The sequence below is a fragment of the Thioclava sp. JM3 genome, assembly GCF_002213185.1.
GTDB classification, from domain to species: Bacteria; Pseudomonadota; Alphaproteobacteria; order Rhodobacterales; family Rhodobacteraceae; genus Thioclava; species Thioclava nitratireducens.
The window spans coordinates 110,031-220,673 of record NZ_NBOB01000003.1; the positions used below are offsets into that span (position 1 = coordinate 110,031).

The window sequence follows — 110,643 nt, forward strand, 5'->3', positions numbered from 1 at the left end:
GGGTCTGCGGTTCCGACGCGTTACGGCCCCGGGATCAGCACGATCTTCCCGGCGTGTCGCTTTTGCTGAAACACCTTCTGCGCCTCGGCGATCTGATCGAGCGGGTAGGTGGCCGCCAGCAAGGGGCGGATTTCGGCCTCCTCGACATAGGAGATCAGGTTGCCGAAGACGGGTTCGTCCCATGCGGTACAGCCGATCAGGGTGATGTCCTTGAGATACATGTCGCGCATGTCCAGCTCCACGATTGGTCCCGCAATCGCGCCGGAGGAGGCATAGCGGCCGCCGCGCCGGAGCAGTTTCAGCATCGTCCCGAAACCCGGCCCGGCGACGTTGTCGATCACGACATCCACGCTGTTCTCGCCGATTGCCGCTACGGGATCGTCTTCGCGACAGAGCACCTGATCCGCGCCGATCTCCAGCACCATCTCGCGCTTGGCGGCGCTGGTGACAGCGATCACCTCCGCGCCGCGCCGTTTGAGAAGCTGGATGAGCGCCGAGCCAACGCCGCCCGAGGCACCGGGCACCAGCACGCGCTCGCCCGCGGTGACGCCTGCGCGGTGGATCATGTTCTCGGCGGTGCCATATGCGCAGGGCAGGGTGGCGAGTTCGGCGTCGCTCCAGTCGCTGTCGATGGCGAAGACCTCGCCTGCGGGCACTTTGACGTATTGCGCGAAGGCCCCGTCGAAATTGGAGCCGAGCCAGACGGTGTCCATCGAGGAGAAACCGTTTTGGCGCATGCAGGACCGCACCAGTACGCGAGTGCCGATCAGGGCTTCATCGCCACCCTCTCCCACCGCGATGACCCGCCCACAGCAATCGGTGCCTTGGATGAGCGGGAAGGGCGTGGCCCCGCTCCAGCCGCCATCGGCATGCTCGGCGTCCTCGCGCGACTCCTGCGTGCCGGATTTGACCTCAGAAGAATACCAGCCCAGTCGGGTGTTGATGTCGGTGTTGTTGATGCCCGCCGCCAGCACCTGCAGCAGCACCTCGCCGGACCCCGGCTCCGGCATCGCAACCTCGCGGTATTCGAGCCGCTCGTAGCCACCCGTGCCGGTCGTGACCACGGCCATCATCGTGTTCTTCGGGATGTCGCTCATGCTGCTTTCCTCTCGAAAACGATCCGTCTGTGAAATGAGTTAGGGCGCGGTCGGGATAAACCGAGCCGCGCCCTTTGTTCGTTCGACCTTAGGCGTGCCGCCTCAGCGCGCCACGCAATCCGCGAAGTAATGCGTCTTGCCGTCCTCGCCGGTCTCCGTCACGAGGCCGTGGATGTCGGTCTCGAAGCCAGGGCATTCATGCGCGAATTCACGATTGAAGCGCAGGTATTCGACGATCTTCGAATTGAAGACCTCGCCCGGGATCAGCAGCGGGATGCCCGGCGGGTAGGGGGTCACGAGGCTCGTCGTGATCCGGCCTTCCAACTCGTCGATCGAGACACGTTCGGTCCTGCGCCGCGCGATATGCGAGAAGGCCTCCGACGGCGTCATCTCGGGGTGATGATCGGTCAGGTAGATCTCGGTCGAGAGCCGCGCGACATCGTATTTCGCGTAAAGCGAATGGACGTGCTGGCTGAGATCTTTCAGCCCCATGCGCTCGTAGCGCGGGAATTTCGCGGAAAACTCCGGCATCACGCGCCACAGCGGCTGGTTCTTGTCGTAATCGTCCTTGAACTGCTGCAGCGCCGCCAGGAGCGTGTTCCAGCGGCCCTTGGTGATGCCGATCGTGAACAGGATGAAGAAGCTGTAAAGCCCGGTCTTCTCGACCACGACGCCATGCTCGGCGAGGTATTTCGACACGATCGAGGCCGGGATGCCGCTGTCGTCGAAATGCCCTTCGATGTCGAGGCCGGGGGTGATGATCGTGGCCTTGATCGGGTCGAGCATGTTGAAGCCCGGCGCCATGTCGCCAAAGCCGTGCCAGCTATCCGACCCGGTAGTCTCGACGCCCTCGGCATCGGTCTTCTTGAGAACCCAGTCGCGGGTCTCGGCCATCCCGTCGCCATCCGCGCGGAAATCGGTCGGGCCCCATACCTGAAACCACCAGTCCTCGGGGCCGTATTCCTCTTCGACCTTCACCATGGCGCGGCGGAAATCGAGCGCTTCGACGATGCTTTCCTCCACCAGCGCGGTGCCGCCCGGAGGCTCCATCATCGCCGCCGCCACGTCGCAGCTTGCGATGATCGAATATTGCGGGCTGGTCGAGGTGTGCATCAGGTAGCTCTCGTTGAAGAGATGCCGGTCGAGTTTTTCCTCCTGACTGTCCTGCACCAGCACGTGGCTCGCCTGGGAAATCCCGGCGAGCAGTTTGTGCACCGATTGCGTCGCATAGGTGATCGACTTGGCCGTGCGCTCACGCTTGCGGCCCATCGCGTGATACTGGCCGTAGAACGGGTGGAAGGCGGCATGGGGGATCCACGCCTCGTCGAAATGCAGGTTGTCGACCCAGCCGTCGAGGAGCCCCTTGATCACCTCGGTGTTGTAAAGCACGCCGTCATAGGTCGACTGCGTCAGGGTCATGATCCGCGGCTGCACAGCGTCGATGTCGTAATCGGCCAGAAGCGGGTTCGCGCGCATCTTCGCCTTGATCGCCTCGGGCTCGAATTCCGAGCGCTGGATCGGGCCGATGATGCCCCAGTGGTTCCGCGTGGGTTTCAGGAAGACCGGGATCGCGCCGGTCATGATGATCGCATGCAGGATCGACTTATGACAGTTGCGGTCGACCACGACCACGTCGCCCGGGGCCACCGTGTGGTGCCAGACCATCTTGTTCGAGGTCGAGGTGCCGTTGGTCACAAAGAAGCAGTGATCGGAGTTGAAGATCCGCGCGGCGTTGCGCTCGGACGCGCCGATCGCGCCGTTATGGTCCAGCAGCTGGCCCAGCTCCTCTACGGCGTTGCAGACATCGGCGCGCAGCATGTTCTCACCGTAGAATTGGTGATACATCTGCCCGATGGGCGATTTCAGGAAGGCCACGCCCCCCGAGTGCCCCGGGCAGTGCCACGAGTAGGAGCCGTCCTCGGCATAGTCGAGAAGCTGCTTGAAGAAAGGCGGCTGGATGCTTTCGAGATAGCTTTTCGCCTCACGGATGATGTGTTTGGCCACGAAATCCGGCGTGTCCTCGAACATGTGGATGAAGCCGTGCAGTTCGCGCAGGATGTCGTTGGGCAGATGGCGCGAGGTCTTCGTCTCGCCATGCAGGAAGATCGGCACATCGGCGTTTTTCCAACGCACTTCCTCGATGAAGGCGCGCAGCTTCTCGACCGCCGGGTCGAGTTCGGGACCGGCGGAGAATTCCTCGTCGTCGATCGCCAGCACGAAGGCCGAGGCGCGGCTCTGCTGTTGGGCGAATTGCGACAGGTCGCCATAGCTGGTGACGCCCAGCACTTCGAAACCTTCGGCCTCGATGGCCTGTGCGAGTGCCCGGATGCCAAGGCCGGAGGTGTTTTCGGAGCGAAAATCCTCGTCGATGATGACAATCGGGAAGCGGAATTTCATCAGGTGGGTCCTCTCTCGGGCCAAGCTGGGGCAGGCGAATGGGCGGCATGCGCCGCGCCCCGTTCATTTCAGTCGAATATAGGCAAGGTCAAGCCCGCGCGGGAGACCCTCCCGCCGAGTCAGGGGCAGATCAGCTTTGGACGGGCGCGGAGGCTTTGACCGGAACTGATCGGGGGTGCGCTCCGGCCTTTCGACGTTGGGTCAACCGAGGATCTCGGTCAGAGCGTACGTCTTTACACGAAAACTTCGTCCACTTCCGGTTGACGGCAGGATTTAGCCGAGTAGAGAGGCCATCGCGATTTTGTGCTGGCATTTGCAGTGCGCGATCCGACACAACAAAGAAAAACAAGGCGGGTGCACCCTGCATCCCCACACCTGAGCAGAAGCGAGTTACCCTCGTGTCCGATTCCCTATCTCAGACCGGGCAGAAGCCTGCGCCGGTCTCGGTTCAGCCTTTTCAGTTCCGCGGTCTTTTCCTGACCGCTATCGCGCTTCGGCTCGAGACCGACGCGCCCGATGGTGCGTTCTATGCCGCGCTCGACGCACAGCTTGCGAAAACGCCGCATCTGTTGGCCGGTGCGCCGATGGTGCTCGATTTCGCGCAGGTGCCTGAGTTTTCGAAACCGGCCGACGTGCGCGACATGATCGACAACCTCTTCGCGCGCGATCTGCAGATTTTCGGGGCGCAGAACGCCACCGACGCGCAGCTAAGCGCCGTGAAAGGTTACGGAATTATCCCGATCAAAGTGGGCCGCGAGACCGCGATGCCCGAGCCGAAGCCGCAAAAGCCGCAGCCCGCGGCGAAGCGGACGGCGCCGCCGGTCGCGCGTAACAAGATCGTGCGCTCGCCGGTGCGGTCGGGCCAGATGATCGTGGCCGAACATGGCGATCTGACGGTGGTCGGCTCTGTCGCCTCGGGCGCGGAACTGGTGGCTGCGGGCAATATCCACGTCTACGGCGCGCTGCGGGGACGGGCGATGGCAGGCGCACATGGCGACGAGAGCGCGCGCATCTTCTGCCGCCAGCTCGACGCCGAACTGCTCGCGATCGCGGGCCTTTACAAAACGAGCGAAACCATTCCCGCGGAGCTTCGTCACAAGTCCGTGCAGGTTTACCTCGACGATGACAAACTTTGTGTGGAGGCGTTCGAATGACGCAACTCAAGGATGATAAGCCGCTCGGCAAGGTGATCGTGATCACCTCGGGCAAGGGGGGCGTGGGCAAGACTACCTCGGCCGCCGCAATCTCTGCCGGTCTCGCCAAGCGCGGCCACAAGACCGTCGTGATCGATTTCGACGTGGGCCTGCGCAACCTCGACATGATCATGGGCTGCGAGCGCCGTGTCGTGTTCGACTTCATCAACGTCATTCAGGGCGATGCCCGTCTGAAGCAGGCGCTGATCAAGGACAAGCGGGTCGAGACGCTCTCGATCCTGCCGACCTCGCAGACCCGCGACAAGGACGCGCTGACGCAAGAGGGTGTCGAGAAGGTGCTCGACGAGCTTCGTCAGGAATTCGACTACATCATCTGCGACAGCCCCGCCGGGATCGAGCGCGGTGCGCAGCTGGCGATGTTCTTCGCCGATGAGGCGGTCGTCGTGACCAACCCCGAAGTCTCCTCGGTGCGCGACAGTGACCGGGTGCTTGGCCTTCTGTCGTCGAAGACCCGTCGCGCCGAAACCGACGGCGAGCCGGTCAAGGCGCAGGTGCTGCTGACCCGTCACGATCAGTCGCGCATTGACAAGGGCGAGATGATGACGGTCGAAGACGTGCTGGAGCTTCTGGCAGTCCCGCTGCTGGGCATCGTGCCCGAAAGCACCGCCGTCCTGCGCGCGTCGAACACCGGCATGCCGGTCGTGCTCGACGAGCCGTCGAGCGCCTCTGCCGCCTATGACGACGCTGTCGGCCGGCTTCTTGGCGAGGATATTCCGATGCGCATTCCGGGCGAGAAGCGTCCGGGCTTCATCGGACGGCTCTTCGGGCGGTCCGCATGAGCCTGTTCGGTTTCTCGCTCAAACCCCGCCGCGCGAAATCGGCGCAGACGGCCAAGGACCGTTTGCAGATCCTTCTCGCGCATGAACGCGGCAGCGGGTCGGCGCAGGCCGACTATCTGCCCGATCTGCAACGCGACATCCTCGCCGTGATCCGCAAGTACATGGAGATCGAGGAGGACGGCGTCGATATCCGGATGGAGCGCAACGACGATATCTCGAGCCTCGAGATCAATATCGAGATGCCGTCGGATGCGGAAAAAGCCGCCAAATCCGCGAAGCCCGCGAAACCGGCTGCCAAGCCGGCAGCCCGGAAGTAAGCGGTTCAGAGATGCTCCGGCGCGGCTGACTGGCTGCGCCGGAGGACGCTTTGTCGACGATGGCCTGCGTGCCAGAGATAGAGCGCAAGGCTCCCGATCACGATCGCCCCGCCGATCAGCATCGCGCGGCTCGGGGCCTCGCCAGTGCCCCACCAGACCCAGATCGGTCCGAGGATCGTCTCGAGAAGCATCAGCAGGCTCACATTCGAGGCCGAGGTGTAGCGCGAGGCGAACGAGAGCGACATGAAGGAGACCGGCAGCACGACGCCGCCTGCCAGCGCGATCGCCCAGACCTGACCGCCGGTCACGGCAGAGCCCCCCGTCCAGATCAGCGCCGCGAGCCCTGCCAGCCCGGCCCCGGAGCCCACGGCGAGCAGGATCGGCAGATGCGGATTGCGCCGGATAGTGACGAAGGTCGTCGACAGGCTCAACGCCACGCCGAGACCGGCAAGCGCGCCCAGGATCGGATTGCCGCCAACGCTCGGCGGGGCGGGGCCGAAGACCGCAAGCCCGATCCCGCTGAGCACGGCCGCGATGGCGAGCCATGTCGACCAATGCGTCGTCTCGCGCAGGATCAGCCGCGACAGCAGCGCCGCGAATACCGGCACCGTCGAGACGCTGAACAGCACGATAGACACAGGCGCGGCGGCGATCCCCACCGCGAACAGCGTCATGTTCGAGAAATGGCATGCGACCAGCGCCAGCCCTGCGCCGCTGGCAAGCGCCTTCAGGTCGTGTTTCAGGTGACGCCTGCGCACGACGATGGAGATTAGCCACATTGCGCCGCCCATCAGCAGGCCGCGCCACATCACCATCTGCGCGCCGCTCATCTCCGACCAGCGCATCAGCAGCGTGTCGGGCGAAATCGCCAGTGCGCCGAACAGCGCGAGCAAGATGCCGAACATCGGATGTCTGGTCATGATGGGCTCCCTTCGCGCGGATGGCGCGTCAGGTGATCTCTAGCTGGCCGCGCACGGGGTTCCAAGGTCGGGCAGGAAAACACCGGCCCGAGGGAAGCGGGCCGGTGTTCCAGATCGCAAGGATTTGGGAGATCAGTTCGGCAGCGCTCCGCAGAACCCGCCGCTTGCGACCTGACCGGATCCGAAGGCGAAGGCCGGAGGGGCTTGGTAGGGATTGAGCGGTGCGCCCAATAGATCCGCGCAGATCAGTAGGAGCAGTGCCGCCATCGCGGTGAAGGCTGTCGCTTTCCGGGTCATGCGCGCGCCTCCAGTCCAAGGCGAGGCCGCAGCCAGATGCCGAGATAGGCGCCCGCGAAGGCGGCCGCGAACCAGACCCAGCCGTGCAGGCTGCCTGTCGAGATGCCCGAGAAGAAGGCGCCGACGTTGCACCCGAAGGCCAGACGCGAGGAATAGCCAAGCAGGAAACCCGCCACGATGGTCGCGACCCAGGCGCGCGCCGGATAGCTCGGCAGTTTCTGCGACAAGCCGCCCTGACGCCATGCCGCCACACCGAATGCGCCGGCGATCAGGCCGATATCGGTGAGCGAGGTGTAATCCGTCAGCAGGCTCTCATTCACGCGGGTGATCGAGCCGGGGGCTGCATAGAAGGCCGATTGCGTCAGATCGAAGCCCATCCCGTTCACGCCTTTCGCGACCCAGAGACCCAGCCCGTAGACGACGCCCCAAGGCTGCCCGGCCACCAGCAGGTTCGCGATGGCGAGCGCTGCGAGGACGAGCGCTGCGATGACATAGCGCCGCGGCAGGCTCCGCGAGCCGCGCTTGCCGAGGAAGAAGACCGTGGCGGCCACCAGAGCCAGCAGGATCAGCGTCACCGCGAGCCCGCTCGTGCCGCGCAGGGTCAGGATCGGCAGCGCTCCGAGATTGGTCCACCAGATCAGGCCGTAAGCGCCGAAGAAGCTGCCGACCGCGAAGAACGGGAGCGCGAGCAGCCCGATCGGGTTGCCAGAGCCCGCATTGACCAACGTGCCCGAGCCGCAACCCATCACAACCTGCATCGCCGCGCCGAAGACGAAGGCGCCGCCGACCATCGCGAAGCCGATCGGGGCCTGCGCGCCGGTCAGCTCGCCCGGATGGCTGGTGATCGCGGGGATCGCGACGATGGAGACGAGACCGATCGCCAGAAGCTGCGCGAGGATGCCCGCCGGTTCGCGGCGCACGATCATCGCCCGCCAAGGGCCCGCGAAGCCGAAGCGCAGCCCCTCCAGCGCGATGCCGAAGCCGAGGCCGATCGCCAGCATGAAGCCGTAGCGCGCGCCGCCGAACAGCGCGAGCGCGCCGATGGCCACGAGAGCGGCGAGGATCAAAGCACTGCGCCGGGCGATCCCGCCCGACGCTGCCTGTTTCTCAAGAATGGCCGTGGACACTCTTAGCCTCCGGTGAGTTGGTTCAGCAGGTTCTGCAACAGGCCGGGCGTGTTCGCCATCTTACCGTCGGTCTGGGAATATTCCACCATCGAACCGGGATAGAGCTTGACGTTGTCGATGCCCGCCAGCTCGGACATGGCGAACCAGTCGGTCGCCGCCCAGTGCCCGGTATTGCAGAAGGACACGACCTCTTCGCCGTCCTTGATGCCCAGTTTCTCCTTCAGTGCGGCCGCATCGGCTTTCGCGTCGATCACCGTCGCGCCGGAGCGGAAGAACTTGGTATAGGGCAGGTTTTCGGCGCCGGGCAGGGTGCCGGGACGCGCGGCGGCGGAGTGCGCTTTCTTGCCTTCGAAGAAGGCCGGCGGGCGCGCATCGACGAGCACCGCCTTGCCCTTGCCATTGACGACATCGCTCACGGCCGGGGTTTCCGCCGTCCAGCGGTCATTCCACGTCAGATCGAGATCGGTCGGCATCAGGTTCTCGGTAACATCCGACATCGGCAGCCCGGCATTGGCCCAGGCGGTCGTGCCGCCATTCAGGATCGACAGCTCGGTGAAGCCGGTGCTCTTCAGCGTCCAGTAGACGCGCGCGGCGGCGCCGAAATCGGTGTCCGTGTCGCCCTGTGCGATAATCACGATCGGACGGTCGGGCTCGAGGCCGATCTGCTCGAAGGACGCCTGCAGCTTCGCGATCGGCGGCACCTGGCCGGGGTTGTTGTCCGGGCCACGGAAGAGCGAATAGGGCGCATAGACGGCGCCGTCGATATGGCCTTTCTCATAGCTGCCGGTGCGGATGTCGAGCAGCACCGGATCGAGCGTGTCGATCTCGGCGTTCAGCTCGCTCGGGGTGACGAGCGGGCCGAGATCGCTGGCCATCGCGGCGCTGGCGGCGAACAGGGCAGCGCCGGTGGCGACGGCTGCGGAAATTCGTGCGAGACGGGTCATGGGTAACCTCGCTGGTTAGGGATTTTGTCCCAAATTGTTCAGGATTTTTGTGATGGCAAGCTTTGGCGGTTCGCTGGTTCTATTGCGCGTGGGGACAATGTTCCAAATACGTGATCGTTCGTGAGATATGCGTCCCTTTCCTCGTGGCGGGGTGGACGCGCGGTCCATCGCGACGCTGAACCGCGCGACCGCGTTTTTATTCGCAGCGGAACGCCCTTCGGCCTCGATATCGGGGTTTCGGCGGCGTGACAGCTCTGTGCTGCGAGAATCGTCTGCCCCGGCTCGGGTTGGCAGTCCCCACCCGATACCGTTAAGGATTGGGCAAGATGCGCGTCTGGGGAGGATCAACGTGAGCAAGCTTTTCGTCGGTGTCGATGTTGGAACCGGTTCGGCGCGCGCCGGGATTTTCGACCCGGAGGGCACGCTTCTCGGTGTCGGCAAACATCCGTTGGAGATGTGGCAGGACGATCATGGCCATGTCGAACAATCGAGCGCCCAGATCTGGCAGGCGGTCTGCGATGCCGTGACGGGAGCCCTCGCCGCGTCCGGGGCGGACCCGCGCGATGTCGCGGGGATCGGATTCGACGCGACCTGTTCGCTCGCCGTGATCGGCCCGGAGGGCGGGTTGCCCGTGGGCGATCCTGATGCGCCCGAGCGCGATGTCATCGTCTGGATGGATCACCGAGCCCGCGATCAGGCGGTGCGGATCAATGCGGGCGACCACGCGGTGCTGCGCTATGTGGGCGGCCGCATTTCGCCGGAGATGCAGACGCCGAAGCTGATGTGGCTGCGCGAGGAGCGCCCCGAGATCTATGCGCAGGCGCTTCATTTCTTCGATCTCGCGGATTTCCTGACCTGGAAGGCGAGCGGCGCGCTGGAGCGCTCCGCCTGCACGGTCACCTGCAAATGGACTTATCTGGCCCATGAGAGCCGCTGGGACCCGGAGTATTTCCATGCGATCGGCCTTGGCGATCTGGCCGAGGGCGGCTTCGAACGGATCGGCGCGCGGATTGTCGACCCGGGCACGCCGCTTGGGGCGGGGCTGACCGAGGAAGCCGCCGCGCAGATGGGCCTGACGCCCGGAACGCCGGTCGCCGCCGGGCTGATCGACGCCCATGCCGGTGGGATTGGCACAGTCGCGGCGCAGGGCGGGTCGGGCGATCCGGCGCAATGTCTGGGCTATGTGTTCGGCACGTCCTCCTGCACCATGACCTCGACGCGCGAGCCTGCCTTCGTGCCCGGCGTCTGGGGGCCGTATTTCTCGGCAATGATCCCGGGGATGTGGCTCAATGAGGGCGGCCAATCCGGCGCGGGCGCTGCGATTGCGCAACTGGTGCAACTGCATCCGGCCGCCCAGGAGGCACGAGACCGGGCGCAGGCCGCGGGCAAATCCGTGCCCGAATTCCTCGCTGATCTCGCGCTCGAGAAGGTGGGTTCACCCTCGGAGGTTACGACGCTTGCCGAGGCGCTGCATGTGGTGCCGGAATTCCTTGGCAACCGTGCGCCCTTCGCCGATCCGGACGCACGGGCGGTGATCGTGGGGCAGGGGATGGAGACCGGGCTGGACTCGCTCGTGGCGCTCTATGTGGCGGGGGTCTGCGGGCTGGCCTATGGCCTGCGCCAGATCATCGAGGTGCAGGCCGAACACGGCGCGCCGATCTCGGAGATTTCGATCTCGGGCGGCGCGGGTGCGCATCCCGTCACCCGTCAGATCATCGCCGATGCGACGGGGCGCGATGTCGTGGTCACGCGCTGCGAAGAACCGGTGCTGCTGGGCGCCGCGATGCTTGGCGCGGTCGCGGCGAACGGGTTCGATGACCTGCAAGCCGCGATGGGGGAGATGTCGCAGGTTGCGCCCCGGTTCGTGCCCGCAGGCGGTGTGATAGAACGTCTGCACGCGGCGCGGTTCGACGCCTTCCTGACGCTGCAATCAACCGCCCGATCGGTGCGCGAGAGCATGGCCAATGCGGTCGGGTGACGCGACTGGCTGACGAGGCGTGACGCAGCGGCGCAGCGCGGTCTGGAACGCAGGTCTTGCTTTCGTGGGGCCGGATACGGACACTCTGCAGATTATGGAACGCGTTTCGAAATCCTGATCTTGAAAGCCAAATCGTGACCAGACCCAGCCGCCAGCAAGAGCGGATCGACCAGATAACCGCCTTGCTAGATGTCTCGCCCGCCCTGCGTTTGCGGGATTTGTCCGAGCAGATGGGCGTGACAGAGATGACGCTGCGACGCGACGCGGCCCAGCCCGAGGCGGGGTTTGCCTGCCGGGGTGGCTATATCGTCACCACCCGCACGACCGAGCATTACGACTTCGACGCGCAGATGAACCGCGCCATCGACGCCAAGCGCGCGGCGGCGGGCCATGCGCTCGACCTGGTGCCCGAAGGCGCGGTCGTGTTCCTCGATACCGGCACCACGTTGCCCCATCTCGCGCGGCTCCTGGCGCAAGGCAAAGCGCGGCGAATCATCACCCATTGTCTGACCACCGCGGAGATCCTTCAGGGGCGCAGCAGCGTCCCGGTCGAGTTTCTCGGCGGGGAGATCAAGTCGAGCACACGCTCCTGTCATGCCGGAAATCCGCAGAAGAGATTGGCGCCACTCGGAATCGACGTGGCGTTCCTCTCGGCTGGTGGCGTCGGTTCTGACGGCGCGCTCAGCTGTTCGCACGAGTACGAAGTCCCGTTGAAACGCGCGGCGATCGAGGCTTCGAAACAGTGTTTTGTGGTGGTGGACGCCAGCAAGATCGGCCAGCGCAAGCCGGTCGTTTTTGCGACGCTCGACGAGATTTCGGGCGTTGTGACCGAGGCCGGGCTTCTCGCCAGGATGAGCTTCACGTTGTAGTTGACACTCGCTGCGTCGCGCGAGAAGGTCCGAGTTATGTTGCGATCGTAACATTATCGGGCGGAGCCGCGAGAATTTTCGAACTGACGGAGAAAGAGAATGCCTGAGAAGATTGCCGTCGTCGGCTCGAACATGATGGATCTGGTGACCTATATCGACCGGATGCCGGGTCGCGGCGAAACCTTGGAGGCCCCCGATTTCGTGATGGGCTTCGGGGGCAAGGGCGCGAACCAGGCGGTGGCCGCCGCGCGGCTGGGCTCGGAGGTGGCGATGGTCACTTGCGTTGGCGATGACGGCTTCGGCCCGCAGGTCCGTGCCAATTTGGAAGCGAACGGGATCGACACGACCCATGTGCGGACGGTGGAAGGGGCAGCCTCGGGAGTGGCGCCGATCTTCGTCGAGCGCGATGGCGAGAACGCGATCCTCATCGTGAAAGGTGCCAACGCGGCGCTCGCCCCGGCTGATGTCGATGCGGCATCCGAGACGCTGCGCGCCGCCTCCGCGATCCTGATGCAGCTCGAGGTCGATCTGGAGACCGTCTATCACACCGTGGCCTTCGGGGCGCGCGAAGGCGTGACGACGATCCTCAATCCGGCGCCCGCGCATCCCGACCTGGATATCGAGCGGCTCGACGGGCTCGACTGGTTCTGTCCGAACGAGAGCGAGCTGGCAATGCTCTCGGGGCTGCCGACAGGCACCGAGGATGAAGTGATCGCCGCCGCGCGCAGCCTGATCGAGCGCGGCATCCACAACGTCGTCGTGACGCTCGGCGGTCGCGGTGCGCGTCGGATCACGGCGGACACCGTCGAAGAGATCGCGCCCGTCTCCGTGACCCCCGTGGACACGACCGGCGCGGGCGACGCCTTCATCGGCAGTTTCGCGCATTTCCTCGGACAAGGGACGGAGCCCACCGCGGCGCTGACCCGGGCCGCGCGATATGCAGCCCTCTCGATCACCCGTCGCGGTACGCAAACCAGCTACGCGACGCCCGCCGAATTCGACGACTTTCTTTCCGAGCATGGGCTCGGCTGAAGTATGCTGATCTTGTCCCGATCGCGCGCCCCGGAGATGTCCCCGGACGTGATGGCGAGGCTGTGACGAGTCCCGATTTAGGAGACACGCAATGAAGACCGAAATGAAAACCGAGACGCAGGCGGAAGGGGCTTTGGTGCCCACCGCCAACGCGGCGGGGGAGCATGTGCGCAACCCCGGCATGGCGCTCGATGTGGGGATGTTCGAGGGGCACCGGGTGAACCGCGCCGCCGCCGAACGCCGCTGTGCGACGCTCACTGCCCGGCGCAGCGTGAAGAAGGCGCATCAGGCGGCATGGCTGGTCAACGCGGTGCGTTGCATCGACCTGACGACGCTTGCGGGCGACGATACCGAAGGCCGGGTGAAGCGGCTCTGTGCGAAGGCGCGCAAGCCCTTGGCCTCGCATATCGAAGCGGGCCTCGGACTCAGCCCGGGCGAGCTGACCGTCGGTGCGGTCTGCGTCTACCCGACGATGGTGCCGCATGCCGTCAAGGCACTGGAGGGCACGGGGATTCCCGTGGCCTCGGTCGCGACGGGCTTCCCGACGGGTCTGATGCCGCTGCATCTGCGGCTCGAGGAAATCCGCTGGGCGGTGGCGCAGGGCGCGGCCGAGATTGACATCGTGATCAACCGCGAACTGGCGCTGACCCGGAACTGGCAGGGCCTGCATGACGAGATTGCGGCGATGCGCGAGGCCTGCGGTGACGCCCATATGAAGGCGATCCTGGCCACCGGCGAGCTGGAGACGCTCAACAACGTCTATTCCGCCTCGATGGTGGCGATGCAGGCGGGCGCCGATTTCATCAAGACCTCCACCGGCAAGGAAAGCGTCAACGCGACGCTGCCTGTCAGCCTGACCATGCTGCGTGCGCTACGCGATTACGGGATGGCGACCGGCCACCGCATCGGCTTCAAACCCGCAGGCGGGATGAAGCAGGCGAAAGAGGCGCTGGCCTGGCAGATCCTGATGAAAGAAGAGCTGGGCCGCGACTGGCTCAACCCCGACCTGTTCCGCTTCGGCGCAAGCTCGATGCTGGGTGATATCGAGCGCCAGCTGGAGCACTACGTCACTGGCCGTTACGCCGATAGCAGCCGTCACGCGCTGGCCTGAGGAGAGACAAAAATGAGCATTCAGAGCATCCTCGAAACCATGGAGTACGGCGTGGCCCCCGAAGACGACAGCCAGGCGCGCAAGTGGCTCGCCAAGCATGAGGGCGGCTTCGGCCATTTCATCGACGGCGCGATGACCAAGCCGGGCGATCTGTTCGAAGTCCGTGATCCGGCAAGCGACACGGTGCTGGCGCGCGTCACCCAAGGTTCGGCGTCGGACGTGGATGCCGCCGTCTCAGCCGCGCACAGGGCGCAAAGCGGTTGGGCGAAGCTGTCGGGCCATCAGCGCGCGAAGCACCTCTACGCGCTCGCCCGTCACATCCAGCAGCATTCGCGCCTGCTCGCCGTGCTCGAGACACTCGACAGCGGCAAGCCGATCCGCGAGAGCCGCGACATCGACATCCCGCTGGTCGCGCGCCATTTCTATCACCATGCGGGCTGGGCGGAGATCCTCGAGGACGAGCTGCCGGGCCATACGGCGCAGGGCGTCTGCGGCCAGATCATCCCGTGGAACTTCCCGCTTCTGATGCTGGCGTGGAAGGTCGCACCGGCACTGGCGGCTGGCAATACGGTCGTGCTGAAGCCCGCCGAATACACGCCGCTCACCGCGCTGGCCTTCGCCGAGATCGCGCAGGAATGCGGCATCCCGAAGGGGGTGATCAACATCGTCACCGGCGACGGCGAAACTGGGGCTGCGATCGTCGGCCATGAGGGCATCGACAAGCTGGCCTTCACCGGCTCGACCGATGTGGGCCGCATCCTGCGCGAGCGCACGGCTGGTTCGGGCAAGGCGCTGACGCTGGAGCTGGGCGGCAAATCCCCTTTCATCGTCTTCGAAGATGCCGATCTGGACGCCGCCGTCGAGGGCGTGGTGGATGCGATCTGGTTCAACCAGGGTCAGGTCTGCTGCGCTGGCTCGCGCATCCTCGTGGCCGAGGCGGTGGCCGAACGGTTCGAGACGCTGCTGCGCGCCCGGATGAAGACGCTGCGCACCGGCGATCCGATGGACAAGAGCACCGATATCGGCGCGATCGTGCATCCCTCGCAGCTCGCGCGTATCCGCGATCTGGTCGAGAAGGGCGCAAGCGAGGGGGCGACGCTGACCCAAGGCTCTGCCCCGCAGGGCTGCTACTTCCCGCCGACGCTGGTGACCGATGTCGAACCCGCGAGCGTTCTCGCCACCGAAGAAATCTTCGGCCCCGTGGTCACGCTCACCACCTTCCGCACGCCGTCTGAAGCGGTGGTGCTGGCCAACAACACGCGCTACGGGCTGGCGGCCAGTATCTGGTCGGAGAATGTGAACCTGTGCCTCGACATCGCGGGGCAGGTGAAGGCCGGGATCGTCTGGATCAACTCGACCAACATTTTCGACGCAGGCGCGGGCTTCGGCGGCTATCGCGAGAGCGGCTTCGGTCGCGAGGGCGGGCGCGAAGGCATGCGTGCCTATCTGCGCAATCCGGCAGCAGCTACCGGCAAGGGAAAGGGCACGACGCCCGCCGAGCTGGAGACCGGCCCCGCCGACACGATCAAGGGTGGCGAGATCGACCGCACCGCGAAGCTCTATGTCGGCGGCAAGCAGGCGCGGCCCGATAGCGGCTACAGCTATCAGGTGAAGGGTGGCAAGGCGGTCGTGGGGCTCGCAGGGCTCGGCAACCGCAAGGACATCCGCAACGCGGTCGAGGCGGCGCATAAGGCGAAGGGCTGGGGCAAGGCCACGGGCCATAACCGGGCGCAGGTGCTCTATTACATCGGCGAGAACCTCTCGGCGCGCGGCGCGGAATTCGCCGCCCGTCTGGAAAGCTTCGGCGCCTCGCGCAAAGCCGCCGAGGCCGAGGTCGAGACGGCGGTGGGACGTTGCTTCTGGTATGCCGCCCAAGCCGACAAGTTCGACGGCGCGGTGCACGCGACGAAGTCCGAATTCGTGACCCTCGCGATGAATGAGCCGATCGGGGTGATGGGACTTGTGGCCCCGACCGCGCAGCCGCTTCTGGGGGCGATCTCACTGGTGCTGCCTGCGATCGCGATGGGCAACCGGGTCGTGCTGGTCCCGAGCCAGACACACCCGCTGGCCGCGACCGACCTCTATCAGGTGCTCGACACCTCCGACGTGCCGGACGGCGTGGTCAACATCGTCACCGGCCCGCGCGACGAGCTGGCGAAGACGCTGGCGGCGCATGATGGCGTCGATGCGATGTGGTATTTCGGCAATGCCGAGGGCTGCCGGATGGTCGAGGCGCAAAGCGCCGGGAACCTCAAACAGACCTGGGTCGAAGCCGACGACGCACGCGACTGGGGAGCCCGTGCGGGGCAGGGGCGTCTGTTCCTCGACCGCGCGACGCAGGTGAAGAACATCTGGGTGCCCTACGGCGCGTGAGGCTTCAGGCCCCTGACAGGGAAACGAGAAAGCGGCCCCGAAACGGGCCGCTTTTTTTTGATGAGGGATCGGCGCGCGCAGAGCCGCGCTGTGCCATGAATGGAAACACACGCGACCAAGCGGCGCGCGTGGTGAAATCGCTCTGAAATCGGGGGAGTAGTGGCAGTCCGTAGGGGAATCGAACCCCTCTTTCCAGGTTGAAAACCTGGCGTCCTAACCGATAGACGAACGGACCACTCTGAACCTTCCGGGCATACCTGCCTAAGGTGGAGCGGTGTTTAGGCCAGAGAACCGTGACTCGCAAGAGGGTATTTGCGGATTTTTGGAAAGTTTTTGTCCCTCCGTTACGGCAGCCTCGAAGCCTTGGAATTACAGCCCTTTTCTGTGTGCAATCGTGGGGCGTCGCTTACGCTTCGGACGCGTCCTCGAGCCGCAGCTGCACCTTGTTGCGCCCGCCCCATGTGTTGATCTCCAACCGTCCGGCGAGGTGGAAACGCTTCGCGCCCGGCTGGCTCAGCGCGGGGCCGAGCGGGCAGTCGAACGCGCCGAAGCAGACTGTCTCGATCCGCGCGCCCATACCGTCGCCGAACATGAAGCGCAGATGGCTCTCGCCGATCCGGCGCGCGCCCACGACTTCCATATCCGCAAAGGCGAAACGCGGGGCAGGAGCGCCTTGGCCGAAGGGGCCGGCGCGGTCGAGGTCTTCAATCAGTTGCGCGGTCGCCGCGCCCGGCATCAGCATCCCGTCGAGACGCAGGTCGCGCGGGCCGATCTCTCCCGCACCCTGTTTGGCCAGAAGCTCCGACAGGCGCGCCATCGCAGGCTCCAGCTTGTTTTCCTCCACCGTGAGGCCCGCCGCCATCTTGTGCCCGCCGCCTTTCAGCAGCAGTCCCTCGGCGGCGACGCGCTGGATCGCGGCCCCGATATCGACGCCGGCGACGGAGCGGGCCGAGCCTTTGCCGATCCCGTTCTCCACCCCGATCACGACCGAGGGGCGGTTCGTCGCCTCTTTCAGCCGCGCGGCCACGATGCCGACGACGCCCGGGTGCCAGCCAGCGCCCGCCGCCCAGACCAGCGGCGCGTTTAGCCCGCGTTCCTCGGCCTGCGTCAGTGCCGCCTCCCGCACGGCGTTCTCGACCTCTCGGCGCTCGGTGTTGAGCTGATCGAGCCGTTCCGCGATGGATTGCGCCTCGTGCGGGTCGGTTGTCGACAGCAGACGCGCGCCCAGATCGGCCGCGCCGATCCGCCCGCCTGCATTGATCCTCGGTCCCAGCACGAAGCCCAAGTGATAGGCGGCGGGCGCACGGTCGAGCCGCGCCACGTCCGACAGCGCCACGAGGCCGGGCCGCTCGCGCCGCGCCATGATCTTGAGCCCCTGCCGCACCAGCGCCCGGTTGCAGCCCGTCAGCGGCGCGACATCGGCCACCGTCGCAAGTGCCACCAGATCGAGAAGCGTCATCAAGGGCGGGCCCTGCACACCTTCGTCGCGCAGCTGCCGGTTCGCCTCCACCAACATCAGGAAGACGACTGAAGCCGCGCAGAGATGACCCAGCTCGCCGGTCTCGTCCTGCCGGTTCGGGTTCACCACGGCCAGCGCGGGGGGCAGGGTCTCGCCGCCAAGGTGGTGATCGAGGATGACGACATCGGCGGGCTTCGCTGCGGCCACGGGCTCGTGGCTCAGCGTGCCGCAATCGACGCAAACGATCAGCGGGTGCTCGGCCCCGAGGCTTTCCATCGCGGGCACGTTCGGCCCGTAGCCCTCGTCGATCCGGTCGGGAATGTAGAGCGTCGCCTCGCGCCCCATCGCGCGCAGCCAGTTGATCAGCAGCGCCGCCGAGGCGCCGCCATCGACGTCGTAATCCGCGAAAACGGCGATCTTCTCACCCGACTTCACCGCTTTCAGGAACCGCGCCGCCGCCTGCTCCATGTCGCGCAAGGATCGGGGGTCGGGGAGAAGTTCGCGGATCGTGGGTTCGAGGAAGCCCTCGCTCTCCTCCGGCGTCACACCGCGCGCGACGAGGATGCGGGCGAGGGGCAGGGGCAAGCGCGTCTGCTGCGCCATCGCCTCGGCCAGCCGGTCGGCCTCGGGTGTGGGGCCGATCCAGCGGCGGCCTGTTAGGGATTGCTCGACGGAAAGGAAACTGCTCATGGCGTCGGGTTTAGCCAAATCATGCGGAGGCTGCCAGAGGCGAGCGCGCCGCGCCTAGTCGGGGATGTTCTCCAGCAGCGCCTGGCGCGAGTCCGAGGCGAATTCACGCCGCCAGAGCATCGCCGTGGTGAACAGCGTCGCCGCAATGAGCGCATAGGGCCCGAGCAGCCATGCCAGCGTCGCCAGCGCGAAATAGACGGAACGCAGCCCGCGATTGAAGCTCTTCGCGGCGTTGATGTTCACCTGCGCCGCCTGTTCGGCGCGAGGATAGGCCAGCGGGTCCTCGGGCTCGTTGGGCACCGCCGCCATTGCGATCGCGGCATAGGAAAACAGCCGATGCGACCAGACGAATTTCAGAAACGCATTCGCGCCGAACAGAACGGCCGTCAGGATGCGCGCCTCCCACAGCAGGTCCGGGCCGCGCGCGATGTCGAAATCATCGGCGAGATTCGTCAGCGGCTGCGGGTTCGCGATCAGCGCCAGCCCGGCGCCGATGGCGATCAGCGAAGAAGAGGCGAAGAAGGTCGTCGATTGCCGCAGCCCGTCCACCATGGCCGAATCGAAGATCCGCGGCTGGCGCGTCACCAGCTGGCGCATCCATTCGCGACGGTAATTTTCCATCAGCTTGCCCATCGAAGGGCGGGTGGTGCTCGGATGTTCGGTCGTCCAGCCGATCACGAGCCAGCAGGTGACGAGAAGCGCAAGCGCCGCGAGATCGAGAGGCCCGAGCGGGCCGATATGAAACATCGTCGTCATATCGACAGTTAGCGCGATGCGGCTTCCCTTGTCACCGGGGCTTATTGGTTATATTTTCTGACCAACCGGGAGGAGTTTGCCATGGAAATGCCCAAGCCGAAGGAGGATCTGCTGGCGCGCAAGCCGCAGATCATCGCCCGCTTGCGCGAGGTTCTGCCCGCGGATGCGGTGATCGACGACCCCAGCGAGACGCGCGCCTATGAATGCGATGCGCTTTCGGCCTATCGCTGCCAGCCGCTGGGCGTGGTGCTGCCGCGCTCGACGGCGGAGGTCGCGGCGGCGCTGAAGGCCTGTCACGAACTGGGCGTGCCGGTGGTGCCGCGCGGCGCGGGCACCTCGCTTGCGGGCGGGTCAATGCCGCAGGCGGATTCGGTGGTGCTGGGGCTCGCGCGGATGAATGCCGTTCTGGAGACCGATTACACCAACCGCTTCATCCGGGTCGAGGCGGGACGGACGAACCTTTCGGTGACCGGGGCGGTGGAAAGCGATGGCTGGTTCTACGCGCCCGATCCGTCCTCGCAGCTCGCCTGCGCGATCTCGGGCAATATCGCGATGAATTCCGGCGGCGCGCATTGCCTGAAATACGGGGTGACGACGAATAACCTCCTCGGTGTGACGCTGGTCACGATGGAAGGCGAGGTGGTCGAGATCGGCGGACCGTATCTGGATGCGGGCGGGCTCGATCTGCTGGGGCTGATCTGCGGCTCGGAGGGGCAATTGGGCGTCGTGACCGAAGCCACGCTTAAGATCCTGCCGAAACCCGAAGGCGCACGCCCCGTGCTGATCGGATTCAACTCGAACGAGGTCGCGGGCGCCTGCGTCGCCGATATCATCAAGGCGGGCATCCTGCCCGTCGCGATCGAGTTCATGGACCGCCCCTGCATCCGCGCGACAGAGGCCTTCTGCCATGCGGGCTATCCCGATTGCGAGGCGCTGCTGATCGTCGAATGCGAGGGCTCGGAAGCCGAGATCGACGAGCAGATCGGCATGATCCGCCAGATCGCGACCCGTCACGAGCCGGTCGAGTTCCGCGAGGCGCAATCGGCCGACGAGGCCGCGCGGATCTGGCTGGGCCGGAAGTCGGCCTTCGGCGCGATGGGGCAGATTAACGATTACATGTGCCTCGACGGGACGATCCCGGTCTCGGAACTGCCCTTCGTGCTGCGCCGGATCGGCGAGTTGTCGAAGGATTTCGGGCTCGACGTCGCAAACGTCTTCCACGCGGGCGACGGCAACATGCACCCGCTGATCCTGTATAACGCCAACGAGCCGGGCCAGCAGGAGCAATGCGAAAAGCTGGGCGCGGAGATCCTGAAGCTCTGCGTCGAGGCGGGCGGCTGCCTGACCGGCGAGCATGGCGTGGGCATCGAGAAGCGCGACCTGATGGATGTGCAGTTCGAACCCGCCGACTTGGAAGCGCAGATGCGGGTGAAGGACGTGTTCGACCCGAAATGGCTTTTGAACCCGGCGAAGGTGTTCCCGCTCGGCGCGAGCGCGAGTCGCCGTGCGAGCTGAAAAGGGAGAGGGGCGCTGCCCCGCTCGCTGACGCGAGCCCCCGGGATATTTTTGCCAAGAGGAAGGCAGATTTCATGAGAGTTGAAAGCGAGGCGCAGCTGGCCGAGGCCATCCGGGATGCGGGTGGCGCGCTGGCGGTGCGTGGAGGCGGCACGCGGCCGGTTGGACGTTGTCTGGGCGAGCCGCTGGAAGTCGGGATTTCGGGCATCACGCTCTATGAGCCGGGCGCGCTGACGCTGGTCGTCGGCGCCGGAACGCCCCTCGCCGAGGTGGAGGCCGCGATTGCCGCCGAGGGTCAACGTCTGCCCTTCGAACCAGCGAATTGGGGCCCGGTCCTGGGCGTGCGCGGTCAGAGCACCGTAGGCGGTGTCGTGGCGGCGAACGTCTCGGGGCCGCGCCGGGTGCAGGCCGGGGCCTGTCGCGACAGTCTGATCGGCACGCGTTTCGTCGACGGGCGCGGGCGGATCGTGAAAAACGGTGGCCGGGTGATGAAGAACGTCACCGGCTACGATCTGGTGAAGCTGATGGCGGGAAGCTGGGGCACGCTCGGCGTGATGAGCGAGGTGGCTTTCAAGCTGCTGCCCGCCGCGCCGTCTCAGGCGACGGTGGTGATCGACCTTCCGGCAGGGGCCGCGCAAGTTGCGCTGGCGGCGGCGCTTGGTTCGCCCTTCGACGTGTCCGGTGCGGGCTGGTTGCCCGGCACCGGCGCGGTGGTCCGGGTCGAAGGCCTCGCCGAATCCGTCGCCTACCGGGCGGAACAGTTGCGCAGACTGATGGAGCCGTTCGGCCCGGTTCGGGTCGAGGAAGAGGGCTCGGCCGCGATCTGGCAGAGCCTGCGCGATCTGGAGCCGTTTATCGGCAAGGACGGCGATCTGTGGCGGCTCTCGGTGAAGCCTTCGGAGGCGTCTGACATCGTGGCAAGGCTCGGCGGCGAGGTGCTGCTCGACTGGGGCGGCGGGCTGATCTGGGCGCTTCTGCCGGAAGGCAGCGATGGCCGTGCGCTGGCCTCGCCCTATACCGGCCATGCGACCTGCATGCGCGGCGTGGCGGGCGTGACCTTCGAGCCCGAACCCGCGCCGATCGCCACGCTCACGACCGCGTTGCGGGCGCAATTCGACCCCAAAGGTATTCTGAACCCCGGAAGGATGGGCTGATGCAGACGAATTTTTCGCCCGAACAGCTGAAAGATCCCGGCGTCGCGCGCTCCAACGAGATCCTGCGCGCCTGCGTCCATTGCGGGTTCTGCACTGCGACCTGCCCCTCCTATCAGGTGCTGGGCGACGAGTTGGACAGTCCGCGCGGGCGCATCTACCTGATCAAGGACATGCTGGAGAATGACCGGCCCGCGGATGAGAAGACGGTCAAGCATCTCGATCGTTGCCTGAGCTGCCTGGCCTGCATGACGACTTGCCCCTCGGGCGTGCATTACATGCATCTGATCGACCATGCGCGCGCCCATGTAGAGAAGACCTACAAGCGCCCGATGATGGACCGGCTGCTGCGCTGGACGCTGGCGAAGATCGTGCCCTATCCGGGCCGCTTCCGTCTTGCGATGGGCGGCGCGAAGTTGGCGAAGCCCTTCGCGGGGCTGCTGCCCGACAAGCGCCTGCGCGCGATGGTGGGCATGGCGCCGAAAACCATCCCGCCGGTCAGCCGCAACGATGACGCTCAGGTTTTCGCGCCTATGGGCGAGAAGAAATACCGCGTGGCGCTGCAGATCGGCTGCGCGCAGCGGGCGCTCAACACCGATATCAACGATGCGACGATCCGGCTGCTGCGGCGGTTGGGCTGTGAGGTGGTGATACCGAAGAACCTTGGCTGCTGTGGGGCGCTGTCGCATCACATGGGCCGCGAGAAAGAGAGCCATGCGCAGGCCGCGCACAATATCCGTGCCTATCTGAGCGAGGGCGATCTGGATGCGGTGATCATCAATACGTCGGGCTGCGGCACTACGGTGAAGGATTACGGGCATATCTTCCGCAACGATCCGATCGCCGAGGATGCGGCGAAGGTGGCTGGGCTCGCCTGCGACATCTCGGAATTCCTCGTGAAGATCGGTCTCCCCGAGGGCAAGGGCGGGATGCGAGTCGCCTATCACGCGGCCTGTTCGCTCCAGCACGGTCAGCAGATCAAATCCGCGCCGAAGGATCTTCTGAAACGCGCCGGCTTCGAGGTGGTCGAGCCTGCCGATAGCCATCTGTGCTGCGGCTCGGCGGGCACCTACAACCTGCTGCAGCCGGAGATTTCCGACGAGCTTAAGAAGCGCAAGGTGGCGACGCTCGAGGCGAAGCAGCCGGAGGTGATCGCGGCGGGCAATATCGGTTGCATGGTGCAGATCGGCGGCGGCACGGAGGTGCCCGTTGTCCACACTGTCGAACTTTTGGATTGGGCCACGGGCGGGCCGAAGCCACCCGCGCTTGCGCAAGCGTGATCCGCGCCACAATCTGGCCGCATCGGGGCGCTAAGCAGGACGAAACGCCCCGCAATCTTCGGAGCCCCGATGCGCCTTCTTGCTCTCGCTCTTGCCTGTCTGACCGCCGTTCCTGTGCTTGCGCGGGCCGAGACGATCACCCATGCGACGCCCTTGCGCGCGCTGGAAACCGGCGACGATACGCGCGGCTGGCAGGCGGTCGGGCGGCTCGATCTGGGTCATGGCAGCTTTTGCACCGGCACGCTGATCGCGCCTGATCTGGTGCTGACGGCGGGGCATTGCCTCTATGACAAGCGCAGCGGTGCGCTGATAGACGCGCGGGAGATCGAGTTCCTCGCGGGTTGGCGCAACGGCCGCGCCGAAGCCTATCGCAAGGTGTCGCGCGCGGTGCTGCATCCCTCCTATCACTACGGCGGGCCGGTCGGCGTGAAGCGTTCGGAATTCGATCTGGCGCTGATCAAGCTCGCCCAGCCGATCCGCCTGCCACAGCTTCAGCCCTTCGAAGTGTCGCGCAGCGCGCCTTATCGTGGCGAGGAAGTCGGCGTGCTCTCCTATGCGCAGGGCCGCTCGGAGGCACCGTCGCTGCAACGAAACTGCTCGGTGCTGGAGCGCGCAGGCGCGACGGTCGTGATGAGTTGCTCGGCCGATTTCGGGGCCTCGGGCTCGCCGGTCTTCAGCTTCGCCAACGGCCGCCCCGAGATCGTCTCGGTGGTCTCAGCCAAGGCCGAGATGGGCACGCGCCCGGTCTCGATCGGGGCGCTGGCCATTGGGGTCGCCGATCTGCGGCAGGCCATCGAGAGCCGCGACAACGTCGCCACTACCCGCGAAATTCGCGCGGGCGGGGCCAAGTTCATCAAGGCGAACTGAGCGCGATGGGCGTGAAGCGGGTCATCTTCGGCGTGATCGCTCTGGCACTTCTTGGCGGCATGGGCGAGGCGCAGGAGGCGCGCAACTCCGCGCTCGACCGCCTGTCGCAACGCGCGGATCTCTTCGGCTGGGAGGCGGTGGGCAAGGTCACCATCGGGGCCGAGGGCTATTGCACCGGCGTGCTGATCGCACCCGATCTGGTGCTGACCGCTGGCCATTGCATCTTCGACCGACGCGCGCAGGGGCCGCGCGATCCCGCGACGCTGGGTTTTGCAGCCGCGCAAACCGACGGGGCGGAGGTGGCCGCGCGCCCGGTCGTCGCGATGGTCGCCGATCCGGACTATAACCCGTTCGTGCCGCTCTCGATCGACACCGTGCGCCACGACGTCGCGCTTTTACAGCTCTCCGCGCCGATCCCGACGTCGATCGCCGCGCCTTTTCGCGTCGGCGACGTGCCCGCCGCAGGGGCGGAAGTGTCGGTGGTATCTTATGCGCAGGGCCGGGCCGATGCGCTGTCGTGGCAAAAGGCCTGCCGCGTGTTCGGGCGGGCGAAGGGGCTGATCGGCTTCGATTGCGATGTCGATCACGGCTCCTCGGGTGCGCCGGTTTTCGACCGCTCGGGGCTTGCTGCTGGCGGGCGGGCGCAGATCGTGTCGCTGGTTTCCTCGGGCTCGCGCAGGAATGGCGTCTCGCGCGCCTATGGGATGGAATTGCCCGCGATCGTCGCGCAGTTGAAATCCGCGCTGCGCAGCGGGCGCGGCGTGATCCGCGCCGCCTCCCCCAGCGTCTCCGCCGCGCCGCAGATCCGTCGCACGGAGCCCGGGCAGGGCCAGCCGCGTATACTGTCAGGCGGGGGCACAACCGGCGCGAAATTCCTGCGTCCCTAAGGGCTTGGCCCGAAGCGGCGCCCCTCTTGAAACGTCGCGAGAGATTTCCCAAATTTATGAGTGCCGGAATGCCTGATGAGGGTTCTGGCGCCTAACTGCCCGGCCCCGCAAGGGGCGGGTTTCATAACCATCGCTCAAGAGAGGATGATGATATGCGAAGCTTTGATCTTTCGCCCCTTTACCGCGCCACCGTGGGCTTCGACCGCGTGGCTGATCTGATGGACCGTGCGCTGACCAGCGATCTCGCGCAGCCGACCTATCCGCCCTACAATATCGAGAAGACCGACGAGAATGCCTATCGCATCTCGATCGCCGTCGCGGGCTTCGGTTCGGATGAGCTGAGTGTCGAACTCAGAGAGGGCGCGCTGATCGTGACCGGTCGCAAGGCCGAGGACGATTCCGGTCGCACCTATCTGCATCGTGGCATCGCGACCCGTGCCTTCGAGCGCCGCTTCGCGCTGGCCGATCATGTCAAGGTCACCGGAGCCACCCATGAGGATGGGATGCTCCACCTCGATCTCGTCCGTGAAGTGCCCGAGGCGCTGAAACCGCGGCGGATCGAGATTGCGGGCCCGACCAAGTCCGAGGCCAAGCAGGTCGAGACGGTCGACGCCTGAGGCATCTGCCATCGTTGAAAAATGACGGGCGCGGGGGGAGACTCCCGCGCTTTTTGCTGTCCGGGATCGTCAGGGTGGAGTGAGGTCCTCGCCACCGCGCCTGAACACCATCACATGGTCGCCGCTGCCGGTGAAAGTAACGGTCGAACCATCAACCTGCGCCTGCTTCATGTCGAAGAACAGCTGCGCGAGGCCCGCATCGGCCTTGAACTCCGGCGTCTCCTGCTCGCAGGCGAACGTGGGCGAGGCCGAGGTCGGTCGGATGCCCAATGCGGGGTAGGGGGCGAACATCACCCCGGTCACGCAAAGGCAATGCCCGCAGACGGCGAAGCGCGAATTCTCCCCGATATAAAAGCGGATCGCGCGGGTGGGTGCCTTGCCGTCCACCGTCGCGAGGTCATAGGCGCGCCGGGTCTCCACCTTGGCGGCAAGCGTCTGGGCGTCCGAGACACCGCCCGGCATACAGGCCGCGAGCGCGGCTGCGAGACCAAGGGCGGTAACGCGCGCGGCGGTCTTCGTCGAAAAATCGCTCATGGTTCTGGTCCGTGACTGGGCCGTTTCCGGCAGCTCTCAGCAGGATGCGCGGACTGAGGACCCATCCACATTGATCCGGCGCAAGGCCCGCCGCGGCCTCAATCAGCGACCATTGCGCCGATCAGCGCGATCTCCTCGGCGCCAGCGTCGCGGGCTTTCTGTTCCAACCGGCGGTAGGCTGCGAGGACCGCTTCGCCCTCGGGGGTGAGCGAGGCGCCACCACCCTTCGCGCCGCCGCGCGAGCGATCGACCAACGGTTCCTTGAATCCGGCGTTCATCTCTTCGACGAGCGACCAAGCGCGTTTGTAGCTCATCTTCATCGCGCGGCCCGCCGCCGAGATCGAGCCGTGTTCGGCGATCTCTTCGAGCAGCCGGACCTTGCCGGGGCCCAGCATCGCCTTGTCGAAATAGAGGCGCATCATCAGGCGGGTCAGTTCCATTCTGGCATCTCTCGGGCTCGTCACGTCGTGCGGCGTTTATCCTGAGCCTGTGCCCGGGCCAAGACAAGGGGGCGGAGGCGCGAATGCACAGGGGTATGTGCTCTTGCCATTGCCCGCGCCTTGGGCGAGCGTGCGCGCGAAGGAGCCCCCGCATGTATATCTCGATCGCCTCGCTTGTGGGCGCCTATCTTCTGAGCCAGTTCTACCGCACCTGCTTGGCCGTTCTGACGCCCGTTCTGGGCAAGGAGATCGGCGTGACGCCGGGCGATCTCGCCGTGTCGCTGGGGCTTTGGTACGGGGCGTTTGCGCTGATCCAGATCCCGATCGGCGAGGCGCTGGACCGGATCGGGCCGCGCCGCACCGTGGGCGTGCTGATGGCGCTTGGCGGGGGTGGGGGCGCCGCCGTCTTCGCTATGGCGCAGGGGCCGATGGGCATTCACATCGCGATGATCCTGATCGGGGCGGGCTGTGCGCCTGTGCTGGTGGGCAGCTATTTCATCTTCGCACGCAGTTTCAAGCCGGCGCTGTTCGGCACGCTCGCGGCCTCGATGATCGGGGCGGGGAGCCTTGGCAATCTCGCGGGCGCGGCCCCGCTGGCGGCCTCCATCGAGGCCTTCGGCTGGCGTCCGACGCTTTGGGCGCTCTCGGCGCTGACGCTGCTGGTGGCGGCGCTGATCCTGTGGCTCGCGCGCGATCCCGAGCGGGTGGAGCAGCCCGCAGGCCGCCGAGGCACCGCGCTCGACGTGCTGCGTCTGCCGGGCTTCTGGGTGCTGCTGCCGCTGACGGTCGCGAATTACACCGCCGCTGCCGGGATTCGTGGCGTCTGGGCGGGCTCCTATCTGGCTGATGTCTTCGGAGCGGATGCGAATCTGATCGGCCGGGTGACGCTGGTGATGGGCCTCGCGATGATCGCGGGCAATTTCGCCTACGGGCCGGCGGACAAGATTTTCGGCAGCCACAAGCGCGTCGCGCTTTACGGTAATGCGGTGCTGGCCGTGGCCTTGGCGATGCTCTTCGTGTTGCCGGGACAGTCGCTGTGGCTGGCGACGGTTCTACTGGCCGCGATCGGCTTCTTCGGCGCGTCCTTCCCGGTGATCATGGCGCATGGCCGCACCTTCTATCCGCCGCATCTGACGGGGCGGGGGGTGACGCTGCACAACATGTTCTCGATCATGGGCGTGGCTGGGATGCAATTCGCCTCGCGGCCCGTTTTCGATGCGGTATCGGTGGGGCACACGCCCGCCGTGGCCTATGGGCTGCTGTTCGCGTTCTTCCTTGCACCGCTGGTGATCGGGCTGGCGTTCTACGTTTTCGCCCGCGACAGCGGCGATGGCTTGAGCTAAACCCGTCGCATGACCCGGCTCGGATTTCTGATCAGTCGAACGTTGCGGCGCGAGGCCTCGCTTGCCGCGCTCTCCGTCTCGCAAAAGGCGTTGCTGGACGACCTTGCCGGCAAAACCGTCGCGCTCGTCGGCAATGCCCGCGCGCTGGCCGAGGGACAGGCGGGGGCGGAGATCGACGCGCATGACGTGGTGATCCGGATCAACCGCGCCCCGATGCCGTCGGCGCAGAGCCACGGCAAGCGCACCGACTGGCTGGCGCTCGCGACCTCGCTGCCCGAAGCCGAGCGCGCCCGCATCGCGCCGTCACGCATCCTTTGGATGAGCCACAAGCGCAAGCGGCTGGACTGGAAAACGGCGACCGGCCCCGGTTTCTACCTGCATCCGCTCAACGATTACGAGGGGCTGAAAGCCAAGCTTGGCGCGCAGCCCACGACCGGAGCGATGCTGATCGACATGCTCGCGCGCTCTGATCTGGCGCGGCTCGATCTATACGGGTTCGATTTCTTCGCCTCGCTATCTCTGTCGGGGCGGCGCTCGGCCGACAAGGTGCCCCATGATTTCGTCGCGGAAGCGGAGATGGTCGGCGGGCTTCTTGCCTCCGATCCGCGCATCATTCGGAACGGACTGCGCGTCGAGCCCCTTTCATTTCCTGACGTAAAGCGGTAGTAAGCCGCGTTCTATTGGAGCAAGGAGGTCCTCATGGGCTATAAAGTCGTCGTTGCGGGCGCCACGGGGAACGTGGGCCGCGAAATGCTGAACATCCTGGCCGAGCGTCAGTTCCCGGTCGATGAACTGGTGCCGCTCGCGTCGCGCCGGAGCCTCGGCACAGAGGTCAGCTTTGGCGATCAGACCCTGAAGACCAAAGACATCGAAGGGTTCGACTTCACGGGTTATGACATCGCGCTCTTCGCGATCGGCTCGGACGCCACGAAGAAATACGCGCCGATCGCCGCCAAGCAGGGCTGTATCGTGATCGATAACTCGTCGCTCTACCGCTACGACCCGGACGTGCCGCTGGTCGTGCCGGAGGTGAACCCGGAAGCCGTGGACGGTTACGCGAAGAAGAACATCATCGCGAACCCGAACTGTTCGACCGCGCAGATGGTCGTGGCGCTCAAGCCGCTGCATGACCGCGCCAAGATCAAGCGCGTCGTGGTCTCGACCTACCAGTCGGTGTCGGGCTCGGGCAAAGAGGCGATCGACGAGCTTTGGGACCAGACCAAAGGCATGTATGTGCCGGGTCAGGAAGTGGAGCCGAAGGTCTACCCCAAGCAGATCGCGTTCAACGTGATCCCGCATATCGACGTGTTCCTCGATGACGGGTCCACCAAGGAAGAGTGGAAGATGGTCGCCGAGACGAAGAAGATCGTCGATCCTGCGATCAAGCTGACCGCGACCTGCGTGCGCGTGCCGGTCTTCGTGGGCCACTCGGAGGCGATCAACATCGAGTTCGAAGAGTTCCTCGACGAGGACGAAGCGCGTGACATCCTGCGTGAGGCGCCCGGCATCATGGTCGTCGACAAGCGCGAAGATGGCGGCTACATCACCCCCGTCGAATGCGTCGGCGATTTCGCCACCTTCATCTCGCGCATCCGTCAGGACTCGACCATCGAGAACGGCCTGAACATCTGGTGCGTGTCGGACAACCTGCGCAAGGGCGCGGCCCTGAACGCGGTGCAGATCGCCGAGACGCTGGGCAAGCGCGTGCTCAAGAAGGGCTGAGCGTTCGGCCTTATTTGAATTGGGAAACGCCCGGTCGGAAGATCGGGCGTTTTTCGTTTGGGGCAAAGCGATGAGGGACGCGCCCGAGCCTCGGGCGGGCGCTTTGCTCCGTCTGTGGCTGGGCGCTTTATCTCGCAAGCCCGAATGTCGCTTGTGCCCGCGAGGCCATCGCCAATGCGCCCTCCCGGGGGGAGGGTCGGGCACGGCCCGGGTTGGTCGCCCCGCGCCAGGAAGATCTACCGCACGACCCGCTTAACCCCGAGATACGGCCCTTCGCCCGCTGCCGCGATACGTGCCTTGGCGGCCTCGATGCTCTCACAGGCCACGCTCATCGTTTTGCCGTTGGCATGGATCATCGTCTCGCCATCGCAGGCGAGCGCGACATGGCCTTTCCAGAACAGCAGGTCACCACGTCGCAGGGGCGCACCTTCGGGCACGGTCTCGCCCATCTCCGCCCATTGAAGATCGCTGTCGCCCGGCACGGATTGCCCGCACAGCGCGAAGCCGATCTGCACCAGACCCGAGCAGTCGATCCCCGCGCGGCTGTTGCCGCCCCAGAGATAGGGCGTGCCCAGCAGTCGCTCGGCCACCGCGAGGGGATCGTCCCCGGGCCGATCGAGCGCGCGCAGATGCTGCCGCGGAACGAAGCCCTCGGCGGTCACCGCGAACATGCCGGTTTCCCCCGTCACCGCCAGCCGCGCGCCCATCGAGAGCTGCATCACTTCGCCGCGCTTGATCGCCGCCTCGCGATAGACATGCGTGGCGGGCGCGGTGACGACATGCGTGGCGGGCTCGGGCGTGGCGAAGGCGTCAGCGGCAATCCAACCGCAATAGCCGTCCCATGCCGCCTGCACGAAGGCGAAGCCGTCGCGCTGATCGATCACCGTCACCTCGGCTCCGAAAAGAAGCTGTCGGTCGCGCAGGCTGCCGGGCTCGGGGCAGAGATCGGTCACGGGTACGATGATCCGCGCGGGCATCCCGTGGGTGAAACCCTCGGCCTCGACCTGTCCTCGCAGCGCCTCCAGCGCGAAAGCACCCGAAAAGGGCAGGCGGCGACGGTCGGTCATTTCAGCAACTCGGGCAGAGCCGCGAAGATCGCCCGCGCGCCTTGACCGACGCCGCCTTTCGGCCGGGCGGGGGCGGCGGCGGGCTGCCAGCCGTAGATGTCGAAATGGGCGAAGCGCTTGGTCTCGGTCACGAAGCGGCGCAAGAAGAGTGCCGCGGTGATAGAGCCCGCCATGCCGCCCGAGGGCGCGTTATCCAGATCGGCTATGCCGGGTTCGATCTTCGCCTCGTAGGGCGCCCAGAACGGCATCCGCCAGAGCGGATCGGCCACCGCCCCCGAGGCCTTCGCCAAAGCCTGCGCGACGCCCTCGTCATCGGTGTAGAACGGGTGAATGTCCGGCCCAAGTGCGACCCGCGCAGCCCCCGTCAACGTTGCCATGCAGACCATCAGGTCAGGTGGGGTTTCATCGGCATAGGCCAGCGCATCGGCCAGCACCAGCCGTCCCTCGGCATCGGTATTGTTGATCTCGACGGTCAGCCCCTTGCGGCTGGTCAGGATGTCGCCGGGGCGGAAACTGTCGCCGCCGACCGAGTTCTCGACCGCCGGGACCAGCACCCGCAGGCGCATCTTCGCGCCGGTCGCCATGATCATATGCGCGAGCCCCATTACGGTGGCCGAGCCGCCCATATCCTTCTTCATAAGCCCCATCGAGGCGCCGGGCTTCAGGTTCAGCCCCCCGGTGTCGAAACAGACGCCTTTGCCGACCAGCGTCAACGCCGGCCCTTCGCTGCCCCAACTCAACTCGATCAGCCGCGGCGTGCGCGGCGAGGCGCGGCCGACGGCGTGGATCATAGGGAAGTTCTGCGTCAGAAGGTCGTCGCCCTTCACGACCTTGACCTCAGCGCCGTGGCGGTCGGCCAGCAGGCGCGCCGCGCCCTCCAGTTCCTCCGGTCCCATGTCGGAGGCGGGGGTGTTGATCAGGTCACGAGTAAAAGCCTCGCCCTCGGCGACGGCCTCGATCTGCGCAGCATCCATCCCGTCCGGGCAAACCAGCCGCGCTTTCGGCGCTGCGGCTTCGGCGTAGCGGTCGAACCGATAACCTGCGAGCAGCCAGCCGAGCGCCGTCTCTGCCTTCAAAGATTCCGGCAAATCGCCCTCGATCCGCCACGCGCCTTCGGGAAGGGTCGACGCCGCGCGCGCCAGCGAGAACCGCTCTCTTGCCCGTGCCGCCGCGGTCCCGAGGCCCAGCAGCGCCGCCTCCGCGCCGTCCGCCCCCGGCAGAAGTGCGACCTGGCCCGCCTTCGCCTTGAACCCCGTTGCCTCGACGAAGGCGCGCTGCGCGGGCGGCAGATCGGCCAGGGCCTGCTCCATATCCTCGGGCGCGACGGCGATCAGTGCGCGGGCAGGCGCGTCGGCTTCGGCGAAGCGCATTGCCGGGCGCGGGGCGAGAAAGGAAAAATCTGCGGGTGCGTCTGCGCTCATGGGGGCGGCTCCTTGGCTCTGGTGGTTTCTTCGCCCCAGAGCCTAGCGCCGCGGCGCCTGCCCGCAAGGCCCGATTGCGCGCACTTCAGGAGGACAGGCCGCCGATGTCCCAGACCTCGGTAAGAGATCGTTCCGCGATCCGGCCCAGCCGCGCCATTACCGCCGCCTGCGCCACCGCATCGCCGGTCGCGATACACTCGGACAGGTCGCGGGCGGTGCGCACCATCGACACCAGACCCACATGTTCCGAGAGGTCGATCACCTTGACGATTGCGCACCGCATCTTGGCGCGTTGGCGCGATTTCGCGGCTTCTTCCAAGGCGGCGAGTTGCACGGCGAGATCCTCGACCGTGGCGCAGATGACCCGCTCCGCATCGACCTGTCCCAGCTCCACGTAGAGCACCGATAGCCGCGTCGTATCCAGCGACATCCGTTCCTTGCAACGCAAACGAGACACCTGTGTCACCACGACACTCCCCTTTGATTTCGCCATCACCCGGGCGGCAATATGGCCGACAGGTCTCAAGATTTCATTGAGCGACGCGGAGAAACCTCTCGTAACCCGGCCTGCATCGCGGTATTTGACGCTGCGATAAGACGCGAGACACCAGACCCAAAAACACCGGGGGACCGATGAGAGAGCATGTGAAGCCGCTGCCGAGCTACCTTGTGAACCGTTATCAGGGATGGCACGCGACTGCGTATGACGAGAACCGCGCCTGGTATCGCCGTCTCGCCTCCGAAGGGCAGCGTCCGCGCTCGATGATCATCGCCTGCTGCGACAGTCGCGTGCATGTCACCTCGATGTTCGGTGCCGATCAGGGTGAGTTCTTCATCCACCGCAATATCGCGAACCTCGTGCCGGAATTCACGCCCGATGGCGATCACCATGGCACGTCGGCGGCGGTCGAATATGCCGTGACCAGCCTGAAGGTCGCGCATCTGATCGTGTTGGGCCACAGCAATTGCGGCGGCATCGCGGGCTGCCACGCGATGTGTTCGGGGCATGCGCCGGAACTGGAGGAGAAAAGCTCTTTCGTCGGCACCTGGCTGAACCTTCTGCGTCCCGGCTACGAGCGCGTCACCGACCTGCCCGAGGATCAGCAGGTGCTGGCGCTCGAGCGTGAGGCCGTGAAAGTCAGCCTCGAGAACCTGATGACTTTCCCCTTCGTGCGCGAGGCGCTCGACGCCGATCGGATGACGCTGCACGGGCTGCGCCACGACATCGGCGAGGGTACGCTCGAGCAATACGTCTCCGGCTCGGATCGGTTCGAGAGGCTCTGAGGCTCTGCAAATTCGTTGACCCCCTTCGCGAGGTCGATTGCTCCGCCTTGGGGAAAACCAATTGGCATTCACGGGCTGTTAAGCTTGATGCGCGAGGCTGCGGGTACCCCGCCCACGCCAACGAGCTTTGACCCGACATGTCACCTGCATCCCGACCGCATTGCCAGCATCGTCTCGTCTCCCTGCGGCTGCCGCTCGATATGATCGATCGCATTGCGGCGGAGGCGCGCGCGTTCGGCCTGCCTCCGGCAGAGCTGATCCGGCGCGTCCTGCAGGAGGGGCTGGCGGAGGAGCCAACCTCCGCCCTCCACACCACGAAAGAGCCGCTGCCGGAAATGGCGGCGGTGCAAGCGGCGCTGGATCAGGCGCGCGATTGGTTCGATCTGCAACATCGGCTGCGGGATGCGGGCTTCGTGCTGCGGCTTGCGGGCGGGGGCGCGCTGGCTCTGCATGCCTGGCCGACGAACCGCTTCCTGTTGCTGCTCGACGAGATCGGGCCGAGCATGACGGAGTTGGTGCTGCGCTTCGCCGCGCCGTTTCCGGGGGATGATGGCGGGCGCACCAAGATCGTCGGCGCGAGGTCTGGGCAGGGCGCGGCGGAAACGGTGACGGCACAGGCCGCCGCCGCCGAGTATGCCGCGGCGCAGGCGGCGGGGGCGCAAGCCGTGCCGGAGGAGAAGGCGGCCAAGGCGACCGAAAAGACCGGCGGTGCAGAGACACAGCCCCCCGAGGCGGCGAAGGCCGAACCGCCCGCGCGCGGGTTCCTGCGCCTGTCGCCAGCGTTGCTCGCGAAACTGCGGGCTGCGGCGAACCCGCGAAACGCAGCCTGATCGCGCGCGGAGGCCTTTGCGTTACGCTGACCTAGCGCAGCACCTTGTCGGTGGGCCAACTCAGCGTGGTCTCGGTGCGGATCGTCTTGGTCTCGTCCGCGCCCAGATCGAAGCGCCATGCGAGCACGCCGCGGCGATGGTCGTAATCGGTCTCGCTCGCGGGCGGGGTCGCCTTGGTGGTGATTTTCAGGTCTTCCTGTTCGGAATAGGGTACCCGGTCGATCACCCGCATCGGCCAGCCTTTGTCCGTCAGGTTCTTCACCTCGATCTCGACGACTTCGCGGCGCTCGTTCGACTTGGAAATGAAGCCGCTATCGCCCTCCATCGTGTCGGGCATGCGGCGGTCCACGCGAATGCCCTCGATCGGCCCGAAGCCCAGCGTCAGGTCATCCCCTGCCGCCACCATCGGCAGATGCGACTGGCCGACCAGCGCGCCATCGGCATAGAGGTTCGCGGGGCCGGGCAACAGGATCTCGCCGGTCTCGTTCTTGCCCTCGGCCACGCGATAGGCCTGCGGATCGGTCAGCGGGGCGGCTTCGGCGAAGACCTCCATCGGGAGGGTCTTGGAATCGAGGCTCAGGCGGAGATCGTCGACCCCGTCGCGCAGATCGACCGCGCTCGGGTAATGGTAGGTCACCGTTTCGCCCTGCATCTGAAGATCGGCGCGGTCGCTGATCGCTGCTTCCGCCATCGGCGCGGCGGCGCCATCCGATGCCGCGAGGGAGCGCTTCATCGGCACCGGTGCGGGCGGCGCATCCGGGTCGCCGATGTGCGCGAGGCGCGGATAGACTTCGCCCGGCTCTGCGCGCCCACCGGGGCGAGCGGTCGAGAGCGTCAGGTCGACGTTACGCCAGTCCTCGCCGGTGGCCTGATGGACCGAGACGAAGCGCTCCATATCCACCGCGCCCTTGTCGCGGTCCAGCCGCAGATCATAGGAGGGCTGCCACCCGGCATTGTTAACGTAAGAGGTGATCGTCAGCGTGCCCGAGCCCTGCACCTTCGCGCTGAGCATCTCTCGATCTTTCGCCGGGTTCAGCAGCGCATCGAGCGCCGCTCGCGCCTGCTTCACCGCCTCTTTCGCGGGGTCGAGCGCGGCTTCCGCGCGGCGCGCTTCCGCTTCGGCGGCGATTGCGCGTTCGGTGGCCGAGAGAATCTGATCCTCCACCATCTGCGCCAGCGCGCGCAGCTGTTCGGGCGCGGTGACCTGCGAGTCGGTGTTCTTGAGATATGTGATCTGGTCGCGCGCGGCCTGCGCCTTGGCGCGGATCACGGCCACCGCGTCTTCCTTTTCCGCAAGGGCTTCCTTTGCAGAGGCCAGCCGGTCACGCGCAGCCTTCACCGCCGCGCTTTCGGTTCCGCTGGTCGCCGGCGCGCGCCCTGAGATCAGGCTCACCGCGCCGATCTGCACACCGTCACCCGACACCCGCAGCGTCGAGATGTCGGTGCCTTCGGGAAACCCCGGAACCAGCAGGTCATGGCTGCCCTCGGGCGCCTTCACCTCCACCTGCCGCACCACCTGCGCGCCCTGCGGAAAGAGCGTCACGGCCGTGATCTTGCCCGGCGCCTCGATCGTGTCGGCCAAGGCGGGCAGGGCGGTCGCGGCCATAAGGGCCGCCGTCAGGGTAATGCGCATCGGTTCCTCCCAAATCCGTTCCGGATCGAGCCTGCGTCGCCCCGCGCGCAGTTGCAAGCCATTGAAATCCGGCGCGGGTCGTCACTGGCGGGAACTCGCCAGAGCGTCCGGGCGCGGATCAGGGGCGCGGTGCCTACTTGCCCTTGCGTCCGAAGCCCCGCGCGCTTAGGTTGCGCCCTACCTCGGGGTGCCAGCGCAAGGCTGGCTGAGATGCGATCCGCGCGAACCCGTTGAACCTGAACCGGTTAAGACCGGCGGAGGGAAGGTAGCCGGATAGTCCGGCCCCACTCCGCCCGGCAAGCCCAAGGAGTGAGGCATGAAAACCCACCTGATGCTTGCGGGAGCCCTGAGCCTGATCGCCACGATGGCGGCGGCCGAGGACAAGCCCGTGCTCACCGTCTATGCGCCTGATTATTTCACGAGCGAATGGGGCCCCGGCCCCGCGATCGAGAAGGGGTTCGAGGCGACCTGCGATTGCGATCTGAAATTCGTGGCGGGCGACGTGCTGCCGCGCATCCTGCTCGAAGGTGACAAGACCTCCGCCGATGTCGCGATCGGTCTGAACACCGACGTGACCGCGAAGGCGCGCGCCAGCGGCCTGTTCGCCCCGCATAACGAAGACACCTCCGACCTGACCATGCCGGTCAAGTGGAACGATCCGATCTTCCTGCCTTTCGACTGGTCTGAACTGGCCTTCGTCTATGACAAGACCAAGCTGAAGAACCCGCCCACGAGCTTCCAGAATCTGCTGGATGCGCCCGACGACGCCTACAAGATCGTCATCGAGGATCCGCGCAGTTCGGTCGCGGGTCTGTCGTTGTTGCTCTGGGTGAAGGACATCTATGGCGACAAGGCCGAAGAGGCGTGGACGAAAATCGCGCCCAAGGTGCTGACCGTGACGCCGGGCTGGTCGGAGGCCTACGGCATGTTCACCGATGGCGAGGCGGATATGGTACTGAGCTATGTCACCTCGCCCGCCTATCACATCATGGCCGAGGACGACGACTCCAAGGCCGCCGCGATCTTCCCCGAGGGGCATTACTTCACCCCCGAACTGGTCGCGCAGCTCAAGACCTCGAAACATCCCGAGCTGGCGCAGAAATTCATGGATTACGTGCTCAGCCCCGATTTCCAAGGCATGATCGCGACGGCGAACTGGTCCTTCCCGGCGAAACTGCCCCACGATCAGCTGCCGGAAGTGTTCCAGAAACTCCCGATGCCCGACAAGACGCTCTATCTGGGTGAGACCGAGGCCGAGAAACTGCGCGGTCCGGCGCTGGAAGAATGGCAACGCGCCTTCTCCAGATAAGAGGCACGCCCATCTGGGCGGTGCTGGCGGGTGCGGCTTTGGCCGCGCTTGTCCTTGGCACTTTGGCGGCAGTGGCGCTCCGGGCAGGCGGGCTGACCGGCTTGCGCGAAACCGATCTCGCCGCGATCCGCTTCACGCTCTGGCAGGCGGCGGCCTCGGCGCTGATCTCCTGCGCGCTGGCGGTGCCGGTCGCCCGTGCGCTGCATCGCCGCCGCTTCGCCGGGCGCGGACTGCTGATTTCGCTCCTGGGGGCTCCCTTCATCCTGCCGGTGATCGTCGCGGTCTTCGGGCTGATCGCGGTCTTCGGGCGGCGCGGGCTGGTCAATGCGGCCCTCGCCCCGCTCGGCATCGATCCGATTTCGATCTACGGCGCGCAGGGCGTCATCGTGGCCCATGTTTTCTTCAACCTGCCGCTTGCGACCCGGATGATCCTGCACGGCTGGGAGGCGATCCCGGCCGAGCGGTTTCGCCTTGCCGCGACCCTCGGCTTCGGCCCTGCGGAGGTCACGCGTCACCTCGAACGTCCGATGCTGCGCAGCGTGCTGCCCGGAGCGTTCCTTGCGATCTTCCTCGTCTGCCTGACGTCCTTCGCGGTGGCCCTGACCCTTGGCGGCGGGCCGCGCGCGACCACGGTGGAGCTGGCGATCTATCAGGCCTTCCGCTTCGATTTCGACATGGGCCGCGCGGCGAGCCTTGCGCTGGTGCAGGTCGCGATCTCGGTCGCGGCGCTGCTGATCGCGGCGCGCGCCACCCTGCCGTCGAGTTTCGGCGCGGGGCATGACCGCCGCGCCGCGCCGATCCCGCAGCTGTCCGGCGGGATAGGGCGTGCGCTCTTCGACGCGCTCGCGATCGGGCTCGCAAGCGCCTTCCTGCTGCTTCCCATCGGCACCGTTTTCGCCCGGGGCATCCCGGCGGTGGCCAACCTGCCCGAGATGGTCTGGCCCGCGACGCTGACCTCTTTGGTGATCGCGCTGCTCTCCACGGTTGTGACGCTCGCCATCGCCCTGCCGCTCGCACTGGTGGCGACCCGGCAGCGCTGGGCGGAGATCGCGGCGATGCTGCCGATGACAGCGTCGAGCCTCGTGATGGGCACCGGCGCCTTCCTGATCGCGCGGCCCTTCGTGAACCCGACGAGCCTCGCGCTGCCAATGGTGCTGCTGACCAACGCCGCGCTATCGGTGCCTTTTGCTACCCGCATCCTGATGCCCGAGATCCGCACGCTGCAGGCCGATTACGACCGGCTCGCCGCCTCGCTCGGGCTGCGCGGCATTGCCCGGCTTCGTCTGCTGACGGTTCCGCGCCTTGCCCGGCCGCTGGGGTTCTCGGCGGGGCTGGCCGCGGCCTTCTCGATGGGCGATCTGGGCGTCATCACGCTGTTCTCGGATGGCCAGACCCGCACCCTTCCGCTGGCGCTTTTCCAGCTCATGGGCTCTTATCGCTTGGATCAGGCGGCGGGCGCTGCGAGCCTGCTGCTGATCCTCACTTTCGCGCTCTTCTGGGCGCTCGACCGCGCGGGGCATTATGCTGACCCTCGATAAGCTTCTGATCGAACAGGGCGATTTCCGCCTCGAAGCCGATTTCACGATCCCGGCCGGCGCGCGGGTCGCGCTGATTGGCCCCTCGGGGGCGGGCAAGTCGACGCTGCTCTCGGTACTTGCGGGGTTTCTTGGGCCGACCCGGGGGCGGGTGCTCTGGTGCGGCGAGGACATCACCGCGGCGCCCCCCGGCGAGCGTCCGCTCTCGATCCTGTTTCAGGATCAGAACCTCTTCCCGCATCTGCGGCTGGAGACCAACCTCGCGCTTGGCTTGAACCCGAAAGGCAAGATCGACGCCACCGATCGCGCCCGGATCGAGACGGCGCTGGCGCGTGTGGGCCTTGAGGGGATGGAGAGGCGCAAACCCGGCGCACTGTCGGGCGGGCAGCAAAGCCGCGCAGGCCTGGCGCGGACGTTGCTCCGCGGTCGCCCGATCCTGCTGCTGGATGAGCCCTTCGCAGCCCTTGGTCCGGCGCTGAAATCCGAGATGCTGGCTCTGGTGGCCGAGATCGCCCGCGAACAGGGCACGACGGTCCTGATGGTCAGCCACGATCCCGAGGATGCGCGTGCGCTCTGCCCGCAGACGGTTCTGGTGGCCGAGGGCCGCGCCCATGCGCCGCAAGCGACCGGGCCGCTTCTCGACGATCCGCCGCCCGCGCTACGGGACTATCTAGGAGAGTAGGGGCTCTGCCCCTCTTCGCTGGCGCGAATTCACCCGGGGATATTTGAACAAGCCCGAAACGGTCTGCGCTTCGGGCTTGCTGGAAATATCCCGGGGGGCCGGGGGCAGCGCCCCCCCGGCCTTGGGGTCAGTAGATCACGACCGAGCGGATCGACTCGCCCGCATGCATCAGATCGAAGGCCTTGTTGATGTCTTCGAGCGGCATAGTGTGGGTGATCATCGAGTCGATCTCGATCTTGTCGTTCATGTACCATTCGACGAATTTCGGCACATCGGTGCGGCCCTTGGCGCCGCCGAAAGCGGTGCCTTTCCATGTCCGGCCCGTGACGAGCTGGAACGGGCGGGTGGAGATTTCCGCGCCCGCGGGTGCGACGCCGATGATGACCGAGACGCCCCAGCCGCGATGCGAGCACTCGAGCGCGTCGCGCATGACGTTCACGTTGCCGGTTGCGTCGAAGGAGTAATCCACGCCGCCGATCTGGTCGCGCTCGGTCTTGGTCAGGTTGATGATTTCCTGCGTGACCGAGTGGTCGAGCTTCGAGGGATTCACGAAATGGGTCATGCCGAACTTGCGCGCCATTTCCTCTTTCGCGTCGTTCAGATCGACGCCGATGATCATATCGGCACCCGCCATGCGCAGACCTTGGATCACGTTCAGACCGATCCCGCCGAGGCCGAAGACGGCAGCGGTCGAGCCGATCTCGACGCCTGCAGTGTTGATTACCGCGCCGATGCCGGTGGTGACGCCGCAGCCGATATAGCAAATCTTGTCGAACGGCGCGTCGTCACGGACCTTGGCGAGCGCGATCTCGGGCATCACGGTGTGGTTCGCGAAGGTCGAGCAGCCCATGTAGTGATAGATCGGCGTGCCATCGAGCATCTTGAAGCGCGTCGTGCCGTCCGGCATCAGGCCCTGACCTTGCGTGTTGCGGATCGCGGTGCAGAGGTTCGTCTTGCCCGACAGGCAGGACGGGCATTCGCGACATTCCGGCGTGTAGAGCGGGATCACGTGGTCGCCCGGCTTCAGCGTGGTGACACCTTCGCCGACTTCGAGCACGACGCCCGCACCCTCATGGCCGAGGATGGTCGGGAAGATGCCTTCGGGATCGGCGCCAGAGCGGGTGAATTCGTCCGTGTGGCAGATACCGGTTGCCTTGATTTCGACGAGCACTTCGCCCGCTTTCGGGCCGTCCAGTTCCACTTCCATGATTTCGAGCGGTTTTCCCGCTTCGAGCGCGACTGCGGCACGGGTTCTCATAAGCGCATACTCCTTGTATAAATTCGGAGAGAGCCTGCGTTATCGGCGCGGCCAATGCAATGAAGGGTGCGACATGTTGAAACGATTTTTCGTCATGGGGTCGATGCTGGCGCTTGCGGCCTGCGACCCCGCCGGTCCGATGAGCGAGACACCCACCGATGGGGCATACCCCGCGCCCCAGCCCTATGCGCCCGCGCCCTATGTCACCCCCCCGGTGAGCGTCACGAAGGGCGGTTTGCAGGAGCGTGAGCCCGACACTTGCGGGGCGGTGAAATATACCTCGGTTCTGGGTCAGCCGGCGGCGCAGATCCGGACGCTCGGGATTACCAAACCCTATCGCATCGTCGAATGGCGCGGCGTCGAGGATCAAGTCTACAACCCGCAGCGCGTCGTGTTTCGTCTCGACTCGCGCGGGAACGTCTACAACATCGATTGCGGGTGAGCCTGATGGAGCGCGGCAGGGCGCGGATCGGGCTCATTGTCACGTTAGGGGTCGCAGCGTTCGGGTTGGCGGCCTGCCAACCCCGCGTTTCGCCGCCTCGGTCGGGCCCGCCCGGCGCGGGAACCTGTCCGCCGCCCGGGCTCGCGGCGCTCCAAGGGCGGCCTGAAACCGTGCTGGCGGCGCTCGATCTCGCGCGGCCGCATCGCATCATTCATCCGGGCGACGCGGTGACGATGGATTACGCCCCCGGCCGGGTGAATTTCGAGATCGACGAGAACGGCACGATCGACGCGGTGCGCTGCTACTAGGCAGGGGGGCGCTGATGCTCTGCACATGAAAGAGCCCCGTGTCTGACCAGGACGCGGGGCTTTTTCTGCAGGAGGGAAAAGCGCCCGACGATACGTACTGGGTGGGGGCTGTTAACCGCACCGTCGGGCTTTAGCGTTTTCCGCTGACTACAGGATGTCGATGAAACCCGGCAGGAAGGCGCAGGAAATCAGGCTTTTTCTAGGTCATAATCCGGCGCGGCGAAGGCGCGTTCAACCTTAGCGCGGGTGGGCTTGATTTGCGCCGCGCGCGATGTACCCTTTGTAAATGACGGTTCAAACGCCTTCCCCCTATCCGAACCCTTCCGGCGCACCGGAGCAGATCGCTTTCGACCGCTCCGAGCTTGGCGTGATCCTGTCACTTTACGGGCGCGCCGTCGCGGCCGGGGAGTGGCGCGATTACGGGATGAGCTTCTTGCGCGATGTCGCGGTTTTCTCGATCTTTCGCCGCGCCGCCGAAGTGCCGATCTACCGGATCGAGAAGCGGCCCGCGCTGCGTGCGAAACAGGGGCAATATGCGGTGATCGGTCAGCAGGGGCAGGTGCTGCGGCGCGGCCATGATCTGCGCCAGGTGCTGCGCGTGCTCGAGCGCAAGCTGATCCGCGCGGTGGAGTAGGGGCGCTACGCGCTTTGAGAGAGTGTCGCCCCGCTGCCATGCACGTTGCCTCGCAGCCCCCGACTTGCTAAGCCAGCGCCGAAGGAAACCTGCGAGGCGCGCGTCCCATGTCGTTCAACACTTTCGGTCATCAGTTCCGCGTCACCACCTGGGGCGAAAGCCACGGGCCTGCGCTTGGCGCGACGGTGGATGGCTGCCCGCCCGGCATCGAGATCGACGAGGCGTTCATCCAGCAATTCCTCGACCGTCGCCGTCCGGGCCAGTCGAAGGAGACGACCCAGCGCAAGGAGCCTGACGCGGTGCGTATCCTCTCGGGCGTGTTCGAGGGCAAGACGACCGGCACGACGATCCAGCTGATGATCGAGAATACCGATCAGCGCTCGAAGGATTATGGCGAGATCGCGCGGCAGTTCCGCCCCGGCCATGCCGATATCACCTATCACCAGAAATACGGTATCCGCGACTATCGCGGCGGCGGGCGCTCGAGCGCGCGCGAGACGGCGGCGCGGGTGGCGGCTGGCGGTGTGGCGCAGGCCGCGCTTCGCCAGTTGGTCCCCGATCTGCAGATCTACGGCTACATGGTGCAGATGGGCGCGAAACATCTCGATCGCGCGAAGTTCGACCGCAACGCGATCCTGCAGAACCCGTTCTTCCTGCCCGACGCCGAAGCAGTGGATGAATGGGCCGATTACCTCGCGGCGATCCGCAAGGGCCAGAATTCGGTGGGCGCTGCGATCGAGGTGGTGGCCGAGGGCTGCCCGGCGGGGCTGGGCGCGCCGATCTACGCCAAGATGGATACCGAGCTGGCCGCCGCGATGATGTCGATCAACGCGGTCAAGGGCGTCGAGATCGGCGAGGGCATGGCCGCGGCGGCGCTGACCGGCGTGGAGAATGCCGACGAGATGGTAATGGGCGCCGATGGTGTCGAATATCTTTCGAATCGCGCGGGCGGTATCTTGGGCGGGATCACCACCGGCCAGCCGATCACGGTGCGCTTCGCGATCAAGCCGACCTCGTCGATCCTGACGCCGCGTCGCTCGGTCAATGTCGCGGGCGAAGAGGTGGAGGTGATCACCAAGGGCCGCCACGATCCCTGCGTCGGCATCCGCGCGGTACCGGTGGCCGAGGCGATGATGGCTTGCGTGATCCTTGACCAGTTCCTGATGGACCGGGCGCAGACCGGCGGTATTCGCGGCACGATCGGCTGAGGGGCGCCGCCCCCGTCGATGGAAGGCGAGATGACCGAGAAAAGAGGGGCTCTGCCCCCGCTCCTGCGGAGCCCCCCGGGATATTTGGTGCCAAGCCGAAACAGGGCGGGAGCTTTAGCGGATTGCCGCGCGCGTGCCGCCATGACGTGACGTTGTGCGACCTTGCGGGATATAAACCGCGCGGTTTATTCTGCGGACCCCGGGGGTCGTTTCCCGGAACCGGAGGACAGATGTCGCAGGCAGATCAGATCAATCGCGGACGCAAATTCGACCAGGTGCTCGAAGGCGCGCGCACGATCTTTCTGCGCGACGGGTTCGATGGGGCCTCGGTCGACGATATCGCCAAGGAAGCGGGCGTGTCGAAAGCCACGCTCTACAGCTATTTCCCCGACAAACGGCTGATGTTCGTCGAAGTCGTGCGCTCGCAACTGAAAGAGCAGACGGACAGCGCCGTCGCCACGATCGATTTCGGCGCAGCCCCCGAAGTGGTGCTTTCGCTTGCCGCGTCGCAGATCGTCGAGTCGATGAGCTGCAAGATGAACGAAGGGCTCTACCGGCTCTGCGTTTCCGAATCCGAGCGGTTCCCCGAGCTTGGCCGCGCCTTTTACGCGGCGGGGCCGGCGCTGGTGCACGAATTGCTGATGGATTACCTGCGCTGCGCGGTGGAGCGGGGCGAGCTGGTGATCGACGATATCGACCTCGCCGCTTATCTGTTCATCGAGCTGTGCAAGTCGGAACTGCATCCGAAGCTGCTGTTCGGGATTTGCGACAGCTTCAGCCGTGAAGAGAAAGAGCGCGTGATCCGCGGCGCGGTCGCGATGTTCCTTGCGCGCTACGGCGTCCCCACCTGAGCGCGGACCGATCTGGCCCGATCAGGCCAGATCGCGCACCATCCACTGATTGCCTTCGCCGCGCTGCAGCTGGAAACGGCCCGTCTTGATCAGCAGGTCGGAAAGTTTCGCGCTGCCATAGGTGCGGGTGTCGAAATCCGGGTTTGCCTGCGTGATGAACTGACCGAGCTGGCCCAGCGAATACCATTCCTCTTCCAGACCGATCGCCTTCATCGCGTTGACGATGATCGGGATCGCGGCCTTCGGCTCCTGCTTGCCACTCGAGGATTTCGGGGCGGCGGCGCTGGTCTTGTCCGAGGCGGGCTTGGTCGCGGTCTCCGCGGTGCTCTCGCCATTGCCGAGGTTCTCGACATAGATGAAGCGTTTACAGGCCTTGCGGAAGGCTTCGGGGGTCTTCTGCTCGCCGATGCCGTAGACATCGAGCCCCTGTTCGCGGATGCGAGCGGCGAGGCGGGTGAAGTCGCTGTCCGAGGAGACCAGCACGAAACCATCGAACAGGTCGGAATGCAGGAAATCCATCGCTGCGATGACGAGGCCGATATCGGAGGCGTTCTTCCCCTTGGTATTGGCAAATTGCTGATCCGCGACGAGGCCGAGTTCGGCGACGCGCTTGGCCCAGCCCGCGAGGCGCTGCGCCGACCAGTCGCCGTAGATCCGGCGCACCGAGGCTTCGCCGAGCGAGGCGATCTCTTCGAAGATCGCTTCGGCATATCCGGCGGGCACGTTATCGGCGTCGATCAGCACGCACAGACGCGGGGCGCGGGAGGCGGGGCTGATATGCGGCAGGTCGGAAATGTCGGGCATTGTTACTCCTCGTGTCCCCTTCCAGATAGCCCGCTTGCCCCCGACATCCAAGAGCGCAACCACATTGCGCGGCGTCAGCGGCAGGCGCGGTTCAGCGCCCCTCCGGACCGTAATACTGCCGTTCGACCTTGGCGACGCGCAGCGCGTAGTGGAGATACCAGCGATCCTTGCCGAGGCGTTGGGCGAGCTGGTGCTTCGCCACCGCCTTCCACGCAATCAGAGCGGTCTCGTCGGCCCAGTAGCTGACGGTGAGGCCGAAGCCTGTCCTGTCGCGTGCGCTCTCCACCCCGAGATAGCCGGGCTGCTGGGCGGCAAGTGCGGCCATCTCCGCGGCCATCGCGCCATATCCGTCGTCGGGTGCACCGCGGAGAGAGGCGAAGATCACCGCGTAATAGGGCGGGTCGGGCAGCGGCGCAAAGCCTGGCGGCGGGATAGACATCGGGCGGCTCCGGGAAATGGAAAACGCCCCCTCGCGGGCGAGGGGGCGTTCATCAGTCTAGCAGGTCGGACCCAGGCTTACAGATCGAACTGCTTACCCTTGTGGGGCGCCCAGAGCTTCTTGTTGGTCAGGTAAAGCAGCGTGCTCAGCACGATCAGCATCATCACCGCCACGAAGCCCCAGCGCTTGCGCGATTCCAGCTTCGGTTCGGCCGTCCACATCAGGAATGCGGAGACGTCCCGGGCCATCTGGTCGACGGTTGCGGGCGTGCCGTCCTCATACTCGATGAGGTCTTCCGAGAGCGGAGGGGGCATCGCGATCCAGCCACCCGGGAAGGCGTGGTTCTCGTAGAAGATCGAGCCCGCTTCTTCCTTTTCCTCGCCGGTGAAGCCGGTGAGCACCGCGTGGATGTATTCGGGGCCACCGATGCCGCGGAAGAACTGGTTGATGCCGAGGCCGTAGGGGCCGTGGAAGCCCGCGCGCGCTTTCGCCATCAGCGACAGGTCCGGACCCATGCCCATGCCGGAGATGAACGGGAAGTGGTCCGTCTCCTTGCCGGGGCGCTCTTCGCCGGTTTCCTTGTCCATCACGGTGAACTCGGCCGCGTAGGCACGCACCCAAGCCGGGTCCATCATCGGGCCGCCCTGATCCGCCAGCGTGCGGAACGCGACGTAGCGCAGCCCGTGGCAGGCCGAGCAGACCTCCCGGTAGACCTGGAAGCCGCGACGCAGCTGCTGCTGGTCGAAGGTCCCGAAGGGGCCCTCGAAGGAGAAGCTGATATCCTCGATATGGCCGCCTTCGGCCGCCACCGCCGGGTTGACCAGGGTGCTCGCCCCGATCACCAGCGCCGAGAGGGCAGAGATCAGAAGATGTTTCATTTTGTGTCCCTCTTCCTTACTCATTCAGCCGGTTTGATATTGTAGTGGTGGTTGAAGTCTTCCTCGATCGTCGCCGGCATCGCTTGCGGCTTCTCGATCAGGCCCAAGAGCGGCAGGATCACGAGGAAATAGACGAACCAGTAGGTCGCGCCGATCAGCGAGATGTAGGGATAAATCCCGTCGGTCGGCATCGCGCCCACCCACATCAGCACCATGAAGTCGATCGCCAGAAGCCAGAACCACCATTTGAACATCGGGCGGTACGAGCCCGAACGCACCTTCGAGGTGTCGAGCCACGGGGCCAGCGCCATCACGAGGATCGCGCCGAACATCGCGAGCACGCCGAAGAACTTGGCGTCGACGATACCGAAGGTGATCCAGTTGACGAACATCACGGCCCAGACGTCCGAGGTGAAGGCGCGCAGGATCGCGTAGAACGGCAGGAAGTACCATTCGGGCACGATGTGTGCGGGCGTCGCCAGCGGGTTCGCCTCGATGTAGTTGTCGGGGTGGCCGAGGTAGTTCGGCATGAAGCCCACGACAGCCGAGAAGACCAGCAGGATCACGGCGAGCGCGAACAGGTCCTTGATCACGAAATAGGGCCAGAAGGGCAGGGTGTCCTTCTCCGCTTCCGCTTTCGAGCCGGTGCGGACCGGAACGCCCGTCGGGTTGTTGTTGCCCGTGGTGTGGAAGGCCCAGATATGCACGATCACCAGGGCTGCGATCACGAAGGGCAGCAGGTAGTGCAGCGAGAAGAAGCGATTCAGCGTCGCGTTGTCCACCGCCGGGCCGCCGAGCAGCCAGGCCTGGATCGACTCGCCGATGCCCGGGATCGCGCCGAACAGGCCGGTGATCACCGTCGCGCCCCAGAAGGACATCTGGCCCCAGGGCAGAACGTAACCCATGAACGCCGTGCCCATCATGCACAGATAGATGATCATGCCGATGATCCAGGTGATCTCGCGGGGCGCCTTGTAGGAGCCGTAATAAAGGCCGCGGAAAATGTGGATATAGACGGCGAGGAAGAACAGCGAGGCGCCGTTCGCGTGGATGTAGCGCAGCATGTAGCCGCCATTCACGTCGCGCATGATGTGCTCGACCGAGGCGAAGGCCAGGTCGACATGCGGGGTGTAATGCATCACCAGAACGATGCCGGTGACGATCTGCAGCACGAGGCAGAACGCCAGCACGATGCCCCAGATCCACCACCAGTTCAGGTTCTTGGGGGTGGGGATCATGATCGTGTCGTAGATCAGCCCGATGATGGGAAGACGCTTGTGCGTCCACTTTTCGAAGCCCGTCTTGGGCTCGTAATGGTCGTGGGGAATGCCCGACATCTAACTGCCTCCTCAGCCCAGTTTGATCGTGGTGTCATCGGTGAACTGGGCCACCGGGATGTTCAGGTTGCGCGGGGCAGGACCTTTGCGGATCCGGCCGGCGGAGTCGTAATGCGACCCGTGGCAGGGGCAGAACCAGCCGTGGTAATCGCCCGACTCGTTGCCGATCGGCACGCAGCCCAGGTGGGTGCACACGCCGATCATCACCAGCCATTCGCCTGCCTCGTCGAGGGTGCGGTTCTGGTCGGTCGCCTCGGCGCCCGGCTTGTTCGCGTTCTCGGCCGAGGTGTCGACCAGTTCGGACAGCGGAACCTCGCGGGCGTATTGAATTTCTTCTTCGGTGCGGCGGCGGATGAAGACCGGCTTGCCGCGCCATTTCACCGTGAGCTGCGTGCCGAGCTCGACGCCGGAAACGTCGACGAAGATCGACGAGAGCGCCTTGACGTCGGCCGATGCATTCATCTGGTTCACCAGCGGCCAGACGGCCGCGCCGGTCACCACCGCGCCGGTGCCGGCGGTGGCGTAGTAGAGGAAATCCCTCCGGGTGCCTGCGTTATTATCTGCGTGGGACACGTTGTCTCTCCTTCCCGGGCCCGCGAGGGGGCCGATAGTGACGTGCCGGGGCACGTCGCGCGGTGCCGCCAAACATGGCCGCTCTCATACCAATCACGAATTTGTCAGTCCAGAACACAATCAACTGAATTTGTGCTGAGGGGCAGTTAAATGTCGCTCTTGCAACAGATCACCCCGGGTCAATGGCCGTGCGTGCCGGGGAAGGGGGCGCCCGGCAAGTTCAATGCACAAATGCCGCTCCCGATTGAGGAAAAGCGATTCGTGGCGTTTTGAACATGGAAAAGTTTCACATGCTTTAGCGTGAACTGACCAGAACCGCCGCCTGCCATGCCACTGCGAGGCGCAATCAAGATGTAGTGTCCGCCTCCGCTCAGTCGGGCGCGAGCATGTAGCCCAGACCGCGCACCGTCTGCAGGTAGCGGGGTTCGCGCGGGTCGCGCTCTATCTTGCGGCGCAGGCGTGTGATCTGCACGTCGACCGCCCGGTCGCCGCCGCCTTCTTCGCCATTCCCCCGCTCGCGGCCCAGTTCCTCGATCAATTCCGTGCGGCTGACCACGTCGCCCGCATGAGTCGCGAAGATGCGCATCAACTGCACCTCTGTCGCGGTCAGCTTCACCGGCGTGTCGCCATCCCACAGCTCGCCCCGGTCCTGATCGTATTTCAGCGGCCCCAGCGAGAGGTATTTCGGGCCGCTCTCGGTTTCCTGCGGAACCCGGCGCAGGATCGCGTTGATCCGCAGCAGCAGTTCCTTCGGCTCGAACGGCTTTGCGAGATAGTCGTCGGCGCCGGCTTCGAGCCCCTCGATCCGCTCGCGCGTCTCGCCCCGTGCGGTCAGCAGCAGGATCGGCGTGCTTACCGATCTGCCGCGCAGGTCACGGGTCAGGCTGAGCCCGTCTTCGCCCGGCATCATCACATCCATCACGATCAGATTGAACTCCAGCCCCGCCAGCAACGAGCGCGCATGGCCCGCGTCGCGCGCCGCAGTGACGAGAAAGCCGTGTCGCTGCAAAAAGCTTTTCAGCAGCGTCCGGATGCGTTCGTCATCGTCGACGATAAGCAGATGAGGTTCGGCCGAGTAGGGCATCAGTCGTCTTTCATCATTTGATAGAGCTTGTGCAGATCGGGGCCCATCATCGCCTCGAGCACCTGCCGGAAACCCGCCACCGCCTGCGGCCCCGCCGCGCGATAGGCAGAGCGCATTCGCCCCCGCTGCGCCTCGGACAGTGCGCGTTCCAGCGTCTCGCCCTCGGCCGTCAGATGCAATCGCCGCTCGCGCTTGTCGCGGGTACCGACGCGGCTTTCCACCAGCCCGTCCTCGATCAGCGTGCGCAGCACCCGGTTGAGTGATTGCTTGGTTACGCCCAGAACTGCGAGCAGCGTCGTCACCGTCAGCCCCGGCTGGCGGTTGATGAAATGCAGCGCGCGGTGATGCGCGCGTCCGTAGCCGTATTCTTCGAGCAGTCGGTCAGGGTCGGCGGTAAAGGCGCGATAGGCGAAGAACATCGCTTCGATGCCCTTGCGCAATTGCTCGTCCGTCAGGAAAAGAAGTGTCTCGCCCCCGGGGCTGCCGCTATCTGCCATATCGTCCCTCTCTTTTGCGTGACTTTATGTCAGCCTTGTTGACTTTCCAAGACTCAACTGTTACCGCAAAGCAGTTTTCGCGCAAGAAAATGTCCACTTCGGACGTAGATTGCGCAATAATCGTAAATTGGCGTGGCTGCAAGGAGAGTAAGATGTCGGGCTCGTATGAGGATCGTGACGGCAAGATCTGGATGGATGGACAGCTTGTGGATTGGCGCGACGCCAATGTCCACATCCTGACCCACGCGCTGCATTACGCGTCCTCCGTCTTTGAAGGCGAACGTTGCTACAACGGCAAGATTTTCAAAGGCGAAGAGCATTCCGCCCGCCTGCGGAAGTCGGCGCAGCTGCTCGATATGGAAATCCCCTATTCGGTCGAAGAGATCGAGAAGGCGAAATACGACATGCTGAAGGCCAATGGCTGGACCGACGCCTATGTGCGCGCGGTCGCATGGCGTGGCGCGGGCGAGGATATGGGCGTCTCGGCGCGCAAGAACCCCGTGCGTCTGGCGATCGCCGGCTGGGAATGGGGCAACTATTACGGGGACGCGAAGATGAAGGGCGCCAAGCTCGACATCGCGAAATGGCGTCGCCCCGACCCGCGCACGATCCCGGCCGAGGCCAAGGCGGCCGGTCTCTACATGATCTGCACCATGTCGAAGCACGCCGCCGAAGATCGCGGCTTCTCGGATGCGCTGTTCATGGATTGGCGTGGCTACGTCGCCGAGGCGACCGGCGCGAACATCTTCTTCGTGAAGGACGGCGAGGTGCACACGCCCAAGGCTGACGTCTTCCTCAACGGGATCACGCGGCGTACGGTGATCGGGCTGCTGGAAGAGAAGGGTATCAAGGTGCACGAGCGCCTGATCGAGCCGACTGAACTGGCCGAGTTCGAGCAGTGCTGGCTCACCGGAACCGCCGCCGAGGTGACCCCGGTCAGCCAGATCCGCGAGTTCAACTTCGAGGTCGGCGCGCTGACCCGCGACATCGCAGAAACCTACGAAAAGCTCGTGCGCACCTGATCCACGTAACGCTTTGAGAAAACAGAAGGGCGTGCTTGACGGCACGCCCTTTCGCGTTTTCGATGCTCTCGAGCGCTGACAGGACGGTCAGGTGACTTCGTTCCGTTCGATGCGCAGGAACTGTTTCATGCGCGCGCCGTTATCCGGCCGCCCACGCTTGCTGAGCTCCTTGATTGCCGGGTGGATACCTTCGCGCCGCTGCAGTTCGAGAAACCGCTTCACGCGCGGCCCTTCGGCCTTGAGTTCGGCGCGGTCGATGATGTGACGGGACATGTCTTCCTCCTCTCGTCATCGCCTCTGATCCTTTAAGTATAACACGGTTCGACCGAGTCGTGTTTCAATGACAGGAGATTTTTTGTCGCGGGCGGATCGGCGCTCAGCCCTGCGGCGTCGCGGCCTTGCGCGCGCGCTTGCGCTCCAGCCCAAGCCAGTGCTCGCGCAGAATGATCGCGATGCCAGCGACGATGATCAGCGCAGCCCCCGCCAAGGTGGCATGGCTCGGCACTTCCGAGAAGACCGTATAGCCGATCACCAGCGCCAGCAGCATCGAGGCATAATCGAAAGGTGCCACCAGCGAGGCATCGGCGAAGCGATAGGCCGAGGTCAGCATGATCTGCCCGGTGCCGCCGATCAGCCCCGCGAGGATCAGGAGTGTCGCTTCCCACGCTGTCGGCATCACCCAGCCGAAGGGCAGCGAGGCCAGTGAGAGCACCGAGGCGGTGCAGGAGAACCAGAACACGATCGCGGAGGTGCGCTCGGAGCCGACCATGCGGCGGATCTGGATCTGCGCCAGCGCCGCGCATGTGGCCCCCGCAAGCGCCAGCCCCGCGCCAAGCGCCTCCGCCCCGCCTTCGGGTCCGCTGCCGCCCAGCCGGGGCCACAGCACGATCAGAACACCTACCATCCCCAGCCCGACCGCCGAGAAGCGGAAGATCCGCACCGTCTCGCCCAGCAAGAGCGCCGCGAAGACGACCGTCAGCAGTGGTGCCGCATAGCCCAGCGCGGTCGCCTCGGGCAGCGGCAGGAAGGCCAGCGCGGCGAAGCTCAGCGCCATCGCGGTGGTTCCCACGACGCCGCGCATGACGTGGTTGATCGGTTTCTCCACCCGCAATCCGCCCTGCAACTCACCGCGCCACAGCAGCCAGAGCAGGATCGGCACAATGCCGAAGAAGGAGCGGAAGAACACTGCCTCGCCTGGTGGCACCCGGTCGGAGACCGATTTGATCAGTGCCTGCATGATGACGAAACCCGTAACCGTGCCGAGCTTCAGCGCGATTCCAAGGAGCGGGCGAGGGGTCTGGGTGGTGACGGGCATCATGACCGCGATGAGATAGGCCGCGACGGGATCGGGGCAATCGGTTTCGTCATGAGACGCGCTCGAGCCGATCAAGAGCCCATCGCGCGGCCTCGGCCACCACCGGATCGGGATCGCTCAGGTGCGGGCGCGCGGCCTCGGCCAGCGCCGGATCGCCGGAATTTCCGATCGCGTAAAGCACGTTGCGCAGGAAACGGTCGCGCCCGATCCGCTTGATCGGCGAGCCCGAGAACCGCGCCCGGAACCCGGCATCGTCGAGTGCGGCCAGTTCTGCCAGGGGCGGCGCGCCGACGCCGCCGTGATAGCGCGCCTCCCGCGCCTCTGCGGCGAACTTGTTCCATGGGCAGACGGCCAGACAATCGTCGCAGCCATAGATGCGATTGCCCATCTTGGCGCGCAGCTCTTCGTCGATCGGGCCCTTATGCTCGATCGTCAGATAGGAGATGCAGCGCCGTGCGTCGAGCTGGTAGGGCGCGGGAAAAGCCTCGGTCGGGCAGATGTCGAGACAGGCCGTGCAGGACCCGCAATGGCTGATCTCCGGCACGTCGGGCGGCAGCTCCACCGTGGTGAAGATCGCGCCGAGGAAGAACCAGCTGCCCAGATCGCGCGCGAGAAGATTGGTGTGCTTGCCCTGCCAGCCGAGACCCGACGCCTCGCCCAAGGGCTTTTCCATCACCGGGGCGGTGTCGACGAAGACCTTGATCTCCGCGCCCTCTGGTGCCTGATCGAGCAACCAGCGCCCGACGCGCTTGAGCCTCTTCTTCACCAGATCATGGTAATCCTTGCCCTGCGCATAGGCAGAGATCACCCCGCGATCGCGCGCCTCCAGCAGGTCCAGCGGGTCGTAATCGGGCGTGTAGGTCTCGGCCAGCATCACGACCGAGCGTGCCTCGGACCACAGCGCCGCCGGATCGCCGCGCCAGCCCATCCGCTCTTCCATCCAGCCCATCTGGCCATGCCTGCCCGCACCCACAAAGGCGGCGAGCCGCTCGGCCGCCTGCGGGATCGCGTCCGGCGTGGTGATGCGCGCCTTCGAGAAACCCTCGGCAAGGGCCGTCTCGATCAACCGCGCTTTCAACTCCGCATTCATGGCTTCGCCTTGGTGCAAATATCCCGGGGGGGGCGCGCCGCAGGCCGGCGGGGGCAGAGCCCCCTCGGCGCGCGCGAAGCCCTCAGAAATCCAACTCAGCATATTGCGGAGCGGGCGGCATGCCGGGCAGCTGATCGGCGAGAAGCGAGCGGAAGGCCGGGCGCGACTTGATCTTCGCATACCAGTCCTTCACGGCCTCTTGTCGGTTCCAGTCCACGTCGGAGATATAATCGAGGCAGCTCAGATGCGCGGCCGCAGAGAAATCCGCAAGCGTCATCACGTCGCCAGCAAGCCAGCGCCGCTGCTCCAGCAGCCAGCCCATGTAATCGAGGTGATACTTGATCGCGGACAGGCCCGCCTTGACCGTCTTGCTATCCGGATATCCTTCCTTGCGGACCTTCTTCCAGACCCGCTCGCCCATGATCCGCTGCGTGACTTCGGTGTTGAACTTGTCGTCGAACCACGAGCACAGGCGGCGCACCTCGTAGCGTGCGGCGGGATCGCGCGGCATCAGTGGCGCGTCAGCATGCGTCTCGTCGATATATTCGCAGATCGCCTGACTCTCGGCCATCATCATGCCGTCCATCTTCAGCACCGGCACCTTGCCCGCCGGGTTGCGACGGAGGAAATCGGCCTGCTGCTCCCAGTATCGTTCCTCGACCAGTTCCACCTCCAGCTTCTTCTCGGCGAGCGTGAGGCGGACCTTGCGGCAGAACGGGGAGAGGGCGACATGGTAGAGGCGGATCATCGGGGCGACGCTCGCAATTCTCGTTGGGGATTTGGGGGAAGTGATAACGGCGGGCGCGGGCGGGTTCAATGGCGACGAGCCCGCCGATGGGCGCTCCCTTGCCGGGAGGGCGCGCGGGCCGCATGGGGCGGATGCCTCCGGCGGGGATATTTTTCCCAAGCCGAAAGGAGCGCTCAGCGCCGGGATATCGGTTTGGACTTCGGTTTCGGGGCGGGTAGGGAGGCCGTCAGAAACTTTTACGCGCGCGCAGCGCCGCCTGGATCGTGCCGTCGTCGAGATAGTCCAGCTCGCCCCCGATCGGCACGCCCTGGGCGAGGCTGGTCACTGCGATGCCGCGCCCTTCGAGCGCCTCGGCGATGTAATGGGCGGTCGTCTGACCCTCGACGGTGGCGTTGAGGGCGAGGATCACCTCGGTGATGCCTTCCTCCGTGGCGCGTTCGAGCAGGTCGGGGATGCGAAGGTCTTCCGGGCCGATCGCATCGAGCGCGGAGAGCGTGCCGCCAAGGACGTGATAGCGGCCCTTGAAGGCGTGGCCGCGCTCCATCGCCCAGAGATCGGCCACATCCTCGATCACGCAGATCTCGCCGGTGGCGCGTTTCGGGTCTTCGCAGATGTCGCAGATCGGCGCGGTGGAGATATTGCCGCAGCGCTGGCATTCGCGCGCGCTGCGGGCGACCCCGGCCATCGCCTCGGCCAAGGGGCCCATCAGCTGCGCGCGTTTCGAGATCAGATGCAGCACCGCACGCCGGGCGGAGCGGGGGCCAAGCCCCGGCAGCCGCGCCATAAGGGCGATCAGCGCCTCTATATCGTCGCGCGCGCCGCTCATAGGATCAGACCGGCAGGTCCATGTTCTCGGGCAGGCCCAATTCGCGCAGAAGGCGTTTCTGCTCTTCCTGCTCGCGGAACTTTGCCTTTTCCTGCGTGTCCTTGATCGCAGCGAGGATCAGGTCTTCGACGACTTCCTTCTCGGACGCCTGCAGGATCGAGGGATCGATGGAGAGCCCGGTCAATTCGCCCTTCGCGGTGGCGCGGGCCTGTACGAGACCGGCCCCGGCCTCGCCGGTGACGACGATGGATTTGAGCTCTTCCTGGAGCTGACCCATCTTCTCCTGCATTTCCTTGGCGGCCTTCATCATCTTGGCCATGTCGCCCATGGCGCCCAATCCCTTGAACATCGCTTTCTCCGTCACGTTTGGCTTGAGTGAGAGATACGCATCGCTGCGCGGAGGAACAAGGGACAAGCTGGGAAAACGGCGCGGCAGGGACGGCGCGTGCGATCGCGCGGGACCGCCCCCGGCGCGGCTCAGCCTTCCTCGAAGGGATCCCATTCGTCTTCGACCTCGGCCAGGGCCTCGGCCTCGATCGCGGTGGTGTCTTCCTCGGGCAGGATTTCGATCTTCGCGCCGGGGAAGCGGGCGAATATCTCTGCGACCAGCGGGTTCTTCATCGCCTCGGCCTCGGCCTTCGCGAGCTCTTCCGCCTTCACCTCGGCTATGGTCGGCGCGCCGCCTTCGGAGACGACCGAGACGCCCCAGCGCGCGCCGGTCCAGCCCTGCAGCCTTGCCGAAAGCGTCGCGGCGAGGTCGCGCGAGGCCTGTGGGGTCGGTTCGAACTCGATCCGGCCGGGGCGGTAATTCACGAGGCGCAGGTTGCTCTCGACCTCCAGCAGCAGGGTCATGTCGCGCATCCGGGCGATCAGGTCGACCACGTCGTCGAAACTGGCGAAACGGGCAAGCGCGTCGGCCATCGGATCGTGCTGTTGGGCAGGGGCGGTGGCGGCAACAGCGCCGCCACCGGCACGCCGGGCGCGCAGCGTCGCGCCATGCACCGGCCCGGTCGAAGGCGCGGGGCCCCGGCCTGCCGCTTGGGTCTGGGTGTTGCCCTGCTGGATCTTCTTGATCAGCGTTTCCGGGTCGGGCAGGTCAGCCACATGGGTCATGCGGATCACGGCCATTTCGGTCGCCATCATCGCATTGGGCGCGCCTGCGACTTCTTCGAGCGCCTTGAGCAGCATCTGCCAGAGCCGCGACAGCACACGCATCGGAAGCGCGGCCGCCATCTCCTGACCGCGATTGCGTTCCTCGGGCGGAACGGTCGGGTCTTCGGCGGCTTCGGGCGTGACCTTGATGACGGAGACCCAATGGGTGATCTCGGCCAGATCGCGCATGATCGCCATCGGATCGGCGCCGTCGGCATATTGCGCGGCAAGCTCGGTCAGCGCCTCGGCGGCCTGACCGTGCAGGATCATGTCGAAGAGATCGAGGACGCGGGCACGGTCGGCCAGACCCAGCATCGCGCGGACCTGTTCCGCCGTGGTCTCGCCTGCGCCATGCGCGATCGCCTGATCGAGCAGCGAGGTCGCATCCCGCGCGGAGCCTTCGGCGGCGCGGGTGATCAGCGCGAGCGCGTCATCGGCGATCTCGGCACCTTCCGCATCGGCGATCCGGCGCAGCAGCGCGATCATCTCCTCGGGCTCGATCCGGCGCAGGTCGAAGCGCTGGCAGCGCGAGAGCACGGTGACGGGCACCTTGCGGATCTCGGTGGTGGCAAAGATGAACTTCACATGGGCGGGCGGTTCCTCGAGCGTCTTCAGGAGCGCGTTGAACGCGCTCGTCGACAGCATGTGAACCTCATCGATGATATAGACTTTGTAGCGCGCCGAGGCCGCCCGGTAATGCACGCTCTCGATGATCTCGCGGATGTCGCCCACACCGGTGCGCGAGGCGGCGTCCATCTCCATCACGTCGACATGGCGGCCCTCCATGATCGCGCGGCAATGTTCGCACACGCCGCAGGGATCGGTCGTGGGGGTGCCGTTGCCGTCGGGGCCGATGCAGTTCAGCCCTTTGGCGATGATCCGCGCCGTGGTGGTTTTCCCGGTGCCGCGAATCCCGGTCATGATGAAGGCCTGCGCGATCCGGTCGGCCGCGAAGGCGTTCTTGAGCGTGCGCACCATCGGTGCCTGTCCGATCAGATCGGCAAAGGTCTCGGGGCGGTACTTGCGGGCGAGAACCTGATATTGGGTGTCGGTCATCGAAGCTCCGGTATCATAAGCAGCCGCCAGACTAGGCGCCCCGGGCGTCGACGTCCACCCGGCTCATTCCCACTCCATCTGGCTGAATACCGCCTGCGCGTTGCGTGTGGCGAGCGTGTCGAAGTCCGCGAGATATTCGAATTGCGACTGGTCCACGTCGACCGAGCCGATGATGTCGCCGCCGTCATCGATATAATCGGCCATCCGGCTGCGCAGATTGGTCAGGTAATCATAGGTGTCGCGAGTCGCCGTCGCGAGATCGGTGGCGGGGCCGTGGCCGGGAACGACATTGGTGGGCTCATAGGCGGCCATCGCCTCGAAGGCTTCGACCCAGCCTTTCGAGGACGACATGTCGAGCACGCCGAGGATGCGGCCCACGAAGACGATATCGCCGGTGAACATCACTTTTTCCGCAGGCAGCCAGACGAAGCTGTCGCCAGGAGTGTGGGCCGGGCCGGGATGGGTGATCTCGATCTCGCGCCCGCCGAGGGTGAGCGTGTAGCGTTCGTCGAAGGTGGTGTCCGCGTAGACCGGCTCCGTGCCCGCGAGCGCGTCCTTGCCGACCAGCGCGTCGAGCATCGTCAGTTCCAGCGAGGCGCGGGCCTTCTGGTCGACGAGCGCATCCGCCGAGGTGATGATCTCGGCGCCATGCTCTTTCCAGTAGCCATTGCCGAGCCAGCGGTGATCCTGCCCACCGGTGTCGATCACATATTTCACCGGCTGATCGGTCAGCGTGCCGATCACCTCGTCGAGCGCCGCCGCCCCCTTGTAGGTGCCGCCCGCATCCACCAGCACCGCGCCCTCATCCGTGACGATCAGCCCGAAGGTCGCGTTATTGCCGAGGTTCTCGGCATCACGCTGCCCGAAGGGGCCCTCGATCGCATAGGTGTCCGGTGCGACTTCGACGGCGGTAAGCGTCCCTGCAAAGAGCGGCACAGGCAGAATGGCCAGAGCGGCCAGAGCAAAACGAAACATGGTGAAACCTCCCCTTTGACGGGAAGCTTAACGCGGCGACATCAGCCCACAATCGGGCATGGTGACGCGCCGACAAGTTTGGTGCGTTTCGTGGAGGAGGAGGGGGGTGAGAGGCTGGACAGCGACCCAAGCGGGGCTCGTTGCGGCTGCTTCCTTCCGGACCTGACCGGGTTGGCGAGGCGCTCGCCCGCGCCAACCTCTCGAGGGGCGATATAGGAAACCCGGATCAGATTCGCAAGCGTTGTGCGGCAAGACTTCGCGGGGAGAAGGGGGCGCTGCCCCCTCGACGCGTCCGCGCCTCACCCCCGGGATATTTCGGCCAAGCCAAAAACGGGAGGGGGACGTGCGGCTCCGGCCTATTCGGGCTGGAAGCCGTGGATCAACTGGCGCAGGCCGATCAACCCGCCGATCACGATGGAGGCCAGCGTGACGGGCGCGGAGAAGGCGAGCACGGCCATCGCGCTTACCCCCTGGCCGATGGAGCATCCGACGGCGATCGTGCCGCCGATGCCCATCAGGGCGGCGCCGCTGACCTGACGGCCCAGTTCGCGCGGATCTTCGCAGGCTTCCCATTTGAAGAGGCCGCGAATGGCCGAGCCGAGGAAGGCCCCGCCGAGAACGCCCGCGACGAGCCCGACGGAGAAGGTGAGCCCTCCCGCGGTGGAGGTCATGAAATACAGGATCGTGCGCCCAAGCGGGGCGGTGAAGGAGGGGGCCTCGACGCCGGTCGCGCCCATGCTCTCTCTGAAGAGGTAGGAGGTGCCGACGAAGCACCAGACCACGGCAAGGCCCGCAGCCACGCCCCAGGCGAGCCTGCGTTTGTCTGCGCGCAGCGGCTGATAGCTCAGCGCCCATGCGAGGAAGCCTGCGGCGACTGGCAGGGCGAAGGTCAGCGGCGGCAGCCCGGTCCGCGCCGAGAGCCAATGCGCGATGCCTTGAGGGGAGGTGGCGGCCTGCTGGTCGAAGATCAGCAGGCGCAGATGCGCGAGGGGGCCGGACAGCGTCACGAAGGCGAAAATCCCCATCACGACGACGATCACCATCGCGCGCAGGTCGCCGCCGCCGAAACGCACCAGCGCCCCGAAGCCGCAATTTCCGGCGAGCGCCATGCCGTAGCCGAAGACCAGCCCGCCCACGATCGAGGCCAAGGGCGACCACTTGATCGTTTGATAGAAGCTGTGGGTGATGTCGGCATAACCCAGAGCCTCGGCTAGGAAGGCGCCGGAGATCGCGACACCCAGCACCACGCCCCAGAGGCGCAGACGCCTCTGGTCATCGCCATAGGCGGCGCTTTCCAGTGCGCCGAGGGTGCAGAAATCGCCCAGGCGCGCGGCGAGGCCGAGAATCACACCGCCGAGCGCCCCGACCAGGGCCGCCATGGCGCCCATCGGAATCTGTTCCATTGCCCTTCTCCCCCCGGATCACTCAGCGTCCGGTCTCATGGCTCACCGAGTTCCGTCGGTGGCGCAGAACATATCGTAAATCGTTTCGACAAGGCGGCGCGCGCGCGGGTCCGAGAGCGTGTAGTAGATCGCCTTGCCTTCGCGGCGCGCGCTGACGAGCCCCTCGAGACGCAGCCGCGCCAATTGCTGGCTGACCGCGGCCTGGCGCGATTCCAGCAGGTTTTCCAGCTCGGTCACCGATTTCTCGCCCGAACTGAGATGGCACAGGATCATGAGCCGTCCCTCATGGGCGAGCGCCTTCATGAGGTTGGAGGCGTCTTGTGCGCGATCGAGTAGCTCTTCTGCATCCATGCGGGCACATCTCGACTCGGCCGTGGCAGAGGCAAGCTTTTCGGCATGACCGTCAGGCACCAGATGCCGCACCGCATCGTCCTTCCTTGGAGCCGCGCGCAGCGCGACCGTATTAATCGAATGTTTCAGGCTTTAGCATGACGATTCGCCGGAACAAAGCCCGAGAGAACAAAAACCCGCACGGGGCGGGCCAAAAGCACGCACATCAAACCTCAGTTTGAGGGGGGCTGATAGTCCGCGCCATTCTTTTTCAGGGCCTGATCCAGCAGCCCCCAGAAGAAGTCCTCGCTCGCATAGCCTTCGATGCGGGCGACTTCGACCCCGTCCTGCAGCAGGATGAAGGTCGGTGTGAAGAGCGGTTTGCCCCCGGTGATCGTGATGTCGTCAGGGAAGGGCTTGTGCAGATCGACCCGCTGCAGGGGCGCGGTCTTGCCCTCGGGGGTCTTGGGGTAGATCGGCGCGAGGTCGTTGTTCCACATGCGGCAATAGACGCAGCCGACCTGCTCGACCATCAGGAGGCGAAACTCGCTCTCGGCCTTGGCTTCTTCGGTCGCGGAGCCGACATCGGTCGTCGTCTCGGCGGATTGCGACGTGGCGTCGGCCCCCGCGGCGTCGGCCCATGAGGCGTGGCCCGTCGCGCTCAGCGAAATCGCCAGCGCCGCGGCCATGGAAATCGTATGCCAAACAATGCGGAACATTGACGGACCCCTTTTTACATATAAAGATCGTAATGTGTTTGACGGGCCCCTTCAAGGACGGTTGGGAGACCGAGGCTATATAGGCTAGGGCGCGTCACGAGGGAGGAAACAGTGCCGATCGATATTACCTATGGCGGGGCGTTTTTTGCCGGCCTGCTGTCTTTTCTGACGCCGTGCATCTTGCCGATGGTGCCGTTCTACCTGTCCTACATGGCCGGGCTGTCGATGTCGGAGCTGCGCGGTGACGGCAAGATCGCCCCCGGTGCGCAGGCGCGGATGGTCGCCTCTTCGGTCGCTTTCGCGTTGGGCGTGACCACGATCTTCGTGCTGATGGGGATGGGAGCCACTGCGCTCGGGGCCGCGTTCCGCGAATGGATGGGACCGCTGAGCTGGGTGGCAGCCGCGATCCTTCTCGTCTTCGGTCTGCATTTCCTCGGCGTGATCCGGATCCCATTCCTCTATCGCGAGGCGCGAATGGAGGCGAAAACCGATCCCACGACCTTCCTTGGCGCCTATGTGATGGGGCTCGCCTTCGGCTTCGGCTGGACGCCCTGCGTGGGCCCGGCGCTCGCCGCCATCCTTATGGTGGCGTCGGGCATGGGAGAGATCTCCAAGGGCGGGCTGCTGCTTTTTGCCTACGGGATCGGAATGACTTTGCCCTTCATCATAGCGGCCTTCTTCACGCGGCCTTTCCTCGCCCTGATGGCAAAGCACCGCGCCAAGCTCGGCTATGTCGAGAAGGCGATGGGGGTTATGCTGATCCTGTTCGCGGTTCTCATCGTGACCGGGGGGCTGCGCTACATTGGTGAGTTTCTGATCGACGTCATGCCGAGCGGGAGTCTTGGCTGAGGATCTGTTTCAAGGGAGGACGATCATGCGTCATTTTCTGACTGCCGCTTTCACCGCGGCGATGCTGGCCCTGCCGGGTCACGCCGCCGAGATGGGCGATGACGGGCTGCACAAGGAGCCGTGGTTCCACGACACGTTCAAGGACATGTCGGACGATCTCGCGACGGCCAATGACGAGGGCAAGCGCTTCATGGTCATCTGGGAGCAGCGCGGCTGCATCTACTGCAAGAAGATGCATGAGGAGGTCTTCTCCGATCCCGAAATCGCGCAATACATCACCGACAACTACTATGTCGTGCAGATGAACCTGTTCGGCGATGTCGAAGTGACCGATTTCGACGGCGAGGCTCTGCCCGAAAAAGAGATGGCGATGAAATGGGGCGTGATGTTCACGCCGACCATGATGTTCTTCCCCGAAGAGGCCTCCGATCAGCCCGCCAACAAGCAGGCCGTTGCACAGATGCCGGGCGCTTTCGGCAAGGGTACGACGATGGCCTTGCTCGAGTGGGTAAAGACTCACGGCTACGAGAGTGGCGTGAATTTTCAGAAGTACGTTGCCGACAAAGTTATGGCGAAGTGATCGCGAGTTTCGCGAATCTAACAGAGTCGTGATCTCGTGCTCGCGGGCGCAGCATTCGTGCTGCGCCCGCGAATGTTTCTGATTTCGCTTAAGAAATCTTGGGTATGCTGCGGTATGCGCCGATATGTTCCGGAGAACATATTGGAAAATATGCGGATTTTTGAATTTATCCATTGCGCCGCTGTGACGCGCTCGCTTAAAAGTGAGTCAGGGAGAGAATTTGGGAGGACTTCTATGAAACGCCACGTTGCGTGGGCCGCAATGGCCGCCACCTTCGCAGCCAGCGCCGCGATCGCAGAAACCGCGCCGATGGATGTCAAATTCACCGATGTGGGCGCGGTGACCGAGTCGCTGACCGGTCAGCCGGGCGATCCCGCAAAGGGCGCAGAAGTCGCGGCGACCAAGTCGCTGGGCAACTGCGTGGCCTGCCATAAGGTCTCGGCGCTCGACGCGTCGTTCCAAGGTAATGTCGGCCCGGAGCTGAACGGCGCGGGCGACCGTTGGGACGAGTCGCAGCTGCGCGGCATCGTCGTCGACGCCAAGCACACCTTCGAAGGCACGGTAATGCCGGCGATGTACAAAACCGGTCCCTTCATTCGCCCCGGCGACGGGTACACCGGCAAGGCTGCGCCTGCCGATCTGCCGCCGATCTTGAATGCACAACAGGTTGAGGATGTGGTCGCTTTCTTGATGACCCTCAAGGACGAGTGACCCTCTGAACGACAAACCCGAGAGGAGAAGATACAACATGACCATGACCAGACGTGACGCGCTGGCGCTGGCGATGGGCGGCGTTGCCGCTTCCATGCTGCCGCTGCCCGCGCTGGCCGATGCCGGTGCTGACGCCATCGCCAAGTTCACCGGCGGCGCAGATGCCGCAATGGGTGACGGCGTCACCCTGACCGCGCCGGAAATCGCCGAGAACGGGAATACCGTTCCGATCTCCGTCGATGCGCCCGGCGCAACCGAGATCGCGGTCTTCGCGCCCGGCAACCCGACGCCCGACGTCGTGACCTTCAAGTTCGGTCCGCTGGCCGGCTCGCAGATGGCCTCGACCCGGATTCGCCTCTCGAAGACCCAGGACGTCATCGCTGTCGCCAAGATGGCCGACGGCAGCTACGTCCAGGCGAAATCGACCGTGAAGGTCACCATCGGCGGCTGCGGCGGCTAATTTTTTCGGTATCTGAGGAGACAAGACCATGAAAGGCGTGAGACCCCGCGTAAAAGTGCCGAAAAAAGCTTCGGCCGGTGACACGATCACCATCAAGACCCTGATCTCGCACCCGATGGAATCGGGTCAGCGCAAGGACAAGGACGGCAACGTCATCCCGCGCGAGATCATCAATCGCTTCACCTGCGACTTCAACGGCGAGAACGTCATCGACGTCACCCTCGAGCCGGCGATCTCGACGAATCCCTACATCGAATTCGAGGCGAAAGTCCCGGAATCGGGTGAGTTCAAGTTCACCTGGTACGATGATGACGGTTCGACCTACGAAGACAGCCAGAAGATCGAAGTGAGCTGATCGGCCGAACGGCCAGCGGCGCGTGAGGGAGCGCGCCGCCTCACCAAGAACAGAGAACCGCGCCTGTTTGGGGAGATCGATGGGCGCGGGGCACACCCAGGGAGGACACAGAATATGACGTTGCGCACCAGCCGCACCATCCTTGCCGCCACTGCAGCCTTCGCGCTCAGCACCGCGGCGCTGCACGCCGAAATGGCGGATGACGAGCTCGTCATCAACGGCGACACCCCGATCACGGTGAAGGCGCCCGCCGCCGATCACCTCAAAGGGCATCTCGACGAGGTCTATTCCGGCTGGCTCTTCCGCACGGACGAGACCCGCGCGATGGAACAGGACGACTTCGACAACCCGATCATGATCTTTGCCGAGCAGGGCCAGGAAACCTGGTCGACCGCCGACGGCTCCGAGGGCAAATCCTGCGCGGATTGCCACGGCGACATCAGCGAAGGCATGAAGGGCGTGCGCGCCTCGATGCCTAAGGTGAACGAAGCCGGCAAGCTGTGGTCGGTCGAGGATTACATCAACGATTGCCGCACCAACCGCATGGGCGCCGAAGCCTGGGGTTGGGACAGCGCTCCGATGCACAACATGACCACCGCGATCGCGGTCGAGTCGCGTGGCATGCCGGTCGCGGTCAAGATCGACGGCGAGGCCAAGCCTTTCTGGGAGAAGGGCAAGGAGATGTACTACACCCGCTATGGCCAGCTCGAGCTGTCCTGCGCGTCGTGCCACGAAGAGAACTACGGCAACTACATCCGCGCTGACCATCTTAGCCAAGGCCAGATCCAGGGCTTCCCGACCTACCGTCTGAAGAACGCGGGCGTCGTGTCGATCCACAACCGCTTCAAGGGCTGCATCCGCGACACGCGCGCGGAAACCTACAGCCCCGGTTCGGACGAGTTCCGCAATCTCGAACTCTACGTCGCTTCGCGCGGCCTGGGTCTCGACATCGAGGGTGGCGGCGTCCGTCCCTGACCTGTGAATTGATGCGCGGGGCAGGGCCTCCCTGTCCCGCGCGTTTCGTTTCAACATATTCAAAATTTCATATCTGTCTGAATTCGTTTGTCTATTTACCCGAATGAAACGACCGCCGGGCGCACTGGCCCGGTGAGAAGAAGGAGACACATCGCATGATATCCCGGCGGGAATTTCTTCAGGCGAGCTTGGCCGCCTCGACCATCCTCGGTGCTTCGGGCCTGTCGCGCTGGTCGCGCGCCATGGCGCAGCAGTCGATTACCCAAGACCAGCTCCTGCAGTTCGAGCCGCTGGGCAATGTCACGCTGATCCACATCACCGACATCCACGCGCAAGCGATGCCGATCTATTTCCGCGAGCCGGAAATCAACCTCGGCGTGGGCGAGGCGAAGGGACGTCCGCCGCATGTGACCGGCGCGGATTTCCTCAAGATGTTCAACATCGAGCCGAACACGCCCGATGCCTACGCGCTGACCTACGAGAACTTCACCGATCTCGCCAAGAGCTACGGCAAGATGGGTGGCATGGACCGTGTGGCGACCGTCGTGAAGGCGATCAAGGCCGAACGCCCCGACGCGCTGATCCTCGATGGCGGCGACACCTGGCACGGTTCGATGGTCGCGCTGAAGACCAAGGGCCAGAACATGGTCGACATCATGAACAAGCTCGGCGTCGAAGCGATGACCTCGCACTGGGAATGGACCTATGGCCAGGACCGGGTGAACGAGATCGTCGACGGCCTTCCCTTCCCCTTCCTCGGTGCGAATATCTTCGACGCCGAATGGGACGAGCCCGCCTACGAGCCCTACAAGATCTTCGAGCGCAACGGCACGCAGATCGCGGTCATCGGTCAGGCCTTCCCCTACATGCCGATCGCGAACCCCGGCTGGATGTTCCCCGACTACTCCTTCGGCATCCGCGAAGAGCGTATGCAGGCGATGGTCGACGAGGTTCGTGCGAAGGGCGTCGATCTGGTCGTCTGCCTGTCGCATAACGGCTTCGACGTGGACCACAAGATGGCGAGCCGCGTGAAGGGCATCGACGTGATCCTCACCGGTCACACCCATGACGCCGTTCCGGAGCCGATCCTCGTAGGCGAGACGATCCTGATCGCCTCGGGCTCGAACGGCAAATTCGTCTCCCGCGTCGATCTCGACGTGCGCGACGGCAAGATGATGGGCTTCCGCCACAAGCTGATCCCGATCTTCTCCGACGTGATCGAGCCCGACAAGGAGATGACCGACGTCATCATGGGCCATCGCGAGCCCTACAAGGCCGAACTCGAGGAAGTCGTGGGCGAGACCAACTCGCTGCTCTATCGCCGCGGCAACTTCAACGGCACCTGGGACGACCTGATCTGCGAGGCGATGCTCGAAGAGCGTGACGCCGAGATCGCCATGAGCCCGGGCGTGCGCTGGGGGCCGTCGCTGATCCCCGGGCAGAAAATCACCATGGAAGACGTGCTCAACGCCACTTCGATGACCTATGGCGAGAACTATCGCTCCGAAATGTCGGGCGAGATGATCAAGACCATCCTCGAGGACGTGGCCGACAACATCTTCAACTCCGACCCCTACTACCAGCAGGGCGGGGACATGGTTCGAGTGGGTGGCATGGGCTACCACATCGACGTTTCGAAGCCGATCGGCGAGCGGATTTCCAACATGACGCTGCTGAAGGACGGCTCCGATATCGACCCGGCACGCAACTATGTCGTGACGGGCTGGGCCTCGGTCAACGAAGGTACCGAAGGGCCGCAGATCTGGGACGTGATCGCCGATCACCTGCGCAAGATCAAAACCGTTGACTTGAAACCGAATGACTCGGTGGTCGTGACCGGCATCTGAGCCGGTCCCGCCCGTCGATGATTACGCCCCGCAGGGGTTAGAGACTGGAGGAAAACACATGGACGACAAGGAACGCCAGGGCAACCCGGCCACCAATGCCGCCCTCAGCCGCCGCGGATTCCTCCGCGCAGGGGCTGCGGTCGGTGCGATGGCCGCAGGGGCTGGTGCCGCGCGCGCAGAACAGCAACCCGATCCGTTGATCACCGAAGTTCAGCCTTGGGCTTCGGGCTGGGGCGACGGCGTCGATGCCACCCCCTACGGCCTGCCGATCGAATTCGAAGATGACGTCATCCGCCGCAATGTCGGCTGGCTGACCGCGGACGTGATCTCGTCGATCAACTTTACGCCGATCCACGCCCTCGACGGCACGATCACCCCCACCGGCTGCGCCTTCGAGCGTCACCATTCGGGCGCGATCGAGCTGAAGAAGGAAGACTACCGCCTGATGATCAACGGCCTCGTCGACAAGCCGCTGGTCTTCACCTACGAGGATCTTGAGCGTTTCCCGCGTGTGAACCGCACCTACTTCCTCGAATGCGCCGCGAACTCGGGCATGGAATGGGCCGGTGCGCAGCTCAACGGCGCGCAGTTCACCCAGGGCATGATCCACAACATGCAATATTCGGGCATCCCGCTGCGGACGCTGCTCGAAGAAGCGGGGATCACCAATCTCGGCGACCAGATCAAGGACAAGTGGGTCTATGCCGAAGGCGCCGACGCGTCCTCGAACGGCCGCTCGATCCCGCTGGAGAAAGCGCTCGACGACTGTCTCGTAGCCATCAAGGCCAATGGCGAAGCGCTGCGCAAGGAGCACGGTTATCCGGTGCGCCTCGTGGTTCCGGGTTTCGAAGGCAACATGTGGGTGAAGTGGCTGCGTCGTCTCGAAGTCACCGACGAGGCCGTGCAGTCGCGCGAAGAAACCTCGAAATACACCGACACGCTCGCCGACGGCACGTCGCGCAAGTGGACCTGGGTCATGGACGCCAAATCGGTCGTCACCTCGCCCAGCCCGCAGATGCCGATCAAGCACGGCAAGGGTCCGCTGGTCATCACCGGCATGGCCTGGTCGGGTCGCGGTCACATCACCAAGGTCGACGTTTCGCTCGACGGCGGCGCGAACTGGCAAGAGGCCCGTCTGGCCGAGCCGGGCGCCGACAAGGCGGTCTCGCGCTTCTATCTCGAGATCGACTGGGACGGTTCGGAAATGCTCCTGCAGTCCCGCGCTACCGATTCCACCGGCTACGTTCAGCCGACCAAGGACGCGCTGCGCGCGATCCGCGGGGAGAATTCGGTCTATCACAACAACGGTATCCAGACCTGGTGGGTCAAGGAAAACGGGGAGTCCGAGAATGTCGAAGTGTCGTCGTAATCTGCTGCTGGCCACGCTTCTGGCCGCTCCGCTCGTCGCGACGCCCGCCCTGGCCGAGAAATTCGGTCTGGGACGCGAAGCGCTGCCCGAGGAAATCAACGCCTGGACCGTCGAGGTCTTCCCCGATGGCAAGAACCTTCCCGAAGGCTCGGGTTCGGTCGCCGACGGTGAAAAGATCTTCGCCGACAACTGCGCGGTCTGCCATGGCGACTTCGCCGAGGGCGTCGACAACTGGCCGAAACTGGCCGGGGGCGAAGGGACGCTGGCCAACAAGGATCCGGTGAAAACCGTCGGTTCCTACTGGCCCTACCTGTCCACCGTCTGGGACTATGCGCACCGCTCGATGCCGTTCGGCAACGCGCAGACGCTGACCGTCGACGAGACCTATGCCATCGTCGCCTACATTCTCTACTCGAACTACCTCGTGGAAGACGATTTCGTCCTCACGAAGGATAACTTCCTCGACGTGGAGATGCCGAACGCGGACGGGTTCATCGTGGATAACCGCGACGAGGTCGAAGTGCCGAAGTTTTCGGAAGCCGCTTGCATGAGCGACTGTAAGACCGACGTGCACATCACCAAGAAAGCCACCGTGCTCGACGTGACGCCCAACCAGGGCGGCGGCGAAGATACGGCGGCTGCGGACGATAGCGCTCCGGCCGACGTCGTCGTCGCAGGCGACGCTACCCAGAGCGACGCGGCCGAGGCGATGGCGCAGGACGCTCCGGCGGCGGCGCAGGTGGAGAAAACCACCTCCGAGCCGAAGGAGACGCTCTCTGCCGATCCGGCGCTGGTCGAGGCTGGCGAGAAGGTCTTCAAGAAGTGCAAGGCCTGCCACCAAGTCGGCGAAGATGCGAAGAACCGCGTCGGCCCGGTGCTCAACAACCTGATCGGCCGTCAGGCCGGGACGGCTGATGGGTTCAAATACTCGAGCGCGATGAAGCAGCACGGTGAAGACGGTCTGATCTGGACCGAACAGACGGTCGAGGAATATCTCGCCGACCCGAAGGGCTACATTCCGAAGAACCGGATGTCCTTCGCCGGCCTGAAGGACCCCGAAGACGTCAAGGCGGTGCTCGCCTATATCGAAAGCCAAGGTGGCTAAGACCCTCCCCGGGCGGGGGCCTCGGCTCCCGCTCACTTAAACCGACAGGGCCCTTCCGCCTGATCGTGTTTCGACGCCCGCGCTCCCCGCGGGCGTCTTTTCGTTTCTGCGCCACCGCGAGGACTGCCTTCGCCTGGCGCACTTGCACCCCGGCGCCCCCCGGGCATAGTTGGGCAAAAGCGAAGGGAGAGGGCATGGATCTGGATGCACGCGCACGCGAGCTGTTCGATATCGGAGTGAAGGCGGCCGATCCGGCGGGGGGTGTGTCCCGCGCGATGGGCTGGGCGATGGACAACCCGCCGGGGCCGGGCGGGCGCTGGCAGGTGGTCGCGCTCGGCAAGGCGGCGCTGGCGATGAGTGCTGCGGCGCTGGAGGCTTTGCCCGAAGATGCGCAAGCGCTCGTCGTGACCAATCCCGAGAATGCCGAAGCGGCCGCGCCTCGTGCGGGTGTCACGCTGATCGCGGGCGATCACCCTGTGCCGGGGGAGGGCAGTGAACGGGCAGGGCGCGCGATCCTGGAGTGCCTGCAAGCCTGTGGCCCGGAGGATCGCGTTCTTGCGCTGATTTCCGGTGGCGGCTCCGCGCTCGCGGTCGCACCCGCAGAGGGGCTGAGCCTGTCGGACAAAGCCGAGGTCAGCCGACTTCTCCTCGGTTGCGGGGCCGATATCACGCAGATGAACCTGATCCGCCAGCAGCTGTCCCAGCTCAAGGGCGGCGGCTGGCTGTTGGCCTGCGCGGCCCCCGTGACGGGGCTGATCCTTTCAGATGTGCCGGGCGATGATCTGCGCGTCATCGCCTCGGGGCCCACTGTCGAGCCGATCGGCACGCGGGCCGAGGCAGCGCAGCTGTGCCGTGATCTCGGGATCTGGGACGCTTTGCCCGCGCCTGTGCGGGCGCATCTGGAAGCCTCCGGCGCGGAGCCAGCTCTGCCTGCGGCGCGCAACCGTCTGATCGGGGCGAACGGGCTGTCGGTCGCGGCGATGGTGTCGGCCGGAGCCGAGGCCGCGCCCTTCGCGCTTGACGGGGACGTGGCCGATCTCGCGCCGCAGATCGTGGCCCTTCTGCGCGATATGCCCTCAGGGGCGCTCGTCATGGGGGGCGAGACCACCGTGACGATCAAGGGCGACGGGCTGGGCGGTCGCAATCAGGAACTGGCGCTGCGGGTGGCTTGTGCGGCGGAGGCGGCGGGTCTCGAGGGTGATTGGCGCTTCCTGTCGGGCGGTACCGATGGCCGCGATGGGCCGACGGATGCGGCGGGCGGTCTGGTGGGGCCGGGGACCTGCGCGGCGGCGCGGGCGGCTGGCGTCGATTGCGATGCGGCGCTTGCCCGCAATGACAGCTATCACGTCCTGCAGGCGGCGGATGCGCTGCTGATGACGGGGGCGACCGGCACGAATGTGGCCGATCTCGCGGTTCTGGTGAAAGGCTAGCTTAGCCGCGCTCTGCTTCGGCAGAGCGCATCATCGGGCGCAGACGGAGATAGGCTTCGCGGATGACGGCGACGGTGATGATCGCAAGCGCGAGGGTGTCGAAGGCAACCATGGGCGTTTTCCTCGTAACGAAGCCTGGAGGGCCGAGCCTGAACGGCGGCCACCTTGGGACCCTCGACAAAGATTGAGGCGCAAAAAAGGCACGATCACGGCGATTGAGGGCCGGGTCCGCTTAGCGTTCGAGGATCAGCGTGCCCCGCGCGAATTCCACTTTCGCGAAGCGGGTGAGGTAGGTCATCCCCAGCAGTGACGTGTCCATCGATCCGCGATTGACCACGGCGCGCAGGTTGCTGTCGTGGATCGGGCCCAAATCGAAGCGCTCCAGCCGCACCGGCGCAGTCGCGACGATGCCGTTGGCTGTGCGCGCCTGCCCGATATAGGCGAGATCGGCGGTCTTGATGCCCGCGCGTTCGGCGGCGCGCTGGGTCAGGACGATCTGGCTCGCGCCGGTATCGACGACGAAGCGGATCGGCGTGCCGTTGACCTCGGCGGTGAGGTAGTAATGCCCGTCGGGCGCTTGCGGCACTTCGATCCGCCCATCACGCATCACGGCCTGATCGGGGATCGAGACCTGTCGCTGGATGTCGGTCCAAAGCCCCACGGCGGCGAGCGTGCCCAGAAAGATCAGCCCCCAGATCGCGGCCTGTTGCAGCGTGCGCCCCGGACGGCGACGGATTTCCAGCAGGAAATACCCGCCCACGGCGACGAGCAGGAGGCCCAGATAGACGAGCCGTCCCCAATTCTCGCTGATGATCGTCTCGACCATGATCCTCGTTACCCCTACCAACCTAATTCAGATAGGATCGCTTGCGCGGCTTTCCCAGAGGGCGGATTGCCTCAGCTTACCGGGCCCCCGCCCATCAGCCCCGCGCCATGCAGCCCGTCGAGGATGAACTGGATCGCCAGCGCCGCCAACAGCATCCCCAGAAGCCGGGTGACGACCATCGTGCCGGTGCGCCCTAGCGCGCGCTCGATCGGCGTGGCGAGCAGGAACATCACGAAGACGCAGCAAAGCACCAGCAGCATCATCGCGATGATGACCACGACATGCAGCCAGTCGCCGCCCTCGCGGCCGGCCAGCAGGATCATCGTCGCCATCGCGCCGGGCCCGGCGAGAAGGGGCGTCGCCAGAGGGAATACGGAAGGGTCTGTTTCGGGGTCGGCCTCGTGCTCCTCGCCCTGCGCCTCGCGGCGTTTGGTGCGGCGTTCGAACAGCATGTCGAGCGCGGTGAGGAACAGCAGCACCCCGCCCGCGATGCGGAATGCGGGCATGGAGATGCCGATCCCGGCGAGAATCTTGTCACCGAAAATGCCGAACAAGGTCAGCAGCACGGCGGCTATGATGAGGGCGCGCAGGGCGATGCGCAGTCGCGCGCGATGGCTTTCACCCAAGGTCAGTGCGATGAAGACCGGGGCCAGCCCGATCGGATCGATGATGACGAAAAGTGTCACGAAAGCAGTGATGTATTCGGCACCGATCACGCAGGGGCATCCCTTCCAAGTTTCGCAGTCGAGCCTAGCCTCATCCCCGATCGCCCGCCAGACCTTCCCCGGCGTCTTCGGCAGATGGCTCGGGGGGCGCGGAAGGCAGGGCGGCGCGGATCTTAGCGGCCAGGCTCGCGGCGCCTCCGGCAAGGCGCGGATCCTCCATCGCCTCGGCGAGATCGAGCAGATGATCGAGCGCGGCCAACTCCTCGCGGGTCAGCACGAGAGGCGGCAAGCCAACCGCCCGGCGCAGGATATAACCGACGCCGCGTTCGCCCTCGACCGGCACGCCATAGGCCGAGATTTCCGCCATGTCGCGCCAGATCGTGCGGACCGAGACTCCCAGCCGCTCAGCCAGATCGCTGGCACGGTGCATCTTGCCGTCGCGCAGGATGGCGATGATCTGTTGCAGCCGCTCGTCGCGGGTCATCGGTCTCTCCCGTCAGGTCAAGCTAAGGGTAGCGCGGGGCGGGGCAACTGACAATGAACTGTCAGTAATCTGCGCCTCACAGCGCCGTTTGGGCGGAATCGGTCTAGGATTGAGGCCCGCATGATCCTAAAACTCGGGACCGACATAAGGCGCGGGCGGCGGGCCCGTGACCAGAGGAGAGACAACAATGCTCAACAATATCGGCCTTCCCGGTCTGCTTCTGATCGCCGTCGTGGTTCTGGTTCTTTTCGGCCGCGGCAAGATTTCCTCGCTCATGGGTGAAGTCGGCAAAGGCATCACCGCCTTCAAGAAAGGCGTGAGCGACGGCACGAAGGAAATCGAAGACGGCTCCGTCGACGAGGCACGCGACGTGACCCCGGCTGACGAAGTTCAGAAAGAAAAAGACAAGGCCTGAGCCTGATCGCTTTTAGGGGTTGCGGGCTGATGCCCGTTTGCCTTTGCGTCCTCATTTGGCCGGAGGCCTGAGCACTCATGTTAGACATCGGTTGGAGCGAGCTTCTGCTGATCGGCGTCGTGGCGCTGATCGTCGTGGGGCCGAAGGATCTGCCCAAGATGTTCCACCAGCTTGGCCGCATCACCGCGAAGGCCAAGTCGATGGCGCGCGAATTCTCGCGGGCGATGGAAGATGCGGCGAAGGATACCGGGCTCGACGAGGCCGCAGGCTCCGTGCGCGACCTGAAATCGCTGGCCTCGAAGAAGTCGCTCGGGCTCGACGCGCTGGAAAAGGCGACCGACGCTTTCGAGAAATGGGAGCCGGGCCGGTCCGAGCGGACCTCGCTCAAGCCAGATCCCGAGGCGGAGCCGCCCAAGCCAGAGGCTGCCCAACCCGAGGCGACCGCAGCCGAGACGGCCAAACCCGAGACTTCCAAGACGGCAAGCAAGCCGGCGGCCAAGCCCGCTGCGAAGAAAGCCGCGTCGAAGACCGCAGCCAAGACTGGCGCGAAGACGGGCAGTTCGACCGCAGCGAAATCCAGCGCCAAGCCGGCGACCAAGTCGAGCAGTAAACCTGCCGCGAAAACCGGTGCCAAACCGGCGGCCAAGAAGACGGCGGCGAAGAAACCCGCCGCGAAGAAGGGTGACGCATGAGCGACCATGACGAAATCGAGGACAGCGCCGCCCCGCTGATCGAACACCTCGCGGAACTGCGCACGCGCATCCTCTATTCGCTGGGGGCCTTCATCGCGGCGATGGTGGTCTGCTACACGGTCTGGAACCCGATCTTCAACTTCCTGACCCGGCCGGTCTGCTCGGCGCTTGAATCGCGCGGCGAGCAATGCGGCCTCTATCTGATCAAGCTGCAGGAAGGCTTCTTCGTCGCGATCAATATTTCCTTCCTCGGCGGTTTCGCCCTGGCATTCCCGATCATCGCCTACCAGATGTGGCGTTTCGTGGCGCCGGGCCTTTACCGCAACGAGAAGAACGCGTTCCTGCCGTTCCTGATCGCCTCGCCGGTGATGTTCTTTCTTGGCGCGGCGTTCGCTTATTACATCATCCTGCCGCTGGCCTTTAACTTCTTCCTCGGCTTCCAGCAGGGCGAGATCGGCGCGACGTCCGGCGCGAACGAGATGGCCGCCATCGGCTTCCAGGGCTCGGTGCAGGAATATCTCAACCTGACGATCAAGTTCGTCATGGCCTTCGGGATCTGCTTCCAGCTGCCCGTCCTGCTGTCGCTGATGGGCAAGGCGGGTCTGGTCTCCTCGCAAGGCCTCGCGAATATGCGCAAATACGCCGTGGTCGCGATCCTTGTCGTGGCCGCGATCGCGACGCCTCCGGACGTGATTTCCCAGGTCATCCTGTTCTCGGTGGTCTACGGTCTCTACGAGATATCCATCCAACTCGTGAAGCGGATCGAGAAGACCCGTGAAGCTCGAATGCGCGCCGAAGGCACCTGGATCGATCCCGACGAATGGGATGAAGACGAAGACGACGAGGATACCAAGGGATGAATGACGCGACGCTGACCCGGATCGCCACGGCACTGGAGCGGCTCTCGCCCGCGCCACAGCCCGCGCCGGATTTCGCCTCGGCCAGCGCCTTCATCTGGCACACCGCGCCGGATCGGCTGGAGCCCGTGCCTCAGGTGAACCGCGTCGACCTGAGCCTGCTGCACGGCATCGACCGCTCGCGCGATACGCTGCTGGCCAACACGCTGCAGTTTGCGCGCGGTGCGGCGGCGAATAATGCGCTTCTCTGGGGCGCGCGCGGGATGGGGAAATCCTCGCTCGTGAAGGCGGCCCATGCGGCGGCAGTGGCCGAGGGGCTGCCGCTCAAACTGGTGGAGCTTGCGCGCGAGGATCTGCCGTCCGTCGGGCGTCTGCTCGCGCATCTGCGCGACGCGCCGGAGATGCGCTTCATCCTGTTCTGCGACGACCTGTCGTTTAGTCATGACGACCAGCATTACAAATCGCTCAAGGCGGTGCTGGATGGCGGGATCGAGGGGCGGCCCGCGAACGTGATCCTCTATGCCACGTCGAACCGGCGTCACCTGATGCCGCGCGACATGATCGAGAACGAGCGTTCGACTGCGATCAGCCCCTCCGAAGCGGTGGAGGAGAAAGTCTCGCTGTCCGATCGGTTCGGGCTGTGGCTGGGCTTCCATCCCTGCAGCCAAGACGAGTATCTCACGATGATCCGCGGCTATTGCGACAGCTATGGCGTAGAGATCTCCGACGAGGAGTTGCGCGCCGAAGCCATCGAATGGCAGGCCACGCGCGGGGCGCGTTCGGGCCGCGTGGCATGGCAGTATTTCACTGATCTGGCCGGACGGCGCGGGATCGCGCTGTAAGCGCGTCTCTCCGCATCGTCCAAGGCGCGGGTAGGGGGCTTACACCCCCAGCCGATCGCGCAGAGCATACCACCACGACCCCGCGACGGAGTAGGGCACGCGGAAAGTGCGCCCGCCGGGAAACGGAATCCACGGCAGTTTCGCGAACGTATCGAACCGGGTCAGGTCGCCGTTGATCGCCTCCGACAGGATGCGCCCGAAAGTATGCGACCCGGTCACGCCGTGGCCGGAATAGCCATGCGCGAAATAGGTGTTCTGCCCGATCCGGCCCATCTGCGGCACGCGGCTGAACGAGAGCGCGAAATTGCCCGACCACGCGTAGTCGATCTTGGTGTCTTTGAGCTGCGGGAAGACTTTCTCGAGGTTCTTCCAGAGCTTCGCCTTGATGTCTTTCGGGTCTGCCCCGCCATAGACCGTGCCGCCGCCAAACAGCAGGCGGTTGTCGGCGGACATGCGGTAATAGTCGAGGATGTAGCGAACGTCCTCGATGCAGACATCTGACGGCATCAATTCGCGTGCCTTGGCCTCGCCCAGCGGCTCGGTCGCCATCACCTGCGTCGAGACGGGCATCACACGGCGCTCCAGCGTGGGCACGACATGGCCGAGATAGGCGTTGCCGCACAGAACCAGCGTCTTCGCGGTGATCTGCCCCTTCGCGGTCCTGATCACCGGGCGCGTGGCTTCGGTGTCGACGAAATTGACGGGGGACATCTCGTAGATCGTGCCGCCCAGTTTCTCGACCGCCGCCGCCTCGCCAAGCGCGAGGTTCAGCGGATGCAGATGGCCGCCCTTGTGGTCGATCATGCCGCCCGCATAGAGGTCGGAAGCCGCGTGCTCGCGCATCTGCTCGCGGCTCAGCATCTCCTGGCTTTCGATGCCGTAGCTGCGCCAGAGTTTCCAGCGCGCTTCCAGCTCCTGCATATGCTTGCCGGTGAGCCCCGCGAAGACGTTGCCGGGCTTCAGGTCGCATTGGATGTCGTAGGTCGCGACGCGCTCGCGGATGATGTCGCCGCCTTCCATCACCAGACCGGCGACGAAATTCGCGGTGTCCTGTCCGTAGCGGCTCTCGATCACGTCGAGGCTCGCGTTCAGCCCGTTGACGACCTGACCGCCATTGCGGCCCGAAGCGCCCCAGCCGATGCGTGCGCCTTCCACGACGGTGACGCTATAGCCCTTTTCGGCCAGATGCAGCGCGGTCGAGAGGCCCGAAAAGCCCGCGCCCACGACGCAGATATCGGCCTCCACCGCGCCTTCCAGTTCCGGACGGAGCGGGGCCGGGTTGGCCGAAGCCGCGTAGTAGCTGTCGGTGTGTCTGCCGTCGCCCGCATAGGGGTGGGTCTTGTCGGTCATGTCGCGCTCTCGTCTGAAAGGGGCGTTTCGCTTTCGGTGCCACGCGCGCGCGTCAAGCGCAAGCGGGCTCAGCCCGCCCGCGTCAGCATCCCGAACAAATCGCGCGGATCGTCGGGGTCTGCCATAAGATCGAGCATCTGCGCATAATCGCCACCCTTCACGCGGTCATGGATGTAGCGCAGCGCGCTGAAATCCTCGATCGCGAAGCCCACGCTATCGAACAGCGTGATCTGTTTCGCGTCGCGGCGGCCCTCGGCCTCACCGCGCATGACCTTCCACAACTCGGTCACCGGGTGATCCTCGTCGAGCGCCTGAATCTCGCCCTCGATGCGGGTCTGCGGCGGGTATTCGACAAAGATCTCCGAGCGGGTGAGGATGTCGCGATGCAGTTCGGTCTTGCCGGGGCAGTCGCCGCCGATTGCGTTGATGTGGATGCCCGAGCCGACCATATTGTCGGTCAAGATCGTCGCATATTGCTTGTCGGCGGTGCAGGTGGTGATGACCTGCGCACCTTCGACCGCTTCCTCGCCGGAGCGGCATTTGGTGACGTTGAACCCCTGCGCGATCAGGTTCTTCGCGGCTTTCTCGGTCGCGCTCGGGTCGATGTCGTAAAGCCGCAATGTGTCGATGCCGCAGATCGCGCGGAAGGCCAGCGCCTGAAACTCGCATTGCGCGCCATTGCCGATCATGCCCATCACCGTCGCGCCTTTCGGGGCGAGGTATTTGCCCACCAGCGCCGAGGTGGCGGCGGTGCGCAGTGCGGTCAGTATCGTCATCTCGGTCATCAGAAGCGGATAGCCCGTCGCGACCGAGGACAGCACACCGAACGCCGTCACGGTCTGGTGCCCGGTGCGGCCGTTCTTGGGGTGCCCGTTGACGTATTTGAAACCGTAATTTTCGCTATCCGCGGTCGGCATCAACTCGATCACGCCCTCCGCAGAATGGCTCGCGACGCGCGGCGTCTTGTCGAAATCCGGCCAGCGGCGGAAATCCTCTTCGATATAGGCGGCGAGGTCGCGCATCACCTGTTCGGGGCCGATCTCGTTCACCAGCTTCATCATGTTGGCGACGGAAACGAAGGGCACGAAGGCCAGTTCGGAGGGGGCGAGCGGGGACTTGTCCATCAAAAACTCCGTGTCATGCGGTCAAGAACGCGGCGGCCGAAGAGGCTGGCCGCGAGGTCGCACAGCAGTTTCGCCGTGCGGCCGCGTTCGTCGAGGAAGGGGTTAAGCTCGACAATGTCGAGTGAAGTGACGAGGTCGCTGTCGCCGACCTCTTCCATGATCAGATGCGCCTCGCGGAACGTGGCGCCGCCCGGCACGGTCGTGCCCACGGCGGGCGCGATCCCGGGGTCCAGGAAATCGACGTCGAAGCTGACATGCAGAAGGCCGTTGGCTTCGCGCACACGGTCAAGGAAGGCGCGCAGCGGAGCCAGCACGCCGGTCTCGTCGATGGCGCGCATGTCATGGACTTCCAAGCCGATCTGCTTGATGCGCTCGCGCTCTGCCGGATCGACAGAGCGGATGCCCATCATGCAGAAGTTCTTGGGATCGATGCTGGCTTCCAGCGGCGGGAAGGCCTCGAAATCCGGCTGTCCCGTGACGTAGGCCACGGGCGTGCCATGCAGGTTGCCGCTGGTCGTGGTTTCCAGCGTGTGCAGGTCCGGGTGGGCGTCGAGCCACAGAACGAAAAGCGGGCGATCCTGGGTTTTCGCATGACGCGCCAGCCCGCTCAGCGTGCCGGCAGCCAGCGCGTGGTCGCCACCGATGAAGATCGGGCGGTCGTGCTTCTGGGCGGCGTCGAAGGCTGCGTCCGACAGCGCCTCGATCCAGGCGCGGGTCTCGGCCAGATCGTGGATCGCGGGGTTCTTGTGCGGCACCGGGTCTTGCGCCGGGATCGACAGGTCGCCCAGATCGTTCACCTCCCAGCCCAGCTCGGTCAGGATATCGCCCAGACCCGCGATGCGCAGGCTGGCCGGTCCCATGATGCAGCCGGGTTGCGAAGCGCCAGTTTGAATAGGCGCGCCCAGAATCGATACTGTGCGTGTCATCGTGATCTCCCTTGTTGGACTCAGTCTGACGAAATGGCGCAGAGGTTTCGCTTGTCAATTTGCGCAAATCGGAACTAAATTCGATCAGTTTGGCTAATTGATTGATCAAAACGGAGGGGCGATGCAGCTCGACGATACGGACCGCGCGATCCTGACCGCATTGCGGGCGGACGCGCGGCTCTCGGTGACTGATCTTGCGCTGCAGGTGGGGGTGTCGCGCACCACAGCACGCGCCCGGCTGGAGGCGCTGGTGGCGTCGGGGCAGATCCGGCGCTTTACCATCGAGACCGAGACCGATGTCGAGGGGCAGGTGCGTGCGATCACGCTGGTCGAGTTACAGGGCAAGATGTCGCGCGCTGTGATCCGGGCGCTGCACCGGATCCCGGAGGTCACGACGGTTTTCGCGACCAATGGAAACTGGGATCTGGTGGCGGAAATCCGGGCCGAGACTCTGGGCGAGTTCGACCGGGCCTTGCGCGATATTCGGGAAATTCCGGGGGTGCTCAACAGCGAGAGCTGTCTGCTGCTCGCGCCTGTTGCGGGCTAGGCGGGCAGGGGCGCGGGCAGACCGGAATATCTCCGGCCCGCCGCGCAAGATCAGTTGAGGTACGGCATCGGATCGACGGAATCGATCCCCTTGCGGACCTCGAAATGCAGATAGCCCTGATCGCCGGACGCGACCTTCGCGATGGTCTGGCCGCGCTTGACGCTCGCGCCTTTCTTCACCGTGATGCCGGTCACGTTGTAATAGACCGTCACCAGATTGTCGGGATGCTTGATCGCGAGGAAGGCGACATCGTCGGTGTCCTGGCTGATCAGCAGCACGGTGCCGCTCTCGGCGGCTTTCACCGCAGTTCCGGCCGACGCGGAGATATCGACACCGTCGTTCTTGCCCTTCTTGTAGGGGCGGATGATCGAGCCGGGAACCGGCATCATCATCTTCGACGTGTCCGACGCCTTGGTGCGATCGGTGCTCATGTCCGGGGTCTGGGTCTTGACCGGCTCGGAGGCTTTCGGCGGCGTCTTGTCGGGCAGGGGCTCTGCGGCGGAGGGCGGTACCGGGGTCGGCGAGCCGGTGCCGGGCGCCGTCGTAGCCGTAGCGGTCTCGACCTTCGGAGGTTGGCGGCCGGAGGCGACCGGGATGATCAGCATCTGACCTTCACGCACGCGCAGATCGTTGGGTAGCCCGTTCCATTCGGCCAGTGCCTTCACCGGCACCGAATAGTAGCGCGCGATGGAGTAGGCGGTCTCGCCACGCGCGACCTTGTGGCGGATCGGCTCGGGGCTGGTTGTGGAGACCGGGGCCGAAGCCGGGGTCGCCTTCGCGGGCTGGTTCGCCTGCGCCTTGTCGATCGCGTTCGACGCGAGCGAGGTGATGTCGATCGTCTCTGAGGTCAGTGCACTGGAATTGCCCGGCGCCGCGGTGCCGCCTGTCGTCGCGACCTTGTTGGGCAGGGCCAGCACTTCGCCCGCGTTCAGCACCGCGTCGGGCGCGACCGCGTTGTAGCGGGCCAGCGCGCCGGGATCGGTGCCGATGCGTTGTGCGACGGAGTTGACCGTATCGCCGCGGCGCGCCACGACGACCTGATAATTCGGGTAGGTGATGATGCCCTGCGCATTCGGGCGCGGGCGATCCTGTACGGCCTGCCGGGCAGCCGCGCTCGTGTCGAGCCCGCCATTGCCGTAGCCGCGCATGTCCAGATCGAACCCGTTCGGGTTACAGGCGGCCAGCGCCGTCAGCGCGACTCCACCTGCCAGGATCAGCCGCAGCCGGGAATTCTTCGTTGCCATCCGCTCGTCCTCACTGTCTCTCAGACCTCTACGGGGTCCGTTCTTGCCTGCCACTCAGTCGTTTGCCACGCCCTCTACAAGGGGGACGAAGCGCACCGGACGCAATTCTTCGTAATCGAAGCCCGTCTCGAGCCGGCGCACCCGGATCAGGCTTTGCACCGTGTCCGACTGGCCCACGGGCAGAACCATGATACCCCCGATCTTCAGCTGGGCCAAGAGCGGCCCGGGAGGGTCTTCCGCGGCGGCAGTCACGATGATTCGATCAAAGGGCGCCTGATCGGGCAGCCCATGCGAGCCGTCGCCGGAAATCGCAACGATATTGGTGAGCCGCAGCGCCGTGAAGACGCCCTCGGCCTCGCGCACGAGGCGCTTGTGGCGATCCACCGTGTAGACCCGTCGGGCGAGCTGACTCAGGATGGCTGCCTGATAGCCCGATCCGGTGCCGATCTCGAGCACGGTATCGCGCGAGCCGACATCCGCGGCCTGGGTCATCAGCCCCACGATCGAAGGTTGCGAGATGGTCTGTCCGCAGGCGATCGGCAGGGGCATGTCCTCATAGGCACGATCGGCGAAGATACCGCGCACAAACTGGCCGCGGTCGATCCCCTCCATCGCGTGCAGCGTGCGCGCGTCGGTCACGCCCTTGGAGCGCAGTGCGAAGAGGAACCGCATCTTGCGCTCGGCCAGATCCTCTTCCGCATCCTCGCTCATCCCAGACGGGCCTCCAGATCGGCGATCACGTCATGCGCCGTCAGATCGGCGCGCATCGGCGTGACCGAGATATAGCCGTCGAGGTTGACGGCGGCATCGGTGCCCGGCTGCGTCGGCGTATGCTGCGGGCCACCCTTGATCCACAGGAATCGCCGCCCCGAGGGCGCGTGGTGCGCCTCGGTCGAGAAGAAGCAATCCTTGCGGAAGCCTTGGGCGGCGACCTTGTGGCCCTTGACGTCGGCTGCCAGCACCGGCGGGAAATTGACATTGTAGAACACCCGGTAATCGCCATCGTCCCAGATGCCCTGATCGAGGAGCTTGCGCACGAGCCCCGCGCCATGCACCCGCGCCGCCTCGAACATGTCGGGGGCATTGAAGACCTCGGGGCCGATGAATTGAGACAGGGCAATCGCGGGCACCCCTTGCAGCGCCGCCTCCATCGCGCCGCCCAACGTGCCGGAATAGAGCGCGTTGTCGGCGGAGTTGTTGCCCCGGTTCACGCCCGAGAGCACCAGATCGGGCCGCTGCCCTTCCAGCACGTCGTAAAGCCCGGCCATCACGCAGTCGGCGGGGCTGCCTTCGGCTGCGAAACGGCGCTCTGCCAGCTTCGAGATCATCATCGGCCGGGTGTAGGAGATGCAATGGCCCACGCCCGATTGCTCGAAGGCGGGCGCGACCGTCCAGACCTCTCCATCGGGACCTGCGAGTTCTTCGGCGATCTCGAGAAGAACGGCCAGACCCGGCGCGTCGATGCCGTCGTCATTGGTGATGAGAATACGCATGTTGCCCCCAGTTCCCCGTCGCGTCACCCGATGCTTACCTTGCAGTGGATGAAGGGTAAAGCGGGGGCAGGCAACAGCCTGGATGTGTCGCCAAAGCGCCGCAGGCCAAGCGGTCCGCGGCGTTTGGCCGGGGCGTCAGAGCGTGTCGAGGATACGCCGTGCTTCGGCATGGCGATCGGCGAGAGCGTCGCGATCCTCGCCGGGGAAGAACCGCCCGCGCAAGGCGGTCGCCATCGGCGCAGGCTCGGCGATGACCACGCGCGGCCCGATCTTGACGGTCTCCGCCTGCCACGAGCGCAGCATCGCCATCTGTGCCGCTTTCGTCGCCCCGTAGATGCCGAAGAATTTCTGGCCCGCACGCGGATCGTCGAAGGCCAGCGCGGTGCCTTGGCGGGCGAGCAGCAGCGGCTCGATCAGCCCGATCAGCTGCGCGGTCGCGGTCACGTTCACCTTGACCGAATTGGCCAGTTCCTTGGCGTCGATATGCCCCGTCGGCGAGAGCGGCGCGGCATGGATCGCGGTATGCACCCAGAGATCGAGCCCGCCCCAGCGCGCGCCGATCGACTGTGCGAGATGCGCCATCTGATCGGGGTCGGTCACGTCCAGCGGGCCGAGCGAAGCGGTCCCGCCCTTCGCCTGAATCCGGTCGTCGAGTTCTTCCAGCGCGCCGGTGGTCCGCGCGACGGCCATGATATGCCAGCCGTCTTCGGCCAAGGCCTCTGCAATCGCCCCGCCGAGGCCACGCGAAGCGCCGGTGACTAGCGCCAGTTTCTTGCCCTGCGAAGGGTCTTGGGTCTGATCCGTGCTCATGGCGCGTTTCTTGCCACCACGCCCGCCTTCGCGCAAGCGTCAGATGCACGATCCGCGCCTCTCCCGATGATTTGCGAATTTGCGCGCGGGCGAGTCGGCCCGCTTAGCAATGCTGCGCAATGGCGGTTGCGCCACTCGCCGTCGCGGGTAGCTGGTCGGCGCCGCGCAGACGCGGCGGAACCCTGCCTCGAAATCGAAGCGCTGCCCCCGGCTGGGAATGGCGTTACGCTTTGCCCTGAAGCCGAGCGAGAGCGGCTTCGCACATGCCCTCGCTCAGCCATTGGCACTCGGCGCAGATCGTCTGGTGGACATCGGCGGGCAGGGCGGCCATCCGCTCCAGCGCCTCGCCCCAGCTGAGCACATCGCCCGGCGCAATTCCCAATGCCTTCGCATGGGCTGCATCCAGCCGGTCGATCTTCGCCTGCCCGGTGCAACCGGACCCGCGCCGCGACGGGCAGGGACCGCAGATGTCATCGGCCGCGCCCACCACTTCGATCTCCACCGCCGCCCCTTCCGCACGCCGCAGTCGCCCCTCGACGATATCGGTCATGTTCGCAGTGAAGGCATCCGAATATCCCTTCCCCATGAACCCGAGCGAGCAGAGAAAATGATGCGGGCGGTATGTCAGACGGTCAGCTATGTCTTCGCTCTTTCGTGATTATCCCGGGGGGAGGCCGGCGCAGCCAAGCGGGGCGCCGTCCCCTGTCACCGGGGTAGCAGAATGGAAAACGGGCCGGAAGGTTTCCCCTCCGGCCCGCAATGATCTGGTCTATGCTCAGCGCTTCTCGAGATCGACGTAATCGCGGTAGGTCGCGCCGGTATAGAGCTGACGCGGGCGACCGATCTTGCCGGTCGGATCCTCGATCATCTCTTTCCACTGCGAGATCCAGCCGACGGTGCGCGACAGCGCGAAGATCGGGGTGAACATCGAGGTCGGGAAGCCCATCGCCTCGAGGATGATGCCCGAGTAGAAGTCGACGTTCGGATAGAGCTTCTTGGAGACGAAATATTCGTCCTCCAGAGCGATCTTCTCCAGTTCCTTGGCGACCTGAAGCGTCTCGTTGTCGTGGATGCCGAGCAGGTCGAGCACCTCGTCCGCCGATTCCTTCATGACCTTCGCACGCGGGTCGAAGTTCTTGTAGACGCGGTGACCGAAGCCCATCAGGCGGAAGGGATCGTCCTTGTCCTTGGCGCGCTTGATGTATTCCGGGATCTGGTCGACGGTGCCGATTTCGCGCAGCATCTCGAGGCAGGCTTGGTTGGCGCCGCCGTGGGCGGGGCCCCAGAGGCAGGCGATGCCGGCCGCGATACAGGCGAACGGGTTCGCGCCCGAGGAGCCCGCCAGACGCACGGTCGAGGTCGAGGCGTTCTGCTCGTGATCGGCATGGAGCGTGAAAATCCGGTCCATTGCACGGGCCAGCGCAGGCTCGATCTTGTAGTCTTCGGCCGGGACCGAGAAGCACATGTGCAGGAAGTTCTCGGCGTAGCTCAGCTCGTTCTTCGGATAGACGAAGGGCTGACCGATCGAATACTTGTAGGCCATCGCGGCGATCGTCGGCAGTTTCGCGATCAGGCGGATCGAGGCGACTTCGCGTTGCCACGGGTCCGAGATGTCGAGGCTGTCGTGATAGAAGGCAGACAGCGCGCCCACGACGCCGACCATGGTCGCCATCGGGTGGCTGTCACGGCGGAAGCCCTGGAAGAACTGCTTCATCTGCTCGTGGATCATCGTGTGACGCGTCACGCGGAACTCGAAATCTTCCATCTGCGCCTTGGTCGGCAGTTCCCCGTAGAGCAGCAGGTAGCACACTTCGAGGTAATGCGACTTCGACGCGAGTTGGTCGATCGGATAGCCACGATACAGCAGCTCACCCTTGGCACCGTCGATGAAGGTGATCTTGGATTCGCAGGCTGCGGTCGAGGTGAAGCCCGGATCGTAGGTGAAGACGTCGGCTTGGCCATAGAGCTTGCGGATATCGAGCACGTCGGGACCAGCCGAGGGCGAGAGCACGGGAAGCTCATAGGTTTGTCCGTCAAGCGAGAGCGTGGCGGTCTTCGAGTTGTCTGCCATGTAAATTCCCTTTCATCCTCCGGCTGGGCCGCGCCGGTCTATCGCGTCCGGACAGTCGTCCGGAGAGGGCGGCCAGGCCTCAGGCCGCCTGATCGTCGAGTCGAGCCAGAGTCTCCTCCCGGCCCAAAACGAGCATCATATCGAATACGCTGGGGGTTGCCGCACGTCCCGCCAAGGCCGCCCGCATCGGAGCTGCGACCTTCCCAAGGCCAAGCCCATGCGCTTCGGCAACCTGTCCGACAGCGGCTTCCAGGTCTTCCCGCGACCAATTAGCGCGTTGCAGCGCAAAGGTCAATTCACTCAGTATACCACGGGATACATCATCCAGTGCCTTGGCCGCTTTCTCTTCGATCTCGATCGGGCGCTGCGTCAGAGAGAAGTGTGCCTTTTCAATTAGTTGCGGCAGAAGTTTCGCTGATCCCTTTACCACGGGAAGCGTGCGCATAAGCGCAGATTTCTGTGCGTCATCCAGCGACGGTTTTTCTGCAGCTGCGAGATAACCTTCGATTTCGCGCAGCAATTCGGCCTCGTCGGTGACCGCGATATGCTGGCCGCAGATATTCTCGAGCTTCTTGAAATCGAGCCGCGCCGGCGCCTTGTTGATGCCGGTGATGTCGAACCATTCCTTCGCCTGTTCGTCGGTGAAGAATTCGTCGTCGCCATGGCTCCAGCCGAGCCGCGCGAGGTAGTTGCGCATGCCCGTCGCCGGGTAGCCCATCGCCTGATACTGCTCGAGGCCCACCGCGCCGTGGCGCTTCGACAGCTTCTTGCCGTCGGGACCGTGAATCAGCGGGATATGCGCAAAGGTCGGCACGTCCCAATCCATCGCGCGATAGACCAGCATCTGCCGCGCGGCATTGACGAGATGGTCGTCCCCGCGGATCACATGGGTCACGCCCATATCATGGTCATCGACGACAACGGCCAGCATGTAGGTCGGTGTGCCATCCGAACGTAAACAAATCATGTCATCGAGCTGATCGTTGCGGATCGTCACTTCGCCCTGCACCGCGTCCTGGATCACGGTCGTGCCCTCGCGCGGGGCTTTCAGCCGGATCACGTAGGGCGCGTCCGGATGGGTCGCGGGATCGGCGTCGCGCCACGGCGAGGGGAACATCTGGCCCTTGTTCGCCGGGTCCTCGCGGAAGGCCGCGATCTCTTCCTGCGTGGAGAAACATTTGTAGGCGTGGCCTTTCTCCAGCATCTTATGGGCGACCTCGGCGTGGCGGGCCGCGCCCGCGGCTTGGCTCACCACCTCGCCGTCATAGTCGAGCCCCAGCCATTCGAGCCCCTGCAGGATCGCTGCCGTCGCCTCCGGGGTCGAGCGTTCACGGTCGGTATCCTCGATACGCAGCAGGAATTTACCGCCGCGCCCGCGTGCATAGAGCCAGTTGAACAGCGCCGTGCGCGCACCGCCGATATGCAGATAGCCGGTGGGCGAGGGGGCGAAACGGGTGACAATCTGGTCGGACATGTCGGAGCCTTTCTTCGCGGGCTCTCACCGGCCCGCCTTTACCTTTCGGAAACCATCAAGCGCATAGGCTTTCTCGGCTCGATGCATAAGCAGGGACGGGGCCGAGGACAAGCATGGCGATCAATGCGGAACCGGGCGACTGGGCGCTGCCGGAGGGCGCAAAGGGCGCGGGCCGCAGCTCTCGTCTGATCGCGGCGCTTTTCGCTGGTCTCTCCGATCCGCTTGGTGCCTTGGTGCGGGCGCGGGCGCAGCTTTTCCTGTGGATGCCGGTGGCGCTCGGGGGCGGGGTCGGTGCGTATTTCACGCTCAAGGTGGAGCCGGGCTGGCTTATCTACCTGACCGCGCTCGCGATCTGCGCGATCTCTCTGACGCTTTGGCTGCGTGGCGCGGTATGGTTTCGGCTGCCGGCGGCACTCATTGCCCTCGCGGCTCTGGGCCTGTTGCTGGCGGGGCTACGCGCCCATCTCGTCGCAGCGCCGGTGCTGCAATACCGCTATTACGGCCCCGTCGCCGGGCGGATCGTGAAGATTGACCGCGCGCGCTCGGACCTGATCCGGCTGACGCTGGATCAGGTGCGGATCGACCGGGTCGCCCCCGGAAATACGCCCGCGCGGGTCCGGGTCACGCTGCATGGCGATCAGAGCGAGTTCACCCCTGAACCCGGCGCGCAGGTCATGCTCACGGCGAATCTCTCGCCCCCGCCGCCGCCAGCCGCGCCCCGGGACTACGATTTCCGCCGCACCGCCTGGTTCGATCGCCTCGGCGCGATCGGCTATACCCGCGCGCCGGTGATGCGGGTCGCGCCGCCCGATCCCGGTGATTGGGCGATGGCGGCGCATCGCGCGCGGATGCGGCTCTCTACGGCGATTCAGGCGCGGATCGCGGGCCAGCCCGGTGCGGTCGCCGCAGCGCTGATGACCGGCGACCGCTCGGGTCTGAGCGAGGCCTCGCGCGAGGCTATGCGCCGCTCCGGCCTCGCGCATCTGATCGCGATCTCGGGGCTGCATATGGGAATCCTCGCGGGTTTCGTCTTTGGACTCGTGCGCTACGGGCTGGCGCTGGCAGGCCGACCCGCGCTGATCTGGCCCACGAAGAAATTGGCCGCCATTGCGGCGCTGATCGCGGCCAGCGCCTATCTGTGGCTCGCGGGGCCTGCGGTATCGACCCAGCGGGCCTGGATCATGGTGTCGATCATGCTCCTCGCCGTTCTTTTCGACCGGCGCGCGCTGAGCCTGCGGACCGTCGCGCTCGCCGCCACGCTCTTGCTGATCTGGCAACCAGAGAGCCTGACCGCGCCCGGCTTCCAGATGTCCTTCGCGGCGACAACCGCGCTGATCGTGATGCTCGGGCCGTGGACCCGCGCCGCGCGCTACCTGCCGCGGCTTCTGCGGCCCGCGCTGATGCTGGTCGCGACCTCGCTCATCGCTGGAGCGGCTACGGCGCCGATCGTGGCCGCGCAGTTCCACCGGCTGTCGGAATACGGGGTTCTGGCGAACCTGTTCGCGGTGCCCGCAATGGGGCTGGTGATCATGCCGATGGGGGTCCTCGCGGCGCTGCTGGCCCCCTTCGGTCTGAGCGGCCCCGCGCTTTGGGCGGTGGGGCAGGGTACGGCGTGGATCTTGCGCGTCGCGCGATGGGTCAGCGACCTCGATGGCTCCGTTCTCGCCATCGTTCAACCGGGGCCTTATGTGCTGCCGCTGATCGCGCTTGGAGCCTTGGGGCTGATCCTGACCCGCGGCGCGGGACGGACAGCGAGCATTGGCCTGATTGCCACGGCTTGCGTGTTTTGGCTGCGCGCCGACGACGAGCGACCTGCACTTCTGATCGCACCCGAGGGCCGGCAGGTCGGGGTGATGACGCCGCTAGGCCGGGCTCTGTCGAAACCCGGCGCGGGGTTCATCTCGGACCGCTGGCTTGCGGCGGATGGCGACGCGGCGACGCTGGAGGTGGCGGCCGCGCGGCCTGCATTCTCCGGGCCGCGCGGCGCGCGGATTGCGCAGTTTCGCGGGGCGCAGCTTGCCCATTTCACGGGAAAAGCCGTGCAAGACGCCCTGCCTGCGGTCTGCGCCAAAGGCGGAATTGTCGTAACCTCAGCCAAATTCGACAGCGCCACAGGCCCTTGCGATCTGTGGGACGCGCAGCGCCAGCGCGGAACCGGCGCGGTCGCGATCAGTGCAGCCGGGGAAATCACGACGACCGCGCAAGTCAAGGGTCGCCGTCTCTGGACGCGCCCCTGACCTTCGCTCTTCGCAAATATGCCCGCCGGAGGCTCCGCCCTCTGCCACCGGCGCAGCAAATGAAAAAAAGCGCCCCGCAGGACGCCCTTTTCCAGAAACTCAATGGATGTCAGTAGCTGCGGATCAGCCCGACGAGGCGACCCTGCACCTTCACCTGATCGTCGCGCAGGAGCCGCGTCTCATAGGCCGGGTTGGCGGCCTCCAGCGCGATCATTCCGCTGCGACGGTAGAAACGCTTCAGCGTGGCCTCATGGCCTTCGACCAAGGCAACCACGATATCGCCGTTATCCGCCGTGCCCTGTTCGCGGATCACCACGACGTCGCCATCGTTGATCCCGGCCTCGATCATCGAGTCGCCTTTGACCTCGAGCGCGTAATGCTCCCCGCGTCCGCTCAGCATCGAGCCCGGAACGGCGACGTGATGCGAAACTTCCGAAATCGCCTCTATCGGGACACCGGCGGCGATCCGGCCCATCACCGGCAGTTCCAGCGCGTGGATCACGTCAACCGGCATCGCGCCGCGCGGCGGATCGGCCTTGTCCCCCTCGATCACTTTGGGTGCGAAGCTTCCTGTATCCTCGGTCGCTGGCGCGCCGAATTTCTTCTCGAGCGCCTCGGGCAGTTTCACGATCTCGATCGCGCGGGCCCGGTGGGCGAGACGGCGGATGAAGCCGCGTTCTTCCAGTGCGGTGATCAGCCGGTGGATACCGGACTTGGAGCGCAGGTCCAGCGCGTCCTTCATCTCGTCGAAAGAGGGCGGAACACCGTCCTTCATCATCCGTTTTTGAATGAATTCTAGCAATTCCAGCTGCTTGCGCGTCAGCATCCGCGACCCTCCGTTCCCCGGTCAAGGCACATGTTCAAGGATTGTTCTACCCTTGTTCACGGGGGCTGTCAACGGCCGAGGCGGGCGCGGCTCAGTCGAGCGGCAGGATCTCGACCGTCTCGCCCGCCTTGCGCGGCCCGTCGCCGATGGGGCGGATCAGCAGGCAATCGGCCTGCGACAGGAGGCTCAGCATCGCGGAGTCCTGGTTGTCGAAGGGCGTGACGCGGGGCAGGGGATCGCCGGGCACGAGCGTGGCGCGCATGTAATGCGTGCGCGGACCGGTGGGGCCGGTATCGGTCGCGAGGATTGCCTGTTTCACGCGCGTTTCGGGCGGCAGGCCCGAAAGCTTGCGCAGCATCGGGCGCAGGAACAGTTCGGCACAGACCGTTGCCGAGACCGGGTTGCCCGGAAGGCCCAGCATCGCGGCCTCGCCCATCCGGCCCGCCATCAAGGGCTTGCCCGGGCGCATCGCGATCTTCCAGAAGCTGCGTTCGAGTCCCAGTTCCTCGGCCACGTCGCCCACAAGATCATGCGCGCCGACCGAGGCGCCACCGGAGGTCACCACCATATCGGCGCCCTTCGCGAGGTCGAACACGGTGCGCAGACTGTCGCGGTCGTCGCGAGCGATCGGCAGCATGCGCGCTTCTGCGCCCATGCGCTCGGCCAATGCCGCGACGATGAAGCTGTTGGAGCAGATGATCTGGTCCGGCCCCGGCTCTTCGCCCGGCATCACCAACTCGTCTCCAGTCGCGATGATCGCGACGATGGGGCGGCGGCGCACGGTGAGGGCGGGCACGTTCATCGCCGCCAGCAGCCCGAGGTCGCGCGCGGTCAGCGGGCGGTCGGGGCAGAAGCTCTCGCCTTGCGCGAAATCCTGACCCTTCGGCCGGATATTGGTATTGCTATCAAGCTCTTGCGGCAGCGTGATCGTGTCGCCTTCGCGCGTCACGTTCTCCTGCAGCACGACCACGCCATTCGGCCCCGGCACTGGCGCGCCGGTGAAAATGCGTACCGCCTGGCCGGGCTTGGGCTGACCCTCATAGCCGCGACCCGCGGCGGCTTCGCCCTCGACGGTCAGCGTCGCGCCGGGCAGGTGGTCGGCCTTGTCGAGCCAATAGCCATCCATCGCCGAGCCCGAGAAGGGCGGCTGGGTCAATTGCGCGGTCGCGGGCTCCGCCATCACACGACCGAGCGCATGACGCAGGCTCACGCGTTCGGTACCCAGCGGTTCGACCAGCGTCAGAACCTTTTCAAGCGCTTCTTCGACGGGCAACAGGCTCATGTTGCGCTCCCTTCAGCCTCGTATTTGCCGGATTTCCCGCCGTCTTTCAGCACGACGCGGATACCCTCGATCTGCATGGATTTCTCGACCGCCTTGAGCATGTCATAGACCGTCAGCGCCGCCGCCGACACGGCGGTCAGCGCCTCCATCTCGACGCCGGTCTGCCCCGAGGTTTTCAGGGTGGCGCGGATGCGCACACCGGGCAGCGCCTCGTCGGGTTCCAGATCGAGCGTGACCTTGGTGATCGGCAGCGGGTGACAGAGCGGGATCAGATCGGAGGTCTTCTTCGCGGCCATGATGCCCGCGATCCGCGCGATGCCCAGAACGTCGCCCTTCTTCGCGGTGCCCTTCAGGACATAATCCAGCGTCTCGGGCAGCATCACCACGCGCCCCTCGGCCACGGCGATGCGGTCGGTCACGTCCTTATCGGAGACGTCGACCATATGGGCCTGACCGTCCTTGTCGAAATGCGACAGACTCATGCGACCTCCAGAAGCGTCCGGGTGGCGCCCGCGACATCGTCCTGCCGCATCAGGCTTTCACCGATCAGGAAGCGGCGCGCGCCGACCTCGGCCATCGCGGCCATGTCGTCGCGGGTGAAGATGCCGCTTTCGCAGACCAGATCGCGGCCCTCGGCGAGGATGCTCGGTGCAAGTTCGCGGGTCACGTCGAGCGTGACCTCGAAGGTCTTCAGGTTGCGGTTGTTCACGCCCAGAAGCGGCGACCTCAGGTGTTTGAGCGCGCGTTCGGTCTCTTCCATGTCATGCACTTCGACCAGCACATCCATGCCCCAACCAAAGGCTGCGTCTTCCAGCTCAGCCGCAAGATCATCCTCGACCGAAGCCATGATGATCAGGATGCAATCGGCGCCCCAGGCGCGGGCCTCCGCGACCTGATAGGTGTCATAGAGGAAATCCTTGCGCAGCGCGGGCAGCGAGCAGGCCGCACGCGCCGCCGACAGGAATTCCGGCGCGCCCTGAAAAGACGGCGTGTCGGTCAGCACCGACAGGCAGGCCGCGCCGCCTGCCTCATAGGCTTTGGCCAGCGCGGGCGGGTCGAAATCGGGGCGGATCAGTCCTTTGGACGGCGAGGCCTTCTTGATCTCGGCGATCAGCCCGTAGCCCGTTTCCGCCTTCGCGGTCAGGGCGTTGGCAAAACCGCGCGTGGGCGCCTGCGCCATGGCCTGAGTTTCAACCTCGCTCAGCGGGCGGGCGGCTTTGGCCGCTTTGATCTCTTCAAGCTTGTAGGCCTTGATCTTGTCGAGGATCGTGCTCATCCGGCGACCTCCTGCGTGATGCGGGCCAGCGTTTCCAGAGCGGTCTTGGCCTTTCCGCTGTCGATGCTCTCGGCCGCCATTTCCGCCCCGGATTTCAGGTCCGAGACCTTGTCGGCCACGACGAGCGCGGCGGCGGCGTTGAAGATCACCGCGTCGCGATAGGCCGAGGGCTCCCCCTCGAGCAGTGCGCGCAGGGCGGCGGCGTTCTCGGCTGCGGTGCCGCCGATCAGATCGCGGAAGCGATGGACGGGCAACCCTGCATCCTCGGGGTGGATCTGGATCGACTCGATCCGGCCGTTTTCCAGCGCGGCGACTTCGGTCGTGCCGCAGATGGTGATCTCGTCGGTGCCGTCCGAGCCATGGACAAGCCATGCCTTCTCGGCGCCGAGCATCTGCAACGTCTCGGCCATCGGGAAGATCAGGTCGGGCGCGAAGGCCCCGGTCAGCTGTCGCTTCACGCCTGCGGGGTTGGTCAGCGGGCCGAGGATGTTGAAGATCGTCTTGCAGCCCAACTCCTGACGCACCGACCCGACATGACGCATCGCGGGGTGGTGGATCTGCGCCATCATGAAGCCGATATTCGCCTCGGCCAGACCGCGCTCTGTCGCCTCCGGCCCCGCCATCACGTCAATGCCGAGCTCGGACTGCACATCCGCCGTGCCCGATTTCGACGAGGCCGCGCGGTTGCCATGCTTTGCGACCGGAACGCCCGCGCCCGCCACGACGAAGGCCGCAGCCGTCGAGATGTTGAGCGTGTGCATCCCGTCGCCGCCGGTCCCGACGATGTCGATTGCGCCTTCGGGGGCTTTGACCGGCACGCATTTCGCGCGCATCGCGGCGGCGGCAGCGGCATATTCCGACACGGATTCCCCGCGCGCCCTCAGCGCCATCAACAAGCCGCCGACCTGCGCGGGAGAAGCTTCGCCGTTGAACAGGATTTCGAAGGCCATCTCCGCCTGCGCGCGGCTCAGCGGACCCTCGGAGGCCGAGTAGATCAGCGGCTTCATCGCTTCGCTCATGGGCTGGCTCATGCGGGCACCTTCAGGCTGACGCCTGCCTCTGTCAGGAAATTCTTCAGCATAGCGTGGCCATGCTCGGAGGCGATGGATTCCGGGTGGAACTGCACGCCCTCGATCGGCAACTCGCGATGGCGCAGCCCCATGATCGTGCCGTCATCCAGCTCGGCGGTGATCTCGAGGCAGTCGGGCAGGCTCTCGCGCTCCACGATCAGCGAGTGGTAGCGCGTGGCTTTCAGCGGAGAGGGCAGGCCCTTGAAGCAGCCTTTGCCCTCGTGGCGGATCTCGCCCATCTTGCCATGCACGATCTCGGAGGCGCGCACGACTTTCCCGCCGAAGGCCTGACCGATGGTCTGATGCCCCAGACAGACGCCGAACAGGGGTAGCTTGGCCTCGGCCGCGGCCATCACCAGCGGCAGGCAGATGCCGGCTTGATCGGGATCGCAAGGGCCGGGCGAGAGTACGATCGCCTCGGCACCCATGCCCATCGCGTCCTGAACGTTCAGCGCGTCGTTACGCCAGACCTTCACATCGGCGCCCAGCTCGCCAAAATAGTGCACCAAATTGTAGGTGAAGCTGTCATAATTATCGATGAGCAGCAGCATGGCCGGGCCCTTTCGTTTGTTGGCCCCCGGTGTCCCCGATGCGGTCAGGCGCGGATGCGCCTATCAAGGGGGGTGAACCGGGGATCGGGTCGGGCTATAGATGCTATCAGCGAAGGGCCGGGGTCAAGGGCAGTCCCCGGGAAAAGCCGCGTATCAAGAGCGGTGAAGATGGAGGCAGGCAATGATGCGATCTGTGATGAAGGGCGGGCTGGCCGGTCTGCTGGTCGCGGTTTTCGGCACGGCGGTGATGTCGTTGATCTTCCCGGCCCCGAAAGAGCCCGGCGCGGAGATCAAGCTCGCCGGAAGCCCGACGCCCGAAGAACCCGCGAATGTGGACTTGCCCGCGGGCTCCGATTTCTCGCGCCCGGCGACCGATCGAACGCCCGCGATGCCGACCCCGGACGGGGCGCCGCTGTCGGCGCCAACCCGGGCGCCCCGCGTGTCCGAGCCGCAGCCAAGCCTCGCGCCGCCCAGTGCCGACGAAATCCAAAGCGCCGCGCGCCCCGAGATGTCGACCGACATGGCCGAGCCGCGTCCCGAAGCGCAAGGCGAGACGGTCGCGCTCGCCGCGCCGATCGCGCCGGAGGCGGGCGCGCAACCGGCCAGCGTCCCGCCTTCCGCTCTGCAAGGTGCGCCTGCGCCCGACACCGCACCCGAGGTTGCGCCGGTGATCGAGCCCGCGCCTGCGCGCGAGACATCGCCGGAAGCCCCGAATGTCGCGTCGGCGAAGAGTGCGCCGACAATGGACACACCTGCGACGACGCCCGCCGCCCGCGAGGCGCAGCCGGATATGACTGCAGAAAATGCGCCCGCAGCCGAGATGCCCGCCTTGCCGGAGGTGAGCTTGCAGCCGCCGAAAGCGCCCGAGAAAGCAACGCCGCCCGCCGATCAGGGGAATACGGCTGTCGCCGCGACCGATATACCCGCACTGCCCGGGGCCAAACTGACGCCCCCCAAAGCGGAGCCCCAAACGGCTCCGTCCTTGGCGGACATGCCCGCACCTGATCGGTTGCCGTCCGACGGGGAGGGGATCGACACCGCGCAGGCGGATAAACCCGAGATTTCGACCGACCCATCGGCAAGCCCGGACCTGCCCGCTGGGCGCGCCCTCCCGCAAGGCGGGGATGCGGTGCCGACCAAGCCGCGCATCTTCTCGTTGCAGGATGTGCCCTCGATGCCGGGCAAGCCCGCGAGCGGGTTCAAATCAGCGCCCGGCGTCGTGGTGGATCGCTTGCCGCAGGTGACGCCTTCGGCGCCGCCCTCCCTCGGGGACGGACCTGACGGCGGCGGCGCGCAGGATGCGCCGGGGACCGCGCAGGTCGATGCGGCTGACCTGAGCCCGATCGAGAAATTCGCAGCCCCCGCGCCAGCCGGCGACAAGCCGGAGATTTCGCTGGTTCTGATCGATCCGGGCGTGGCGAGGGGCGGGCTCGATCCGGCGACGATCACGGCGAGCGATCTGCCGATGACCATCGCGATCGATCCAACCCGGGACGGCGCTGCCGAAGATGCCAAAGCCTTCCGCGCGGCGGGGTTCGAGGTCGCGATCCTTGCGTCCGGTCTGCCCGCCAATGCCGCCCCCGAGGATGTCGAGGTGGCGCTCGAGGCGTGGCGTCACGTGATCCCCGAGGCCGTCGCCGTCGTGGAGCCGCCGGAGCCGCAGTTCCAGAACAACCGTCCGCTCGCGCGTCAGATGGTCTCGGCGCTCGGGCGCAGCGGGCTGGGCGTGGTCACGCAGAAGAAGGGGTTCGACAGCGCCAACCAGATCGCGACCTCCGCCGATCTGCCGCGCGCGCAGGTCTGGCGCGTGATCGATGACGGGCGCGAGAAGGCTGCCGTGATCTCGCGGATGCTGGCGCGCGCCGATTTCGAAGCAGAGCGCAATGGCTCGGTAGTGGTAATGCTGTCCGCTTGGCCGGAGTCGTTCCAGGGGATCGAGGATTGGTATGTTGACGCGCAGGACAAGGTGACGCTCACCCCGGTCTCGGCGCTCGCACTTGATACCGTGACGCAAGCTGCGCCCGCCCCGGAGACCGAGCCGAAAATGGAAAACGCGGGCCAGTAAGCCCGCGTTTCTCTCTTTTCGCCTGTGGTGACGGTGCTCAGCCGTTGCCGCGTGTCGCCACGAACAGCCCCGCATCCTCGGCGGCCTTGCGCAGCGCTTTGGACTTATTGACCGTCTCCTGCCATTCCGCCTCGGGGTCGCTGTCATAGACCACGCCGCCGCCCGCCTGAATGTAGAGCGTCTTGTCCTTCACCACCGCCGTGCGCAGCGCGATGCACATGTCCATCTCGCCATTGGCCGCGAAATAGCCCACGCCACCGCCATAAATGCCGCGCTTCTCAGGCTCCAGCTCGTCGATGATTTCCATTGCGCGAACCTTGGGCGCGCCCGAGACAGTGCCCGCGGGCAGACCGGCCAGCAGCGCCGAGAGCGCGTCCTGATCGTCGCTGAGCTCGCCCACCACGTTCGAGACGATATGCATGACGTGGCTGTATCGCTCGATGATGAACTTCTCGGTCGGGTGCACGGAGCCGATCTTCGAGACGCGGCCGACATCGTTGCGACCGAGATCGAGCAGCATCAGGTGCTCGGCCAGCTCCTTCTTGTCGGCCAGCAGATCCTCTTCCAGCGCCTTGTCCTCGGCAGGGGTGGTCCCGCGCGGGCGGGTGCCCGCGATCGGGCGGATCGTCACCTCGCCCTCGCGGACCCGCACGAGGATTTCAGGCGACGCGCCCACGATCTGGAAGCCTCCGAAGTTCAGGAAGAACATGAAGGGGGAGGGGTTCGTGCGTCGCAAGCTGCGGTAAAGCGCGAAGGGCGGCAGCGGAAAATGCGCCGACCAGCGCTGCGCCGGAACCACCTGGAAGATGTCTCCCGCGCGGATGTAATCCTTCGCGGTCTCCACGGCGGACATGTAGCCCTCCTTGGTGAAGTTCGAGCGCATCTCGCCGACCTGCAGGCTCTCGCCCAGATCCCGGCTCTCGACCGGCGTGCGGTCGAGATCGCGCAGCGCATCCGAGACGCGCTCGGCGGCCTGCGCATACGCGGCGCGCGCCGACAGACCGGCCGACTGGAAGGCCGGCGCGCAGATGATCACGTCGCCCTTCACCCCGTCGAGCACCGCGACGACCGACGGGCGCAGCAGCATCGCGTCGGGTACGCCCAACGGATCGGGGTTCACGTTCGGCAGCTTCTCCACCAGCCGGATCGTGTCATAGCCGAGATAGCCGAACAGACCCGCCGCCGCGGCAGGCAGATCGTCGGGCATGTCGATGCGACTCTCCGCGATCAGCGCCCGCAGGCTATCGAACGGGTGGCCCGGAAGATCTTCCCATGCCTCGTCGAAGCGCGCCGAGCGGTTGATCCGCGCCTGTTCGCCCCGGCACTCCCAGATCACGTCAGGCTTCATGCCGACGATCGAGTAGCGTCCGCGCACCTCGCCACCGGTCACCGATTCCAGCATGAAGGAATTCGGCTGCGCCTCGGCGAGCTTGAGCATCAGCGAGACGGGCGTGTCCAGATCGGCCGCGAGCCGGGCGTAGACCAACTGATTTTCACCCTTGGCCCAGCGTTCCTCGAACGCCTCGAAAGAGGGGGAGAGAGCGACCACGACGGGCCTCCTTACTGCATCTGCGACTGCACCGCGGTCACGGTCTGGCTGTCGAGATCGAGCCCGGCCTCCGACTCCACGGCGGTCGCGTAGAAATTGAGCAGGTCATTGGCCAGCGAGTTCGACAGCTGTTTGCCGATCTGACCCGAGATCAGCTTGGTGTCAGCATCTTCCATATCCGCCGGGATGACCTTGTCGGTGACGAAGACATAGACCTTGCCGCTGGCGGTGATCTGCGCCGGCTTGCCCGGTTCGGTCTTGAAGACCTTCGAGACCACGGGCGGCGGCAGTTCGTCGGAATAGCCGCCGCGCCCGATGCTCGCCACCTTGGTGGTCAGCACGCCGGTCTCGCCCAGCGACTTGCCGCCCTCGACCGCAGAGACGATCTCCTTGGCGCGGGCCTCTTCCGCCTGCACGACCTGATCGGCGCGCCACGCATCGGCCACGTCGCTCTTCACCTCGTCGAAGGGCTTGGGCTGGGGCGGCACGATCTTGTTCAGGCGCAACGCGAAGACGCCGCCATCCGACAGGGTCTGCAGCTCGGGATAGGCGTCGGTCGTCGCCTCGTTCGCCGCCTTGCGGAATTCGTCATATCCCGCGATGCCGTCGGTGCTGTCGGCGGTGAAACCGATCTGGCCAAGCTCCATGTCGGTTTCCTTGGCCATCTCCTCCAGAGTCGCGCCTCCGGCCAGACGGTCCTGCAGGTTTTCACTCATCTTGCCGATCTCGTTGCGCGCCTTCTCGGCCTCGGCATCGCCCGCCAGTTCGTCGCGCGCGTCGGCGAACGAGGTCTCCTGAGCATCGATGATGCCGTTCACCTTGAACAGCGCCGGGCCCAGATCGGTCTCGACGGGGCCGACCACGGTGTTGTTTTCGGCGGAGAAGACCGCGTCGGCGGCCTTGCCCAGATCGTCGCGAGTCACGTCGCCCAGATCGGCATCGTCCAGCGTCAGGCCGCGATCCTTCGCAAGATCGGCAAAGGTCGCGCCGCCGTCCAGCTTGGCTTTAGCGGCTTTCGCGGCATCCATGTCGGAATAGACGAGACGCTCCACGAGGCGCTTTTCGGGCTGCTTGAACTCGTCGATCCGACGCTCGTATTCGGCCTTCAGCGTGGCGTCGTCGATCTTCACCTTGTCGGCCAGCATCTCAGGCGTCAGCCAGGCATAGGTGATGTCACGCGTCTCGGGCGCGGTGAACTGGTCGATATGGTCGTTGTAATAGGTTTTGAGCTGCTCGTCCGTCGGATCCGGGATCGCCTTGGTCAGATCGCTCTCCGTCACTTCCGCCCAAGTGAAGCCGCGCTTCTCGCCGACATATTGCGTATAGGCATCCACGACAGGCTTGGGGGCATCCACGCCGCCCGCGACTGCGCCCTGAATGATCGAGCGGGCGAGATCGTCGCGCAGCTGCGCTTCGAATTGCTGCTCGGAATAGCCTTGCTGGCGCAGCGCGAACTTGTAGGTCTCGCGGTCGAACTTGCCCGAGGCGTTCTGGAAGGCCGGGATGTCGTAGATCTTCTGTTGCAGCTGCTTGTCACCGACCGAGACGCCAAGACGCCGCGCGCCCTCACCGATCGCGGCCTGACCGATCAGCTTGCCCAGCACCCGCTGGTCCGCGCCCGACGCCTTCATCTGCGCCATCGTCACCGCCTGGCCAAGCTGCTGCGAGCGCTGCTGCATTTCCTGACGCAGCGCGCGAGCGTAATCGTCCACGGTGATCTTGGTCTCGCCGACCGCGCCGACCGACTTGGCCGAACCGGAGAAGCTGCGTAGCCCGAAACCGCCGAGACCAAGGATCAGCATGGCCAGCAAGATCCAGACGACGACACTCTTGCCGTGGCTGCGCATCTTCATCGGGGGTCCTCCTCGGGAATTGTCTTTTGGCGCTGTTTAGGGCTTTGATTACTGGCCTGCAAGGCTAGCTGCGCGCGAGGCTCGCCAGCCGGTCGCGCAGCGCCGCGATCCCGTCACTGTCGACATTCGCGAAGGCGATCCGCATCTGCTGCGCGGCTCCGTTTGCGCCCTGCGGCATGAACATCGTGCCGGGCAGCATCAACACGCCCGCCTCGCGCACCAGAGCCTGCGCGAAATCAGGAGAGGGCCGCGGATCGGGATGGGTGACATAGGCGAAATAGGCGCCGCAGCCCAGCATCTTCCAGCCTTCCAGATCGGCGAAGGCCGCCTCCATCGCGGTGCGGCGGCGCAGGATTTCCTCGCGCTCGCCCGCGACCCATTGCGACAGGTGGACCATCCCCCACAGCGCTGCCATCTGACCAAGCTGCGAGGGGCAGATGGCCACCGTGTCGAGGAATTTCTCGACCTCTGCAAGGCGCGCCTCGCCTGCGACGATGGCGCCGACGCGATGCCCAGTCAGGCGATAGGCTTTCGAGAAGGAATAGAGATGGATGAAATAGTCCGGCCAGTCGGGATCGGAGAACAGGTCATGCGGAGCTCCATTGCGCGAGTCGAAGTCGCGATAGGTCTCGTCCACGATCAGCGCGAGCTTGTGACGCTTGGCCAGATCGGCGAAGGCGCGCAGCAGCTCGGCCGGATATTCCGCCCCGCCCGGGTTGTTGGGCGAGACGAGCACGATCGCCCGGGTCTTGCCGGTGATCTTCGCGGCGGCCTCCTCGGGATCGGGCAGTAGCCCCGCGCCGGGGGCGAGCGGCACCGTGTGCACGCCCGCCATGTCGAGCCACATCTTGTGATTGAAATACCAAGGCGTCGGCAGGATCACCTCGTCGCCCGGGCCTGCGAGCGTGGCCAGCGTCGCGCAGAACGCCTGATTGCAGCCTTGGGTGATCGCGACCTGACGCGCGGCGACCTCGCCGCCATAGGCCAGCGACCATTGATGCGCGAGTTCCGCGCGCAGATCGGGAAGGCCCAGAACGGGGCCGTAGAGATGCGCCTGCGGATCGTTCAGCGCGGCCTCGGCGATGGCTTGGCGCAGCGCCTCGGGCGGCGGATCGACGGGGGCTGCCTGCGAGACATTGATCAGCGGGCGATCGGCGGTGAACTCGACCCCGTCGAGCCAGCGCCGCGCCTCCATGACCGGGGGCGGGAAGGTGGCGGCGAGGGCGGGGTTGAGCGGATGGGGCATGAAGGTCCTCTTGGCTGATCGGCGCGAGATCAGCAGAGCGCCGCGCGCTTGGCAAGAGGCGGGAGCCTCCGGTGGGGATATTTGGATCGAGAAGAAGAGGGCTGCGCTTCCTCTTGTCGGGAATATCTCGGGGGTGAGGCGCAAACGGAGGCAGAGAAGGGGCGCAGCGCGCCCTAGCTGCGTCCCTCATGGTGGTTGCGCCATGCGAAGCTGTGCCGCACATACCACTCGCGTAGGGTCAGCGCGATGACCACGAGATCCAGCACCGTCAGCGCCAGCATGCCCGCGCCATGGTTCAGACTGTAGAGATACATCTGGTAGGCCACGAAGCCGGTCATCATCACGATCGCCATCGGGTAGGCCCAGATCAGTCCGCGGATCAGCAGGATCACCACGACCAGCTTCAGCAAGCCGTGGCTGGTGAAGTAGAAGCCGTAGAAATCCTGAGTCTGGATCGAGAAGTGATGGGCCGCGTTGAGGAACGCATTGGCGATGCGGTCATTGGGATCCTCGCGCAGCTCTCGCGCGGTCAGCCAATGCGCGGCGTCGAAGACCGCATTCTTCGGCAGCCCGAGAAGCGCGAGGCCGGACAGCGTTTCCGCAATCTCGAAGATCGCCTTGATGATCAGGCTGACCTCGAAAAGCCAGTGCAGGAACCGCCCGAGAGGGGTTCCGGGTGCGCCGAACCGCACTGATCAGTCCGTGCCGCGATAGGGTTGCACATATTGCAGCGCCATGTCCCAGGGGAAGAAGATCCAAGTGTCCTGGCTGACTTCGGTGATGAAGGTGTCGACCAGCGGTGCGCCCATCGGCTTGGCGTAGACGGTCGCGAATTGCGCCTTCGGGAAGAGGTCGCGCACCAGCTTCAGCGTGTTGCCGGTATCGACGAGGTCGTCGACGATCAGCACGCCTTCGCCGCCGTTTTCCATCAGGCTCTCCTGCGTGGGCTTGATGACCTGCGCTTCGCGTTGTTCCTGATGGTTGTAGCTTTTGACCGAGATCGTATCGACCGTGCGGATGTCCAGTTCGCGCGCGACGATCGCCGCCGGAACGAGGCCGCCACGGGTGATGCCTACCACGGCGCGCCAGCTGCCGTCGCCCGGCCCCTTCCCGTCGAGACGCCATGCCAGCGCACGGGCGTCCCGGTGGATTTGGTCCCAGCTGACGTGGAAGCCTTTTTCATGCGGCAGACGATCGGACATCGGGGGTCTCCTCAGCTCAGAGCGAGTTTCAGACCGAGCAGCGCCAGCAGGCCGCCGAAGCAGCGCTCGATCACGGTTTTCAGGTTCAGATAGGCCGCGCGCGTCTTCTCGAGCGAGAATATCCGCGCGACGATGACGTTCCATCCCGCATCGTTGAACATCACGATGCCGAGGATCGCGGCATAGGCCCATGCGGGCGCCGAGGGCGGGATGAAGGTCAGGAAGACGGTGCCGAAGAATACGGCGGGTTTCGGGTTGGCGAGCTGGGTCGAGATGCCGAGCCAGATCAGACGCGGAGCCGAGCGGGTGCGGGGCAGGTCGGGAATCTCATCGTCCATCGGATCGTCCGCGTGGCGCCACATCTTGTATGCGAGCCACAGCAGATAGGCCGCGCCGGCGATTTTCAGCGTGGTCAGCAGGGCAGGGGCGATCTTGAAGACGAGGGCGAGACCGAACAGCGCCGCCGCCGCCCAGATAACCGCGCCCAAGCCGATCCCGAGTGCGAGCCAGATGCCGCGCTGGAACCCGTCGCGCAGTCCCGTGCGCGCGGCCAGCAGCACAGCTGGCCCCGGCGACATCGCCGCGGCCAGATGCACGAAATAGATCGCGGTGAGGGCCGCGAGGGTCATCTCATTCCTTCCGCTTGGTGACCACGTCGATATCGGGCGCGTCGACCGCTTTCATGCCCACGACGTGATAGCCCGCGTCGACATGCAGCGTCTCGCCGGTGGTGCCGGAGCCGAGATCGGAGAGCAGGTAGAGCGCGGCCTTGCCGACCTCTTCCTGCGTCACGTTGCGGCGCAGCGGCGAGTTCAGCTCGTTCCACTTCATGATGTAGCGGAAATCGCCGATGCCCGAAGCCGCGAGCGTCTTGATCGGACCGGCGGAGATCGCGTTGCAGCGGATTCCGTCCTTGCCGAGGTCCTCTGCGATATACATCACGCTGGCTTCCAGCGCCGCTTTCGCCACGCCCATCACGTTGTAATGCGGCATGACCTGCTCGGCACCGTAATAGGTCAGCGTGAGCAGCGAGCCGCCCTCGTTCATCATCGCAGCAGCTTCCTTGCACACTGCTGTGAAGGAATAGACCGAGATGTCCATCGTGGTTTTGAAGTTGTCGCGCGAGGTGTCGACATAGCGCCCGCGCAGCTCCGACTTGTCGGAGAAACCGATCGCGTGGACGACGAAATCGATGCTGTCCCAATGCGTGCGCAGCGTCTCGAAAAGGCTCTTGATCGAGTCACCGTTGGCGACGTCGCATTCGACGAGGATCTCGGAGCCGAGCTGTTCGGCCAGCGGTCCCACGCGCTTCTTGAGCGCCTCGCCCTGGAACGAGAAGGCGAGTTCCGCTCCCGCATCCGCGAGGGCCTTGGCGATGCCCCAGGCGATGGATTTGTCATTCGCAAGGCCCATGATCAGCCCGCGTTTGCCCGCCATCAGGTTGTTCGACATGTCAGGTTGTCCCCCGCTTCGCTCTGGTAAGTCCGAATGCTTTAGGCGAAAGGTGAAGACGCATCAAGGCTACTGACCTCCGGTCAAGCATGATCGTGTGGATCGTGTTGCCGATCGGAGCGTTGGGCACGGTGTGCCATGCGACGGGCCAGACTGGAGGCGAGTATGAGTGACAGAACCGGAATTTTCGCGGGCGACGATCCTTTCGCGATCGCGCAGGCTTGGCTGAGCGAAGCCGAAGAGACCGAGATCAACGATCCCAATGCGATAGCGCTGGCGACGGTCGATCCGGACGGGATGCCCAATGCGCGCATGGTTCTCCTCAAGGAAATAGAGGGGCGCGACATGCCCTCGGGCGGGGCGTTCGTCTTCTACACCAACTACGGATCGGTGAAGGCGCAGGAGATCGAGAGCGCCGGAAAAGCTGCTTTCGTGATGCATTGGAAGTCATTGCGCCGCCAGATTCGGGTTCGCGGTATGGTTGAACGCGAGGAAGGGCCGCAGGCCGATGTCTATTACAAGTCACGCTCCTTGAAATCGCGTCTCGGGGCGTGGGCCTCGCGACAAAGTGAGCCGCTGAGCTCGCGCAGCGCGCTGATGGCGGAGGTCGCGAAGGTGACCGCGGGTCATGGCACAAATCCGGAACGACCGCCTTTCTGGGGAGGGTTCAGAATCAAGCCCTTGGAGTTGGAATTTTGGGCGGACGGCGCATTTCGCCTTCACGATCGTTTCCGTTGGAGCCGGCAAACCCTTGCCGATGCGTGGGAAGTGACCCGCCTAAACCCCTGAAACTCGCGCTTCGTGAATTGCATAGGGTCTTGAAACTTTGAGAATTCTCTTGAAGTGTCGCGTGAATACCGCATCTCCTGAGTGAGGTGCGGGCGGAAATGCGAACAGGAAAGCCCGAAGTATGCAAACGGGATGGAAGATGCTGGGGGAGTCGGAGGCCGAGCCTCGCGAAGTCACCGGCACCGTTAAATGGTTTGACCCAGTCAAAGGGTTCGGCTTCATCGTCGATGGCGAAGGGGGGCCGGATATCCTTCTACACGCGAATGTGCTTCGCAATTTCGGCCAGGGCTCGATTGCTGACCGCGCACGGATTCGTGTCCAGATGCAGCTGACCCCGCGCGGCGCGCAGGCGGTCGAGGTCTTGGAGATTTTACCCCCGGAAGGCGAGCCCGTCGCGCCGATCGAAGATTTGGGTGACAACAGTTTCGACGATATCGCGGCCCTGCCGCTGGAACCGGCGCGGGTGAAGTGGTTTGAAAAGGCCAAGGGATTCGGCTTTGCCAACATCTTCGAAAACGAAGAGGATATTTTCATTCACATGGAAGTTCTGCGTCGGTCGGGCTTCGCCGATCTCAGCCCCGGCGAAGCGGTGTGCCTGCGGGTGATCGAAGGCAAGAGGGGGCGGATGGCGGCACAGGTGCTCGCATGGGATGCTGGTTTGAAATCCGGGCGCTGAGCGCCGCCCTTCTTCTGAGTTTGGCGCCGGGCATCGCCGCGGCGGACGGAGCGCAATGCCGCAACGATGTCGCGATTCTGCGCACGGATGGCCAGTTGGTGAATTTCACCATCGAGATTGCCGATGACAGTGCAGAGCGTGCGCAGGGCCTGATGGGTCGGCGCGAGATGGACGCGGGGGCAGGAATGCTCTTCATCTATGACCGCCCGCGCGAGGTCGCCTTCTGGATGCACGACACGCCGCTGCCGCTCGATATGGTTTTCATCGATCCGGCAGGGCGCGTGGTGAAGGTCGCGGCGAACACCACTCCCAATGACGACACGCCGATTCCCTCCGGCGCGCCGGTACGCTACGTGCTCGAGATCAATGCCGGGATGGCCGCGCGCTACGGGATCGCGCCGGGTGCGGAGCTTGCGCATCCCAGCGTCGATCCGGCACAAGCCGCATTTCCCTGCGAATGACCCTTTCCTTGTGCCGAACCTCTTTGTAAGGAGAGGGCGTCGGGGCGTAGCGCAGCCTGGTAGCGCGTCTGTTTTGGGTACAGAAGGTCGTGAGTTCGAATCTCGCCGCCCCGACCATCCCTCCAAATTGCCGATTCCGGCCCTGACTACATCTAGTGGCAGGCCTTGATTGTGGCACTAGCGACACGATCCGCGAATTTGCCCATTTTTTGCGCAAAGCCGGCGCGGCTATCCACAAGATATTGCGTGCTGTGGATTGAAATTCCCAGATGAGCCGCAAACGCGCGGGAATCCTCAATGAAATTTGGCCCTTATTGGTGCCGCAGCGCGGCGTCCTAGCGTTAACCAAATGTGGAGGAATCGTGCAGTCCGCTTCCCTTGGGGCCGGTCAACTGAAAAATGGACTGACTCAAGGTGAAAGTTTCGTTGACGGCTCGGTGCGCCTACGGCAGGTTGTGTGGTGTCGGAGGCCAACCCACCAGATGTAGTGGAGCCTAGGGCCAAGGGACAGATTTCGGACATTGCACCCCCGAATCCGGGGCGCGCAGCCCTCGCGGTGTCGACTGCGAGGTCCGGGCTTTCTGTTCTCTGCGGCTCCCGCCGACACCGGATTTGACTGACTGCAAACGGGGACAGGGCAATGAAGATCGAACGCAAGTTCACCACCGACGAAACCGGCGCCTACGGCGCGCTGGAGTTCACGACGACCGCATCCGAGATTCGCAATCCCGACGGCAAGGTGGTGTTCCGTAACGAGTCGGTCGAAGTGCCCAGCGGTTGGAGCCAGGTCGCCTCGGACGTTCTGGCGCAGAAATACTTCCGCAAGGCCGGCGTCCCGGCGGCGCTGAAGAAGGTCAAGGAAAAGGGCGTGCCGGAATTCCTGTGGCGCTCGGTTCCCGATGAAGAGGCGCTGGCCCAACTCCCCGAAGAGGCGCGCTTCACGGGCGAAAGCTCGGCCAAGCAAGTGTTCGACCGTCTCGCCGGTGCCTGGTGCTATTGGGGCTGGAAGGGCGGCTACTTCACCACGGAAGCTGATGCGCAGGCTTACTATGACGAGATGCGCTTCATGCTGGCCGAACAGATGGCCGCGCCGAACTCGCCGCAATGGTTCAACACCGGCCTGCACTGGGCCTACGGCATCGACGGTCCCGGTCAGGGCCACTTCTATGTCGATCACAAGACCGGCAAGCTCACCTCCTCGACCTCGGCCTACGAGCATCCGCAGCCCCATGCCTGCTTCATCCAGTCGGTCTCGGACGATCTGGTGAAAGAGGGCGGGATCATGGACCTCTGGGTCCGCGAGGCGCGCCTGTTCAAATACGGCTCGGGCACGGGCACCAACTTCTCGAGCCTGCGCGCCGAAGGCGAGAGCCTCTCGGGCGGTGGTAAATCCTCCGGCCTGATGGGCTTCCTCAAGATCGGCGACCGTGCGGCGGGCGCGATCAAGTCGGGCGGCACCACGCGCCGCGCCGCGAAGATGGTGATCTGCGACATGGATCACCCGGATATCGAGGAATTCGTCAACTGGAAGGTCATCGAAGAGCAGAAAGTGGCCTCGCTGGTCGCGGGCTCCAAACTGCATGAGCGCGAGCTGAACGGCATCTTCGCCGCGATCCGCGAATTCGACGGCTCCGACGAGACCTCGGTCGATCCGACTCAGAACGAGGCGCTGAAAGCCGCGATCAAATCCGCCAAGCGCGTGATGATCCCGGAGACCTACATCAACCGCGTGCTGCAATATGCACGGCAGGGCTACAGCTCGATCGAATTCCCGACCTACGACACCGATTGGGACTCGGAAGCCTATGTTTCGGTTTCGGGCCAGAACTCGAACAACTCGGTGCGCGTCACCAACGCCTTCCTGAAAGCGGTGAAGGACGATGCCGATTGGGAACTGATCCGCCGCACCGACGGCAAGGTCGCGAAGACCGTGAAGGCGCGCGAGCTGTGGGAGCAGGTTGGCCACGCCGCATGGGCCTGCGCCGATCCGGGCATCCAGTTCCACGACACCGTCAACGAATGGCACACCTGCCCCGAGGACGGCCCGATCCGCGGCTCGAACCCGTGCTCGGAATACATGTTCCTCGACGACACGGCCTGTAACCTTGCCTCGATGAACCTGCTGACCTTCTACAAGGACGGCAAGTTCGACGCGGAAAGCTACATGCACGCCACCCGCCTGTGGACCGTGACGCTGGAAATCTCGGTGCTGATGGCGCAGTTCCCCTCGAAGGAAATCGCGCAGCGCAGCTACGACTTCCGCACGCTGGGCCTCGGCTATGCCAATATCGGCGGCCTGCTGATGAACATGGGTCTGGGCTACGACTCGAAAGAGGGCCGGGCGCTGTGTGGCGCGCTGACCGCCGTGATGACCGGTGTCTCCTACGCCACTTCGGCCGAGATGGCGGGCGAGTTGGGCGCGTTCCCGGGCTACGAGAAGAACTCGAAGCATATGCTCCGCGTCATCCGCAACCACCGCAACGCCGCTTACGGCAAGACCGATGGCTACGAGAGCCTCGAGATCAAGCCGGTCGCGCTCGATCACAAGGGCTGCCCCGATCAGGAACTGATCGCGCTGGCCAAACAATCCTGGGACGAGGCGCTGGCCCTGGGCGAGCAGCACGGCTACCGCAACGCGCAGGTGTCGGTGATCGCGCCAACCGGGACGATCGGTCTGGTAATGGATTGCGACACCACCGGGATCGAGCCGGACTTCGCGCTGGTGAAATTCAAGAAGCTTGCAGGCGGCGGCTACTTCAAGATCATCAACCGCTCGGTGCCGGGCGCGCTCGAAACGCTGGGCTATAGCTCGGCGCAGATCGAAGAGATCATCGCCTATGCCGTGGGCCACGCCAGCCTTGGCAACTGCCCCGACATCAACACCACCGCGCTGATCGGCCACGGTTTCGGCCCGCGCGAGATCGAGAAGGTCGAGGCCGCGCTGCCGACCGCCTTCGATATCCGCTTCGTCTTCAACCAGTGGACGCTGGGCGAGGAGTTCTGCACCCAGACGCTGGGCATCCCGGCCGAGAAGCTGAACGACCCGACCTTCGACATGCTGCGTCACCTCGGCTTCACCAAGAAGCAGATCGACGCCGCGAACGACCATGTCTGCGGGACGATGACGCTGGAAGGCGCGCCGCACCTGAAGGACGAGCACCTGAGCGTGTTCGACTGCGCCAATCCCTGCGGCAAGAAGGGCAAGCGCTACCTCAGCGTCGAGAGCCACATCCACATGATGGCTGCCGCGCAGAGCTTCATCTCGGGCGCGATCTCGAAGACGATCAACATGGCGAACCACGCCTCGATCGAAGACGTGAAAGCGGCTTACGAGCTCAGCTGGTCGCTCGGTATCAAGGCTAACGCGCTCTACCGTGACGGGTCGAAACTGTCGCAGCCGCTGGCCGCCGCGCTGGTCGAGGATGACGAGGAGGCCGAGGAAATCCTCGCCACCGGCTCGACCCAGGAAAAGGCCGCCGTGCTCGCCGAGAAGATCGTCGAGAAGGTGCTGGTCAAGGAGATCGTCCGCAGCCACCGCGAGAAGCTTCCGGAACGTCGCAAGGGCTACACCCAGAAGGCGGTCGTGGGCGGTCACAAGGTCTATCTGCGCACCGGCGAATACCATGACGGCACGCTGGGCGAGATCTTCATCGACATGCACAAGGAAGGCGCTGGCTTCCGGGCGATGATGAACAACTTCGCGATCGCCGTGTCGGTGGGCCTGCAATACGGCGTGCCGCTGGAGGAGTTCGTGGACGCCTTCACCTTCACCAAGTTCGAACCGGCCGGGATGGTGCAGGGCAACGACTCGATCAAGAACGCGACCTCGATCCTCGACTACGTGTTCCGCGAACTGGCCGTGTCCTATCTCGACCGCACCGACCTTGCGCATATCAAGCCGCAGGGCACCAGCTTCGACGATCTGGGCGGTGGCGAGAACGAGGGCAAGCGCGCCGACGGCAATGTCGAGCCGATGTCCGAGAACGCTTCGAAGTCGCTCGAAGTGCTGCGCCAGATTTCCTCGACCGGCTATCTGCGCAAGCGCCTGCCGCAAGAGCTGATGGCTCTGCAGGGCGGCGTGGAAGTGGTGACCTCGCAGATGCCCGCGCAAAGCGCGCAGGCCCGTGCCTCCAGCTCCACCGCGGTCTCCTCGGGCTCGGTCCAGATGGATGCCCGCGCCAAGGCGAAGATGCAGGGCTACGAGGGCGAAGCTTGCGGAGATTGCGGCAACTACACGCTGGTGCGCAACGGCACCTGCATGAAGTGCAACACCTGCGGGGCGACCAGCGGTTGCTCTTGAGGGACAGGGGTCTCGGTCTGGCGGCCGGGGCCCCGACGACGACGGCGCGGTCCGGTCTGTCCGGGCCGAGGGAAGACGGGCGCGGCCCGAGGGACAGAAACGACCGCCAAAGGCGGCAAGGAGCGGAAATTGGACCTGATCGTCGGCAATAAGCGGGTGACCCCCAAAACGACGCGCCGCATCCCCGGTGGCATCGAGGCCGAGCTGGTGGGCGAGGGGCTGACCTCGCTGATCGACGCGACTTTCACGGGCACCGAGATCGCCTGCCTCGGCGGCGACCTCGATCACCACGCGCTTGACGTGACCGATATCCGGATGGGCGGCGGTGCGACCACCGTCACCCTGATGACCGCGCGCGAGATGGCGCTGCACTGAGCGCCGCCGTGCGCAACAACGAGATCCGGGGCGGGTGCGCTCGTCCCAGACGCCGAGAAGGCCCAGGCGAGACTAAAAACAGCTCGGGCGGTAAACTAATGAGCCTGATCGGCGAAACTGGCCCTCTCCGCCCCCCGGAGAGGGCCTCTTTCCGTTCGGGGTGAAACTGGAAGGTGCGGCCGCGCTCTGGCCATTTTCGCCATCCCGCGTCACGATGTCCGGTGTGGCCCGAGGCGGCCGAGGAATGAAACCCGCAACCGGAAGGACCGCAGATGACCGCATCCGGACCGACAGTCTCCTTCACCCAGATGAAAGACGGCACCCGCGAAGATTACGAACTGCTCGAAGAACTGGAGAAGCCCTTCCTTGCAGGAACGGCGGATCGGTTGTTGCGCGAACTCGCCGCGCAGGCGGAGGAGACGCTGTCGGGCTACCAGATCACGCGGCTCGAACACGGGCTGCAGGCGGCGACCCGGGCGCGGCGGGACGGGGCGGATCTTGACTGGATCGTGGCGGCACTGCTGCACGACATCGGCGACCGGCTCGCGCCCCAGAACCACGACCGGATGGCGGCGGAAATTCTGCGGCCCTATGTCCGCGAGGAGGTCTCGTGGGTGGTCGAACATCACGGCATTTTCCAGATCGCCTATTACGGCCATCACTACGGTTGGGACCCGGAGGAGCGCCAGAAATTCAAGGACCACCCCTGTTATCGCAGCTGCGAGCAATTCTGCGAGCGCTGGGATCAGTCGAGCTTCGATCCGGCCTATCCGATGGACCCGCTGGAGAGCTTCGTCGAGGACGTCCGCGAGGTGTTTTCCCGCAAGGCCTATGCGCCAGAGGTCCTGCGCGCTGGCGAGGTTCACGGCTTGCCCGATCCAGCCTGAGCGGGCCGGAGCCGCACAGATCGCTTCCCGCTTATTGTCGCAGGAGAAAGATTTTTCTGGCGATAACAGGCGCGCGAGACTAAGGGCATGACCCATGAGCGATACCTTGCCCCCGTGCCCCGAATGCAACTCGTCCTTCACCTACGAGATGGACGCCCTGCTGATCTGTCCCGAATGCGGCCATGAATGGTCGGCCTCGGGTGACGCGGATGCGCCCGCGGAGGTGCGCGACGCGGTGGGCAACGTGCTGAACGACGGCGACACGGTGACAGTGATCAAGGACCTCAAGGTGAAGGGCTCCTCCTCGGTGGTGAAGGTCGGCACCAAGGTGCGCGGCATCCGCCTCGTCGACAGCGATCACGATATCGACTGCAAGGTGCCCGGCATCGGCCAGATGGGGCTGAAGTCCCAATTCGTGAAAAAAGTTTCCGAGTAAGCCTCCTCATTGTCGCGTCGCGACCCAGGTGCCGCTGCACCCGTCGACGTTTTGATAATCCCCCACGAGGCGCCCTTTGACCAGCTGCCCCTTGAGTGAGCCGACAGAGCGCGTTCGGAAGTAGAAATTCCCGACGATCCGGTCGGCTCCGACGACTTGCCCGGTTACCCTGTAGGAAGCTCC

The 110,643-nt window shown here is 65.2% G+C and carries 111 protein-coding genes, 2 tRNA genes, 1 other RNA gene and 1 riboswitch; of the genes, 53 read left to right on the plus strand and 61 right to left on the minus strand.

The window, feature by feature from the left end:
• Positions 1-20: 20 nt before the first annotated feature.
• Together B6V73_RS06440 and B6V73_RS06445 are read right to left on the minus strand one after the other, a co-directional pair.
• Complete coding sequence (locus tag B6V73_RS06440) at positions 21-1,097, minus strand: alcohol dehydrogenase family protein (protein ID WP_240504108.1); 1,077 nt, start codon at positions 1,095-1,097, stop codon at positions 21-23.
• A gap of 102 nt (positions 1,098-1,199) precedes the next feature.
• The gene (locus B6V73_RS06445; protein ID WP_088724829.1) at positions 1,200-3,494 is read right to left on the minus strand and encodes an arginine/lysine/ornithine decarboxylase; all 2,295 of its coding nucleotides are present in this window, start codon (positions 3,492-3,494) and stop codon (positions 1,200-1,202) included.
• A 398-nt stretch (positions 3,495-3,892) separates the two neighbouring features.
• Here B6V73_RS06445 and minC point away from each other — a divergent pair, with 398 nt between their 5' ends.
• From minC to minE, 3 genes are read left to right on the plus strand one after another with little or no spacing between them, the layout of a single operon-like run.
• Positions 3,893-4,648, plus strand: coding sequence for a septum site-determining protein MinC (minC, locus tag B6V73_RS06450; protein WP_075776904.1), 756 nt, complete (start codon positions 3,893-3,895; stop codon positions 4,646-4,648).
• Complete coding sequence (gene minD / locus B6V73_RS06455; RefSeq protein ID WP_075776903.1) at positions 4,645-5,487, plus strand: septum site-determining protein MinD; 843 nt, start codon at positions 4,645-4,647, stop codon at positions 5,485-5,487. Before minC ends, minD begins: the two co-directional genes overlap by 4 nt.
• Positions 5,484-5,804: a cell division topological specificity factor MinE gene (gene minE, locus B6V73_RS06460; RefSeq protein WP_075776902.1), complete on the plus strand. Its 321-nt coding sequence runs from the start codon at positions 5,484-5,486 to the stop codon at positions 5,802-5,804. Before minD ends, minE begins: the two co-directional genes overlap by 4 nt.
• Before the next feature lie 5 nt (positions 5,805-5,809).
• Here minE and B6V73_RS06465 read toward each other — a convergent pair whose 3' ends face one another.
• The 4 genes from B6V73_RS06465 to B6V73_RS06475 form a co-directional block, all read right to left on the minus strand.
• On the minus strand, positions 5,810-6,724 hold the full coding sequence (locus B6V73_RS06465) for a DMT family transporter (RefSeq protein ID WP_088724830.1): 915 nt from the start codon (positions 6,722-6,724) through the stop codon (positions 5,810-5,812).
• 132 nt (positions 6,725-6,856) lie between these two features.
• A complete protein-coding gene (locus tag B6V73_RS20735; protein WP_157771600.1) occupies positions 6,857-7,021 on the minus strand; it encodes a hypothetical protein in 165 nt (54 codons plus the stop codon).
• Positions 7,018-8,148 carry a YeeE/YedE family protein gene (locus B6V73_RS06470; protein WP_240504109.1) on the minus strand — a complete coding sequence of 377 codons (1,131 nt, stop codon included), beginning with the start codon at positions 8,146-8,148 and terminating at the stop codon, positions 7,018-7,020. Before B6V73_RS06470 ends, B6V73_RS20735 begins: the two co-directional genes overlap by 4 nt.
• Positions 8,149-8,150: 2 nt before the next feature.
• Complete coding sequence (locus B6V73_RS06475) at positions 8,151-9,092, minus strand: rhodanese-like domain-containing protein (protein ID WP_088720128.1); 942 nt, start codon at positions 9,090-9,092, stop codon at positions 8,151-8,153.
• Positions 9,093-9,441: 349 nt separating this feature from the next.
• On the opposite strand from B6V73_RS06475, the gene B6V73_RS06480 reads away from it, so the two are divergent.
• The 5 genes from B6V73_RS06480 to B6V73_RS06500 all read left to right on the plus strand — a co-directional run bounded on the left by B6V73_RS06480 (position 9,442) and on the right by B6V73_RS06500 (position 16,455).
• Entirely contained in the window at positions 9,442-11,070 is a 1,629-nt protein-coding gene (locus tag B6V73_RS06480) for an FGGY-family carbohydrate kinase (protein WP_088724831.1), read from the plus strand.
• A gap of 134 nt (positions 11,071-11,204) precedes the next feature.
• Positions 11,205-11,939, plus strand: coding sequence for a DeoR/GlpR family DNA-binding transcription regulator (locus B6V73_RS06485; protein WP_168174872.1), 735 nt, complete (start codon positions 11,205-11,207; stop codon positions 11,937-11,939).
• Positions 11,940-12,038: 99 nt separating this feature from the next.
• Positions 12,039-12,971 (plus strand): ribokinase, encoded by a 933-nt coding sequence (gene rbsK / locus B6V73_RS06490; protein ID WP_088724833.1) that lies wholly within the window; start codon positions 12,039-12,041, stop codon positions 12,969-12,971.
• 181 nt (positions 12,972-13,152) lie between these two features.
• A complete protein-coding gene (gene deoC, locus B6V73_RS06495; protein ID WP_075776990.1) occupies positions 13,153-14,082 on the plus strand; it encodes a deoxyribose-phosphate aldolase in 930 nt (309 codons plus the stop codon).
• 12 nt (positions 14,083-14,094) lie between these two features.
• Entirely contained in the window at positions 14,095-16,455 is a 2,361-nt protein-coding gene (locus B6V73_RS06500) for an aldehyde dehydrogenase family protein (protein ID WP_206185567.1), read from the plus strand.
• 160 nt (positions 16,456-16,615) lie between these two features.
• On the opposite strand, the gene B6V73_RS06505 is transcribed toward B6V73_RS06500, so the two are convergent.
• The 3 genes from B6V73_RS06505 to B6V73_RS06515 form a co-directional block, all read right to left on the minus strand.
• Positions 16,616-16,690: transfer RNA gene (locus B6V73_RS06505), tRNA-Glu, on the minus strand.
• Positions 16,691-16,861: 171 nt separating this feature from the next.
• A complete protein-coding gene (gene recJ / locus B6V73_RS06510; protein ID WP_075775728.1) occupies positions 16,862-18,604 on the minus strand; it encodes a single-stranded-DNA-specific exonuclease RecJ in 1,743 nt (580 codons plus the stop codon).
• A 54-nt stretch (positions 18,605-18,658) separates the two neighbouring features.
• Positions 18,659-19,360, minus strand: a complete 702-nt coding sequence (locus B6V73_RS06515; RefSeq protein WP_088724834.1) for a DUF599 domain-containing protein — start codon at positions 19,358-19,360, stop codon at positions 18,659-18,661.
• 81 nt (positions 19,361-19,441) lie between these two features.
• On the opposite strand from B6V73_RS06515, the gene B6V73_RS06520 reads away from it, so the two are divergent.
• The 6 genes from B6V73_RS06520 to B6V73_RS06545 all read left to right on the plus strand — a co-directional run bounded on the left by B6V73_RS06520 (position 19,442) and on the right by B6V73_RS06545 (position 25,677).
• Positions 19,442-20,875, plus strand: coding sequence for an FAD-linked oxidase C-terminal domain-containing protein (locus B6V73_RS06520; protein ID WP_075775726.1), 1,434 nt, complete (start codon positions 19,442-19,444; stop codon positions 20,873-20,875).
• 74 nt (positions 20,876-20,949) lie between these two features.
• Entirely contained in the window at positions 20,950-22,029 is a 1,080-nt protein-coding gene (locus B6V73_RS06525; RefSeq protein ID WP_088724835.1) for an FAD-binding protein, read from the plus strand.
• Positions 22,029-23,306, plus strand: a complete 1,278-nt coding sequence (glcF, locus tag B6V73_RS06530) for a glycolate oxidase subunit GlcF (protein ID WP_088720135.1) — start codon at positions 22,029-22,031, stop codon at positions 23,304-23,306. The genes B6V73_RS06525 and glcF overlap by 1 nt, the downstream gene beginning before the upstream one ends.
• A 69-nt stretch (positions 23,307-23,375) precedes the next feature.
• Complete coding sequence (locus B6V73_RS06535) at positions 23,376-24,173, plus strand: S1 family peptidase (RefSeq protein WP_088724836.1); 798 nt, start codon at positions 23,376-23,378, stop codon at positions 24,171-24,173.
• 5 nt (positions 24,174-24,178) lie between these two features.
• Entirely contained in the window at positions 24,179-25,060 is an 882-nt protein-coding gene (locus tag B6V73_RS06540) for a serine protease (protein WP_240504110.1), read from the plus strand.
• A gap of 152 nt (positions 25,061-25,212) precedes the next feature.
• A complete protein-coding gene (locus B6V73_RS06545) occupies positions 25,213-25,677 on the plus strand; it encodes an Hsp20 family protein (protein ID WP_075775721.1) in 465 nt (154 codons plus the stop codon).
• Between the two features lie 69 nt (positions 25,678-25,746).
• Here B6V73_RS06545 and B6V73_RS06550 read toward each other — a convergent pair whose 3' ends face one another.
• Both B6V73_RS06550 and B6V73_RS06555 read right to left on the minus strand, forming a co-directional pair.
• A complete protein-coding gene (locus B6V73_RS06550; RefSeq protein WP_088724837.1) occupies positions 25,747-26,211 on the minus strand; it encodes a hypothetical protein in 465 nt (154 codons plus the stop codon).
• Positions 26,212-26,309: 98 nt separating this feature from the next.
• The gene (locus B6V73_RS06555; protein ID WP_233243161.1) at positions 26,310-26,651 is read right to left on the minus strand and encodes a LysR family transcriptional regulator; all 342 of its coding nucleotides are present in this window, start codon (positions 26,649-26,651) and stop codon (positions 26,310-26,312) included.
• A 152-nt stretch (positions 26,652-26,803) separates the two neighbouring features.
• Here B6V73_RS06555 and B6V73_RS06560 point away from each other — a divergent pair, with 152 nt between their 5' ends.
• From B6V73_RS06560 to B6V73_RS06570, 3 genes are read left to right on the plus strand one after another with little or no spacing between them, the layout of a single operon-like run.
• Positions 26,804-27,994, plus strand: a complete 1,191-nt coding sequence (locus B6V73_RS06560) for an MFS transporter (RefSeq protein WP_075775718.1) — start codon at positions 26,804-26,806, stop codon at positions 27,992-27,994.
• A gap of 9 nt (positions 27,995-28,003) precedes the next feature.
• Positions 28,004-28,660 carry a glycosyltransferase family 29 protein gene (locus tag B6V73_RS06565; RefSeq protein ID WP_088724838.1) on the plus strand — a complete coding sequence of 219 codons (657 nt, stop codon included), beginning with the start codon at positions 28,004-28,006 and terminating at the stop codon, positions 28,658-28,660.
• Positions 28,661-28,693: 33 nt separating this feature from the next.
• Positions 28,694-29,716, plus strand: a complete 1,023-nt coding sequence (locus B6V73_RS06570; protein WP_075775716.1) for an aspartate-semialdehyde dehydrogenase — start codon at positions 28,694-28,696, stop codon at positions 29,714-29,716.
• Positions 29,717-29,952: 236 nt separating this feature from the next.
• Here the strand turns inward: B6V73_RS06570 and B6V73_RS06575 are convergent, their stop codons facing one another.
• From B6V73_RS06575 to B6V73_RS06585, 3 genes are all read right to left on the minus strand, one after another.
• Positions 29,953-30,783 carry a C40 family peptidase gene (locus tag B6V73_RS06575; protein WP_088724839.1) on the minus strand — a complete coding sequence of 277 codons (831 nt, stop codon included), beginning with the start codon at positions 30,781-30,783 and terminating at the stop codon, positions 29,953-29,955.
• Positions 30,780-32,204, minus strand: coding sequence for a leucyl aminopeptidase family protein (locus B6V73_RS06580; protein WP_240504111.1), 1,425 nt, complete (start codon positions 32,202-32,204; stop codon positions 30,780-30,782). Before B6V73_RS06580 ends, B6V73_RS06575 begins: the two co-directional genes overlap by 4 nt.
• Before the next feature lie 85 nt (positions 32,205-32,289).
• Positions 32,290-32,670: a hypothetical protein gene (locus B6V73_RS06585; RefSeq protein ID WP_143597880.1), complete on the minus strand. Its 381-nt coding sequence runs from the start codon at positions 32,668-32,670 to the stop codon at positions 32,290-32,292.
• Between the two features lie 167 nt (positions 32,671-32,837).
• Here B6V73_RS06585 and B6V73_RS06590 point away from each other — a divergent pair, with 167 nt between their 5' ends.
• Both B6V73_RS06590 and B6V73_RS06595 read left to right on the plus strand, forming a co-directional pair.
• A complete protein-coding gene (locus tag B6V73_RS06590) occupies positions 32,838-33,488 on the plus strand; it encodes a carbonic anhydrase (RefSeq protein ID WP_088722534.1) in 651 nt (216 codons plus the stop codon).
• A gap of 137 nt (positions 33,489-33,625) precedes the next feature.
• Positions 33,626-34,318: a hypothetical protein gene (locus B6V73_RS06595; protein WP_088724840.1), complete on the plus strand. Its 693-nt coding sequence runs from the start codon at positions 33,626-33,628 to the stop codon at positions 34,316-34,318.
• 31 nt (positions 34,319-34,349) lie between these two features.
• On the opposite strand, the gene B6V73_RS06600 is transcribed toward B6V73_RS06595, so the two are convergent.
• Complete coding sequence (locus tag B6V73_RS06600) at positions 34,350-35,951, minus strand: DUF4139 domain-containing protein (RefSeq protein ID WP_088724841.1); 1,602 nt, start codon at positions 35,949-35,951, stop codon at positions 34,350-34,352.
• Positions 35,952-36,124: 173 nt separating this feature from the next.
• Positions 36,125-36,231: riboswitch (TPP riboswitch) on the plus strand.
• Positions 36,232-36,267: 36 nt separating this feature from the next.
• Here B6V73_RS06600 and thiB point away from each other — a divergent pair.
• The 3 genes from thiB to B6V73_RS06615 are packed head-to-tail and all read left to right on the plus strand — an operon-like array spanning position 36,268 to position 39,477.
• The gene (gene thiB / locus B6V73_RS06605) at positions 36,268-37,260 is read left to right on the plus strand and encodes a thiamine ABC transporter substrate binding subunit (protein WP_088724842.1); all 993 of its coding nucleotides are present in this window, start codon (positions 36,268-36,270) and stop codon (positions 37,258-37,260) included.
• On the plus strand, positions 37,236-38,798 hold the full coding sequence (locus B6V73_RS06610; protein WP_088724843.1) for a thiamine/thiamine pyrophosphate ABC transporter permease ThiP: 1,563 nt from the start codon (positions 37,236-37,238) through the stop codon (positions 38,796-38,798). Before thiB ends, B6V73_RS06610 begins: the two co-directional genes overlap by 25 nt.
• On the plus strand, positions 38,782-39,477 hold the full coding sequence (locus B6V73_RS06615; protein WP_088724844.1) for an ATP-binding cassette domain-containing protein: 696 nt from the start codon (positions 38,782-38,784) through the stop codon (positions 39,475-39,477). Before B6V73_RS06610 ends, B6V73_RS06615 begins: the two co-directional genes overlap by 17 nt.
• 127 nt (positions 39,478-39,604) lie before the next feature.
• Here the strand turns inward: B6V73_RS06615 and B6V73_RS06620 are convergent, their stop codons facing one another.
• Complete coding sequence (locus B6V73_RS06620) at positions 39,605-40,735, minus strand: S-(hydroxymethyl)glutathione dehydrogenase/class III alcohol dehydrogenase (protein WP_088724845.1); 1,131 nt, start codon at positions 40,733-40,735, stop codon at positions 39,605-39,607.
• 73 nt (positions 40,736-40,808) lie between these two features.
• On the opposite strand from B6V73_RS06620, the gene B6V73_RS06625 reads away from it, so the two are divergent.
• The 5 genes from B6V73_RS06625 (at position 40,809) to B6V73_RS06645 (ending at position 44,178) form a co-directional block, all read left to right on the plus strand.
• Positions 40,809-41,177 carry an I78 family peptidase inhibitor gene (locus B6V73_RS06625; RefSeq protein ID WP_088720148.1) on the plus strand — a complete coding sequence of 123 codons (369 nt, stop codon included), beginning with the start codon at positions 40,809-40,811 and terminating at the stop codon, positions 41,175-41,177.
• 5 nt (positions 41,178-41,182) lie between these two features.
• Positions 41,183-41,485, plus strand: coding sequence for an I78 family peptidase inhibitor (locus B6V73_RS06630; protein ID WP_088722541.1), 303 nt, complete (start codon positions 41,183-41,185; stop codon positions 41,483-41,485).
• Positions 41,486-41,771: 286 nt separating this feature from the next.
• Complete coding sequence (locus B6V73_RS06635) at positions 41,772-42,119, plus strand: DUF2794 domain-containing protein (RefSeq protein ID WP_075775706.1); 348 nt, start codon at positions 41,772-41,774, stop codon at positions 42,117-42,119.
• Positions 42,120-42,226: 107 nt separating this feature from the next.
• The gene (gene aroC / locus B6V73_RS06640) at positions 42,227-43,327 is read left to right on the plus strand and encodes a chorismate synthase (protein WP_088724846.1); all 1,101 of its coding nucleotides are present in this window, start codon (positions 42,227-42,229) and stop codon (positions 43,325-43,327) included.
• 230 nt (positions 43,328-43,557) lie between these two features.
• Complete coding sequence (locus tag B6V73_RS06645) at positions 43,558-44,178, plus strand: TetR/AcrR family transcriptional regulator (RefSeq protein ID WP_075775704.1); 621 nt, start codon at positions 43,558-43,560, stop codon at positions 44,176-44,178.
• A 21-nt stretch (positions 44,179-44,199) separates the two neighbouring features.
• Here B6V73_RS06645 and B6V73_RS06650 read toward each other — a convergent pair whose 3' ends face one another.
• The 7 genes from B6V73_RS06650 to B6V73_RS06680 form a co-directional block, all read right to left on the minus strand.
• Positions 44,200-44,982 (minus strand): NYN domain-containing protein, encoded by a 783-nt coding sequence (locus B6V73_RS06650; protein ID WP_075775703.1) that lies wholly within the window; start codon positions 44,980-44,982, stop codon positions 44,200-44,202.
• A gap of 91 nt (positions 44,983-45,073) precedes the next feature.
• On the minus strand, positions 45,074-45,421 hold the full coding sequence (locus tag B6V73_RS06655) for an antibiotic biosynthesis monooxygenase (RefSeq protein WP_088724847.1): 348 nt from the start codon (positions 45,419-45,421) through the stop codon (positions 45,074-45,076).
• Positions 45,422-45,498: 77 nt separating this feature from the next.
• Positions 45,499-46,299: a cytochrome c1 gene (locus B6V73_RS06660; protein WP_075775701.1), complete on the minus strand. Its 801-nt coding sequence runs from the start codon at positions 46,297-46,299 to the stop codon at positions 45,499-45,501.
• A 20-nt stretch (positions 46,300-46,319) separates the two neighbouring features.
• On the minus strand, positions 46,320-47,636 hold the full coding sequence (gene petB / locus B6V73_RS06665; RefSeq protein WP_075775700.1) for a cytochrome b: 1,317 nt from the start codon (positions 47,634-47,636) through the stop codon (positions 46,320-46,322).
• A 12-nt stretch (positions 47,637-47,648) separates the two neighbouring features.
• A complete protein-coding gene (gene petA / locus B6V73_RS06670) occupies positions 47,649-48,209 on the minus strand; it encodes a ubiquinol-cytochrome c reductase iron-sulfur subunit (RefSeq protein ID WP_075775699.1) in 561 nt (186 codons plus the stop codon).
• Between the two features lie 370 nt (positions 48,210-48,579).
• Positions 48,580-49,293 carry a response regulator transcription factor gene (locus B6V73_RS06675; RefSeq protein WP_088720151.1) on the minus strand — a complete coding sequence of 238 codons (714 nt, stop codon included), beginning with the start codon at positions 49,291-49,293 and terminating at the stop codon, positions 48,580-48,582.
• Positions 49,293-49,790 (minus strand): MarR family transcriptional regulator, encoded by a 498-nt coding sequence (locus B6V73_RS06680; protein WP_075775697.1) that lies wholly within the window; start codon positions 49,788-49,790, stop codon positions 49,293-49,295. Before B6V73_RS06680 ends, B6V73_RS06675 begins: the two co-directional genes overlap by 1 nt.
• Before the next feature lie 152 nt (positions 49,791-49,942).
• Between B6V73_RS06680 and B6V73_RS06685 the strand changes: the two genes are divergently transcribed.
• Complete coding sequence (locus B6V73_RS06685; protein ID WP_075775696.1) at positions 49,943-50,812, plus strand: branched-chain amino acid aminotransferase; 870 nt, start codon at positions 49,943-49,945, stop codon at positions 50,810-50,812.
• Positions 50,813-50,899: 87 nt separating this feature from the next.
• On the opposite strand, the gene B6V73_RS06690 is transcribed toward B6V73_RS06685, so the two are convergent.
• The 12 genes from B6V73_RS06690 to B6V73_RS21080 form a co-directional block, all read right to left on the minus strand.
• Positions 50,900-51,085: a hypothetical protein gene (locus B6V73_RS06690; protein WP_075775695.1), complete on the minus strand. Its 186-nt coding sequence runs from the start codon at positions 51,083-51,085 to the stop codon at positions 50,900-50,902.
• A gap of 103 nt (positions 51,086-51,188) precedes the next feature.
• Positions 51,189-52,130 carry a DMT family transporter gene (locus B6V73_RS06695; RefSeq protein WP_075775751.1) on the minus strand — a complete coding sequence of 314 codons (942 nt, stop codon included), beginning with the start codon at positions 52,128-52,130 and terminating at the stop codon, positions 51,189-51,191.
• Positions 52,131-52,176: 46 nt separating this feature from the next.
• Complete coding sequence (queG, locus tag B6V73_RS06700; protein ID WP_088724848.1) at positions 52,177-53,217, minus strand: tRNA epoxyqueuosine(34) reductase QueG; 1,041 nt, start codon at positions 53,215-53,217, stop codon at positions 52,177-52,179.
• Between the two features lie 82 nt (positions 53,218-53,299).
• Positions 53,300-53,965, minus strand: coding sequence for a glutathione S-transferase family protein (locus B6V73_RS06705; protein WP_075775693.1), 666 nt, complete (start codon positions 53,963-53,965; stop codon positions 53,300-53,302).
• Between the two features lie 226 nt (positions 53,966-54,191).
• Positions 54,192-54,791: a recombination mediator RecR gene (gene recR, locus B6V73_RS06710; RefSeq protein WP_088720153.1), complete on the minus strand. Its 600-nt coding sequence runs from the start codon at positions 54,789-54,791 to the stop codon at positions 54,192-54,194.
• A 4-nt stretch (positions 54,792-54,795) separates the two neighbouring features.
• Complete coding sequence (locus B6V73_RS06715) at positions 54,796-55,140, minus strand: YbaB/EbfC family nucleoid-associated protein (RefSeq protein ID WP_075775691.1); 345 nt, start codon at positions 55,138-55,140, stop codon at positions 54,796-54,798.
• 128 nt (positions 55,141-55,268) lie between these two features.
• Complete coding sequence (locus tag B6V73_RS06720; protein ID WP_276206794.1) at positions 55,269-57,029, minus strand: DNA polymerase III subunit gamma/tau; 1,761 nt, start codon at positions 57,027-57,029, stop codon at positions 55,269-55,271.
• A 33-nt stretch (positions 57,030-57,062) separates the two neighbouring features.
• Complete coding sequence (locus tag B6V73_RS06725) at positions 57,063-57,974, minus strand: MBL fold metallo-hydrolase (protein ID WP_088724850.1); 912 nt, start codon at positions 57,972-57,974, stop codon at positions 57,063-57,065.
• Between the two features lie 105 nt (positions 57,975-58,079).
• An RNA gene (gene ffs, locus B6V73_RS06730) (signal recognition particle sRNA small type) lies at positions 58,080-58,176 on the minus strand.
• A 154-nt stretch (positions 58,177-58,330) separates the two neighbouring features.
• A complete protein-coding gene (locus tag B6V73_RS06735; RefSeq protein ID WP_088720162.1) occupies positions 58,331-59,377 on the minus strand; it encodes a YeeE/YedE family protein in 1,047 nt (348 codons plus the stop codon).
• A 42-nt stretch (positions 59,378-59,419) separates the two neighbouring features.
• On the minus strand, positions 59,420-59,728 hold the full coding sequence (locus tag B6V73_RS06740; protein WP_075775687.1) for a metalloregulator ArsR/SmtB family transcription factor: 309 nt from the start codon (positions 59,726-59,728) through the stop codon (positions 59,420-59,422).
• 212 nt (positions 59,729-59,940) lie between these two features.
• Complete coding sequence (locus tag B6V73_RS21080) at positions 59,941-60,426, minus strand: hypothetical protein (protein WP_233243116.1); 486 nt, start codon at positions 60,424-60,426, stop codon at positions 59,941-59,943.
• Positions 60,427-60,537: 111 nt separating this feature from the next.
• On the opposite strand from B6V73_RS21080, the gene B6V73_RS06750 reads away from it, so the two are divergent.
• The 10 genes from B6V73_RS06750 (at position 60,538) to B6V73_RS06795 (ending at position 70,107) form a co-directional block, all read left to right on the plus strand.
• Positions 60,538-61,275: a cytochrome c biogenesis protein CcdA gene (locus B6V73_RS06750; RefSeq protein ID WP_240496974.1), complete on the plus strand. Its 738-nt coding sequence runs from the start codon at positions 60,538-60,540 to the stop codon at positions 61,273-61,275.
• Between the two features lie 25 nt (positions 61,276-61,300).
• Positions 61,301-61,855, plus strand: coding sequence for a thioredoxin family protein (locus B6V73_RS06755; RefSeq protein ID WP_088724851.1), 555 nt, complete (start codon positions 61,301-61,303; stop codon positions 61,853-61,855).
• Positions 61,856-62,089: 234 nt separating this feature from the next.
• Positions 62,090-62,566: a sulfur oxidation c-type cytochrome SoxX gene (soxX, locus tag B6V73_RS06760; RefSeq protein ID WP_075775685.1), complete on the plus strand. Its 477-nt coding sequence runs from the start codon at positions 62,090-62,092 to the stop codon at positions 62,564-62,566.
• Between the two features lie 37 nt (positions 62,567-62,603).
• The gene (gene soxY, locus B6V73_RS06765) at positions 62,604-63,026 is read left to right on the plus strand and encodes a thiosulfate oxidation carrier protein SoxY (protein WP_075775684.1); all 423 of its coding nucleotides are present in this window, start codon (positions 62,604-62,606) and stop codon (positions 63,024-63,026) included.
• Positions 63,027-63,054: 28 nt separating this feature from the next.
• The gene (soxZ, locus tag B6V73_RS06770; RefSeq protein ID WP_075775683.1) at positions 63,055-63,381 is read left to right on the plus strand and encodes a thiosulfate oxidation carrier complex protein SoxZ; all 327 of its coding nucleotides are present in this window, start codon (positions 63,055-63,057) and stop codon (positions 63,379-63,381) included.
• 114 nt (positions 63,382-63,495) lie between these two features.
• Positions 63,496-64,356, plus strand: coding sequence for a sulfur oxidation c-type cytochrome SoxA (gene soxA / locus B6V73_RS06775; protein ID WP_088720164.1), 861 nt, complete (start codon positions 63,496-63,498; stop codon positions 64,354-64,356).
• Between the two features lie 155 nt (positions 64,357-64,511).
• Entirely contained in the window at positions 64,512-66,203 is a 1,692-nt protein-coding gene (gene soxB / locus B6V73_RS06780; RefSeq protein ID WP_088720165.1) for a thiosulfohydrolase SoxB, read from the plus strand.
• 58 nt (positions 66,204-66,261) lie between these two features.
• Positions 66,262-67,572: a sulfite dehydrogenase gene (gene soxC / locus B6V73_RS06785; RefSeq protein ID WP_075775680.1), complete on the plus strand. Its 1,311-nt coding sequence runs from the start codon at positions 66,262-66,264 to the stop codon at positions 67,570-67,572.
• A complete protein-coding gene (locus B6V73_RS06790; protein WP_075775679.1) occupies positions 67,553-68,677 on the plus strand; it encodes a c-type cytochrome in 1,125 nt (374 codons plus the stop codon). The genes soxC and B6V73_RS06790 overlap by 20 nt, the downstream gene beginning before the upstream one ends.
• A gap of 194 nt (positions 68,678-68,871) precedes the next feature.
• Complete coding sequence (locus tag B6V73_RS06795; protein WP_088724852.1) at positions 68,872-70,107, plus strand: DUF4147 domain-containing protein; 1,236 nt, start codon at positions 68,872-68,874, stop codon at positions 70,105-70,107.
• 232 nt (positions 70,108-70,339) lie between these two features.
• On the opposite strand, the gene B6V73_RS06800 is transcribed toward B6V73_RS06795, so the two are convergent.
• From B6V73_RS06800 to B6V73_RS06810, 3 genes are all read right to left on the minus strand, one after another.
• The gene (locus B6V73_RS06800) at positions 70,340-70,933 is read right to left on the minus strand and encodes a TIGR02281 family clan AA aspartic protease (RefSeq protein ID WP_088722550.1); all 594 of its coding nucleotides are present in this window, start codon (positions 70,931-70,933) and stop codon (positions 70,340-70,342) included.
• Positions 70,934-71,004: 71 nt separating this feature from the next.
• Complete coding sequence (locus B6V73_RS06805) at positions 71,005-71,649, minus strand: MarC family protein (protein ID WP_088724853.1); 645 nt, start codon at positions 71,647-71,649, stop codon at positions 71,005-71,007.
• 40 nt (positions 71,650-71,689) lie between these two features.
• Positions 71,690-72,082 carry an HTH domain-containing protein gene (locus tag B6V73_RS06810; protein WP_088724854.1) on the minus strand — a complete coding sequence of 131 codons (393 nt, stop codon included), beginning with the start codon at positions 72,080-72,082 and terminating at the stop codon, positions 71,690-71,692.
• A gap of 187 nt (positions 72,083-72,269) precedes the next feature.
• Between B6V73_RS06810 and B6V73_RS06815 the strand changes: the two genes are divergently transcribed.
• The 4 genes from B6V73_RS06815 to B6V73_RS06830 all read left to right on the plus strand — a co-directional run bounded on the left by B6V73_RS06815 (position 72,270) and on the right by B6V73_RS06830 (position 74,888).
• The gene (locus B6V73_RS06815; RefSeq protein ID WP_075775674.1) at positions 72,270-72,497 is read left to right on the plus strand and encodes a twin-arginine translocase TatA/TatE family subunit; all 228 of its coding nucleotides are present in this window, start codon (positions 72,270-72,272) and stop codon (positions 72,495-72,497) included.
• 77 nt (positions 72,498-72,574) lie between these two features.
• Positions 72,575-73,189: a Sec-independent protein translocase protein TatB gene (gene tatB, locus B6V73_RS21320; RefSeq protein WP_088722551.1), complete on the plus strand. Its 615-nt coding sequence runs from the start codon at positions 72,575-72,577 to the stop codon at positions 73,187-73,189.
• Positions 73,186-74,049 (plus strand): twin-arginine translocase subunit TatC, encoded by an 864-nt coding sequence (tatC, locus tag B6V73_RS06825; RefSeq protein WP_075775672.1) that lies wholly within the window; start codon positions 73,186-73,188, stop codon positions 74,047-74,049. Before tatB ends, tatC begins: the two co-directional genes overlap by 4 nt.
• Positions 74,046-74,888, plus strand: a complete 843-nt coding sequence (locus B6V73_RS06830) for an ATP-binding protein (RefSeq protein ID WP_075775671.1) — start codon at positions 74,046-74,048, stop codon at positions 74,886-74,888. Before tatC ends, B6V73_RS06830 begins: the two co-directional genes overlap by 4 nt.
• Before the next feature lie 39 nt (positions 74,889-74,927).
• Here B6V73_RS06830 and B6V73_RS06835 read toward each other — a convergent pair whose 3' ends face one another.
• From B6V73_RS06835 to rocF, 3 genes are all read right to left on the minus strand, one after another.
• Positions 74,928-76,238, minus strand: coding sequence for an FAD-binding oxidoreductase (locus tag B6V73_RS06835; RefSeq protein ID WP_088724855.1), 1,311 nt, complete (start codon positions 76,236-76,238; stop codon positions 74,928-74,930).
• Between the two features lie 68 nt (positions 76,239-76,306).
• Complete coding sequence (locus tag B6V73_RS06840) at positions 76,307-77,362, minus strand: ornithine cyclodeaminase (protein WP_088722554.1); 1,056 nt, start codon at positions 77,360-77,362, stop codon at positions 76,307-76,309.
• Positions 77,362-78,288: an arginase gene (gene rocF, locus B6V73_RS06845; protein ID WP_088720172.1), complete on the minus strand. Its 927-nt coding sequence runs from the start codon at positions 78,286-78,288 to the stop codon at positions 77,362-77,364. The genes B6V73_RS06840 and rocF overlap by 1 nt, the downstream gene beginning before the upstream one ends.
• Positions 78,289-78,409: 121 nt before the next feature.
• Between rocF and B6V73_RS06850 the strand changes: the two genes are divergently transcribed.
• Positions 78,410-78,835: an Lrp/AsnC family transcriptional regulator gene (locus tag B6V73_RS06850; protein WP_075775667.1), complete on the plus strand. Its 426-nt coding sequence runs from the start codon at positions 78,410-78,412 to the stop codon at positions 78,833-78,835.
• Positions 78,836-78,885: 50 nt separating this feature from the next.
• Here B6V73_RS06850 and B6V73_RS06855 read toward each other — a convergent pair whose 3' ends face one another.
• From B6V73_RS06855 to gltX, 7 genes are all read right to left on the minus strand, one after another.
• Entirely contained in the window at positions 78,886-80,079 is a 1,194-nt protein-coding gene (locus B6V73_RS06855; RefSeq protein ID WP_088724856.1) for a LysM peptidoglycan-binding domain-containing protein, read from the minus strand.
• Between the two features lie 54 nt (positions 80,080-80,133).
• Entirely contained in the window at positions 80,134-80,790 is a 657-nt protein-coding gene (locus B6V73_RS06860; RefSeq protein WP_075775665.1) for a protein-L-isoaspartate(D-aspartate) O-methyltransferase, read from the minus strand.
• On the minus strand, positions 80,787-81,572 hold the full coding sequence (gene surE, locus B6V73_RS06865; protein ID WP_088720174.1) for a 5'/3'-nucleotidase SurE: 786 nt from the start codon (positions 81,570-81,572) through the stop codon (positions 80,787-80,789). The genes B6V73_RS06860 and surE overlap by 4 nt, the downstream gene beginning before the upstream one ends.
• A gap of 135 nt (positions 81,573-81,707) precedes the next feature.
• Positions 81,708-82,382 carry an SDR family oxidoreductase gene (locus B6V73_RS06870; protein ID WP_088720175.1) on the minus strand — a complete coding sequence of 225 codons (675 nt, stop codon included), beginning with the start codon at positions 82,380-82,382 and terminating at the stop codon, positions 81,708-81,710.
• Between the two features lie 223 nt (positions 82,383-82,605).
• Entirely contained in the window at positions 82,606-82,968 is a 363-nt protein-coding gene (locus B6V73_RS06875; RefSeq protein WP_088724857.1) for a DUF1284 domain-containing protein, read from the minus strand.
• Between the two features lie 189 nt (positions 82,969-83,157).
• Complete coding sequence (gene gltA / locus B6V73_RS06880; RefSeq protein WP_075775661.1) at positions 83,158-84,453, minus strand: citrate synthase; 1,296 nt, start codon at positions 84,451-84,453, stop codon at positions 83,158-83,160.
• A gap of 79 nt (positions 84,454-84,532) precedes the next feature.
• Positions 84,533-85,927: a glutamate--tRNA ligase gene (gene gltX / locus B6V73_RS06885; protein ID WP_075775660.1), complete on the minus strand. Its 1,395-nt coding sequence runs from the start codon at positions 85,925-85,927 to the stop codon at positions 84,533-84,535.
• 113 nt (positions 85,928-86,040) lie between these two features.
• Here gltX and B6V73_RS06890 point away from each other — a divergent pair, with 113 nt between their 5' ends.
• Complete coding sequence (locus B6V73_RS06890) at positions 86,041-88,164, plus strand: ComEC/Rec2 family competence protein (protein ID WP_088724858.1); 2,124 nt, start codon at positions 86,041-86,043, stop codon at positions 88,162-88,164.
• Between the two features lie 109 nt (positions 88,165-88,273).
• Here the strand turns inward: B6V73_RS06890 and lexA are convergent, their stop codons facing one another.
• The 6 genes from lexA to B6V73_RS06920 all read right to left on the minus strand — a co-directional run bounded on the left by lexA (position 88,274) and on the right by B6V73_RS06920 (position 93,169).
• Entirely contained in the window at positions 88,274-88,990 is a 717-nt protein-coding gene (gene lexA, locus B6V73_RS06895; protein ID WP_075775659.1) for a transcriptional repressor LexA, read from the minus strand.
• 91 nt (positions 88,991-89,081) lie between these two features.
• Positions 89,082-90,266: a gephyrin-like molybdotransferase Glp gene (glp, locus tag B6V73_RS06900; RefSeq protein WP_088724960.1), complete on the minus strand. Its 1,185-nt coding sequence runs from the start codon at positions 90,264-90,266 to the stop codon at positions 89,082-89,084.
• Positions 90,267-90,268: 2 nt separating this feature from the next.
• Complete coding sequence (gene moaC, locus B6V73_RS06905; RefSeq protein WP_088724859.1) at positions 90,269-90,754, minus strand: cyclic pyranopterin monophosphate synthase MoaC; 486 nt, start codon at positions 90,752-90,754, stop codon at positions 90,269-90,271.
• Positions 90,751-91,548: an indole-3-glycerol phosphate synthase TrpC gene (gene trpC, locus B6V73_RS06910; protein ID WP_088724860.1), complete on the minus strand. Its 798-nt coding sequence runs from the start codon at positions 91,546-91,548 to the stop codon at positions 90,751-90,753. Before trpC ends, moaC begins: the two co-directional genes overlap by 4 nt.
• Entirely contained in the window at positions 91,545-92,567 is a 1,023-nt protein-coding gene (trpD, locus tag B6V73_RS06915; protein WP_088724861.1) for an anthranilate phosphoribosyltransferase, read from the minus strand. The genes trpC and trpD overlap by 4 nt, the downstream gene beginning before the upstream one ends.
• A gap of 8 nt (positions 92,568-92,575) precedes the next feature.
• Positions 92,576-93,169, minus strand: coding sequence for an aminodeoxychorismate/anthranilate synthase component II (locus tag B6V73_RS06920; protein WP_075775655.1), 594 nt, complete (start codon positions 93,167-93,169; stop codon positions 92,576-92,578).
• Between the two features lie 181 nt (positions 93,170-93,350).
• Here B6V73_RS06920 and B6V73_RS06925 point away from each other — a divergent pair, with 181 nt between their 5' ends.
• A complete protein-coding gene (locus B6V73_RS06925) occupies positions 93,351-95,234 on the plus strand; it encodes a divergent polysaccharide deacetylase family protein (RefSeq protein ID WP_088724862.1) in 1,884 nt (627 codons plus the stop codon).
• A gap of 37 nt (positions 95,235-95,271) precedes the next feature.
• On the opposite strand, the gene trpE is transcribed toward B6V73_RS06925, so the two are convergent.
• From trpE to fabI, 7 genes are all read right to left on the minus strand, one after another.
• Positions 95,272-96,783 carry an anthranilate synthase component I gene (gene trpE, locus B6V73_RS06930; RefSeq protein WP_088724863.1) on the minus strand — a complete coding sequence of 504 codons (1,512 nt, stop codon included), beginning with the start codon at positions 96,781-96,783 and terminating at the stop codon, positions 95,272-95,274.
• An 11-nt stretch (positions 96,784-96,794) separates the two neighbouring features.
• The gene (locus tag B6V73_RS06935; protein ID WP_088720181.1) at positions 96,795-98,636 is read right to left on the minus strand and encodes a SurA N-terminal domain-containing protein; all 1,842 of its coding nucleotides are present in this window, start codon (positions 98,634-98,636) and stop codon (positions 96,795-96,797) included.
• 64 nt (positions 98,637-98,700) lie between these two features.
• A complete protein-coding gene (locus B6V73_RS06940) occupies positions 98,701-99,882 on the minus strand; it encodes an aminotransferase (protein WP_075775652.1) in 1,182 nt (393 codons plus the stop codon).
• Positions 99,883-100,055: 173 nt separating this feature from the next.
• Entirely contained in the window at positions 100,056-100,574 is a 519-nt protein-coding gene (locus B6V73_RS06945; RefSeq protein WP_075775651.1) for a DUF2127 domain-containing protein, read from the minus strand.
• A gap of 3 nt (positions 100,575-100,577) precedes the next feature.
• The gene (gene gpt, locus B6V73_RS06950) at positions 100,578-101,084 is read right to left on the minus strand and encodes a xanthine phosphoribosyltransferase (protein ID WP_075775650.1); all 507 of its coding nucleotides are present in this window, start codon (positions 101,082-101,084) and stop codon (positions 100,578-100,580) included.
• Positions 101,085-101,095: 11 nt separating this feature from the next.
• Positions 101,096-101,713: a LysE family translocator gene (locus tag B6V73_RS06955; protein ID WP_075775649.1), complete on the minus strand. Its 618-nt coding sequence runs from the start codon at positions 101,711-101,713 to the stop codon at positions 101,096-101,098.
• Between the two features lies 1 nt (position 101,714).
• The gene (gene fabI / locus B6V73_RS06960) at positions 101,715-102,536 is read right to left on the minus strand and encodes an enoyl-ACP reductase FabI (RefSeq protein ID WP_075775648.1); all 822 of its coding nucleotides are present in this window, start codon (positions 102,534-102,536) and stop codon (positions 101,715-101,717) included.
• A gap of 165 nt (positions 102,537-102,701) precedes the next feature.
• Here fabI and pdxH point away from each other — a divergent pair, with 165 nt between their 5' ends.
• From pdxH to B6V73_RS07000, 8 genes are all read left to right on the plus strand, one after another.
• Positions 102,702-103,325, plus strand: a complete 624-nt coding sequence (gene pdxH / locus B6V73_RS06965; RefSeq protein ID WP_088720183.1) for a pyridoxamine 5'-phosphate oxidase — start codon at positions 102,702-102,704, stop codon at positions 103,323-103,325.
• 139 nt (positions 103,326-103,464) lie between these two features.
• The gene (locus tag B6V73_RS06970; RefSeq protein ID WP_075775745.1) at positions 103,465-104,001 is read left to right on the plus strand and encodes a cold shock domain-containing protein; all 537 of its coding nucleotides are present in this window, start codon (positions 103,465-103,467) and stop codon (positions 103,999-104,001) included.
• Positions 103,971-104,462, plus strand: a complete 492-nt coding sequence (locus B6V73_RS06975; RefSeq protein WP_088724864.1) for a DUF192 domain-containing protein — start codon at positions 103,971-103,973, stop codon at positions 104,460-104,462. The genes B6V73_RS06970 and B6V73_RS06975 overlap by 31 nt, the downstream gene beginning before the upstream one ends.
• A gap of 40 nt (positions 104,463-104,502) precedes the next feature.
• Positions 104,503-104,579: transfer RNA gene (locus B6V73_RS06980), tRNA-Pro, on the plus strand.
• 523 nt (positions 104,580-105,102) lie between these two features.
• Positions 105,103-108,762: a vitamin B12-dependent ribonucleotide reductase gene (locus B6V73_RS06985; protein WP_088724865.1), complete on the plus strand. Its 3,660-nt coding sequence runs from the start codon at positions 105,103-105,105 to the stop codon at positions 108,760-108,762.
• Positions 108,763-108,891: 129 nt separating this feature from the next.
• The gene (locus B6V73_RS06990; protein ID WP_075775644.1) at positions 108,892-109,137 is read left to right on the plus strand and encodes a hypothetical protein; all 246 of its coding nucleotides are present in this window, start codon (positions 108,892-108,894) and stop codon (positions 109,135-109,137) included.
• Positions 109,138-109,409: 272 nt separating this feature from the next.
• The gene (locus B6V73_RS06995) at positions 109,410-110,024 is read left to right on the plus strand and encodes an HD domain-containing protein (RefSeq protein WP_240496976.1); all 615 of its coding nucleotides are present in this window, start codon (positions 109,410-109,412) and stop codon (positions 110,022-110,024) included.
• A 94-nt stretch (positions 110,025-110,118) separates the two neighbouring features.
• The gene (locus B6V73_RS07000) at positions 110,119-110,460 is read left to right on the plus strand and encodes a zinc ribbon domain-containing protein YjdM (RefSeq protein WP_088724866.1); all 342 of its coding nucleotides are present in this window, start codon (positions 110,119-110,121) and stop codon (positions 110,458-110,460) included.
• Positions 110,461-110,643 lie beyond the last annotated feature (183 nt).

Bases quoted from the DNA above. Each gene is read 5' to 3' on its own strand.
- B6V73_RS06580 (WP_240504111.1), bottom strand. From the start codon at position 32,204: ATGAGCGCAGACGCACCCGCAGATTTTTCCTTTCTCGCCCCGCGCCCG.
- B6V73_RS06620 (WP_088724845.1), bottom strand. From the start codon at position 40,735: ATGAGAACCCGTGCCGCAGTCGCGCTCGAAGCGGGAAAACCGCTCGAA.
- minE (WP_075776902.1), top strand. From the start codon at position 5,484: ATGAGCCTGTTCGGTTTCTCGCTCAAACCCCGCCGCGCGAAATCGGCG.
- B6V73_RS06610 (WP_088724843.1), top strand. From the start codon at position 37,236: ATGGCAACGCGCCTTCTCCAGATAAGAGGCACGCCCATCTGGGCGGTG.
- B6V73_RS06870 (WP_088720175.1), bottom strand. From the start codon at position 82,382: ATGAGCACGGATCAGACCCAAGACCCTTCGCAGGGCAAGAAACTGGCG.
- B6V73_RS06795 (WP_088724852.1), top strand. From the start codon at position 68,872: ATGGATCTGGATGCACGCGCACGCGAGCTGTTCGATATCGGAGTGAAG.
- B6V73_RS06835 (WP_088724855.1), bottom strand. From the start codon at position 76,238: ATGACCGACAAGACCCACCCCTATGCGGGCGACGGCAGACACACCGAC.
- B6V73_RS06655 (WP_088724847.1), bottom strand. From the start codon at position 45,421: ATGTCTATCCCGCCGCCAGGCTTTGCGCCGCTGCCCGACCCGCCCTAT.
- B6V73_RS06890 (WP_088724858.1), top strand. From the start codon at position 86,041: ATGGCGATCAATGCGGAACCGGGCGACTGGGCGCTGCCGGAGGGCGCA.
- B6V73_RS06695 (WP_075775751.1), bottom strand. From the start codon at position 52,130: ATGATGCCCGTCACCACCCAGACCCCTCGCCCGCTCCTTGGAATCGCG.
- B6V73_RS06570 (WP_075775716.1), top strand. From the start codon at position 28,694: ATGGGCTATAAAGTCGTCGTTGCGGGCGCCACGGGGAACGTGGGCCGC.
- B6V73_RS06735 (WP_088720162.1), bottom strand. From the start codon at position 59,377: ATGGAACAGATTCCGATGGGCGCCATGGCGGCCCTGGTCGGGGCGCTC.
- thiB (WP_088724842.1), top strand. From the start codon at position 36,268: ATGAAAACCCACCTGATGCTTGCGGGAGCCCTGAGCCTGATCGCCACG.
- B6V73_RS06830 (WP_075775671.1), top strand. From the start codon at position 74,046: ATGAATGACGCGACGCTGACCCGGATCGCCACGGCACTGGAGCGGCTC.
- B6V73_RS06840 (WP_088722554.1), bottom strand. From the start codon at position 77,362: ATGGACAAGTCCCCGCTCGCCCCCTCCGAACTGGCCTTCGTGCCCTTC.
- B6V73_RS06955 (WP_075775649.1), bottom strand. From the start codon at position 101,713: ATGACCCTCGCGGCCCTCACCGCGATCTATTTCGTGCATCTGGCCGCG.
- B6V73_RS06560 (WP_075775718.1), top strand. From the start codon at position 26,804: ATGTATATCTCGATCGCCTCGCTTGTGGGCGCCTATCTTCTGAGCCAG.
- lexA (WP_075775659.1), bottom strand. From the start codon at position 88,990: ATGCTGACGCGCAAGCAGCTGGAATTGCTAGAATTCATTCAAAAACGG.
- B6V73_RS06440 (WP_240504108.1), bottom strand. From the start codon at position 1,097: ATGAGCGACATCCCGAAGAACACGATGATGGCCGTGGTCACGACCGGC.
- B6V73_RS06755 (WP_088724851.1), top strand. From the start codon at position 61,301: ATGCGTCATTTTCTGACTGCCGCTTTCACCGCGGCGATGCTGGCCCTG.
- B6V73_RS06690 (WP_075775695.1), bottom strand. From the start codon at position 51,085: ATGTCCCGTCACATCATCGACCGCGCCGAACTCAAGGCCGAAGGGCCG.
- B6V73_RS06545 (WP_075775721.1), top strand. From the start codon at position 25,213: ATGCGAAGCTTTGATCTTTCGCCCCTTTACCGCGCCACCGTGGGCTTC.
- soxA (WP_088720164.1), top strand. From the start codon at position 63,496: ATGACGTTGCGCACCAGCCGCACCATCCTTGCCGCCACTGCAGCCTTC.
- soxB (WP_088720165.1), top strand. From the start codon at position 64,512: ATGATATCCCGGCGGGAATTTCTTCAGGCGAGCTTGGCCGCCTCGACC.
- B6V73_RS06715 (WP_075775691.1), bottom strand. From the start codon at position 55,140: ATGTTCAAGGGATTGGGCGCCATGGGCGACATGGCCAAGATGATGAAG.
- B6V73_RS06525 (WP_088724835.1), top strand. From the start codon at position 20,950: ATGAGAGTTGAAAGCGAGGCGCAGCTGGCCGAGGCCATCCGGGATGCG.
- B6V73_RS06810 (WP_088724854.1), bottom strand. From the start codon at position 72,082: ATGACCCGCGACGAGCGGCTGCAACAGATCATCGCCATCCTGCGCGAC.
- B6V73_RS06550 (WP_088724837.1), bottom strand. From the start codon at position 26,211: ATGAGCGATTTTTCGACGAAGACCGCCGCGCGCGTTACCGCCCTTGGT.
- B6V73_RS06590 (WP_088722534.1), top strand. From the start codon at position 32,838: ATGAGAGAGCATGTGAAGCCGCTGCCGAGCTACCTTGTGAACCGTTAT.
- B6V73_RS06925 (WP_088724862.1), top strand. From the start codon at position 93,351: ATGATGCGATCTGTGATGAAGGGCGGGCTGGCCGGTCTGCTGGTCGCG.
- soxC (WP_075775680.1), top strand. From the start codon at position 66,262: ATGGACGACAAGGAACGCCAGGGCAACCCGGCCACCAATGCCGCCCTC.
- soxZ (WP_075775683.1), top strand. From the start codon at position 63,055: ATGAAAGGCGTGAGACCCCGCGTAAAAGTGCCGAAAAAAGCTTCGGCC.
- B6V73_RS06660 (WP_075775701.1), bottom strand. From the start codon at position 46,299: ATGAAACATCTTCTGATCTCTGCCCTCTCGGCGCTGGTGATCGGGGCG.
- rocF (WP_088720172.1), bottom strand. From the start codon at position 78,288: ATGACACGCACAGTATCGATTCTGGGCGCGCCTATTCAAACTGGCGCT.
- gltA (WP_075775661.1), bottom strand. From the start codon at position 84,453: ATGGCAGACAACTCGAAGACCGCCACGCTCTCGCTTGACGGACAAACC.
- B6V73_RS06445 (WP_088724829.1), bottom strand. From the start codon at position 3,494: ATGAAATTCCGCTTCCCGATTGTCATCATCGACGAGGATTTTCGCTCC.
- B6V73_RS06975 (WP_088724864.1), top strand. From the start codon at position 103,971: ATGGGATGCTGGTTTGAAATCCGGGCGCTGAGCGCCGCCCTTCTTCTG.
- moaC (WP_088724859.1), bottom strand. From the start codon at position 90,754: ATGAGTCTGTCGCATTTCGACAAGGACGGTCAGGCCCATATGGTCGAC.
- petB (WP_075775700.1), bottom strand. From the start codon at position 47,636: ATGTCGGGCATTCCCCACGACCATTACGAGCCCAAGACGGGCTTCGAA.
- B6V73_RS06475 (WP_088720128.1), bottom strand. From the start codon at position 9,092: ATGACCCGTCTCGCACGAATTTCCGCAGCCGTCGCCACCGGCGCTGCC.
- B6V73_RS06800 (WP_088722550.1), bottom strand. From the start codon at position 70,933: ATGGTCGAGACGATCATCAGCGAGAATTGGGGACGGCTCGTCTATCTG.
- surE (WP_088720174.1), bottom strand. From the start codon at position 81,572: ATGCGTATTCTCATCACCAATGACGACGGCATCGACGCGCCGGGTCTG.
- glcF (WP_088720135.1), top strand. From the start codon at position 22,029: ATGCAGACGAATTTTTCGCCCGAACAGCTGAAAGATCCCGGCGTCGCG.
- gpt (WP_075775650.1), bottom strand. From the start codon at position 101,084: ATGTCCGATCGTCTGCCGCATGAAAAAGGCTTCCACGTCAGCTGGGAC.
- B6V73_RS21080 (WP_233243116.1), bottom strand. From the start codon at position 60,426: ATGTTCCGCATTGTTTGGCATACGATTTCCATGGCCGCGGCGCTGGCG.
- B6V73_RS06520 (WP_075775726.1), top strand. From the start codon at position 19,442: ATGGAAATGCCCAAGCCGAAGGAGGATCTGCTGGCGCGCAAGCCGCAG.
- B6V73_RS06535 (WP_088724836.1), top strand. From the start codon at position 23,376: ATGCGCCTTCTTGCTCTCGCTCTTGCCTGTCTGACCGCCGTTCCTGTG.
- B6V73_RS06985 (WP_088724865.1), top strand. From the start codon at position 105,103: ATGAAGATCGAACGCAAGTTCACCACCGACGAAACCGGCGCCTACGGC.
- B6V73_RS06790 (WP_075775679.1), top strand. From the start codon at position 67,553: ATGTCGAAGTGTCGTCGTAATCTGCTGCTGGCCACGCTTCTGGCCGCT.
- aroC (WP_088724846.1), top strand. From the start codon at position 42,227: ATGTCGTTCAACACTTTCGGTCATCAGTTCCGCGTCACCACCTGGGGC.
- B6V73_RS06815 (WP_075775674.1), top strand. From the start codon at position 72,270: ATGCTCAACAATATCGGCCTTCCCGGTCTGCTTCTGATCGCCGTCGTG.
- soxX (WP_075775685.1), top strand. From the start codon at position 62,090: ATGAAACGCCACGTTGCGTGGGCCGCAATGGCCGCCACCTTCGCAGCC.
- rbsK (WP_088724833.1), top strand. From the start codon at position 12,039: ATGCCTGAGAAGATTGCCGTCGTCGGCTCGAACATGATGGATCTGGTG.
- B6V73_RS06625 (WP_088720148.1), top strand. From the start codon at position 40,809: ATGTTGAAACGATTTTTCGTCATGGGGTCGATGCTGGCGCTTGCGGCC.
- B6V73_RS06500 (WP_206185567.1), top strand. From the start codon at position 14,095: ATGAGCATTCAGAGCATCCTCGAAACCATGGAGTACGGCGTGGCCCCC.
- deoC (WP_075776990.1), top strand. From the start codon at position 13,153: ATGGCGCTCGATGTGGGGATGTTCGAGGGGCACCGGGTGAACCGCGCC.
- B6V73_RS06615 (WP_088724844.1), top strand. From the start codon at position 38,782: ATGCTGACCCTCGATAAGCTTCTGATCGAACAGGGCGATTTCCGCCTC.
- B6V73_RS20735 (WP_157771600.1), bottom strand. From the start codon at position 7,021: ATGACCCGGAAAGCGACAGCCTTCACCGCGATGGCGGCACTGCTCCTA.
- B6V73_RS06855 (WP_088724856.1), bottom strand. From the start codon at position 80,079: ATGGCAACGAAGAATTCCCGGCTGCGGCTGATCCTGGCAGGTGGAGTC.
- B6V73_RS06740 (WP_075775687.1), bottom strand. From the start codon at position 59,728: ATGGATGCAGAAGAGCTACTCGATCGCGCACAAGACGCCTCCAACCTC.
- B6V73_RS06565 (WP_088724838.1), top strand. From the start codon at position 28,004: ATGACCCGGCTCGGATTTCTGATCAGTCGAACGTTGCGGCGCGAGGCC.
- B6V73_RS06555 (WP_233243161.1), bottom strand. From the start codon at position 26,651: ATGGAACTGACCCGCCTGATGATGCGCCTCTATTTCGACAAGGCGATG.
- queG (WP_088724848.1), bottom strand. From the start codon at position 53,217: ATGAATGCGGAGTTGAAAGCGCGGTTGATCGAGACGGCCCTTGCCGAG.
- minD (WP_075776903.1), top strand. From the start codon at position 4,645: ATGACGCAACTCAAGGATGATAAGCCGCTCGGCAAGGTGATCGTGATC.
- tatB (WP_088722551.1), top strand. From the start codon at position 72,575: ATGTTAGACATCGGTTGGAGCGAGCTTCTGCTGATCGGCGTCGTGGCG.
- B6V73_RS06465 (WP_088724830.1), bottom strand. From the start codon at position 6,724: ATGACCAGACATCCGATGTTCGGCATCTTGCTCGCGCTGTTCGGCGCA.
- trpD (WP_088724861.1), bottom strand. From the start codon at position 92,567: ATGAGCGAAGCGATGAAGCCGCTGATCTACTCGGCCTCCGAGGGTCCG.
- tatC (WP_075775672.1), top strand. From the start codon at position 73,186: ATGAGCGACCATGACGAAATCGAGGACAGCGCCGCCCCGCTGATCGAA.
- B6V73_RS06600 (WP_088724841.1), bottom strand. From the start codon at position 35,951: ATGCGCATTACCCTGACGGCGGCCCTTATGGCCGCGACCGCCCTGCCC.
- B6V73_RS06575 (WP_088724839.1), bottom strand. From the start codon at position 30,783: ATGACCGACCGTCGCCGCCTGCCCTTTTCGGGTGCTTTCGCGCTGGAG.
- B6V73_RS06920 (WP_075775655.1), bottom strand. From the start codon at position 93,169: ATGCTGCTGCTCATCGATAATTATGACAGCTTCACCTACAATTTGGTG.
- B6V73_RS07000 (WP_088724866.1), top strand. From the start codon at position 110,119: ATGAGCGATACCTTGCCCCCGTGCCCCGAATGCAACTCGTCCTTCACC.
- pdxH (WP_088720183.1), top strand. From the start codon at position 102,702: ATGAGTGACAGAACCGGAATTTTCGCGGGCGACGATCCTTTCGCGATC.
- B6V73_RS06725 (WP_088724850.1), bottom strand. From the start codon at position 57,974: ATGTTTCGTTTTGCTCTGGCCGCTCTGGCCATTCTGCCTGTGCCGCTC.
- B6V73_RS06595 (WP_088724840.1), top strand. From the start codon at position 33,626: ATGTCACCTGCATCCCGACCGCATTGCCAGCATCGTCTCGTCTCCCTG.
- B6V73_RS06645 (WP_075775704.1), top strand. From the start codon at position 43,558: ATGTCGCAGGCAGATCAGATCAATCGCGGACGCAAATTCGACCAGGTG.
- B6V73_RS06860 (WP_075775665.1), bottom strand. From the start codon at position 80,790: ATGAGCGAGGATGCGGAAGAGGATCTGGCCGAGCGCAAGATGCGGTTC.
- recJ (WP_075775728.1), bottom strand. From the start codon at position 18,604: ATGAGCAGTTTCCTTTCCGTCGAGCAATCCCTAACAGGCCGCCGCTGG.
- B6V73_RS06650 (WP_075775703.1), bottom strand. From the start codon at position 44,982: ATGCCCGACATTTCCGACCTGCCGCATATCAGCCCCGCCTCCCGCGCC.
- B6V73_RS06705 (WP_075775693.1), bottom strand. From the start codon at position 53,965: ATGATCCGCCTCTACCATGTCGCCCTCTCCCCGTTCTGCCGCAAGGTC.
- B6V73_RS06935 (WP_088720181.1), bottom strand. From the start codon at position 98,636: ATGAAGATGCGCAGCCACGGCAAGAGTGTCGTCGTCTGGATCTTGCTG.
- B6V73_RS06680 (WP_075775697.1), bottom strand. From the start codon at position 49,790: ATGGCAGATAGCGGCAGCCCCGGGGGCGAGACACTTCTTTTCCTGACG.
- B6V73_RS06675 (WP_088720151.1), bottom strand. From the start codon at position 49,293: ATGCCCTACTCGGCCGAACCTCATCTGCTTATCGTCGACGATGACGAA.
- B6V73_RS06515 (WP_088724834.1), bottom strand. From the start codon at position 19,360: ATGACGACGATGTTTCATATCGGCCCGCTCGGGCCTCTCGATCTCGCG.
- soxY (WP_075775684.1), top strand. From the start codon at position 62,604: ATGACCATGACCAGACGTGACGCGCTGGCGCTGGCGATGGGCGGCGTT.
- recR (WP_088720153.1), bottom strand. From the start codon at position 54,791: ATGAGCGGCGCGCGCGACGATATAGAGGCGCTGATCGCCCTTATGGCG.
- B6V73_RS06940 (WP_075775652.1), bottom strand. From the start codon at position 99,882: ATGCCCCATCCGCTCAACCCCGCCCTCGCCGCCACCTTCCCGCCCCCG.
- B6V73_RS06850 (WP_075775667.1), top strand. From the start codon at position 78,410: ATGCAGCTCGACGATACGGACCGCGCGATCCTGACCGCATTGCGGGCG.
- trpC (WP_088724860.1), bottom strand. From the start codon at position 91,548: ATGAGCACGATCCTCGACAAGATCAAGGCCTACAAGCTTGAAGAGATC.
- B6V73_RS06540 (WP_240504110.1), top strand. From the start codon at position 24,179: ATGGGCGTGAAGCGGGTCATCTTCGGCGTGATCGCTCTGGCACTTCTT.
- B6V73_RS06970 (WP_075775745.1), top strand. From the start codon at position 103,465: ATGCTGGGGGAGTCGGAGGCCGAGCCTCGCGAAGTCACCGGCACCGTT.
- B6V73_RS06995 (WP_240496976.1), top strand. From the start codon at position 109,410: ATGACCGCATCCGGACCGACAGTCTCCTTCACCCAGATGAAAGACGGC.
- B6V73_RS06685 (WP_075775696.1), top strand. From the start codon at position 49,943: ATGTCGGGCTCGTATGAGGATCGTGACGGCAAGATCTGGATGGATGGA.
- B6V73_RS06875 (WP_088724857.1), bottom strand. From the start codon at position 82,968: ATGGGGAAGGGATATTCGGATGCCTTCACTGCGAACATGACCGATATC.
- fabI (WP_075775648.1), bottom strand. From the start codon at position 102,536: ATGTCGAACAACCTGATGGCGGGCAAACGCGGGCTGATCATGGGCCTT.
- B6V73_RS06635 (WP_075775706.1), top strand. From the start codon at position 41,772: ATGACGGTTCAAACGCCTTCCCCCTATCCGAACCCTTCCGGCGCACCG.
- gltX (WP_075775660.1), bottom strand. From the start codon at position 85,927: ATGTCCGACCAGATTGTCACCCGTTTCGCCCCCTCGCCCACCGGCTAT.
- B6V73_RS06630 (WP_088722541.1), top strand. From the start codon at position 41,183: ATGGAGCGCGGCAGGGCGCGGATCGGGCTCATTGTCACGTTAGGGGTC.